This window comes from Arthrobacter sp. SIMBA_036 (assembly GCF_046535135.1).
In the GTDB taxonomy this organism is placed as follows: domain Bacteria; phylum Actinomycetota; class Actinomycetes; order Actinomycetales; family Micrococcaceae; genus Arthrobacter.
Map to the genome: position 1 here is coordinate 1 of NZ_JAWRXG010000002.1, position 115,343 is coordinate 115,343.

Below are 115,343 nucleotides of genomic sequence, written 5' to 3' on the forward strand. Positions count from 1 at the left end.
ACTGGACTTGAACCAGTAACCCTTCGATTAACAGTCGAATGCTCTGCCAATTGAGCTACGGAGGAATGAAGCGGTTATGACTTTAGCAAAGGTTTGGCGGGAAGCGAAATCGCTCGTTTATACCCCCTGGGGGTATAAAAATACCCCCGCTCCAAGGAACTTGAAGCGGGGGTATTGCGCGCTCCTCCGACTGGACTTGAACCAGTAACCCTTCGATTAACAGTCGAATGCTCTGCCAATTGAGCTACGGAGGAATGAAGCGGTTACTAGCTTAACAGGGCACTTCGGGAAAACGAAATCGACTCCCTCAGGCCTCGGCGCGCAGGGATCGGCGCTCCATTTCAAGCTGCATCAGTTCGCGGTTCAGCCGTTGGAAGTCCTCCGGATGTGCCGCCGCGTCCAACCGTTGAAGCTGCCCCATCTTGTCCGCCTTGATCCTGGTGATCTGCAGTTCGAAGAGCCGGGCTAGGATGTCCCTGCAATACCTCGCCATCGCTTCAGGGGTGGTGGCAGGCAAGGGCGTCACCGCAAGCTCGGACACCAGGGGCCGGAGTGGCTCAGGGACTTCCTGCCTGATCTGCTCCACCCATGCCACAGGGTCTGCCACATGGGCGAGGCCGGCGGCCCTGATACCGGTATGAACGGCCGCATAGGCCGGCGTGGCAAAGTGGGAGGCTTCGAATCGCGCCCACGCGTCCCCACCGAGCACGGCTGGTTCCTGCAGGACCACCTCCAGGGCTTGGCGCTCCATCCCTGCGACAGGGTCCCGCGGATCGGGCCGCTGGAAAACAAGCCCGTTCGACGCCGGTGCTGCCGCCGCCGCCAGCTGTTCGGCGCCGCCGCTCCCACCCGCGGCGGCACGCTTGGCTGCTGCCCCAACGTACCGGCTGACCTCCTCGATGGGCATTCCGAGCCAGCCCGCGAGCTCGCGGGTGTAGCCAGGCCTGGTGGCCAAGTCGCGGATCTGCGCCACGACGGGTGCTGCCTCGCGAAGGGCTGCGACCCTGCCTTCAACCGTGTCCAGGTTATGCCGGCGGAGGGAAGCCCGGATAGCGAACTCGAAGAGCGGCTTCCGGCTGGCAATCAGCTCCCGGACCGCCGGGTCGCCTTTGAGCTGCCGGAGATCGCAGGGATCAGCACCGCTGGGCTCCACGGCAACATAGGTTTGGGCCACGAACCGCTGGTCTTCCTCAAAGGCCCGCAACGCTGCCTTCTGGCCTGCTTCGTCGCCGTCGAACGTGAAGACCACCTCACCACCTGTGCCGTCATCAGAGAGCAGCCGCCGGGCCACCTTGATGTGTTCGGCGCCGAACGCGGTACCGCAGGTGGCCACCGCCGTCGTGACCCCTGCCAAGTGGCAGGCCATGACGTCCGTGTACCCCTCGACCACCACGAGTTGACGTTCCTTGGCGATATTCCGTTTGGCGAGGTCGATCCCATAGAGGACCTGGGACTTTTTGTAGAGCGTGGTCTCCGGGGTGTTCAGGTACTTGGGGCCTTGATCGTCGTCGTACAGTTTGCGCGCACCGAAGCCGATGGTGTCGCCGGCGATGTCGCGGATTGGCCAGATAAGCCTGCCACGGAAGCGATCATAGATGCCCCTATTACCTTCCGAAAACATTCCCGTCAGTTTCAGCTCCACATCCGTGAAACCGCGCCCGCGCAGGTGCTTGAGCAGCGTATCCCAGCCTTGCGGTGCATAGCCGACGCCGAAATGCTCAGCAGCAGCGCGGTCAAAGCCGCGGCCGTGAAGGAAGTTGCGCGCCTCAGCCGCGCCAGGGGTCAGTAACTGCGCACGGAAGAACTCGTCTGCGATCTTGTGCGCGTCCAGCAGCCGCTGGCGTTTGCCCACTTCTTCCCGGCTGGGTCCGCTTCCGCCGTCCTCGTACCGGAGTTCGTAACCGATTCTGGCAGCGAGCTTTTCCACAGCTTCATGGAAAGAGCTGTGATCCATTTTCTGGACGAAGGAGATGGCGTCGCCATCCTCACCACACCCGAAACAGTGATAGCGGCCCACTTGGGGGCGGACAGTAAAGGAAGGTGACCGTTCATCGTGGAAGGGGCACAGGCCTTTGAAACTGCCTAGCCCGGCACCCTTGAGCGTCACGTAACCGTCAACGACTTCCTTGATGTCCGTGCGCTGGCGTACTTCGTCGATATCTTCACGTTTGATCAGGCCAGCCACGTGACCATCCTAGTCTCTGCGGGGCGGCGGTTAACGCGGGTTCGCAGCCTCAGCTGGCGGGCGCCGGCTACCACAAGGACGGAAGACTACCCACCAACCGCTCATGCATCGCCATGGCTGAGACGTCCGTCAGGGAGGCCACTTGGTCGATGACGACGCGAAGCCGCGCACCGTCGTCGACGGCGTCGCGCCAGTCCGCGGCGAACATCGGCTCGAGGTGGCGGTCGCCAGTAGCGTTGAGGACGCCAACGAGGGCATGCAGCACTTCCCGCTGACGCTCATACACGGGCTGGCGGTGATCGGTGGAGATGACGAAAGTAGTGGCGAGACCCTTCAGGACCGCGATCTCCGTCACCGTATCCGCGGGAACCATGAGCTCGGCATCGTAGCGGGTGAGGTTGGCCGGCCCGAAATGGTCACGCGTAGTGCCCATGGCGCTCTGGCAGAAGCGACCGATCAGCTGGCTGGTCATGTCTTTCAGGGCTGCCATGGACTTCCGGCTGCCATCTGCTTCACGCACCCACACCGGGGTGGCCTCGAGCCTGGCAAGCGCGGCGTCGATCTCGGCGGGGTCGTTGTGCGGGAGGTACCACTGCTTGGTGTAGCCCACCACGCGGGCACGATGGTCCGGATTGTCCAGCCACTTGAGCTGGAAGTGCCCGGCAACGATGGCGTCTTCGACGTCGTGGACGGAGTAGGAGATGTCATCTGCCAGGTCCATCACCTGGGCTTCTATGCAGGAGCGGTTGCCCGGAGCCCCTTCGCGGAGCCATTCGAACACCGGTAAATCGTCCTCATACGCGCCGAACTTACTGGTGCGGTGGCCGTGGATGACAGGCGCGTCGACGGCGGACCACGGGTACTTGGAGGCGGCGTCCAGGCTTGCACGGGTCAAGTTGAGTCCGGCCGGCCTGCCATCGCCACTGAGGACCTTGGGTTCCAGCCGCGTCAGCAGCCGCAGGGTTTGGGCGTTGCCTTCGAAACCACCGATGGCGTGGGCGACCTCGTTGAGGGCGGATTCGCCGTTGTGTCCGAACGGCGGATGCCCGAGGTCGTGGCTCAGGCACGCCGTGTCCACAACGTCCGGATCACACCCCAAGGAACGGCCCAGTTCCCGGCCAACTTGGGCAACCTCCAGGCTGTGCGTCAGGCGGGTGCGGACAAAGTCGTCTGTATCCGGCGCCACCACCTGTGTTTTGGCACCGAGCCTGCGCAGCGCCGAGGAGTGCAGGACACGCGCCCGGTCCCGCTCAAAATCCGAACGGTACGTGGTCTTGCGGGGTTCCTCGACCCAACGCGCGGAATCCGCTTCGGTATAGCCCGGGATCGCCAGCACGTAATCGTGTGCCGTTCCGTTCCGGCCAATCATCGCTTCGGTTCCCATGGGTAGCTGCCTCCTTCAAGCGCCGCGGTGCTTCTTGAGCCAGTCTTGCACGTATAGGGCTAGCCGCCCGACACGTCCAGCTCTGCTGCGGAGATGTCCGCGCTTTGTTCAGCATTCAGCTGGCGGCTTACCAGCCAGTCCTTGGGCAGGGCAGGCTTCTTGGGGGAACCGGCGCGGCCGCGCGGGCCCTCGGAATCGACCCCCGGGTATGGCAAATCCATGTCCAGTTCATCGAGGAGCGCGCGCAGCACCTCGAGGGTGGGCACCTGGGCCAGCTTGGCCCGAAGCTCGCCACCCACCACGTAGCCTTTGAAGTACCAGGCCATATGTTTGCGGATTTCGCGAAGCGCCTTGTATTCGTCGTTGCCAAACGTCTCCACCATGAGCTCGGCGTGCCGGTAGACTCCCTCGGCCACTTCCCGTAGACCCGGACGGTGCCGCTGGTCGCTGCCTTCAAAGGCGGCTTGGAGGTCGCCGAACAGCCACGGCCGGCCTTGGCATCCACGGCCAACCACCACGCCGTCGACGCCGGTTTCGCGCACCATGCGCACGGCGTCCTCTGCGGACCAGATATCGCCGTTGCCCAACACAGGGATGTCGGGGAGGGCCTCACGGAGGCGCGCGATGGCCGACCAGTCCGCTTGGCCGGAGTAGAACTGCGCGGCAGTGCGGCCGTGCAGGGCGACGGCGGCAACGCCGGAGTCGCGGGCGATGCGGCCGGCGTCGAGATATGTCAGGTGGTCCTCGTCGATGCCTTTGCGCATCTTGATGGTGAGGGGAATGCCGCCCTTGGAGGCTTCCTTCACCGCCGTTTGCACGATCGAGGTGAACAGGTCGATCTTCCATGGCAGGGCGGAACCGCCACCGCGGCGGGTGACTTTGGGGACAGGGCAGCCGAAGTTGAGGTCGATGTGGTCTGCGCGGTCTTCTTCGACCAGCATCCGCACAGCGGCGCCTACCGTGACGGGATCCACGCCGTAGAGCTGCACCGAGCGGACTTTCTCGTCCTCGTCATGGGAAATGATGCGCAGTGATTCGGGGGTGCGTTCCACCAAAGCCCGTGAGGTCACCATCTCGGCAACGTAGAGTCCTCCGCCGTATTCGCGGCAAAGTCGTCGGAAAGCTGAGTTGGTGATGCCGGCCATCGGAGCAAGGATGACCGGGGTGTCCACGGTGATCCCACCGAGCTTCAAAGGCGGGAGCTCAAGCTTAGGTGCAGGGGGCGTCGCTACTACAGTCACCCGTCCATTGTCTCAAATACGGGCAAATCGGGATCCCGGCCCTAGAGAAGCCAGCCCCAGTCCTTAGAGAAGCCAGCCCCAGTCCTTAGAGAAGCCAACCCCAGTCCTTAGAGAAGCCAACCATTGTCCTCTGCCAGCCGCACTGCCTCCGCGCGGGTTCGGGCCCCCGTCTTTGCCATCGCCGCGGACAGATAGTTGCGGACGGTGCCCTCCGAAAGCAGGGCTGCTTTGGCAATATCGGCCACCGTGCCGCCGTCGGACGCTGCCTTGAGTACCTCCGCTTCCCGTTCGGTCAGCGGACTGTCCCCGGAGGCCAAGGACTCGGCGGCGAGCCCTGGATCAACCACGCGCAGGCCAGCGTGGACCCGCCGCACTGCCTCGGCGAGTTGCCGGGCCGGAGTGTCTTTCACGACGAACCCGGAAGCACCGGCAAGCATGGCCCGTTTGAGGTATCCCGGGCGGCCAAATGTGGTGACCATCAGGACGCGGCACCCCGGCGCCGCTTGCCGGACGGCGGCCGCGGCACTGATCCCGTCAAGCCCGGGCATTTCGACGTCGAGCATCGCGACGTCTGCGGAATGTTCCACGACGGCGTCCGCCACGCCGGTTCCGTCGCCCAACTCGGCGACCACCTCGATGTCCGGTTCCAATCCCAGGAGCGCCGCTAACGCGCCGCGCACCAATGCCTGATCGTCCGCGATAACCAAACGGATACTCATACTTCGGCAGCCAATCTGAACCCTCCAAGGTCGCTCTTGCCCACGCAGACGTTGCCTCCGGCGGCCATTACTCTTTCACGGATTCCGGTCAGGCCGTTCCCGAAGGATCCGGCCGTGCCCGGTCCCACGCCGTCGTCCTCCACGGAAACTTCCGACGCCGTCAACCGGACCCGGCATTGCTTGGCACCGGAGTGCCGCACCACATTCGTGACGCCTTCGCGCAGCACCCAGCCAAAGAGTTCGCGGTGGCGTGCCGGTACCGCATCGACCGTGGCGGGAAGGTCTGCGGTTATGCCGGCGGACTCCAAAGCTGTTCGCGCTACCGCCAGTTCGGCCAGGACGTTGACACCGCGATACCCCGCCACGGTGGCGCGTACATCTGCGAGCGCTCCCCGGGCGAGGTCCTGCACGGCCGCAATTTCCGCGGCGGCCCTCCGGAGCGGCGCAGCGTCCACGGAAGCGGACGCGGACGCCGGATCGGCGCCTGACGCCGTCTCGAGCATCCTCGCGGCGAGCTCCGCTTTGACGGCGATGACGGTCAGCGAGTGGCCGAGGATGTCATGCATGTCACGGGCAACGCGGCTCCGCTCCGCGGCGACGGCGGCTTCCGCCAACTCGGTCTGAGCAGCCCGTAGCTGGACGGTTTTTCGGATCGACCTGGCGAAGGAGCACATCATCAAACCGAGGGAGACAATGAGTGCCGGCTGGAAGAAGGCCTGGTCCTGGTTGCCCGTCAGCAGTTGGGTAGCCAGGGACGCACCAGCGAGGACACCGATGAGGACGTAATCGACCCGGGACGGCAGCGGCATCATGGCGATGGCGCAGGCGAGGAAAGGCCACGTCCAGAGCGCCTCTACGCCCACCAGGTAAATCACTATCGCGTTGAGGGCACCCAGGACACCAATGCACGCGAGCCCGGCCCGCACGCCCCGCTCCCTGCAGAACATCGGAAGCACAGCATACGCGCCGAAAAAGGCCACCAAGGATCCGGATGCAGCCGCCTTCCACGCAAGTGGCCCATCCACGGACCAAACCTGGTTCCACGTTGGTCCGGCCCAGAGAATGATCGAGAACGCGGCCCCGATGAACCAACCCCTGGGCCCGGGCCCGCGGAGTCCTGCGCTGCTGAGCCCAGGGCCGCGGATCCCCGAAGCGTTGAGTCCCCGAGCGTTGAGCCCGGGCGCACGTCGCTTGGCCCTCCGAATCGCGGTTGTTGTCATTGGTCCCCCTGGTGGCGGTGCAGATTCGAGGTTAGACACGCTGGGTATCGCGTCGGAAGGCCATGGCAGCGCCGCCGACAAAGAGCGCCAGCCACACAACGACGTTGACGATCCACATGACATCGAATTCGCCGGTGATGGGGCTCCTTGCGAGCTGGCCGATCCCGTATGCCGGGGTGAACTTGGCAATCTGGCCGAAGGTGTCCCCCATGATTTCAATCGGCATGAAAAGCCCGCCAAGCATCGCCAGGATCGCCAGTGCCGGGCCAAGGATCTGCATCACGTTCTGGCTTGGCATCAAGTACCCTACGAACAGTCCCAGAGCGGCGAACACCAGGGAACCAACCCACGCCGTCAACCCCGCTACCAACCATGTCTGGGCATCCATGGTCACCCCCGCCGCCGCTCCGATGATGAACTGGGCTATCACTGCCACGAAGGACAGGGTCAGCGCCGCGGCCGCTTTGACGGCTATGTAGGCTCCCGGCAACAGCGGGGTCAGGCGCAGTTGGCGGCTCCAGCCCTGGGCCCGTTCCACCGCAACTTGGCTACCGGCGCCGGTGGCTGCCGTCATGGCCGCATACACCGTGAGGCTGATGAGGATGTACTGCCCGTAACTGTGGCCGTTCGGCAGCAGCTTGTCCTTATTGGACAAGCCGAAGATGAAGAAGAAAATCGCCGGCATGAAGACCGTGAACATGATGGTCCTGCGATTGCGGAGCATCCTCTTGATCTCGATCCACAGAAACGTCGTGTTGACCCCGCCCGCGGAGGGTTTCCGGTCCTGGATGGCTGGTACCTGGGTCATGCCCGGTCTCCTTCGAACGCGCGCTGGGTTGCTTGAGTGTTTGGTTCGTCAGCGGTGTTTACTTCGTCCGCGGTGATTGGTTCGTCCGCGGTCAGTGCCACAAACGCCTCCTCGAGGTTGTTCGCCACAACCTCAAGATCGTGAGCTCCGGTGGAGTTGAGCAGGAAGCGGACCACCGAATCGGAGTCGGACGTGCGGATGGTGACGCGTCCGGCGTCGTACTCCACCCGGTCAGTTGGCGGCAGTCCAGCCAGCAGGCCCTGCTCTGCAGCGGGCAAGCTCGCCCGCACGGTCCTGCCGGATGCCAGGTTCTTGACCTGCGCGGCAGTACCGTCGGCAACGATGCTTCCTTGCCGGACCAGCACGATCCGGTCCGCGTAGGCATCGGCTTCCTCAAGGTAGTGGGTGGCGAAGATGACCGTGCGTCCCCGCGAGGCGTCAGCCCTGATAGCCGCCCAGAAGTCGCGGCGTCCGGCGACGTCCATGCCAGTGGTCGGCTCATCCAGGATGAGCAAACCCGGATCGGAGACCAGGGCCATGGCAAAACGTAGGCGCTGTTGCTGGCCTCCCGAGCACTTCTCCACTTTCCTATCTGCAATGTCCAGGATCCCGGCCCGTGTCAGCACTTCCTCGACGGGGCGGGATGAATCGAACATGGCGGCGGTGAGCTGGACCGTCTCGCGGACAGTGATGTCACGCAACAACCCACCGGTCTGCATGACAGCTGCCACCTGCCCCCGTGCGATGGCCCCTCGCGGAGTGTGGCCGAAGATCGACACCTCGCCCCGGTCCGGGGAACTGAGTCCCAGGATCATGTCGATAGTGGTGGTTTTCCCGGCACCGTTAGGTCCGAGGAACGCCACCACCTCGCCTTGCTGAACGGTCAAATCCAGGCCGCGGACGGCACGGACCTTCCCAAAGCTCTTATGAAGCCCGGTGGCGTGGACGGCCGGGACGGCTGCTGTGGTCATGGTTTTCCCTCTGCTTGATTGTTCTTCAACAATTCAAGCCGCAAAACTGCTCCTGCACCCCTGAACGGTGTCACTTTTTGGGGATGACAAATGTCATCAGGCGTGTGGGTTGCAGAAGTTCAGCGCCGCTCAGTTTCGCTGTTCAGCGCCGTTCCGCTTCCCGCCGTGCCCGGCGACTTCCGACGACGACGGCCGCTGCGGAGAGTTCGCCCGAATCCTTCAGGTCTTCGGCAGCAACACGGGGCGCACCCGCAGGCTCCAGGCGCTTCGATCCGGTGGCTTTGACCACAAGGACGCCGATCAAGGTGGTCACGGGGATGGCCAGGACCAAACCGATGGACCCTACCAGGGTGCGGATGACTTCCTCTGAGAGTTCTGCGCTGGTCAACGCATCCACGAGGGGCCGGTCATAGAGCATGACGATGATGAGTATCGGCAGGGCGGCACCGGCGTAGGCGAAAGCAATCGTGTACACGGTGGAGGCGATGTGGTCCCGGCCGATCCGCATCGCTGAGGAAAACAGCTTCCGGGCACTGGAGTGGGGCGCGAGTTCATAGAGTTCCCATACCGCTGCCGACTGGGTGATGGTGACGTCGTTCAGGACGCCGAGGCCTGAGATGATGAGGCCGCAGAGCACGATGCCGGAAATCGACATCTTGTCCGACATGTTGATGAGGGTTGCGGCGTCATGATTTCCAACTCCGGCGAGGTTGGCGGCGTCGGTAGCCCAGGCGGCCAAGAGCGCTGTGATTCCCAAACCAAAAATGGTGCCCAAAAGGGCCGTTGATGTCCGGGCCGAGAATCCATGCGCGAAATAGAGGACTCCTATCATGATCACCGTGGACCCGACCAGGGCAAACAGCAACGGCGGCTTCCCTTCCACCAGGCCCGGCAGGATGAAGCCGACCAGCACAAAGTACGCGCCAACCAGCCCCAGAAGGGCCCGGAGCCCCCGCCATCGGGCGACGGCGATAACCACCACGGCGTAGAGCACCGCGAGCAGCGCAATCGGCAGCGTCCGCACGAAGTCGACAAAGACGTACGACGGCGAGCCGTTGCCCGCGTTTGCGCCTTGGACGGCCGAAAGGTTTAGGTAACGAATGGGATCGCCAACCTTGACGCCGTGCGACTTGGCAACATCCGGGTTGATCACCACCTTGACCGTGGCACCGCCTTTGTCCGGTTCGGTGATGGCGAATGTGCATTGGGACCCGGCCCCCTGGCCGCTGCCTGCCTGGGGACCGGCCGTCTGACCCGTTGGTGTTTGGCCTGTTTGTGTACAGCTCTCCAGCGCCACACTCTGGATCTTTCCGGTATCGAACGTGACTCCCGGAGCAGCCTGGTACGGGCTCGCAAACGAGATATTGTCCCGGTTTCCGGAAGGCCACATCAGCACCATGGCCACGAGGGTGAGCAGACCCAGAGGCACGAGGACTGCAGCCAAAAGCCGGTTGGCCCTCTTACGTGAAGCCAAGGCCTGTGGAGTCGGCTCGGAATCTCCGGCATCGCCGTGGGAGTGACCGTGACCCATCAGATACAAAACCTCATCGGATAACCCTAGCCGCGGCTCAGTCGCTAACGATCAGTGTGTCTGCCCCGCGCACGCGGGCCCTGCCGGATTCCAAGAGAGGTTCAAGGACCGTCCGCAAGGCAGTCATCGAATCGTCGACCTCCAGCAACACAGGGTGCTGGTAGGCGATCAGGGCCAAAAGGTCCCGCACGGCGAAGGCTGCGTCCTCGTCGGAGAGGGACGGGTCATGCCCCAAGAACACATCCGAAGGTTCATCCGAAGTACCTTGCGCGTAGCTGATGGCGAACGCCTGGATCTTGCCCTTGCGGCTCGCCGGAATGCCCTGGCCAAAGGCGCTTGCCTTGGGCGCCCGCAGCACGATTGCGCCATGGGCTCCGGCGAGGTCGTGCAGGAACAAGCGCTGCACTGTGGCGATGCTCAACTCCCCCGGGCTGTCCCAGTGGTGGACATGTGAGTAGTACTTACCCACCACGTCACTCAACTCCACCGATCCGGTTGCCAAATCCTCCACGCGCTCGGAAGCGGCTTCCTCGGAACCATCCCCAAAACGCGGGAGGTTCAGCGGCTCCGGTTCCACGACGACCAACTGGGAACGCTGGATCGGGGCAAGCCCGGCGGCCGCGGCAAAAGCCGCCCCGGCCGTATCCGGTTCCACCTTGCTCCGCAATTTGATAACGCCCGACGGCGAGTGCCCGGCTTCACGGCGAAGCATAGCCAGGAGGGTACCTCCGACGCCGTTGCGCCGGTGGTCCTTGGCCACCTCGATGTACGCCCATAGGCGTTCGGGGTGCAGCGATGCCTCGTGGACCACGCCGGCGGCAACGGGAATCCGCACGCCGTCCACCACGTCTTCGGCCACGATGCATCGGCGCCAAGGCTGGTTGCTCGACGGCGCCAAGGCTGCACGGAACTGCTCAGCCGGCAGCGTTTCCGGGCCGCCCCAGATTTCCAGGAGGGCGAGGTCGTCGCCTTCCTTCCATTCGCGGTATTCCAACGCCACGGTCAGGCGCCGATCAGCCGTGCGGCCAGGTAGGACTCAACCTTGTCCAAGGAAACACGTTCCTGGCTCATGGTGTCACGCTCACGGATGGTGACGGCCTGGTCCTCGAGGGTGTCGAAGTCTACGGTGATGCAGAACGGGGTACCGATTTCGTCCTGGCGACGGTAGCGGCGGCCGATCGCACCGGCGTCGTCAAAATCGATGTTCCAGTTCTTGCGCAACTGCGCGCCCAGCGCCTTGGCCTTCGGGGAGAGGTCCTCGTTGCGGCTCAACGGAAGGACGGCAGCCTTGACCGGGGCCAGGCGCGGGTCCAGTTTCAGTACCGTACGGACGTCGACGCCGCCCTTGGCGTTGGGTGCCTCGTCTTCTGTGTAGGCGTCAATCAGGAAAGCCATGAAGGAGCGGGTCAGGCCGGCAGCGGGTTCAATGACGAACGGGGTGTACCGCTCGTTGGTGGCCTGGTTGAAGTAGCTCAAATCCGTTCCCGAAGCCTTGGCGTGCGTGGAAAGGTCGAAGTCCGTGCGGTTAGCGATGCCCTCAAGCTCGCCCCACTCGGAGCCTTGGAAGCCGAAGCGGTACTCGATGTCCGTGGTGCCCTTGGAGTAGTGGCTCAGCTTTTCCAGCGGGTGCTCAAAGAACCGGAGGTTGTCCTCACGGATGCCCAGATCCGTGTACCAGGACATGCGTTCCTTCATCCAGTACTGGTGCCACTCTTCGTCCGTGCCGGGTTCTACGAAGAACTCCATTTCCATCTGCTCGAACTCGCGTGTGCGGAAGATGAAGTTGCCCGGGGTGATCTCGTTACGGAAGGACTTGCCGATCTGGCCGATGCCGAACGGCGGCTTTTTCCGCGAGGTGGTGAGGACGTTGTTAAAGTTCACGAAAATGCCCTGTGCCGTTTCCGGGCGGAGGTAGTGCATGCCTTCATCGCTGGCCACCGGGCCGAGGAAGGTCTTGAGGAGGCCGGAGAACTCCTGCGGTTCGGTCCACTGGCCACGGGTTCCGCAGTTAGCGCAGACAATGTCCGCGAGGCCGTTTTCGGCCGGGCGGCCCTTCTTTTCCTCGTATTCTTCTTCGAGGTGGTCCGCACGGTAGCGCTTGTGGCAGGAGAGGCATTCCACCAGGGGGTCGGAGAACACCTCGACGTGACCGGAAGCTTCCCATACCTGGCGGGGAAGGATGACGGAGGAATCCAGTCCTACAACGTCTTCACGGCCGCGGACCATGCTCTGCCACCACTGGCGCTTGATGTTTTCCTTCAGTTCCGCACCAAGGGGGCCGTAGTCCCATGCTGAGCGGGAGCCACCATAGATTTCACCGGCCTGGAAGACAAAGCCCCTCCGCTTGGAGAGGGAAATGACCTGGTCAAGGACGGATTTTGCTGCCATGGGGTGCTCCATTTGTTCTACAGGGCCGCTGGGTGCGGTCCGCGGTTGTGTTCCCCTGGTTCCGGACGCGGGTGTCCGGCGGGGCGCTCGGGATAGGTACTGCGTTCTAGCCTACCGGCCTTTGGCCGCTGGTTTTCGTGCGAAAGCTCCCCTGGGCCAGGGCAGCGTGGCCACGATGATCGCGGCGAGCGTGAGGACCGTGCCCAGCACCGTGGGCAAGGCGACCACCGTACCGGGACTAGGGATCACGACGTCGAGCACCAACGAACCCACCAGCTGCCCGGCGATCATGCCCAGCCCCGTGATGAGCACGCCGAGGCTGCGGACCAGCAGGGCCGCCAGGCCAATGAAAAGGCATCCCATGGGGCCGCCGAGGTAGTACCACCACTCCGTTGGAAGCGGATTCCCGGGGCCGGCCACAGCCAGCTTGATGACCCAGGCGACCCATAGGATGGCGGACCCTGCGAGGAAGTTCACCAAAGTCGCCGCAAGGGGCGTCCCGTAGTGCACCGTAGCGGTTCCATTCATGGCCTGCTGGAAACTCATGAGGAACCCCGCCACCAAGGGCAGCAGCACAGGCAGCACAAGGGACGCAATGTCCGCCGCGCCACCGAAGCGCGGGGAAACTGCCCAGGCGACGGCGGCAACGGTCAGGATGCTGCCCAGTACCCGGATACCCGTGATGGGGCGCTTTCCACCGGGACCGATGCCCATGCGATCCACCAGCAACCCGCTGAGGGTTTGCCCGGTCACGGCGGCGACCGTGAACAGTGCTACCCCCAGCAAGGCAATGGTGAAGGACTGGGCGCACACGAATAACGCGCCTATAGCTCCCGCGGTGACGTAAAAGCGCGGAAAGCTACGGTTCCGGACAGCGGGGATGATGCGCTGCAGCCCTGACCGGCCTTTGGACGTGGCCAGTGAGACAGCACCGATGACGATCAGCCCTGTGGTGAAACTCACCACAGCAGCAGCGATGCCATCGTTCAATCTGCCCCCCAGGGCTCCGTTGATCCTTCCCTGAAGGGGAATGACCAGTCCGGTAGCTACTGCGATAGGGAGGCCAAGGGCGAGCGGGAGGGCGGGTCGGGAAGAAGGCTGCGGCACTGTCACACCCTACTTCAGGCATCATTGCTGTATGAGCAATCCGGAAATCGAAGAGGTCCCCATCCGTGACGACATGATCCGTCTCGGCCAACTGCTGAAGCTCGCCAACTTGGTGGAGGACGGCGTGGAAGCAACGGAGCTCATCAAGAATGGCTTGGTCAAAGTCAATGGTGAAATCGATGAACGTCGCGGCCGCCAACTCCGTGCCGGCGATACCGTGACCGTCAACGGCCAGACGGTCCGAATCACCTCCGCCTAGGAATTGCTCAGGACCTTGTGGGTCAGGAACTCCCCCACATGGCCGATCTCCTGCTGGTTGATGCCATGCCACATCCCGGTGTACAGCACCTTGGTGAGGTCGACGTGGCTGCGGACCCACCCCATGGTGTAGTCGATCTTGTCTGCCGTGATGACCGGGTCCTGCTGGTCCCGGCCCCAGAACATGGGGACGGATCCGTCGAGCTCGGCGTCCCGGAAGGCGGCATCGGCGCCGGCGTCGATCACGAACCCTGAAAGCCCGACGACGGCGGCGAAGTCCGCAGGCCGGTAGCGGAGCATGGTGGTGGCCATGGCCATGCCCATGGAGAAGCCCAACAGCGTCACGGACGGGTGGTTGGCCTTGACGGTGTCCAGCCATTCCAGCGCGTACTCGGCGGCGAGCTTCACGGCGTCGAGCGAATACTCGATGGAAGCCGTCAGCGGGAACCACGAAAATCCCGGACCCGTGGGCAACGGTGCGCGCAGCGCCGCCACCACGAAGCCCTCGGGCAACAGGCCCGCCAGGCTGAAAAGATCTTCCTCGTTGGAGCCGTAACCATGCAGCAGGACCAAAAGGGGCTTGCCGGCGCGTTCGGCTTCATTGTGGGACCACAGGACAACGGGCGCGGGAAATGCAGCGGCTTCAGTCATGAGGACTATTCTTGCAGTTACCGGTAAGTAGCTACTGCCGGTGACACTTTTTGCAGCAAGCGTTGGAGGCGACGCAGGTAAAGAGGCAGGTGCAACACATGAGCGTGGATGGGATTAACCCGTTGGAAATGCCGGAGCAGTCGGTCAGCCACTTGGTCAACAGGCACCCCTGGAGCCGCTACGTGGCCTTGGGCGATTCGTTCACGGAGGGCATCGGAGACCCCGAACCGCTGAACCCTGGCGGTTATCGCGGGTGGGCGGACCGCGTAGCTGAAGAGCTTGGCCGTGGTCATGAGGATTTCGCCTACGCCAACCTCGCCATCCGGGGACGGTTGCTACAACAAATTGTGGATGAACAAGTGGGCCCATGCTTGGACCTGCGGCCGGATCTCGTGTCCATTTCTGCCGGCGGCAACGACCTCATCCGTCCAAGCGGTGACCCGGATGCCTTGGCCGAAAAGCTGGACGCCGCCGTCGCCGAGCTCGGTTCCCGCGGCGCCACTGTGGTGTTGTTCAACGGCCCTGACACGGCGTTCTCCGTGTTGAACCGGATCCGCGGCAAGGTGGCCATCTACAACGAAAACCTCCGCACGGTAGCTGCCCGGCACGATGCCATCGTCGCGGACATGTGGTCCTTGCGGCAGCTGGCTGACCCGCAGATGTGGGACGTGGACCGCTTGCACTTTTCCCCATTGGGCCACCACACCATTGCCATGATGGTGTTGGACGCCCTCAACGTCCAGCACACCTTGGAGCCGCTGCTGCCCAAGGACCTCCCGCCCCGGACGTGGCGCGAAGCGCGGTCCTCGGACCTGGTCTGGGCGCGCGAATACTTCGTTCCGTGGGTCATCCGGAGATTGCGGCATCGGTCATCCGGCGACGGGATCACTCCTAAACGCCCGACGCCGGGGCCCGCCGTCGGCCCCAACGGGACCTTATTGCCGCACGAGTAGGGTCATTGACCTGCCCCGGAGCTGGGCGCAGTGGTGTTGCCGCCAGCGCCGCGACGTCCCTGACCGGTCCCTTGGTTCCCCGTTCCGTTGCTGCCGCCCCCGCCGTTTCCGGTCCGCAGGTTGGTCCCTTGGAAGTTGCCCACATTCCGTCCAGCCCGGTTACCCAGATCTATTTGCTTCTGGACCACTGAGCCGCCAAAGAATCCCGCCACCACGAGCAAGACGCACGCCAGCACCTTTGTGGAACGGCCCGGGGTGTACCGCTTCCGGGGAACAAAGGGCTCGTCATCCGGTGGCGGCAGCATTGAATCGTCGGGAAAGGGTTCGGGCATTTCGTCGTACCCCATGGGCGGGACCGGAGCCGGGAGGGCCTCAGTGACAGCGTCGCCGGGATCGCGGCTGCCGGTGTTGGAGCTGTTCATGATTTCCTATTCGTACCGAAGGGCATCAATGGGCCGCAGTTTAGCGGCTTTGTTGGCGGGATAAACCCCGAAGACGAGGCCGATCACGGCCGAAACCGCCAAGGAGAGCCAGACCGTCCACGCCTGCACCTCAGGCTGGACACCGAGCACGGGGAACGCGCTGCCGGCAAAACCAATCGCGATACCAGCCACTCCACCGATCACGGAAATCACCAGGGACTCGATCAGGAACTGGGCCACGATGCTTCCCCTTGAAGCCCCGATCGCTTTCCGGATGCCGATCTCCCGCGTCCTCTCCGTCACAGTCACCAACATGATGTTCATCACCCCGATGCCCCCCACCAGGAGGCTGATGGCGGCAACAGCGCCGAGCAGGATAGTGAGCGTCTGTGTGGTACTGGTGGCCGTAGTCAGGATCTGGGCCTGGTTCCGGACTTGGTAGTCCCGGGTGGTGGAATCCACGTGATGGCGGGCGTCCAAGATCATTTGGACTTCGTTTTGGGCTTGGTTCATCACATCAGCCGAGCGGGCCTGGACCGTTATGGACGCCAGCGTGGGCGCATAGCCGGTGAACTTGTTCTGCGCGGCAGAAAACGGGATCACCACGATGTCATCGGGATCGCTCAGGCCCGATGAACCTTTGGCAGCCAAGACGGCGGAAACGGTGAAGTTTTGCCCGTTGAGCTGGATTGTTTGTCCAACGGCGGAGCCGGTGGCGGGTCCAAAGAGGTCAGCGGCCACCGTGTTTCCGATGACGGCCACAGGAGTGCCTGCCTGCTGGTCGGCGGCCGTGAACAGCGCACCGGACGCTGCGGTGCTGTTGCTGATATTAAAGTATGACGACGTGGTCCCTAGGAAGCTTGCCACCGAATGCGTGGCACCGCTGTATGTCGCAGTGACACCCTGTGCCTGGACGATCGGGGCGGTCCGGGCGATGTCCGGTGCCAGCACTGGATCGGTCAGGGAGTTCTCGTCCTCGACGGTGAGGTTGGTGCTGCGGGTTCGGTTGGCCCCGGCTTGGCCTCCTGTGGCACGGCCCCCGGCACTGGTGGAACGGGTGACCGTCAGCACGTTCGTCCCCAACTTGGCAATCTGCGCCTTGATGTTGTTGCTTGTCCCGGCGCCGACGGCCAACAGCACTATCACCGCGGCAATACCGATCAAGATGCCCAGGGTGGTGAGGACTGAGCGCATCTTGTTGGCCGCAACTCCCGAGAGTGCGAACCTGGCTGATTCGAGAAGATTCATGGTCTCCCCGCGAAAGATCTACCCGGTACAGGGGTTTGGCGAACATCCGAGATGATCCGGCCATCCTGCATCCTGATCACCCTGCCGGCACGCTCCGCGACGTCCATTTCGTGGGTGATCATGACGATGGTCCGCCCTGTGGCGTGGAGCCTGCCGAAAAGATCCAGGATCTCGGCCGAGGACCTCGAGTCCAGTGCTCCTGTGGGCTCGTCTGCGAGCAGAAGCACGGGGTTGGTCACCAAGGCCCGGGCAATCGCGACGCGTTGTTGTTGCCCGCCCGAAAGTTGGGAAGGTTTGTGCCCCGAGCGGCTCGACAACCCTACCGCGTCAAGCATGGCCATAGCCCTGTTGTGCCGGTCGTGGCGCCCGACCTTTGCATACGCCAGCGGCATGGCCACGTTATCGACAGCTTTGGTGCGCGAAATGAGGTTGAAGTTCTGGAAGACAAAACCGATTTTCCGGTTGCGTATCTGGGCCTGTTGGTACTCATCCAACTCGCTGGTATCGATTCCGTCCAGGAAATAGCTCCCTGTGGTCGGGGCGTCCAGGCAGCCGATGATGTTCATCATGGTTGATTTACCGGATCCCGAAGCCCCAATGATCGCCACGAAATCGCCGCGTTCAATGGAAAGGCTCACGTTGTCCAATGCCCGCACTTCGGCCTCGCCTTTGCCGTAGACCTTAGTGACCCCGGCGAGTTCGATGACCGATGCCACGGCTTACTGACCGCCGTTTCGTGCGCCGCCGCGGTTGGTGCCGGTACCGCCGAAGCCGCCCGTGCCGAAGCCGCCGCCGGTGGTGGTACTGCCGGTATCCAAGGTGCTTGAGATGGCCGGCAACTGAACTTGGTCACCGTCGGAGAGACCTGTCAGGATCTGGGTTCGGCCGTTCGCACTGATCCCGGTGGTGACGGTTACCGGCGTCGGCGTGCCGTTCTTCACGACGCTGACTGTCTGCCTGTTCCCCGTGGTGGTGATGGCCAGGCTTGGAACTACCAGCGCATTGGTTGCTGTGGCCGTGGTGACGGAGATGTTGGCACTCTGCCCAAGCCGGAGGCCTGCCGGTGGATTGGCAATGGAGACGGTTACCGGGTAGGTGACCACTCCATTGGTGGTAGTGGACGTTTGGGCAATCGAAACAACTTTTCCGGTTACAGGAGCAGCGGTTGGATCCTGTGGCAAGGCAGGAAAGGTGAATTGTGCGGTTTGATCGGGTTTCATGCTGGTCACGTCGGATTCGGAGAAGCCAGCCACTACCTGAAGATGGCCGGTGTCGCTGATGGTCACCAAGCCAGCGCTCGACGCCGAACCACCCGAAGCAGCGACAGTCCCCGTCCCGGCCGCGGATCCACCGGCACCGGCGGAACCCGTGGAACCCGTAGCCGAGGCTGCCGAGCCCCCACCGGACGAACCGGTCAGCGCCCCGACGGTGGCAGTTACCGCGGATACCGTGCCGGACACGGGAGCTGTCAGGTTGCAGTCGGCGAGGTTCGCTTGGGCCGTCTGTACAGCGAGCCGGGCACTGGTGACGTTCGTGGCGCCCGCCGAGGCCGCAGAGTTTTGGGCATTTCCGAGCGCCGTTGTTGCGGAAGCGACCTGTTGTTTATCTTTCAGCTGGGTGCTGGCAGCTTGGTTTTGTGCCTGGCTGAGGGACGCCTGGTCTTTGGCGAGTTGGTTCTGCGCCGCCACGACCGGATCGGTCCAGTTCGCCGGCTTCGGGTTGGGGACGGGAACGGCTTTTGCAGCAGTGACCGCGGCATTGTCTGCGTCCACGGCCTTCTGTGCTGCGGCAACGGTTGAGGCCTGCTGGGAGTTATCCAATGCCGCTGACTGCTGGGCGTTAATGAGGGCCTGGTTTGCCGAGGACACCTGCCCACTCGCCGAGACCTGTTGCTGGTTTGCCTGGGCAGTGACGGAATCCAGCTGCGCTTGGGCCGCATCCAAGCTGTTCTGCGCATTTGTAGGGTCAATGGACACGAGCAGCTGGCCCACGCTGACTTGCTGGCCAAGAGTGGCGCCCACCGACAGGATCACCCCGCTGCAGTTCCGGGCATTGACGACGGTGGTGGACTGCGGGGCCACATTGCCCGACGCCGTAGCCACCGAGGAGATATCAGCCTTGCCTACCGTCACGGTCCTCGTTGCCGTGGCCGGGGTGGTGGAGCCTGCGGCCGTCGCGGTGAGGTAGGTACCCGCACCAAGTGCGACTATGACAGCGCCCAGGCCCACGTTAATCACAAGGGTTTTTGACATCATGGCTGGAGGTTATGGGCCGGACCTGAGTGAAGCCCTTGAAAGTCATGGAAGGAGGCCGAAAAAAGTCGAATTGTTGCAAACGGCTTCTTAGCTGAAGAACGCCTCACCGAGCTGCGCTGACAGCTGCCCGATTTCCGTGAGGAAGCCGTCATGCCCGATCGGCGCCTCGATGACATGGACCGCAACATCACCTGGCAGGGCAGCGGCAAGTTCGCGTGATTGCGCCGGGAAGTACAGCCGATCGGTGTCTACTGCGGCCACGAAGAATTCCGCTGTTGCGCGGGACAGGGACTGCTGCAGACCACCCCGGCCCCGGGTGACGTCATGGGACATCAAGGCCTCAGTGATGGCGACGTAGCTGTTGGCGTCAAAGCGTTGCACCAACTTCTTACCCTGATGGTCCAGGTAGCTTTCCACTTGGTAACGCCCCCGCTCCCCCAACACCGGCGCAACAAGGGGTGCTTCCTTGGGCTGGGCTTGCCTGCCGAAGCGAAGGTCCAACTCCAAGGCCGAACGATAGGTGATGTGCGCTATGCGCCGCGCCAAGGCCAACCCGTTCTCGGGGGCCGGGCCGTCGTAATAGTCCCCATTGTTGAAGTTCGGGTCCTGCCGGATCGCAAGGGTCTGGGACTGGGCAAAGGCGATTTGCTCCGCCGTGCTGTAGGCGCCCACGGAGATCACGGCGCAGCGCTTGACGCGTTCGGGAAACGTGATGGCCCATTCAAGGGCCCTGGCCCCGCCCATGGAACCTCCGAGCACGGCGTGCCAGGCATCGATACCCAGGACATCGGCGAGCCGGGCCTCGGCTTCGGTGCTGTCCCGGAGCGTGATCAGCGGAAACCGCGATCCCCAAGGTTTCCCGTCGGGAGCCTGGCTGGATGGCCCGGTGCTCCCGTAGCAACCGCCCACGATGTTGATGGAGACAACAAAGAATCTGTTGGTGTCGATGGTCGCACCTGGACCGACGAGTTGCTCCCACCAACCTTCCTCGTCCGTACTCCCCCGAGCCACGTGGGTACTTCCGGTCAGGGCATGCTGGACCAACACCGCGTTGGATCGATCCGGGTTCAGGCTCCCCCACGTTTCGTAAGCCAAGACGACATCCGGGAGGTAACCCCCGGCCTCAAGTTCCAACGAACCTATCCGGGCGTAGCGGACCGTTCCGTCTTCTTTTCCGGAAGTGGGAATGGCTGTAGCAGTGATGGTCATTTCCTTCGACACCTAAACCTCGCACTTGCCAGTCGCCTTGCATGCGACGGGCCAGGTCCTCACCCGGGGCACCCCACCGCGGAGGAGGGTTGCCGGCCAGCAAGCCGGGGCTGTGTGCTGGCACTCATGACCTAATACGTAGAGTTTAGGAAGAACATCCCTCTTCAGGCGAAGATTGTGACACCAGTGTGACGTTTTGGGTGCGGCTTGTTCTCCGAAAGCCAGGACTGGACGCCGCCCACCGAATAATCATCGGCGGGCGGCGTTCGTCCGCGGTCAGGCCCCCTTGGCGGCCCGGAACCCGGCTTCGAGGTCGGCGATGATGTCATCCACGTGCTCCAGGCCCACGGACAAGCGCACCAATCCGGGGTTGACGCCCGCGACGGCCTGCTGGTCTTCGGTGAGCTGGCTGTGAGTGGTCGACGCCGGGTGGATCACCAGGGAGCGAACGTCGCCGATGTTGGCAACGTGGGAGTGGAGCTCCAGGCCGTCCACGAAGCGCTTGCCTGCCTCGACGCCACCCTTGATGGTGAAGGCCACCACCGCACCCGTGCCCAAGGGGCCGTACTTACGGCCGCGGTCGTACCAAGGGCTGGACGGCAGGCCAGCGTAGGCGACGGCCTCGACGTCGTCGTGGGCTTCCAGCCATTGCGCCACCTTAATGGCGTTAGCAACGTGACGCTCGACGCGAAGGCTCAGCGTCTCCAACCCTTGTGCGATCAAGAAGGCGTTGAACGGGGACACCGCGGACCCGAGGTCGCGGAGCAACTGCACGCGTGCCTTCAGAATGTAGGAAAGGTTGGCGCCGAGTGCCCCGTCCTTCCCGAGATCGCGCGCGTACACCAGGCCGTTGTAGCTGGGATCCGGGGTGTTGAATCCGGGGAAGCGCTCCGGATCCTTGCCGAAGTCGAAGTTGCCGGAGTCAACGATCACACCGGCTATCGCCGAGCCGTGGCCGCCGAGGTACTTGGTGGCCGAATGAACCACAATGTCCGCGCCCCACTCGATGGGACGGATCAAATAGGGAGTGGACAAGGTGTTGTCCACGATGAGCGGCACGCCGGCCTCGTGGGCGGTACGGGCAACGCCTTCGATGTCCAGCACGTCCTGGCGGGGATTGGAGACAACTTCTCCGAAGAACAGCTTGGTGTTCGGCTGGACAGCATCCCGCCATTGGTCCAAGTTGTCCGGATCCTCCACGAAGGTAACGGAAATGCCGAACTTCTTGAGGGTGTGGGCCAGGAGGTTGTAGGTCCCCCCGTAGAGGCTTGGGCTCGCCACCACGTGGTCCCCCGCCTCGGCGATGTTGAGGATGGCGAAGGTCTCGGCTGCTTGCCCGGAGCTGAGCAAGAGGGCGCCGAGGCCGCCCTCCAGGCTCGCGATCCGCTGTTCCACGGCGTCCTGGGTGGGGTTGCCAATGCGGGTGTAGATCGGTGAAAGTTCAGCCAAGGCAAAACGGTTGGCCGCGCTTTCGGCACTGGGGAACACGAAAGACGTTGTCTGGTAAATCGGCAACGACCGGGCACCTGTGGCGGCATCCGGCTCTTGGCCTGCATGAATCTGGCGGGTTTCGAAAGACCATCCTTGGGACATTGCATTCTCCTCTGAAGGCGATTTGTGGCGGGACACACCTACGGCGCGGTCATTCATCCGGGCCCGTGATGCTCGTGGTGCAGTGGAAATGAATCCGGGGCGGCTGGAGCCAGTCTAGGAACAGCCGCTCACCATGGATAGCTTTGTGACGCCAGCTGAAATTTCGGGTCCGAATATGTCATGGGCCCTCGCTCCGCAAATAGGTCCTACCATAGTTAGGCTTTACTTAGCTGAGACCCCGATCACAAAGTGCCAAGATGAAGCCATGCGCATGGATCACGTCTCTTACGCCTGTGAACGAGATGGCCTTCTGGCCACAACCGAACGAATTTCCGCAGCTCTGGGAGTGGACGCAGTCCGGGGTGGAGTGCACCCGCGCTTCGGCACCCGGAACATGATCATTCCCCTTGCAGATAACAAGTACCTGGAAGTCGTGGAGGTCTTGGACCACCCCGCTTCCGACAAAGCCCCCTTTGGCCAAGCGGTCCGTGCACGCTCGGCTGCCGGCGGCGGCTGGATGGGCTGGTGCGTCGCCGTCGACGACCTGGCTCCTTTCGAAGAGCGCCTCGGCCGCTCAGCCGTCCCGGGTAACCGCAAGTTTCCCGATGGCCGGGAATTGGTGTGGCAGCAGATCGGTATCCTTGGTTTGATCGCCGACCCCCAGGTTCCCTACCTCCTCAAGTGGGAGGGCGACCCGACGCTGCACCCGTCCAAGGTGTACGAGAGCGACGTGAAAATGTCCAGCCTCACCATCGCCGGTTCCGCGGAACGCGTCACCGAGTGGCTGGGCGAGCCGGTTGAGAAGCCGCTTGAGGACGTAGCCGTCCAGTGGATAGCTCCCCGGGGCACCCCTGGCATCATGTCCGTCACATTCGAGACCGCCACCGGGGCCGTCACCATCTGATCCCTTCCAACCATCCCTGCCTGGACAGACCATCACCTGTTCGAGCCTGGATAAACTTCGGCCGCCATCAGCGGGTGCCAATGACGTCACCCCCGATGGCGGCCGAGAACATTTAAGCGGGCGCTGCTCCTAGCCGAGGCCTATCGCCTTACCGAACAGGCTGAAACCTACAAACGCGACGATGTCCAGAAGTGCGTGGGCAACCACCAACGGCATGACGCGCCGGGTTTTGGTGTAGATCCAAGCGAACACCAGGCCCATCACGAAGTTGCCCACAAACGGCCCGAACCCCTGGTACAGGTGATAGCTGCCCCGAAGCAAGGCGCTGACAACAATGGCCGCCGGCGTCCTCCACCCGAACCTGCCAAAGCGGTCCAAGAGATAACCCACCACGATCACTTCTTCGACGATCGCGTGACGAACCGCGGACAGTATGAGCACCGGAACGGTCCACCAGTAAGCATCCAGCCCGCTGGGAACAATAGCGGTGGTGATCCCCAGGGCGCGGCCGACCGCGTACAGCCCTAAAGATGGCACACCGATCAAGGCGGCCAATCCCAACCCCTGGAGTGCGTCCTTTCCGGGACGGACAAAGTTGAAGCCAAGCCTGGTGAATGCCGTCCCTGGGCTCGCCGCACCCGGTGTCGCTGCATGTGTGGACAGGAAATAGATCACCAGCGCCACTGGCACCAGCGCGAAGGCAATGTCCAGCAGTTGGTAAGTGAGGTCGAAATACTCCCGCGTACTTTGCGATTGATTCAGGGTGGAAGTGCCTTGGGACAAGGGCGCACGCGTCAACTTGTCCAAGAGTTGAACTACGGAGTACACGGCGGACTGGCCCAAGGACAAGCCCAACACAATGAGTACCTCGGCACGCAACCGACGGCGGGAAGCAACAAGCATGTACCTATCTTGCCCGCATTTCCTGCGAGTCGGCTGCTCAGCTGGCAGTGGCGACGATGACTTCGATGCCCTTGGCTTCGAACGCTGCCCGGTCCTGCGCGCTGATGCCCGAATCCGTAATGAGGTGCCGGAACTCGTAGCCCGACATGGCAGCGAAGGACCGGCGGCCCACCTTTGAGGAGTCGGCCAGGACATAGGACTCAGTGGCCCGGTGGGCCATGACCGTGTTGACCATGGCTTCCCCCTCATCGGTGATGGTAGGGCCGAGATCCGGGTCCACGCCGTTGACACCGATGAACGCAATGTCCAAGGCCACTTTTTGCATGATGACGTCGATGTACGGTCCCACGAGTTCGTAGGACCGTGGGTTCAGGATGCCGCCGGTGACCATGATCTTGATGTTGGGGCGGACCGCGAGCTGGGAGGCAATGTTGATGGCATTGGTCACCACCGTGAGCGTGGGCTTGCTGGAAGGAGCGTTGAGGTCCTCCCGCGTGGAGAGCACCTGGGCCAGTGCGGTGTTGCTGGTTCCCCCACTGAGGCCGATGACGGCGCCCGGATGGATCAGCAACGATGCCGCCTGCGCAATGTCCTGCTTCGCCTCGGCATTGTCGTCCCGGTTGTACCGCCCTGGTAGGTCGTAGGACAGCGATCCCGTGGTGGCGCCCCCGCGGGTGCGGCTCAACAACCTCTGCTTGGCGAGGCTGTCAAGATCCCGGCGGGCGGTGGCCGGTGACACACCCAAACGCGTCACGATGTCCTCGACTTCCACACGGCCGGTTTCGGCCAGCAGGTCAAGGATGGCGGTCAGCCGATCGGTGCGGGTCATGACAGTATGCCTTTCGCGGCGTCGGGCTATGTCACCTTGGCAAAGTGCACCTTGGCGAACAGCGTGAGCATTCGTGCAGATTCCATTACCAGCGCGTCCCTCCCCGCTTGGATGTACTTCCTGGAATCCACCACTTCAGGATTGGCGTCCAGGTACTGACGGACGCCACGGGTGAAGAACCCGTTCACATGCGTGGATACGTTGATCTTAGTCATACCAGCTTTGATAGCCGCCACGAGCAGGTCATCGCTGACTCCGGAAGAGCCATGGAGGACCAGCGGTTTTCCGACGGCGGACTTCAGCCGGGTGATCAGCTCAAGGTCCAGTGCCGCGCTGCGCTCGGTCATGGCGTGGGACGAGCCAACCGCCACGGCCAACGCGTCCACCCCCGTCGCCTCAACAAAGGCGCGGGCCTCGCCGGGGTCGGTGCGGACGCCGGGGGCGTGGGCACCGTCTTTGCCACCGACCTCGCCGAGTTCGGCCTCGACAAAGGCGCCTCGCTCATGGGCGTACTGCGCCACGCGCGCAGTGGCCGCGACGTTCTGCTCATAGGGAAGGTGCGCGCCGTCGTACATCACCGACCCGAACCCCAAGTCGACGGCGGCAAGCGCCAACTCCTCCGACTCTGCATGATCCAGGTGCACGGCCACCGGCACGGACGCGGCACGGGCAATGGCCAACGTGGCCACGCCGATGGGCTCCAGCCCGCCGTGGTACTTGACGCAGTTTTCCGATATTTGCAGGATCAGGGGAACTCCTGCTGCTTCCGCGCCTGCCACGAGTCCCTCGGCTGTTTCCACATGGACGACGTTGAAGGCGCCTTGGCCCTCGCCGCGGGCCGCTGCGCGTTCCACGAGTTCCCGCGTGGCGACCAGGGTCATCGGGATTCCTTCCACGTAACCATCAGTTGCTCTTCCAGTTCCTTGAAGCGGGGTGAGATCTCCCCCGCGGCCGGCATGAGCACGGCGGCGGCGGACCACGCTGTTGCCCTGCGGAGGATTTCGCGGGGCTCGTTGATGCCTTCGGCGAGCGCGACGGCGGCAGCAGCCACCGCGGCATCACCTGCCCCCGTAGGGTTGCCGCTCAATGGCTCCGGTAGCCGTGCGGCCCAGTAACCTCCGGGAGCCGCGTGGTCGAAGGCCAGCATGCCCTCTGAACCAGCGCTCACCAAAACCGTTCTTGCACCCATGCCGATCAGCGATAGTGCCGCTGCTTCCACGCTGGCTTCGCCTGTGGCTTCGGCCAGTTCGTGGTGGTTTGGCTTGAGGACATCCGCTCCAGCCCGTGCAGCGGCGATGATCCCGGGACCGGAAGTATCAATGATGGCCGGGATGCCGGCGTCGTGGGCCAGTTGCACCAGTGACGGATAGAAGTGACCGGGCGCCCCAGGCGGCAGGCTTCCGGAGCCGACGAGGACGGACGCCGGCAAGTTTCGGTTACCGCTGACAGCTTCCACGACGGCGGCCGTTAGGGAACGCCATTCGTCCGGCAGCAGGGCTTGGCCTTCTTCGTTGAAAATGGACGTTTCACCGGCCAGCGTGTCCACCAAGGCGATGCTGCGGCGCGTTTCCGCAGCGACTCCCACCAGGGTGTGTGGCACCCCGCTTGTCCACAACTCCGCTGCCAGGGTCTGACCTGCCGCACCCCCTGTAGGCGCGATGGCCAGCACGGGGTAGCCGAGTTGATGGATCACTCGGGCTACGTTGATTCCCTTCCCGCCTGCCCGGCTCAAGGGGGTAGGCACCCTGTGGCTGGCCCCCTCGGTGATCCCGCGAACGGCGTAGGTCATGTCGATGGCCGGGTTCGGGGTGACAGTGATGATGCGGTTCATTGGGGCCACGCGGTTCACGGCTGCCTCCGTCGGTGGGCCGTTGACTCCATGGTGCCCAAGAGCGCCCGGGCGTTCATGGCGGCACCGAGCAACCCGGCATCCTGGCCCAGTTGGGCCCGGATGAGTTGCGGACGGCGCTGAAAATCAAGCATGGCGTCCACCGTGGAACGCAGCGGCCGGAGGAGTTCATCACCGGCTTCGGCAAGGCCGCCGCCGATCACCACGGCTTCGGTTCCGATGATGTTGACGCATTGACAGATGGTGAACGCCAAGGCCCTGACGGCGTCGTCCCAAATGCGGGCAGCTACGGCGTCCTGTGAGCGCGCCCGTATCAGCACCTCGCGGGCGCCTTGGACCTCGACGCCGGTCGCGGCCTGGTAGCGCCGCGCCACGGCACCGGCTGAGCCCACCGCTTCCAGGATGGTGTAGCCGGCTGTCCCCGTTGTCCCCGTTGTCCCGGTTGTCCCGGTTCTTCTGGTTCTCCCGGGGCCTCCGCCATGACCGTTGCCGTGGCCGGCGTCGGGATCAGGGACCTGCGCATGGCCCAGTTCGCCCGCGAACCCACCGGCGGTGACTGCCTTGCCGCCGGAGAAGACTGCAGCAGCGATTCCCGTGCCCACCACCATCACCACCACGTCTTTGAATTCCCGGGAGCCGCCGAAGGTGTGCTCCACGGCAGCGGCGGAGCGGACATCGTGATCGAACGCTACCGGGATGCCAAGGCGCCGCTCTGCTTCTCGGGTGAAGGGGAAATTGCGCCAGCCAAGGTTGGCTGAGTAGATTCCCACCCCCGATGTTGAGTCCACGATGCCGGGAACGATGATTCCTGCCGCCTGCGCCTTGGCCTCCGGAAATTCGGCGGTAAGCTCGGCCGCAAGCTCAGCAATACGGTCGAGGACCGCCTCCCCCGGACGCTGGGAGTCCAGCGGGGTAGGAACACGGCGCATGCCGAGGACCGTTCCGTGGGGATCCACCAGCCCGGCCTTGATGTCGGTCCCGCCGACGTCGAAAGAAAGGACCGGGGATTCTGCGGCTCCAAGAACCATGGCGGAGGTCCTAGGCGGAAGCGTTGAGAATAACCGAGCGCGTCAGGTTGCGCGGCAGATCCGGGTTAAGGCCGCGGGACCGCGCGCGCTCCAGCGTCACTTTATGGACGCGGGCGAGTTCCGCCAACGGGTGCTTTCCGGTGCGCACGTACAGCGCTCCGGTGGCTTCCATGTCCTTATCCAGCCCGTCGGGCTGGTCACCGAACAACCACGTAACCCGTCCAGGGGCGGCAATGGAAATCGGACCATGGCGGTATTCCATGGCCGGGTAGGACTCTGTCCAGCCCTGCACAGCTTCACGCATTTTCAGGGCCGCCTCGTGAGCCAAGCCAACAGTCCAGCCGGTTCCCAAGAAGGTGAACTGTTCTGCGTCCAACAGCTCCCGGGACACCGGGGCGGACACAGCGTCCCGGGCATCGTCGATAGCCTGCTGGACGTCCATGCCCAGGCTTGTCAGCAGGTACACAAGGGCGGACGTGGCGAAGCGTGTTTGGACCACCGAACGCTCGTCGGCGTAAGGCAGCCCGATCACGGCATCGGCAAGCCCAACGATCGGTGAAGACGTATCGCCAATGATCGCCACTGTGGGAACCAAGCCCTGCAATGCACCCAACAACTCCAGTACCTCAGTGGTGGTTCCCGAGCGCGTAATGGCCACAACGGCGTCGTACTGGCGATCCGGACTGTTGCTGTTCAGGAAGGCCTCGGAGGCGGCGAACGCATCCGTCATGCCCTTGCCCGCAGATTCGCGGGCCACCGCATAGCTTTGGGCCATGAACCACGACGTTCCGCAGCCCACCACGGCGACGCGCTGGCCATCGGCAGGAAGCAGCTGCTCGGCCCGGGCTTGTTCGACGGCGCGCTGCCAGACGGCGGGCTGGGAGACCAGCTCTTCCTCCATGAAAGCCCCGAGTATGTTCTCGCTCATCGTGATCCCGTTCCCACACAGCAAATGACGTTTTCTGATCTATGGAAACACTAAACGATCATTTTCGATCTCACAAGGAGTCAGTTGCTCACATGCCGGAACCGCTCCGAACGGTACCTTGCCCTCCACGCCCGAACCGTCAGGGCGATCGTCGCGACCATAAGTGCAGCCACAACAACGACGCCGATAACCCTTACCCCAGGGGCGGCGGGCGCAAACATCCACACCGGAACCAGGAAGGAAGCCAGGCCTATCGGTAAGCCCGGAACGAAGAGCTCCTTGCCCGGAATCCACCCAAGAAGAGCCGTCTTGGCCCAGAAACGCGTCCACGGCGTCAAACGCACCGGCAACAGCGACAACGCTGTGGGAATGATGGCCACTGGACCGATCGCCTCGTTGGTCCAACCCGTGGCGGACAGCCTGGTGGTGGCGTGGGCCGGGCGCAAAGACTGGACCATATAAGTGAACGACAACACCGCGAAAGGGACAGCGGCAAGGGGGAGGCACACAAACGCGTAGCCAAGCAACGGCACCAGGACAAACAGCACGAAGACACCGAAAAGGATCAGCATCACCGGGTCACTGTCCGTCACGAAGTCTGCGGAACCAAACCCGTCACCCCCGCTCGTTGCCAAGCCGATGGTCAACGCAGCCGGCAACACAAGGGTCACCGCCCCGATCCCGCTCCACACCAGGCCCATCAGGAGGTAGCCGAATGGCCGCAGCGCGCGCTCAAGGGACGACGGCGGTGTCGTTCGCCGGGCGGGACGGGAGGCGGCGTTTGCACTCGAATAGACATTGGGCCGCATCGGCTTGTACGGAGACATGCCACGATGCTAACCCGGCCGGCGAACTCCGGCCGTCTCGGCCATCGACACGCACGCAGGCGCGCTACACCACCCGCACGCCGGCGCGCCATACCGAATGCGTCAACGGGATCCCCGGCCGGTAAGCCAAGTGCGTAGCCGACGGCGCCTTCAGCATGTGCAAGTCCGCCCGGTGCCCCACCGCGAGCGAACCCACCGCCCGCTCGCCGTCGACGTCGTTCCCCGACTCCCTGCCCAACGCCAGGGCGCCGCCGTAGGTTGCCGCGCGGACGGCCTCGTGGACACTCAAATGCATCTGCAGGACAGCGGTGGTCACACAGAACGCCATGGAACTCGTGTAAGACGTGCCAGGGTTGCAGTTCGCAGCCAGCGCGATCTGGACACCGGCGTCAAGCAACGCCCGGCCCGGGGCCAGGGGTTGGCGCGTGGACAGGTCACAGGCGGGCAGGCAGGTCGCCACCGTACCCCGCGCTCCGGTGCCGGTCGCCGGGTCCCATCCACGCCAACTCCCCGCAAGCGCGGCGATGTCCTCCGGGGAAAGGTGGTTCACATGGTCCACACTCGCCGCACCGAACTCAACGGCCAGCCCGACGCCGGGACCCTCGCCCAATTGGTTGCCGTGGACCCGAAGTCCCAATCCGGCGTCCCGCGCAGCGGTCAGCACACGGCGGGACTGATCCTCAGTGAAGGCGCCGCGCTCGCAGAACACGTCTGCCCAACGGACGTGCGGAAGGACGGCGTCGAGCATGGGACCGCACACCAGATCGGTGTACTCCTCAGGGTCGGCACCCTCGGGGACCAAGTGCGCCCCCAGATACGTGACTTCGTCCACTTCCCTCGCCGCGATGCGCGCACTGCGGGCCTCGTTGTGGACGTCCAGGCCGTAGCCGGTCTTGCTTTCCACATACGTGGTGCCTTGGGACACTGCCTCGGCGACCCGGTCCCTGACGAGCCGGGTGAGCTCCTCATCGCTGACGGCCCGGGTTGCACCTGTTGTGACGGCGATGCCTCCAGCACTGTAGCTCTCCCCGGCCATGCGGGCTTCGAACTCGGCGGTCCGGTCGCCCGCGAAGACCAAGTGGGAATGCGAATCAACCCAACCAGGCAGCACGGCGCGGCCTTCGGCGTCGAGTTTTGCGTCTGCGGCGGGAGCATCCTTGGCCGACCCAAGCCATGCGATGCGCTCACCCTCGATCACGATCGCCACGTCCTTGAGGACCCGGTGTTCCAAGTCCTGGGTCATCAGCTCACCCACGTTGGTGATGAGTGTGCTGCCGCCTGATGCTCCGCCGTGCCCGTCCCAGTTTCCGCTCATGACCCTATTGTTCAGCGCCGGATGGACCAGCGGGTGGCAGCGAGCCGCTCCGCTGTCCGGGATTCCGGACTGTCGGGCTGTACGGTTCCGAGGATCAGTGCGGCGGCCAGCTCCGCGATGCCGGAGGACGTCTGGAAGCCATACCCACCTTGCCCTGCCAACCAAAAGAAGCCCGGGGCTTCGGCGTCGAAACCGACCACCGGAATCGCGTCCGCGGCTTCGGTCCGTAGTCCCGTCCAGGCACGGTCCACGGAGCGGATGCCCATGGATGTCACATCGTTGAGCGTGGCGATCAACTTCTCCACATCACCCGGATAGGGCCGGGCGTCCTCTGGCCCGCTGGGCACAGCTTCCGACGGCGAAATCAACACTTGGTTGCCCTCTGGCCGGAAATAGAAGGATTCATCGGCGGCGCAGACCATGGGGGTCTCGGGCGGCAACGGGCTCTCAACATTGACGATCGCCGCCGTGCGCCGGTAGGGCTGAAGTCCAAGCTTCTCCACGCCGCTGATGACGGCGAGCTCATCGGCCCACGCACCGGCTGCGTTAACCACGACGCCGGATTGGAACCCCTCCGTTCCTGCACCCACTTGCCAGCCGCTCCCGAGCCGCTGCGCTGAGTGCACGCGAGCCCCGGTAATGATATCCACCCCGGCGGTTTCGGCAATGCGCCGATGCTCCTCAAGCAGCAAGGGCGCATTGCAGCCGAAAGAACCGGTATCCAGCCCAGCGGCGGTGAACGAATCCGGGTGGAGGGCCGGGCAGAGCCGCAGTGCCTCCTCATGGGAGATGGGTAGCATGTTCCCGCTGGCCTCGGCACGTACTGTCACGTCGTCGCCCACCATCATGAAAGCGCGTGGGGTGAGCACCGGCTCAGCTGCTGTGCTGTCCCTTTCGTGAAGCAGATCCAAGGTCCGGACGGTCAACTCCTGTACCACCGCCGGACCGTAACTGGGGATCAGCTGCCGGGCTGAGCGCGAGGACGTGTGGAACGCCAAGGACTGCTCAGCCTCCACCAAGGCAACAGTGCACTTGCCCGCCAGGGCCGATGCCAAGGACAATCCGCCGATGCCACCGCCAACGATTACCACGTCATAATTCGAAGCCATGGGCCCATCCTGTCAGACGATGGAAATGTTGGTGCTGCTATACGTTCGGCCGGGTCCTTAGGCGACCGCCGCCCGACTCTTCACAAACGCCTGAACGCAAGCTTCGACGTCGTCCGTGCTGTGCGCTGCTGACAGCTGGACGCGGATCCGGGCTGCGCCCCTGGGCACTACCGGGAAACTGAAGGCTGTCACGAACACGCCGTGCTGGAGCATCTGGTCTGCCACGCGGGCCGCCATGACGGCGTCGCCGAACATGACCGGGATGATGGCGTGCTCGCCGTCGAGGAGTTCGAAGCCTTCCTCGCTCATCCGACGTCGGAAAAGGGCCGCGTTTTCGAAGAGGCGGGTGCGGAGCTCACCGGATTCCTGGACCAGCTCGATCGCCTTGATGGTGGCGGCGACGATGGCCGGAGCCAGGGAGTTGGAGAAGAGGTAGGGACGTGCCTTTTGGCGCAGCATGGCAACGATCTCACCGCGGCCGGAGACGTAGCCGCCCGAAGCTCCGCCAAGTGCCTTGCCGAAAGTCCCTGTGTAGATGTCCACGCGATCCGAGACGCCGGCATGTTCGGGAGTGCCTGCGCCGGTGGAGCCCATGAAGCCGACGGCGTGTGAGTCGTCAACCATGACCAGCGCATCATGCTTTTCGGCGAGATCGCAGATAGCCTCCAGCGGGGCAAGGTAGCCATCCATGGAGAACACGCCGTCGGTGACGATGATCTTGCGCCGCGAACCGGACGCCTCCACCAACTTGGCCTCGAGATCTGCCATGTCCTGGTTGGCATAGCGGAAGCGCTTGGCCTTGCTCAGCCGGATCCCATCAATGATGGACGCGTGGTTCAGTGAGTCCGAGATGATGGCATCCTCGGGGCCGAACAGGGACTCGAACACGCCACCGTTGGCGTCGAAGCAGCTGGAGAAGAGGATGGTGTCTTCCGTGCCCAAAAACCGTGAAACACGGGCCTCCAGTTCCAGGTGGAGGTCCTGTGTCCCGCAGATGAAGCGCACGGACGCCATGCCGAAGCCGCGCTCGTCCATGGCGGACTTGGCGGCAGCGATGATGTCCGGGTGGTCGGCAAGGCCCAGGTAGTTGTTGGCGCAGAAGTTCAGGACCTTGTTGGCCGGCTGCCCCAACTGGCCTGCCGCGATGTGGCTGGCCTGCGGTGAATCGATGTGGCGTTCGGTCTTGAAGAGTCCGGCACTGCGGATCTCGTCCAGCTCGCCTACCAACTGGTCTTTGATGGCTGAATACATACGTGCTCCTCAGTTCGTGGAGAGGTTTACAAAGTCTCGGGAGTTCAGGTCTCGGGATTCTCGGGTTTGGCGGTTCGCGTTTCGGGGTTTACAGTGCAGTCCAGTCAAGGACCACTTTGCCGCCGACGCCGTTGCGGGCGATGTCGAAGCCCTTTACCCACTCGGTTGCAGGCACGGTGTCCGTCACCACCGCGGAGATGCTCCGGTGCAATACGGGGTTGGATGAGAGCATGGCGCTCATCGCATACCAGGTTTCAAACATCTCGCGGCCGTAGATGCCCTTGAGGGTGAGCATGTGGGTGACTACCTTGCCCCAGTTGATGTCGATGGATTGGCTGGGAAGGCCGAGCATGGCAATCCGGCCACCGTGGTTCATGTTGTCGATCATCTCAGGCAGCGCCGTGGGGTGTCCCGACATTTCCAGTCCGATGTCGAATCCTTCACGCATACCCAGTTCGCGCTGCGCGTCGCGCACACGCATCTTGGAGACGTCCACGGCCAGGTCCACACCCATGTGGCGGGCCAGCTCCAAGCGTGGAGCGGATACATCAGTGATAGCGATTTTTCGGGCTCCTGCATGCCTTGCGACGGCGATTGCCATGAGCCCGATAGGCCCGGCACCGGTGATCAGGACGTCCTCGCCCACCAGCGGGAAACTGAGCGCCGTGTGGACGGCATTACCGAACGGGTCAAAGATGGCCCCCAGTTCCGGCGTGACGGACTCGTCCTGGTGGACCCACACGTTCGTCTCGGGGATGACAACAAACTCGGCAAAGGCACCATCACGCTGCACGCCAACCGAGACCGTGTGGATGCACATTTGTCGCCGGCCGGCCCGGCAGTTGCGGCAGATCCCGCAAACGACGTGCCCCTCGCCCGAAACCCTGTCCCCGACCTTGACGTCCCGGACGTCCTCGCCGATTTCCACCACCTCGCCGTAGAACTCGTGGCCGGCGATCAGGGGTGCCTCGATCATGGACTGCGCCCACGCGTCCCAGCTCTGGATGTGCAGATCCGTGCCGCAAATGCCGGTGGTCATGACCCTGATTTTGACGTCGCTGGGACCGGCTTCGGGCTCGGGGCGGTCAACGAGCTCAAACCCTGCGTGGGGTCCGGATTTATAGAGAGCCTTCATGGAATTCCTCACTGATGGGCTGCGGCACTGCTGCTGAGACCATTGAAGCGCCGCTGACGATTTAGCACAACTAGATTCTTCTCAATCAACGATTTAGGATTTACTAATGGAAATCCATCAGCTTCAGATGCTCCGCGAGCTCGGGGACCTTGGGAGCGTCAAGGCCGTGGCAGAGACCCTCATGGTGACTCCGTCCGCCGTCTCCCAGCAGCTTGCCCTGCTACAGAAATCGGTGGATGTACCGTTGACGCGCAAGGAAGGCCGCGCACTGGTGCTGACGGACGCCGGCCGCGTCCTTGCCGAGGCGGGAGCCGCCGTCGTGAACGCCATGGCAGATGCCCGCGCGGCTATTGGCGCCTACCACGATGCCCCCGACGCACCGGTGAGTGTTAGCGCCTTCCACAGTGCGGGGCAGGCGCTTTTCGCGCCCTTGGCGGCGCACCTGGCGTCACGAACGGGACCCGACGGCGGGAAGTCGCCGACGCTTCGGCTCTCGGATGAGGACGTGGCACAGGAGGAATTCCCCGGTTTGGTGGCCCGGTATGACCTTGTCCTGGCACACCGGATGGACAACAGCCCACCGTGGCCCGAGGACAAGGTGGCTGTGATCCCGTTGGCTGACGAGCCGCTGGACGTCGCTTTGCCGGCCGGCCACCCATTGGCCTCCCGGCCCCACCTGAACCCGGCCGACGTCGTTGGCGAACCGTGGGTGACCAGCCGCGACGGCTACTCCCCCGCCGATGTCCTTGCCGCGGTCGTTGCCGTCAGCGGCAGGCCAGCAGAGGTCCTGCACCGGATCAACGACTATTCGACCGTCGCCGCGCTGGTCTCGGCTGGCGGGGCGATCGGTTTGCTGCCGCGCTTCACCGCCCGCCGGGTGCTCGACGCCGGTGTGGTGCTGCGGCCGCTGTCCGGAGTGAACTCGGTGCGCAAGATCGACATCCTGGCCCGGCCGGAAACCCTGAAAAGGAAATCGGTCCTGACGGTTTGCGAATCACTTCAAACCGTCATGACCGGGCTTTCCGGGCCAGCCTGACCTACTTGGGTGGGCTGGCTGGGTCTTAGCCCTGCACTCCGAGCTTCTCAAGGATGAGCTCGCGCACGCGACCTGCATCAGCCTGGCCCCGGGTGGCTTTCATAACCCCGCCCACAATGGCGCCAATGGCCTGCACCTTGCCGCCACGGATCTTCTCGGCTACGTCCGGCTGCGCCGCCAGGGCTGCATCGATCGCCTCCAAGAGCGGACCGTCGTCGGACACAACCGCGAGGCCGCGCTTCTCCACGATCTCGGCCGGGGCACCTTCGCCGGCGAGTACGCCGTCCAGGACCTGGGTGGCCATCTTGTTGTTGATTTTGCCGTCTTCGACGAGCTTGTTCAGCTCAACGATCACCTGCGGGGTGACGCCGAGCTCGCCGGGTTCGACGTCGGCCACCTTGGCGCGGCCCACGATCTCACCCATCCACCACTTGCGGGCCACATCGGCCGAGGCACCGGCTGCGATGGTTTCCTCGATGGAGTCCATGACCCCGGCGTTGACGACGTCGCGGAACTCCAGGTCCGAATAACCCCATGCTTCCTTGAGGCGTTTGCGGCGCTCGGCTGGCGGCTCGGGAAGGGTTGCACGCAGTTCCTCCACCCATTCGCGTGAGGCGACCACGGGGACCAGGTCCGGCTCGGGGAAGTAGCGGTAATCGTCGGCGTCGGACTTGGGCCGGCCCGACGTCGTCGAACGCGTGTCCTCGTGCCAGTGGCGCGTCTCCTGGATGATCGGCTGCCCCGAATCCAGAACGGCAGCGTGGCGCTGGATCTCGTAACGGACGGCGTGCTCGACGGCGCGCAGCGAGTTCACGTTCTTGGTCTCGGACCGGATGCCGAACCGTTCCTGGCCGTGTGGGCGGAGTGAGACGTTGGCGTCACAACGGACGTTGCCGCGCTCCATCTTGGCATCGGACACACCGAGGTTCTTCACAATCTCGCGGACAGCGGCGACGTACGCCTTGGCCAATTCCGGCGCGCGGCTCCCGGCTCCCTCGATCGGCTTGGTGACGATCTCGACCAGCGGAACACCCGAACGGTTGTAGTCCACCAAGGAGTAGTCGGCACCCTGGATACGGCCCGTGGCGCCGCCCATGTGGGTGAGCTTTCCGGCGTCTTCCTCCATGTGGGCGCGTTCAATCTCCACGCGGAAGACGGTGCCGTCCTCGAGCTCGATGTCGAGGTACCCGTCGTAGGCAATGGGCTCGTCGTACTGTGAGGTCTGGAAGTTCTTGGGGGTGTCCGGGTAGAAGTAGTTCTTCCGTGCGAACCGGCAGGACTCGGCGATCTTGCAGTTCAAGGCAAGGCCGATCTTGATGGAGGACTCCACCGCGGCCTTGTTTACCACCGGCAGGACGCCGGGCATGCCGAGGTCGACCTCGTTGACGTTGGTGTTCGGCTCATCACCGAACACGTTCGGCGCGGAGGAGAACATCTTCGTTTTGGTGTTGAGCTCCACGTGGACCTCAAACCCCAGGACGGGATCGTACTTCTCCATGGCCTCTTCGAAGCTCAGGGTTGCGTCAACGGACATTAGTTGGAACCTCCGGCAAAGTTGGAAACGGCACCAAGGGCAGCACTTTTGAGATCCGGCGCCTTGGAGAGCATCGGGCCGCCCCACTTCTCTTCAAGGATGGATTCGAGGACGGCACCCACGCGGTACAGGCGTGCATCTTCGCGGGCAGGAGCCAACAACTGGATACCAACCGGCAGACCGTCTTCATCAGCCAGGCCACCAGGCAAGGACAGGCCCGGGATCCCGGCAAGGTTGGCCGGGATCGTGGCGACATCGTTCAGGTACATGGCCAGCGGATCATCCAGCTTCTCCCCCAACTTGAACGCGGTGGTGGGAGCAGTGGGAGAAATCAAGACGTCGGCCTGCGCGAACGCAGCGTCAAAGTCGCGCTGGATCAGCGTACGGACCTTCTGCGCAGAACCGTAGTAGGCGTCGTAGTAGCCGGCGCTCAGGGCGTACGTGCCCAGGATGATACGCCGCTTGACTTCGTCGCCGAATCCGGCGGCGCGGGTGGCGCCCATGACCCGTTCGATGGTCATGGGTCCTTCGGTGGGCAGTACGCGCATCCCGTACCGGACGCCGTCGAACTTTGCCAGGTTGCTTGAAACCTCGGACGGCATGATCAGGTAGTAGGCGCCCAAGGCGTACTTCAGGTTGGGGCAGGAAACCCCGACGATTTCGGCGCCTGCATCCTTAAGGTGCTGCAGGGACTCGTTGAAGCGGTTCTCGACGCCGGCTTGGTAGCCTTCGCCGTGCAGTTCCTTGATGATGCCGATCTTCATGCCCGCAACGTTTCCAACGCGGGCAGCGGCAACGAGGTTATTGAAAGGGTCCGTCAACGACGTGGAGTCAAAGGGATCATGTCCGCCAATGACTTCCTGCAGCAGGGCGGAGTCCAGTACCGTTCGCGCCACAGGGCCGATCTGGTCCAATGAGGACGCCATGGCGATCGCACCATAGCGGGAAACGGCACCGTACGTGGGCTTCATGCCCACGGTTCCGGTGACGGCACCCGGCTGGCGGATGGAACCACCGGTGTCAGTCCCCAGCGCCAGCGGCGCTTCGAAGGCGGCGACGGCGGCAGCGGAACCACCGCCGGAACCGCCGGGAATGCGGTTCAGGTCCCAGGGGTTCCGGGTAGGCCCGTACGCTGAGTGCTCGGTGGAGGACCCCATGGCGAATTCATCGAGGTTGGTCTTGCCCAAGATGGGCATCTTGGCCGCGCGCAGCTTCTTGACCACCGTGGCGTCGTACGGGCTGTGCCAGCCCTCGAGGATCTTCGAACCTGCAGTGGTGGGCTGGCCGATGGTGACGATCAGGTCCTTCACCGCGATCGGAACGCCGGCCAGGGCGTGCAGTTCCTCGCCGGCCGAACCGCCGGCGGCGCGCGTGGCGTCGACCTCGGCAGCTACTGCCAAAGCCTCTTCACTGTTGACGTGCAGGAAGGCATTTACCTGCGGGTCGACGTCGGCAATCCGATCAAGGTGCGCCTGCGTCACCTCGACGGCGGAGACGTCGCCCGCCGCCAGCTTCGCCGCGAGATCGGCAGCAGAGTGGCGGATGAGTTCATTCTTCAGGTCAGTCATCGTGTTAGTCCTCATCCAGGATTGCCGGGACCTTGAAACGGTTCTCGAAAGCATCCGGAGCCCCGGACAACGCCTGCTGGGCGGTGAAGGTGTGGCCCACCACGTCCTCACGGAACACGTTGGTCAGCGGAATCGGGTGCGACGTAGCGGGTATGTCCTCCCCCGCGGCCTCGCTCACGGACTTCACTGAATCCACGATGACGGCGAGCTCGCCGGCCATCCTGTCCAGTTCTTCGGCACTCATTTCAATGTGAGCCAGGCGCGCAAGATGCGCGACGTCGTCACGGTTGATCGCAGCCATGGATCTCCCCTGCAAAGTTCAAATGGTTTTCCGGTCCAGTCTACTGGCCAACCGGGCACGCTCGGACGGCCTGTTTGGCCGCCCACGTCAGTGGATCAAGCCTGAAACCAGGTTGATGACGGTAGCCAAGACAATTGCGCCGAGCAGGTAGGCCAGCAGTGCGTGGCGGAGCGCCGTGTAACGGACGGCGTCCGTAGTGAGGTCTGTATCGGAGACTTGGAAGGTCATTCCGATGGTGAACGAGAGGTAGGCAAAGTCCTTATAGCACGGCGGCCTGTGCTTGTTGAAGTCCACGCCGCTGGAGTCGCGGTAGTACAACGTGGCGTACCGGAGGGTGAAGAGCGTATGGACCAACAGCCACGACAGGATCACACTGCCCAAGGCCAAAGCGATGATTGCTGCTTTCAGGCCGCCTTGAGCCGAGGCTGCCTCCAACAGGATCAAGGCGACACCACCGAAGCTGCCCATGGCGGCAACCAAGACGAGAATGTCCGACCAAACACGGCCGGGGTCCTCCTCCCGGGCCCGGGCATGCGTGGCCGTCCGCTCGGCATCCAGGCCGTGAATGGCAGACCACACCCAAATGAGATACGTCAAAGACGCCGCTGCCCAGCCAAGCGCCGGAGCGTAGGCCCATGCCCCGAAACTTCCGACGGCGAGGGCTACTGCCAGCCCGACGACAACCATCACCACCAAGCGCACCAACGATTTGTGGGCAAGCGCCCGGAACCTGCTCCTGATCATGGCCGTTCCTCCACGACGGCAGTTTCTGTGCGGCCTTCATGGACAGGGGTAGTCCCGGACAAAGTCTTGATAACGGTCCACCCCACTGCGGTCACCGGAACCGCGAGGAGTGCGCCAACAATCCCGGCGAGCATGGTCCCTGCCGCTAATGCCAGCAGGATCACCAGCCCGTGAATGCTCAAGACCCTGCCCATCAAGAGCGGCTGCAGGAGGTGGTGCTCCAACTGGTTGGCGCCGATAACGACGGCGAGTATCACCAAGGCGGCCACCGGGCCGTTCGAGATCAGGGCGACAGCTACAGCCAAAGTACCGGCCGCCGTCGCGCCCACGATCGGGATGAATCCGCCGATAAAGACGAACGCACCGAGCGGAAGCGCCAGGGGAACACCGGTCAACGCCAAGGCAACGCCAACAATCAAACCGTCCGTCGCCGCGACGACGGCCGTGCCACGGACGTACCCGCCAAGGACGATGGCGCTCCGTTCCATGGCCAGGTGCGCATTGGACTGGCCGTCAGCGGGAAGGAATCCAATCAGGAAATTCCGGATCTTGTGGCCGTCCTTGAGGAAGAAGAACAAGATGACAGCCATGAGCACTACGCCGGCGAGGATCTCCCCCAGGGTGCGCACCCCGGTCAGCGCTTCAGTTCCGAACGCACTCGAGGTCAGGAAATGTTGCACGGAGTCCTTGGTTGCCGTGAGCTGGGCATCGCTGACAGGGACCGGTCCGGAGTTCAGGAAGTCATGCAGCCGGTCGATACCGGCAACCGCCTTCGCCGCCAGGTCCTTCGACTGGGCACGGACGAGAAAGACGATGCCGGTGACCACGCCTCCGAAAACAGCGAGTATCGCGACAAATGAGGCCAGGACCGCAAGGGCGCGGGGCCACCTGTGCCGGGCAAGCCATCGCACCAGCGGCGAGATGGCCGAGGCAAGGATCAGTGCGATCAGCACGGGAATCAAGACCAGCGGGACTCGCGTCAACGCCCAGATGACCAGCCACGCCAGCGCGGTGACAATCAGGACTTGCAGGGCTCGAATGCTCGCACGGCCCAGTCCGTCAGTCCACAGCGATGCCAAACCAGGGCGGTTGCCAGGCATGGAATTCTCCCTTCCAATAGCCAGAGCGAACGATCATTCCCTCTTACCAGCGCCGCTGAACGTCCCCAGGGCAGTAGAAAAGTAAGCTTACTGGCTTCTGCGCAGATGTTGGGCGTTCAGCTCTTCCAATTCCTGGTCCGTGAGGTCGTCAAAACTCTTGGCTTCGCGCTTGTCACTTCTGGAGAAACGCATGAACATCAAGATGATGAGCGGCAGATCCACAATCTCGCAGACGAACCACAGGGCATCGCCCGCCAACTGCTGGTCGCGGAGCGGATCCGGGAACCAGGCCAACGAGGACTGCCTCGCAACCACGTGGTCAAGGACCTGTCCGTTGAGTCGAAGCAGGATGCCGGGGACAGCATCCACCAACAGCTCAATGAAAACGAAAACGAATTCCAAGGTGATGTAGGTGCTGGAACGTTGGAAGTCTGATTCTTCGATGATCGGAAGCGCCATCAGGAGGCCCAGCAACGGAACCAGGAGGGTCACCAGCGTTTCGGCCAACGGATCTGCGCGCAGGGTATGAAAGGCCGGAGTCAGGAACGTGGAGAACAAGGCCAAGCCCAACAGGGGCGCTGCCAAGGAGTTGCTGACGAACCTGACGGCGCGATGGGCGAGCACGGCATTGAGCCTGGTGATTCCACCCTGGGACAGGGCGGCGCGAGCCAACGAGATGGGCCGGCCCAAGCCCACTAACAGGGGGACAACAAAAAGGAGCAGGGAAACTTTGAGGGTAAAGGCCCAGCGCAGCTCAGCGCTGTAGACGCCCAGGAAGCCACACGTGAGGACGGCAAGGGACCCGAGACCCAGGAAGTAGAAGGCCAGGGTTCGCCAAAGCGGCCAGCGGTGACCGTTGGCAGCAGCTGCCCTCAGGCCGAGCCCATAGAGCACACCGGAAACACAGATCATCACTACAGCTGCCCAGTCAATCCGCCAGGCGCTACCAAGAACGTCAAAGGGCGGCACACCGCAATGATAGCGCGTGCAGATGGGAGGCCGCGGGGAGAATGGTCTCACGGCCCGGACCTTCGCATAATGGGCAAATCAGGGAAGTTCTCAGATTCAGTAAGTAACATGGGCCAGTCCGTACCCTGAGGAAAGGTCATTGTTGTGTTCGGTCGTCACGAAAGTCCCGACCCCAACTCCCCAGTTGCGGATCAGGCCCGCTACCCCGGCCAAGGCACCCTCGTTGAAGGCAGCCTGGGTCGTCACGGCCGCCCACGGGGGCGCCGCCGCTGGTTAAGGGTCACCGTCATTGTGGTAGCTGCCCTCCTTCTGGGAGTGGTAGCGTTCGGCGGCTATTGGGTATGGCGGTTGCAATCGAACATTTCGGCTACTGCACTGGGGGCCGGCGGGGCGCGGACCGAAGGTGCGGTCAATGACAGCAAAGACCGCCTCCAGATCCTCGTCTTGGGAAGTGATACCAGGAGTGGAAAGAACGGTCAGTACGGCTCCGCCGACCAATCCTCCGGCTACGGTCAATCCGATGTGATGATGCTGGTGGATATTTCCGCGGACAACAACCACGTTAACGTGATCAGTTTCCCCCGGGACTTGCTGGTTGACGTGCCAGCGTGCAAGGACCAGAGCAACGGCCAGGAACATGCCGGGCGGCAGGCCGCGATGATTAACAGCGCCATGGCCGAAGCCGGAATCGGCTGCGCCGTGGACACCATCAACAAACTCACGGGCTTGGAGGTTGACCACTTCATGATGGCGGATTTCAACGCCGTCAAGGAGCTCTCGTCCACTGTGGGCGGCGTTTCAGTTTGCGTTGCCTCCGCTGTGGATGACCCGGAGTCCGGACTGCACCTTCCGGCAGGAACCTCGCAGGTCCAGGGCGACCAGGCCCTCGCATTCCTCCGCACCCGCCATGCTTTCGCCAACGGCGGCGATCTTGGCCGCATTGCCGCTCAGCAGTCTTTCCTCGCCTCCCTGACCCGCAAGGTGAAATCCGAGGGCACCTTGAGCGATCCGCAAAAGGTCCTGGCCATCGCCGATACGATGACCAAGAACCTGACGGTGGACAATGGCCTGGCCTCCATTCCGGCCCTGCTGACCCTCGCGGACCGCCTCAAGAACATCGACCCCGCCAAGGTGGATTTCGTGACAGTCCCTACGGTCCCTGCCGCTTCTGATCCGAACAGGCTGCAATTGGACGAGCCCGCTGCTTCGAACCTCTTTGCCGCATTGCAGAACAGCGCAGACCTTTCCCAGGCCGGAAGCCCATCGGCCGCCCCGACTACCGCGGCGCCTAAGCCTTCCTTCGACAAGTCCCAGCAGCCCATCAGTGTTGCCAACGGAACCAACGTCTCCGGTAGGAGCAATGCCATCGCGGCAATGGTCACGGCAGCTGGTTACACCAAAGTCACCCGGCTCCAAGGAGACGCCAGGCCCACCACCATGGTCTATTACCAGGCCGGTTTCGAGGACGTCGCCGCCGACATAGCAGCACAGTTCGGCCTCCCTGCAGCGAACATCCAGCAGGTCAACAACATTCAGGGCGTGCAGCTCTACGCTGGCCAGGATTTCGCAACCGGCGACAAGCCCGTCCTGCCTGCGGCCGCACCAGGCGGCATCGCAGCCAAGACGGGCAACGACCAAACCTGCCAGGCAACCAACCCCGTCGGCTAACGGCGGTGGCTGATCGGCTGGAGGAAGACTCGCTTAGCCGATTCCGATCGCGCCGGTCAGGACGCCAACCAGCAGCATGACCAGCGAGATAACCGCCGTGCGCCAGAGGACCTTCTTGTGGTGATCGCCCAGCTCCACCTTCGCTAGGGAAACCAACAGGAGGATGGCCGGAACCAAGGGACTCTGCAGGTGGAAGGGCTGGCCCGTAATCGATGCGCGGGCCATGTCCGCCGCTCCGACGCCATAGTGTGCTGCCGTTTCACTCAACACCGGAAGCGCACCAAAGTAGAACGCATCGTTGCTCATGAAGAACGTCATCGGAATGCTGAGCAGCCCCGTGATGACTGCCATGAACGGGCCCATGTCCGCAGGGATGATCTGAACCAGCCACGTGGACATCGCTTTGACCATGCCGGTGCCGTTAAGGACACCGGTGAGGACTGCAGCGGCCATGACCATGCTGACGACGGCGACGATCGAGGGCGCATGGGCAACGAGCTGGGCGCCTTGTTCCTTGACCTTGGGGAAGTTCACCAGCAGCGCGATGGCGGAGCCCACCATGAACACGAACGGGAGCGGAATGACATTCGCCACCAGGACCACCATGACAGCTACCGTCAGCGCCAGGTTGAACCAGAACAGCTTGGGCCGCAGTGTTGTGCGGTTGGGATCCAGGGCGGTATCTGCCATGGCGGCGTCGTGGGTATCCACGAGGGTCGCTACTACAGTTTCGTTTCCCAAGAGCGCGACGCCGGAACCTCCGCCGTCGACGGGTTTGCGTGCGCTGCGGCGAAAACCAAAGGTGCCACCAGCCTCAGCTGCTTCCCCCCACACCTCCGGTGCCACAGCGCGCAGGCGGTTACGTTCCTGAAGGCCGAGCAGCCAAGCGAAGACCATCACAATAACCAGCCCGACGATCAATGACGGGACCATGGGGACAAAGACGTCGTTCACGTCGATCTTCAACGCGGTGGCGGCGCGGGCCGTCGGGCCACCCCAGGGAAGGATGTTCATGGTTCCGTTGGCCAGGCCAGCCACACAAGTTAGGACGACCGGGCTCATCTTGAGGCGCAGGTACACCGGGAGCATGGCCGCAGTGGTGAGGATGAACGTAGTGGAGCCGTCACCGTCGAGGGAGACCGCAGCAGCAAGAATGGCCGTTCCGAGAACCACCTTTGCCGGATCGTTGCCCAGCTTGCGCAAGATGAATTTCACCAGGGGGTCGAACAGGCCGACGTCGATCATCATCCCGAAGAAGATAATGGCGAACATCAGCAACGCTGCCGTGGACGTCATCGACTTCATCGAATCCATGACCATGGGGCCAATGCCCAGGCCCGCGCCGGCGAACAGTCCAAAGACGGTGGGAATGATGATCAGCGCCAAGACCGGCGTCATCTTTTTGGTCATGATCAGGACCATGAATACCGCAATCATTGCGAATCCAAGCAAAACCAGCATGGCCGGCTCCTTTACAACTGTGAATGGCACCACAGCGGTGTGATGCGCACTACGGAACATATAGTGGCGAGGATCACGGGCCGGTGTTTCCGGGATTTGTTCGGAATACTGCTCATTCCGGACGTTGTGCGCATTGTGCTCAGTGCTTCAATGGAGCAGGAGGAAAGGAGGGCAGGTGCCCAGGATCAGCATGCGCTTCTCTACCCAAACCCTCCTCCTCCAGCTGGGCGTGGTCCTGTTGGTGGTCATGCTCAGTGGCGTTGTACACGGGTGGCTGGTCTACCAACGCATCGGCAGCGAGGCCGAAAACCAGGCGTTGACGCTCGCCCGGACGGTGGCTGCCGACCCCACGGTCAGGACGGACGTCCAGGAAATCAGCAGGGAGGTGGGCACGCCTCCCCCGGCTGTGCTGTCCGCGGGTCCCTTGCAGGCCGCCGCCGAATCGGTGCGGGCCCGGACAGGGGCCCTGTTCGTAGTCATCACGGATGAAACGGGGCTCCGGCTGGCGCATCCTGACACCGCCAGGCTGGGCGAACGCGTCAGCACGGACCCGTCCGTGGCCCTTGGCGGGGCGGAAATCACCACCCGCAACACGGGCACGCTGGGACCCTCTGCCGGAGCCAAGGTCCCGGTGTATGCCCCGGCCTCGTCCACGACGATCGTCGGCGAGGTGAGCGTTGGCTACTCCGTGGAATCGCTGACCAAGAGCCTGGCCAGCGACATCACCCCGATCGCGCTGACTGCCGGCGGCGCCCTGCTTGCCGGTGTCCTGGCATCGTTCCTCCTTCGACGACGACTGCAGCGCCTGACCCTCGGCCTGGAGCCGGAGGAAATCAGCACACTTGTCCACGACCAGGTCGCGGTCCTCCAAGGAGTGGACGACGGCGTGATCGGCATCAGCGCGGACGGAAGAATCTCCGTGTTCAACGCGGCAGCATCGAGGCTCCTCGGCATTCCCGATCTGACCGGCCAAGCGTGGTCCGGCGCAGCAGTACCTGGGCAACTGAAGACGATGACCAAACCTGCCGCGCAGGACGCGGACGCCGTCGAGATCGTGGCCGGTGGCCGTGTGTTGGTTGCCAGCGCCCGGAAAGCGTGGCACCGCCGGGAGGACCTCGGCTGGGTGGTCATGCTGCGCGACCGCACAGAACTGCAGCAGCTGACCCGCCAACTCGACGCCGTTGGAACCATGAGCGCAGCACTCCGCGCCCAGCGCCACGAATTCGCCAACCAACTCCACACCATCGCCGGGCTCATGAGCATGGGGCAGCACCGGCAAGCCGAAGAGTACCTGGCCCGTATCTCGGCAACAGGTCCGCTCAAATTTCCCGTGGAACAGGCCGAACTCCTCCAAGACGCCTACCTGCAGGCTTTTGTGGGAGCCAAGAGCGTGGAAGCCTCCGAGCGCGGCGTCGCCTTACGGATAGGCCCTGAAACCCTGGTTCGCGGGCACGTGGCCGATCCCCAGGACGTGACCACGGTGCTCGGCAACCTGATCGACAACGCGGTCAGCGCCGCCGTCGACGGTTCCGCCGCGGATCGCTGGGTGGAGGTGGAACTGCTGGACGCTGACGACGACGGCGGCACGCTCCACATCGTGGTGGGCGACTCCGGCGATGGCCTGGGAAACCTGGAACCCGAGGAGGTCTTTGCCGAGGGATTCACCACCGCCGCCCACCCCGCCCGGCCGGGAGCCGGACAAGGACTGGGCCTGGCTCTGGTGCGCCAACTCGCACGGCGCCGTGGTGGTGATGTTCGCGTGCTGGAGCCGGGTAGGCAAGGCGGACCGGGCGCCGTCTTCATGGCGACCGTCCCCGGTGTGATGAGTGGGGCCAAGACGGGGGAAACGTCGGGAAAGGACAGCAGTGGTTGAGGACTTGAGGGTTCTGATTGTGGACGACGATTTCCACGTTGCAAGGCTCCATGCTGCCTATGTGGATTCCGTGGCCGGTTTCATGGCCTTGGCCCCGGCAGGTTCAGTATCGCAGGCGCTGCAGTCCATCCACGGCCTCCGGCCCGACCTAGTCTTGCTGGATGTCTATTTACCGGACGGCTCAGGGCTTGATCTATTGGGGCAGTTGGACATCGATGCCATCATCCTGACGGCGGCCTCCGACGCTCCATCCATCAGGACGGCCTTTCGCCGGGGCGCCCTGGGCTACCTGCTGAAACCGTTCACCGCGGAATCGTTGTCCCAGCAACTACGGTCCTACGCACGGTACCGCAGGATTCTTGGCCAGCAAGCCACCGTGGACCAAGGCAGCATCGAGCGGGCCAAGCGGGCACTCATCCCCGGCGATGTGACGCCGTCGGCGAAACCGCGGTCCGCAACCGAGGCGGCGGTCTTGGAGGCGTTACAGCCCGGAGAGCAGTACTCCGCTGTGGAAGTCGCCGAACGCGTCGGCGTTTCAAGGGCCACAGCGCAAAGGTACTTGTCCTCGCTAGCTGACGACGGCGCCGTCGAGATCCAACTTCGCTACGGAACCACCGGCCGCCCGGAACACCGCTACGGGGTGCCGGGCTGATGTGCCTGCCTGACCTGGAGGCTTCTGGTCGTTACGGCTGTGTGAGCTCCAGCCGGTAAACGAACAGCTTTATATCGGTGCCGGGAACGAACCAGTCGCGGTGCGGAGCACGGTCAAAACCGGTCCGCGCATACAAGGCATTCGCGCTTTCCCACGTTGCGCCAGTGGTGAGCGAGACCGCCCTGATGCCGTCCATCGCTTTGGCTTGGTCCACGACGGCCTGCACCAAGGCGCGGCCCGCACCGGACCGTTGCACCGCCGGGTCCACCACAAGGGTGCGTAGTTCCAGCTCGTCATCGAGCCCGATGTCGGAGAACCCTCCCCCGGCCGGAGCTGCCGTCACAGAACCGATGACCCTGCCATCACGCTCAGCGACCAGGATCTCAGCGTGTTCCGCGCGCCCCGCCACGTCCTGGAGCTTCTGCAGGTACGGGTGGTCGGCATCGCCGTAGTAGCCCGCCGTGACGTAGGAGTCCTGCGTAATCCGGGCAACGGCGTCGTAGTCTTCCGGCAGGGCGGGACGGACGGTAATCGGGGAAAGCACCTACCAATGGTAGTCGCCCGGCAAGCGCGCAAGGCCGCAAACCGGCCTTTCCGTGATGGAACTATCAGTCACGGATCGAACCCACGACGTCGGACGGCCCTGTACCGCTGTTCGGGGAGGCAACCGTGCGGGTGCTTCAGCGTTGCGTTGCGTGGCGTTGAATTGAGTTCCGTTGCGCGTCATGAACCCCCGTTTCGCGCTGTTGCGGGCACATGTCGGGCCGCTGGCGGGGGCGGTAAGGAGCGTGCTTGAGTTGCGACATCCTGACTGACAGACCCCCAACTGAGGAGAACCCATGACCCCGCCAGACCGCCAGCTGCACCTCAATGCATTCCTCATGAGCACGGGCCACCATGAAGCCTCATGGCGCCTGCCCGAGAGCGATCCCCTTGCGATTACCAAAGTGGAGCACTACCAGCACCTGGCCCGGACGGCCGAGCGCGGCAAGCTGGACTCCATCTTCTTTGCGGACTCCCCCGTCCTGTTTGGTGAAGTGGGCCGCCGCCCTGCAGGTAAATTGGAGCCCACTGTGTTGCTAACGGCTCTTGCGGCCGCCACACAGCGGATCGGGTTGATTGCCACGGCTTCCACTACCTATAACGATCCCTTCAACCTGGCCCGTCGTTTCGCCTCGGTGGACTGGGTCAGCGGTGGACGTGCGGGATGGAACGTTGTGACAACGGCAGGACCGGATGCTGCCCGCAACTTCGGCGTGGATGACCAACCGGCCCACGCCGTCCGCTACGAACGCGCAGCCGAATTCATCGAAGTCGCCCAGAAGCTTTGGGACAGCTGGGACGATGACGCCGTCCTGGCCGATAAAGCCGAAGGAGTGTGGGCTGACGACACGAAGATCCGCGTGATAGATCACGAGGGAGAGCACTTCCGGGTCCGTGGTCCCTTGAATGTTCCACGCTCACCCCAAGGCCACCCACTGATCGTGCAGGCCGGGTCCTCCGAGAACGGGAAGAACCTGGCGGCGCAGTACGCCGAGGCAGTCTTCACGGCCCACCAAACCTTGGATGGCGCGCAGGCCTTCTACTCGGATGTGAAGGCACGGACGGCAGCGGCCGGACGTGACCCCGAAAGCATCAAAATCCTGCCGGGCATTGTGCCCGTCATCGGCTCCACCGAGGCCGAAGCGATCAAGCTTGAGCGCGAACTGGACGAGCTCATCAAGCCGGAGTACGCACGGGAGCAGCTGGCCAAAACCCTTCGGCTGTCCCCTGACGATCTCCCGTTGGACCGCCAGCTACCGGCGGACCTCCCGTCGGAGGACGAGATTGAAGGAGCCAAGAGCCGGTACACGCTCATTGTGGAACTGGCCCGGCGCGAACAACTCACCGTTCGGCAGCTGATCGGCAGGCTCGGCGGCGGGCGTGGACACCGAACGTTCTCGGGAACCCCCGATCAGGTGGCCGACGCCATCCAGGAATGGTTCTTTGCCGGAGCCGCGGATGGCTTCAACATCATGCCTCCCGTGCTGCCCTCCGGTTTGGAGGTCTTTGTGGACCACGTTGTGCCCATCCTGCAGCAGCGCGGCCTGTTCCGGACCGAGTACACGGCCACAACGCTGCGGGGACACTACGGACTCGATCGCCCCGGAAACCGCTACGCGGGAGCGGAAGCCAAGGAACTTACCTCGATCGGGTCTGCGTTCTAGCGAGGCAGGCAGCTGGCCCGGGTCATCGCCCGGGCCAGCTCCACGCCGGAGATGGTTGACCGCGACGATGGTGCACGGCGGAGATGGTTCACGGCGTCAGGGGACGTCACAAGGGGAATTTGCCCGATAGCTCCAATGGTCCTGCACACATCCACGCCGCCAAGCGGTCATCGGTGGTGGGGCCGCCGTCGAGCGGACTTCGCAGCCGAGGGCGGCGCACCCAGCAACCGGCCTCTTCAGCGATCAACGCGCCTGCGGCGAAGTCATGTTCATTGAGGCCACGTTCCCCGTAGGCGTCGAAAGTGCCGTCCGCCACCAGGCAAAGATCCAACGCTGCCGAACCCAGCCGGCGCACATCGGCAAACCCGTCCATCAGCCCGGCAAGTCCGGCCGCTTGGTCCGCGGGGGTGGCAGGATCGTAGCTGAAGCCGGTGGCCAAGATGAGGCCCGTCCGCCCGTTCACCGGACCGGACAACTGCGTTTTCTCTCCTGCAATCTCAAGCCACGCTCCCTGACCGCGTGCAGCCGAGTAGACGCGTCCCAACGCGGGTGCGTGGACCACGCCCGCCAACCACGCGCCGTCGGCGTCCGCTACCGCCACGGACGTGGCGTAGTACACGATGTTGCGGATGAAGTTGGTGGTCCCGTCCAAGGGATCAATGGACCAGCGATATCCCGACGGAGTTTCAGGGCGGGTTGTGCCGTATTCCTCCCCGGTGATGGTGTCTTGGGGGCGTTCAGCGGCAATTGCTTCGCGGACCGCGTTCTCCGCGGCGACATCGAAAGCCGTGACCCAGTCGCCGGCCTCGCCTTTGTTGGACGTATCGAGGCCTTCGCCACCGGTGCCGCTGGCGGAGCGCTGGGCAAGCACGGCAGCCCCGGCCGCTGCAGCCCGTTTGGCGACAGCGAGCAGTTCCATCGAATCGGTCATTCCGCGTCTGCTTCCATGAGGTCCTCGGCAACCGCTTCTGCGGGTGGGGCTTCGTCTGCGGGTGCAACTGCAGCCTCGGCCGTAACGGGCCCGTTCGCGAGAAGCTCGCGGAAGCCGTCCTCGTCCAATACGGGCACGCCCAGCGCCTCTGCTTTGTCCAACTTTGTTCCGGCGCTCTCGCCGGCCACCAAATAGCTGGTGTTCTTGGACACGGACCCCGAGGCCTTCCCACCACGGATGATGATGGCTTCCTTCGCCTCGTCCCGACTGAAATTGGGCAGAGTTCCGGTGACCACCACGGTCAGGCCCTCAAGTGTCCGCGGCACGGAGGTGTCCCGTTCGTCTTCCATCCGGACCCCGGCAGCAGCCCAGCTGTCCACGATCTCGTTATGCCAGTCCACGGCAAACCATTCCTTGAGCGCCACAGCAATGGTGGGTCCCACACCGTCCACGTGTGCCATTTGCTCTTCGGTGGCGTTGCGGATTGCGTCCATGCTGCCGAACGCCGTGGCGAGGGCGCGGGACGCGGTTGGACCGACGTGCCTTATGGACAGCGCCACCAGCACGCGCCACAACGGCTGCTTCTTGGCCTTCTCCAGTTCCGCGAAGAGTTTCTCCGTGGTAGCGGTCGGCTTCGAGGGCGACTTGGCTGTTCCCTTGGTGTAAAAGTACGGAACGAGCTCGTACTCGCCGGTTCCCACTCCCTTGGAACGCTTTTCCCGGCGGATCAAGACGTCTGCAAGATCCTCGCGCTTGAGGCTGAAGAGCCCTGCTTCACTGGTCAGCGGTGGGGTCTCGGGCTCTGCGGGCTGGGTCAGGGCGACAGCGGCTTCCCAGCCGAGGGCCTCAATATCGAACGCGCCCCTGCTCGCAACATGGAACACACGCTCACGCAGCTGTGACGGGCAGGACTTGGCGTTGGGGCAGCGAATGTCCACATCGCTTTCCTTTGCCGGCGCCAGTGGGGTGCCACAGCTGGGGCATTCGGTGGGCATCACGAATTCCCGGACGGGCGGATCCTGTTGATCCCGCAACGCGAGCACTGGGCCTACGATCTCCGGGATAACATCGCCGGCCTTCCGGAGGATCACGATATCGCCGATCATCACGCCTTTGGCTTTGACTACATCCTGGTTGTGGAGGGTGGCCATGCCAACGGTGGAACCGGCTACTTTGACGGGCTCCATCAGGCCGAAGGGCGTGACGCGCCCAGTTCGGCCCACATTGACGGCGATGTCCAGGAGCTTGGTGTGAACCTCCTCAGGCGGGTACTTGTACGCAGCGGCCCATCTGGGGACGCGGGAGGTATTGCCGAGGGCGCGCTGGGTGGCGAAGTCGTCGATTTTCACCACGATGCCATCGATCTCGTGAGCGAGATCGTGCCGGTGTTCGCCATAGTGGGCAATGAACTTCAGCACGTCGTCGAACGAGTCCAGGACCTTCAAATAAGGGCTGATGGGAAGCCCCCACGCCTCCAGGAGCTTGTAGGTTTCGGACTGGCTCGCGGCGTCCAGCCCTTCGCGGGCCCCGATTCCGTGGACATACATGCTGAGGGGACGCTTGGCGGTTTCCGCAGGATCTTTTTGACGCAGGGAACCGGCTGCGGCATTCCGGGGGTTTGCCAGAGGAGCCTTTCCAGCAGCCGCCAGCTTCTCATTGAACTCAAGGAACGCCTTGGAGGGGATGAATACCTCGCCCCGTATTTCCACTTCCGACGGGTACCCGGAGCCCTTCAGTTCGCGGGGAATCTCCTTGATGGTCAGGACATTGTGGGTAATGTCCTCACCCGTGGTGCCATCGCCACGGGTGGCCGCGCGCACCAGCTTGCCATCCCTGTACAGCAGGTTCACTGCGAGGCCGTCGATCTTCAACTCGGTCAACCACGCAATGGGCGGCACGGAGTCACCCAGTTTCGCAACAGAGGCCTCGGCTTTGCGGACCCAGGCTTCGAGTTCTTCCAACGAGAAGACGTCGTCCAGGCTGTACATCCGCTGCAGGTGCTCCACTGCGGCGAAAGCGGAGGAGACTTCGCCGCCGACTTCCTGGGTGGGGGAATCGTTGGAGACAAGCTCCGGGTGGAGCGCCTCGAGTTCTTCCAGTCGACGGTAGAGGGCGTCATACTCGGCATCTGACACCGTGGGTGCGTCTTCCTGGTAATACGCATACCGGTATTTGCGGACCAGGTCCGACAGCTGCTCGTACTCGTCGCGCAAGGACGCCGACGGCGAAGGCCCGTCTTGTGCCGCGACGGCTGCAGCCGCGCCGTGGACCGTGGTGTCTACCGGATCAGGATTCTCTGGTGTGCTCACAGCTCTATCTTGCCGCAAGGCACCGACAAAAATGTGGTGCTAGTGCGAGGACAGCCGGTTCTTGCTCCACAGCGCGAAAGCCAATCCGCCCAGGCCCACCAAGAGCACGCCACCCAAGATGCCTACGAGGCCGAGGACATTGGGGCCTGGCCCGGGGTTTCCCACGAGAATTGCGGCCGCTGTCTTTTGGCCCTGCTGCACCGGCGTATCCCAGTTGGATGAGGTGGACGGGCTTGAACTCGGGCTCGCTGAGCTGGGGCTCGCAGAGGGAGTGGCCGACGGCGTTGCTGACGCGCTGGATGCGTCCTGCCCGGGCACTGGTTCGGACGACGCCGGAACCGGATCGTTGACGGAAGGTGCTGCGGGGGCGGGAGCCTGCACCACGGCGGCCGGCTGCGGAACCCGAACAGGCGGAGCCGGAACCGCGGGAACTGCTACAGGCTCGTGGATCTGGGTCGGGACAGGATCTGGAGCAGGTTTTTTGCTGGGTGCAGGGGCTGGTGCCGGCTGGGCGGTGGCAGCCGGTGGGGTGGGGACTTCCACCTGGCCGCACGCAACTTTGGACTTGTCGGTGCACGGAGCCGCCTGGGCAGCGACGGCAGGGCCAACAAGCAGCCCAGCGGTCAACAGGAGAGCAGGGACAACAGAGTGTCTCATGGTGTAAACCTCTACGAGGGGTTGGGGTGCCTCGAGTAATCAGGGAGTTAGGGCGTTTCCGGAAATCCTCCTACATCCTTCCATGCCCACGCAAATCCGCTGCCGCCAGGCTCAGACCGCTTTGGCGTCTATCACAAGCGCCGTGACGTTATCCCGTCCGCCGCTTTTGAGCGCTGCCTGAATCAGCGTGTCCACTGTTTCCTGAGGATCGGCGACGGTGCTCAGGATGCCGAAAATGTCCTCATCCTCGAGCTCGCCGTTGAGGCCGTCCGAGCACACTAAGACGCGGTCCCCCGGTTCGATGGGCAGCAACCAGAAATCGGCCTCTGCTTCATCTCCGGTGCCCAGCGCCCGCGTCACCACGTGGCGGCGGGGGTGGACGGCAGCCTGCTCCGCGGTGATATGGCCGGAATCCACCAGTTCCTGAACTTCTGAGTGGTCCACGCTCACTTGGGCGAAGCGACCTTGGCTGATGCGGTAGGTCCGGGAGTCCCCGATGTTCATCACGAGCCAATAGGGCAGGCCCAGATGCTCCACGACAACCACACCGGAGAGCGTCGTTCCGGCTTTGGCTCCGGTTGCTTCCCGGATGGCCTGGTGGGCTTTCAGCAGGCATGACTGCAGTTCAGCGGGAGAGGCCGTCCGCACACCGGGCGCCACTTCGGGCGCACTGCCTAGGGTCTTGACGCAGACCGCGCTGGCGATTTCCCCTGCTTCGTGGCCACCCATGCCATCGGCGACGGCGAAAACAGGATCGGCCACGATATAGGAATCCTCGTTCAGTTCACGCCGCAGGCCGCGATCGGTTCCATAGCCGTAAGTCAGCAGGAACGACGTCGGCCTTCCGGCCGGATCTGATGCCGAACTTGCCGGGGTGGTCGGCTGTGAATTCATGCGCGTCCTCGCTGTAGGGGTCGGTTTCTTAATCGAGTACCAGGCCCTTGCCGCGTCCGCGGGCCAGCATCACCGGATGGATCTCCCCGAAGCCACGGACATTTTCCGACTTTTGCGGAACCAGCACGAACCTATCATCCTGCCCCAGCGCCGCCGCGGTCATCGCGTCGACGAGGACCGTGCCCGGCTGCGCAAGCGTGGTGAGGCGGGCGGCCAAATTGACTGTTGGACCGTAGATATCGCCCAGCCGGGACAGGATGCGCCCCCACACCATGGATACCCGGCACTGCGGAAGGATTTCATCCTCGGTGAAGGCCTGCGCCAACGCCAAAGAAATTTCGGCCCCAGCAGCTGGCGTCTCTGCGATGTAGAGCACTTCATCGCCCACGGTTTTTACCAAGCGGCCACCACCGACCGAGATGATTTCAGCGCACTTGTTTTCGAAGCGCTGCACCAACTGGGCCAACGTTTTCTCGTTCATGCGGCGCGAAAGGCTGGTGTAGGAGACCAGGTCAGCGAAGCCCACTGCCCGGGCCAAGGGCAGCGGGGAATCGTCTTCGTCTCCCTCGCGTCCCTCTTCGCTTGCCTGCAGCCCGGCTTCGGCGCGAACGGCCAGCCGCTGGATCCCGGCATTGAGCTGGCGGCGGTATGAGTAGACGAGGATTTCTTCCAAGGAATCCACCAGCGCAGGCAGTTGGGCCACCAGTTGCTTCCGGGCCACGGCGTCCGGGATGCCTTGTTCGGACACCATGTCCTCCACGAGGGCTTCAACCTGCCAAACCACCATGCGGTCCGTCATCTGGCCGATGGAACGGGTTACCGAAATCGCGGCTTCCTCAGTGAGGAGCCCGGCACGGACCAAATCGAGGATCCTCGTCAACGCAGCCTGGTCACGCTCAGTAAAGGCAACGTCTTCGTCCCCGAAGTTCGGGAAACCGAGGGCGCGCCACACCTTCCGCGCGGACAGGATGGACACACCCGCACCTGCGGCAACTTCACGACGGCGGAGCTTGCGTTCCCCACCAAGGAGCTTCGCCTCGAGCGCTTTGATAGCCACGCGCTCTCCGGACATCACACTTGTGGGTGGCCCTGGGACCGTAACCGGTGCGGACTCAGCGTCGGTGTCCTCATCCACGGAAGGTTCGGTTTCGGCGTCGAACGCTTGCTCCAGGTCCTCGCTGGACTGCTGATCCTCAACGCTCATCTCTTCCACCTTCTCTCGACTCCCACGGCACCACATCAAATTCCGGCACTATTCCACGCTCAAAACCCTCGCTCCGCGGGAGCTCATCCATTGCATCCAGGATGAAACCACGGAACTTCAGGGCCTCAGGAACGTCGGCCAGCACGGCCGTTCCGGAGTGCCCGGTATCCAAGGATATATTCCCGGACCGCAATGACCGTTGAAGGAGGCTCTGGTGCAGCCCCACGTCGCGGACGGCCATCAGCGAAACCTGCCAATCGTCCCGCCGAAACATTCCGTATTTGGCAAGTATTCGTCGGCTGGTCAGGATGTACCTGATGGAGCGCCAGCGCAGCACCCGTTTGAGGCTGTACCCCAGTAAGAACCACACCGCCAGCGCTACGCAAGCACCCATCAGCCACGGCGTCCATGCGCTGGTGACGAATGATGCCAGGCGCTGCGGGTTTCCCCGTGCAACCCACGCTGAAGCGTAGGCCGCCAACGCAGGAACCACGATGAACGCAAGCAGCGGGAACAACAACGAACGCGCTTGCGGCCGGGTGATGGTGATGACCTGCTCCCCCGGAAGCAATTCTTTACGCATAACCGCTTTCTGTGGCGCGCAAGTGCACCACGTCCCCGGCCGTCACTGTGTGCTCCCTGCCGCCGTGGTCAACAACGAGCAAGGAGCCGTCCTCGTCCAGCCGGGACGCGTGCCCCACCAGCTCGTTATCGCCAGGCAGGTGTGCACGGACTTCCCTGCCCAAAGTGACCATGGCCGTCTCCACTCGCTTGTGTAATGACGAGCCACCTGCCAAGCCGGCTGCCGGGTCTCCTTCGGAATTGCAGAAGCTCCGGTAGAGCCTGGCGAAACGGGAGAGGTAGCTTTTCAGCAACGCTGTTCGGTCCGTGGTCGTGGCCCCTTCCAGGACGAGCGAGGTTGCAGTGGGTACGGGCAACTCTTCCTCGGTCAGGGTCACGTTGAGGCCCATGCCCAGGATCACGGCAGGAACGGTGCCGTCGCCCAAGGGTGTCATCTGTGCGAGGATGCCCGCGATCTTGCGGCCGTTGACAAGGACATCGTTGGGCCACTTAATATCTGCCGCCACTCCGGCCGTGTCCTGCAGGGCCTCGCGGAGGGCAACTGCGGCCAAGAGGGAAAGCCACGAGTAGCTTTGCGTCCGCACCGGCGCGCCGTCGGAGGTTACCGGGCGCAACACCATGGACACCGAAACCGCCGAACGCTCCGGCGATTCCCAGTGTCGATCAAGGCGTCCGCGCGCGGCCGTTTGGTGTTCGGCCGTCAGGACGGAAAGGTCCGGCCACCGCGCAGGGTCTGAGGCCACGGCCCCCACCAGGTCCTGGTTGGTGGAGCCCGTGGACTCCACGACGCTCAATTGTGCGACGCCTGTTGCCGAAAGAAAGTCCGGGTCGAGCAGTGATTCGCTGTCCAGTTTGGGGCGTTCCTGCCCGGCCAATGGGGGGACGGGTCCGCTGAGCCCCGGCTGTTCGGCATCCATAACTGAATCTTAGCCAGTCGCAGCCTTGCGCCGCCCATAGAACTCCACTAATCAGCCGGTTGGGGACCGCTGGTGTTCGGTTTTACTAAAGGAAGATGTCCGGCACCAGTCGGTCTTCCGGGACTCCAAGGCTGTACGGAGCGAAGTCCGTGACACCCGCGGCCCGCAGCACCTGTTCATCTGTATAGAAGTTCCCCGTTGCTGCGCCGCCGGTCAGGATGGCGTGGGCGGCGTCTGCCATGATCTCCGGCCCGCGCGCGGCCTGGACGATCTGCGCTCCTCCCGGCATGTTGCGGATCGCGGCCGTGTCGATGAGGGTGCATGGCCACAGGGAGTTGACCGATACGGCGTCGTCCTTCAGTTCCTCGGCGAGCCCCAGCGTGGTCAGGCTCATCCCGTACTTGGCCATCGTGTACGCAAGGTGCATACCCGCCCACTTGGGGTCAAGGTTCAAAGGCGGGGACAACGTAAGGATGTGGGCGCGGCCCGAGCGCGCGCCCGCTTCACGCAAGGCCGGCAAGGCGAGCTTGGACAGCAGGAATGTGCCGCGCACGTTGATGTCCTGCATGAGGTCATAGCGCTTCATGTCCACAGCATCGGTTCGGGACAGGTCGATCGCAGAGGCGTTATTAATTACGACGTCGATGCCTCCGAAACGCTCGACGGCAGCGGCAACGGCGGCCGCGACGTCCTCGTCGTTGCGCACATCCCCGACCAACGGCAACGCTTGGCCGCCTGCAGCTGCGAGTTGTTCGGCTGCGCTGAAGACGGTTCCCTCCAGCTTGGGATGCGGTTGACCGGTCTTTGCCATGAGCACGATGTTCGCGCCGTCGCGGGCGGCACGCATGGCGATGGCCAGGCCGATCCCCCGGCTCCCGCCGGACATGAGGATGGTCCTGCCCTTGAGCGAACCCGTCGCCACGTAAGGGCTGTTGGTGCTCGCCGGGTTCATTCCGGCCGTGGCGGAAGAGTCATTGCTGGAAGTCATGGTGACACTCTAACTCAACTATGTTACTCGCGGGTAACATAGTTGTTTCTTTGGCTGAGGCCCGGAAAATTGTAGGGTTTCTACAGCGGTTCGCGGCAAATGCGTTACTAGACTGGCCATCGAGGCCTGTTCTTTGTACGGAAGCTACTTAAAGTGGCTGCTGTCCTGCAACGAATTGCGCCAGCGACCATCAGCTACAGAGCCGGAGACACTTGATGAGCCACGATCTGACAACGACAGCGGGAAAGATTGCCGACTTCCGCGACCGCCAGGGCCGTGCCCAGCAGCCTTCCGGCCCGGAAGCGATCGAGAAGCAGCACGCACGGGGCAAGAACACCGCCCGCGAGCGCATCGACCTGCTGGTGGATCCCGATTCGTTCGTCGAGTTCGATGCCCTGGCAGTCCACCGTTCCACGGCTTTCGGCATGGAAAAGAAGAAGCCGCTCGGCGATGGCGTTGTCTCGGGGTATGGCACCGTTGATGGGCGCCTCATCGCCATCTACAGCCAGGACTTCAGCGTTTATGGCGGCTCGCTGAGCCAGGTCAACGGCGAAAAGATCGTCAAAGTCCAGGAGTTCGCCCTCCGCAACGGTTGCCCGGTTGTAGGAATTAACGACGGCGGTGGCGCGCGCATCCAGGAAGGCGTCGCTTCCTTGGCCATGTTCGCGGACATCTTCCGCAACAACGTCCATGCCTCCGGCGTGGTCCCGCAGATTTCCCTCATCATGGGGCCGTGCGCGGGCGGCGCTGCATACTCTCCCGCCCTCACTGATTACGTGGTGATGGTGGATAAGACCTCGCACATGTTCATCACCGGACCAGACGTGATCAAGACCGTCACTGGCGAGGACGTGGACATGGAAACCCTGGGAGGCGCACGGCAGCACAATGCCACCACGGGCACCTCCACCTATCTGGCGTCCGACGAAGCGGATGCTATCGAGTTCGTGCGTGAATTGCTGGATTTCCTGCCCTCGAACAACCTGTCCGAGGCTCCCCTCACAGAGCACGACCAGGAACTGGAACTCAACGACGACGACCTCGCCCTGGACGCGTTGATCCCCGATTCGGCCAACCAGCCCTATGACATGCGCAAGGTCATCGAGCAGATCGTGGACGATGCCCACTTCCTGGAGATGCAATCCCTGTACGCTCCCAACGTGATCATCGGTTACGGTCGCGTGGAGGGCCACACTGTTGGCATCGTGGCCAACCAGCCCATGCAGTTCGCTGGCACATTGGACATCTCCGCCTCGGAAAAAGCCGCCCGGTTCGTCCGGCACTGCGACGCTTTCAACGTCCCCATCCTTACCCTTGTTGATGTTCCGGGCTTCCTTCCCGGCAAGGACCAGGAATTCCAAGGCATTATCCGCCGCGGCGCCAAGCTCCTGTATGCCTACGCGGAGGCTACGGTCCCCAAGGTCACCGTGATCACCCGCAAGGCGTACGGTGGCGCCTACATCGTGATGGGCTCCAAGAAGCTCGGAGCTGACCTCAACCTCGCCTGGCCCACCGCCCAAATCGGCGTCATGGGTGCCCAAGGCGCAGTGAATATCCTGTACCGCCGCGATTTGGCAGCAGTTGCCGAGGCCGGTGGGGATGTCGAAGCCAAGCGCGCCGAAATCATCCAGGGTTACGAGGAAGAGCTACTCAACCCCTACCAGGCAGCCCAGCTGGGCTATGTCGACGCTGTCATCGCACCATCGGACACGCGCCTGCAGATCATCCGTGGCCTTCGCGCACTTCGCGACAAGCGCGCGAGCCTGCCCACCAAAAAGCACGGGAACATCCCGCTGTGAGTGCGGATCAGGCCCCCCGCCAGGGTTCGGAGCAGGCCGCGGACACGGTCGCCGTCGAACCTCTGTTCACGGTGGTCAAGGGTGAACCGTCCGCCGAAGAGCTCGCGGCGCTGGCCGCCGTCGTACTGTCCTTGGGTGGGGAGCCAGAGGCGGCGGCTGCACCCCCAACGCAAAGGCACTGGGTCCGCCGGCAGCAGCTGCGGTTGGACCCGACACCCGGCCCGGGTGCGTGGAAGCGTAGCCGCGGTTAGGGCTGCCGTCCAAGAGTTCAGCAACCCTTTCACATAGAAGCCCGCGCGGTTAGGCTCTGGGGGTGACTACTCCAAACATCCCCGCTCGCCCCGCCACGGCCATCGACGACGTAGCCAACTCCTATACGGAAAAGCTGATCGAGCTCAATCCGAGCTTCGCCACCACGCTGGGACTTCCGGGGCACGAAACCGAATACCCCGATTACTCCCCCGCCGGCGCCGAGGAACACGCCCGGGCAACGCGCTCCGCGCTGGACGCCTTGGCGGCTCTGCAGCCTACCGACGAAACCGACGTCGTCACCTTGGACGCCATGCGGGAGCGGCTGGGGCTGGAGCTTGAGATTCACGACTCCGGGTGGGACGCCGCGGACCTGAACAACATAGCGTCACCCGCCCAGGACATTCGCGCCGTCTTTGATCTCATGCCCACAGACAGCTACGAGCACTGGGAGCATCAGGCTGGTCGTGCTGCCAACGTTCCGGGCGCGATCGACGGTTACATCGAATCACTCCGCTCCGCGAAGCAGGGCGGCAAGGTGGCCGCCCGCCGCCAGGTCGGCATAGTGATTGAACAAGCCGAGCGCTACGCCGCAGACGATGGCTTCTTCGCCAAATTGGCCGCCGGCGCCACTCTTGAGGGCGCACCGCTTCCCAGTGAACTGCAGGACAAGCTCGACGCCGGAACGCGCCAAGCCCGTGAGGCATACGCTGCGCTGGCTACGTTCCTGCGGGACGAGCTCCTTCCGGCCGCCCCGGCCAAGGACGCTGTGGGACGCGAACGGTATGCGTTGTCTTCCCGGTCATTTCTTGGGGCCGAGGTGGACTTGGAAGAAACCTATGCCTGGGGCGTGCAGGAGCTTGAACGGCTCATCGGCGAGCAGGAAAAGGTGGCAGCGCAGATCCTTCCGGGCGCAAGCATCGAGGAAGCCAAGAGCATCCTCAACAACGATCCCGCCCGGCAGCTCAAGGGCACCGACGCCCTGAAAGCCTGGATGCAGGGACTCTCAGACCGCGCCGTGGCCGAACTTTCCGGCGTGCACTTCGATATTCCCGACGTCATGAAGACACTCGAGTGCAGGATCGCCCCAACGGATGAGGGCGGCATCTACTACACCGGCCCGTCGGATGATTTCTCCCGGCCCGGGCGGATGTGGTGGTCAGTTCCTGCAGGCGAAGACACCTTTACCACCTGGGCCGAAACCACCACGGTGTTCCATGAAGGAGTTCCGGGCCACCACCTCCAAGTTGCCACCGCAACCTACCGCCGTGAACTGCTCAACAACTGGCGCCGGAACGTGTGCTGGGTTTCGGGCCATGGCGAAGGGTGGGCCCTGTACGCTGAGCAGCTCGTGTTGGAACTGGGCTACCTCAAAGATCCCGGTGACCACATGGGCATGCTCGATGGCCAGCGCATGCGCGCGGCCCGGGTGGTCTTCGATATCGGCGTCCATTTGGAGCTGCCCATCCCGCAGCGTTGGGGCACCGGAAGCTGGACCCCGGAAAAGGGCTTCGATTTCCTCAAAGCGAACCTGGACATCAGCGAAGGCCAGCTTCAGTTCGAATTCAACCGGTACCTCGGATGGCCCGGGCAAGCGCCGTCCTACAAGGTGGGGCAGCGGCTGTGGGAACAGATCCGCGCAGAGCTTTCGAGCCGTGAAGGCTTCGACCTGAAGACCTTCCACAGCAAGGCCCTCAACATCGGCTCAGTAGGTTTGGACGTGTTGCGGCGGGCGTTGCTCGGCTAAGGGCGTAGGGCAGGAAATCCCCGGGGAGTTTCCCCGGGGATTTCCGCGTTTACGTGCAGATTCTGGCGTGATGGTGGGTAGGCTCGGGGCATGTTGATTGTCACCTCAAATGAAATCCCTGGCCATCGCATTGACGCAGTCTTCGGCGAAGTCATGGGCCTCACCGTCCGTTCCCGGGATATCGGCTCCCAGATGCTGGCCGGCTTCCGCTCACTCGGTGGCGGCGAGCTTCCCGAAATGACCAAGGCCCTCTACGAGAGCCGCCAGGAAGTGATGGCACGCATGGTCACTGAGGCACAGCAGCGCGGAGCCAATGCCATTGTCGCCATGCGGTTCGACACTTCCGAGATGGGCAACAATTGGACCGAAGTGTGCGCCTACGGCACGGCCGTGTACGTGTTGCCCTTGGCTGAAGGCGAGCCTGGTGCCACCGGGCAGTCAATATTCCTCAGCAAGCCGCCTGCCTGAGCAAGCCTTCTGCCCGATTCAGTTGCGCACAGTGCAAAGTTGCACTTAGTGTAAGTATGTGACTTCCCCCAGCGTCCGCTCTTCCTCCGACAACCCTGACGAGCCAGCCGACTTCGCGGCTCCGTCGCGCCGTGAACTCAACAAGGCCGCCACGCGCAGTTCCATCGCTTCGGCCGCCCTGGAGCTGCTGCGTACGAATGGCGCGGGCAATTTCACCGTTGAAGACATAGCGGCTGCCGCGGGCGTGTCCCGGCGGACCTTCTTCAATTACTTCCCCACCCTCGAGGCCTCCTTGGCGTCCGTGGCTGACGGATTCATGGACCACGCGCTGGAACAATTCCGGCTTCGGCCCGCCGAGGAGTCCATTCTCGAATCCGCCCAACATGCCCTGATGGCGTTGGCGGATCCCATGTCCGTGGCTCCCATGGCCGAATTGTTCACCCTCACCCAAGACAACCGCTCGCTGGCCAGGTCAGAGCTCGAAGCCTGGGATCACTGCACCGGACAAATAATCGATGCAGCACGCAGCAGGCTGGGGCCGGGAATCAGCGAGCTCTACCTCCATGCGCTGGCCGGCTCGGTGATTGCGTGCGGAAAAGCAGCCATGACCGTGTGGTTCACGGAACATGGCCCTGATCTGTCCGCCAAGTCCCTCGCGGCGCTCCGGCAGCACCTCATCGACGCCATGGGCCTCCTGGGGGCGGGCTTCGCACCGCCGTCGGACGTTTTCCGCCCAGCGGCGGCCGCACAAGCCCCATCCTCTGTTCCAACCACCAAAGATCGGTTCTGACATGGCCTCGTTCCTCTACCGCCTCGGCAAATTTTCGTATCGCCGCCACTGGCTTGTCATCTCCCTATGGCTGGTGGTCCTGGTTGCCGTGGGCGGTTCAGCCGCTGCGTTCCACGGCGCCATGTCAAACAACTTCACCATTCCGGGGACAGAAACCCAGAAGATGGCGGACAAGCTCAAGGACGCCCTGCCCAAGTCTTCGGGCGGCTCGGCCACAGTAGTTTTCGACGCCGGAACAGCCGGATTCGATCCGGCGAAGAAAGACGCCGTTGCCGCAGCGCTGACCAAACTCCAAACGTTGCCTGCCGTCCAAGGGACCATCAACCCCTTCACCAGCCAGGAGCAGTTGGCCAAGGCCGGGAGTGACCTCGCCGCGGGCCAGGCCAAAGCCGCACAAGGGCAGGCACAGTTGGACGCCGCCCGAGCCCAGCTGACCGCGGGCGAGGCCCAACTCACCGCTGCCCAACAGCAGATGGCCGCCGCCGGCCTCCCCCGAGCGCAAATTGATGCCCAGCTTGCCGCGCAACGCGCCCAACTGGACGCCGCCAAGGCAAAGCTCGACGCCGGGACCAAGCAAGCTGCCGACGGCGCCACCACCCTTGCACTCGCCAAGCGGCAACTCGACGCTTCGAAGGACCTGCGTTTCGTCTCCGAGGACAACAGGGCCGCGATTGCCCAAGTGCAGTTCAAAACGTCCATCAACGCCGTTGACCCAGCGGTCCGCCAGCAAGTCCAGGACATCGTCCACGGTGTCTCGTCGGCCGGCGTTACTGCGTATGCGAGCAAGGAAATCACCGAGGACGTCTCGCAGATCTTCGGAATTGCCGAGATTGTGGGCGTCGCAGTGGCGGCCCTCGTCCTCATCCTCATGCTCGGGACGTTGGTTGCTGCCGGATTGCCGCTGGTGATGGCCCTGATCGGCGTTGCCGTGGGCGTGGGCGGTACCTTCGCATTGACTGGCGTGATCAACATGAGTTCGATCTCCCCCATGCTTGCCCTGATGTTGGGTCTTGCCGTGGGCATTGACTACTCGCTCTTCATCGTCAACCGCCACCGCACGCAACTCCTTGCCGGCATGGATCCCGAGGAATCGGCGGCCCTTGCCACGGGCACGTCGGGTAACGCCGTGTTGTTCGCCGGCCTCACCGTGATCATCGCGCTGTCGGCCCTTGTGGTGCCGGGGTTGCCGTTCCTCGCCGTCATGGGTGTTGCTGCCGCAGCGACAGTCGCTGTCGCCGTCGGCGTCGCCCTGACCTTGACCCCCGCCGTTCTGGCGATGATCGGACGCAGGATCATCTCCAAGCGGGCATGGGCGAAAGCCACCCAGCACCATGCTGAACCCGGTTACCAGGCCGCTGACCGCGCGCGGGAAGAGAAGCGCAGCAGCGGCGGCTGGGGCGGCATGGTGACGCGACACCCGTGGGTTTCGCTGGTAGCCAGCATCGTCCTGCTCGGGGCGGTGGCGCTGCCTGCGTCCCAGCTGCGGCTGGCACTGCCCGACGGCGGGTCCGAGCCGGTGGAGTCGCAGGCGTTCAAGGCCTACGACCTGACCCGTACGAGCTTTGGTGAAGGCGTCACCGGCCCCATCGTGGTGGTGGCCGAGTTCCCCGAAGGCTTGAACGAGAACGACGCCAAGATCAAACAATACGACGTCGCCGACCAGCTGTGCGCTGTCCCAAACGTCACCGCAGCGGTCCCGTTTGCCCTGAGCGATGACCACAGGACTGCCGCGTTCCAGGTGATTCCGAAGGATGGTCCGGCAAGTGCCAGCACGGTCCAGGTGGTCTCCGAGGTGCGGGCAAAGGGCGCCGATATCCGCAAGAACCTCGGGGTCACCATTGGCCTCACAGGGCAGACGGCCGGAAACATCGACGTCTCAGCCAAGCTTGGGGCAGCCCTGCCGCCCTACCTCGCAATCGTCGTCGGGCTTTCGCTGATCCTGCTTTTGCTGGTCTTCCGCTCCATCGTGGTGCCTTTGCTTGCTACCGGCGGCTTCCTGTTGTCCCTCGCTGCCGCGTTTGGTGCCGTTGTTGCCGTTTACCAGTGGGGCTGGCTCGGCGGGATCTTCGATGTCCCGAACCCGGGCGCCGTGCTGAGCTTCCTGCCGATCATCCTGATCGGTGTGCTGTTCGGCCTCGCTATGGACTACCAGGTGTTCATCACCTCGGGCATGCGTGAAGCATTCATGCACGGGGAGTCGGCCAAGCATGCTGTCCGGTCCGGATTCAGCCACGCCGCAGCTGTTGTCACTGCGGCCGCGATCATCATGGTCAGCGTGTTCTCCGGCTTCATCTTCAGCCACCTCACCATGGTGCGTCCGCTCGGTTTTGCGATGGCATTCGGCGTGCTCGTTGATGCCTTCGTGGTCCGGATGACGCTGGTCCCGGCCGTGATGTACCTCCTGGGTGAAAAGGCCTGGTGGCTGCCGAAGTGGCTCTCGGGCATCCTGCCGGACGTGGACGTCGAAGGTGCCAAGCTGGACCGTTCGGACCGCGCGAAGGCGGGCTCGGAGGAACTGGTCCACTAGCTCGGTTGCGGGCCCGGGACGTTAGGGTGGAGGCGTGACCCGATTGATTCTCGCCTCCCAGTCCCCCGCCCGCACCAAGCTGCTCACCGAAGCGGGCATCGAGCATGAGGTCCTTGTATCTGACGTGGACGAGGACGCGGTGCAGGCCAAGTACGGCGTGACCGACGCGCACGATACCGCACTGCTTCTGGCCCGTGCCAAGGCGGAAGCCGTAGCCGCGTTGCCCGAATCGGACGGCGCCTTGGTGATCGGTTGCGACTCGGTCTTCGAGTTCGACGGCGAATCACACGGCAAGCCCTACACGGCAGACGTGGCCCGCGAGCGGATGCTGCGAATGAGCGGCTCCCAGGGCATCCTGCACACCGGGCATTGGCTGGTCGATTGCCGGGACACGGCGGCAGAGGCAGATGAGGACGACGCCGAACACGGGACGCCCGAGGGCACAGGAGCCACCGTTGGGGCTGTTTCCAGCGCCGAGGTCCACTTCGCCCAAATGAACGAGAACGAAATCGACGCCTACATCGCCACCGGGGAACCCCTTCACTGTGCGGGGTCGTTCACCATTGACGGCCTGGGAGGCGCCTTCATCCGCAAGGTAGACGGCGACCCGCACGCCGTCGTCGGGCTTTCCATCTCCACGCTCCGGGACCTGCTGGGCCACGCCAACGTGCCCATCACGGACCTGTGGCAAGCGGGCAACGCGTAGAACCACTTTGTAGCAACCCTACAAAGGAACAACGCCTCACACACGGAATCCCCCATCAATATGGGCGGAACCCTCACAATCGCGCTAGGCTCCTCAAGGACAGAAGGAGTCAACAACTTGTCAGCTAACCCGGCGCAGCCCATTTCCAGCCCTGTTACCAAGGTCTTGATAGCCAACCGCGGCGAGATCGCGGTGCGCATCATCCGAGCTGCCCGGGACGAGGGCCTCGCCTCCGTCGCCGTCTACGCAGACCCGGACCGCGACGCCCTGCACGTCCGCCTCGCCGACGAAGCGTACGCATTGGGCGGCAACACGGCAGCCGAATCGTACTTGGTGATGGACAAGATCATCGACGCCGCCAAGCAATCCGGCGCAGACTCCATCCACCCCGGCTACGGATTCCTCGCCGAAAACGCTGAGTTTGCAGCGAAGGTCATCGACGCTGGCATCACCTGGATCGGCCCCTCCCCCGAGGCGATCTCCGCGTTGGGAGACAAAGTCCAAGCTCGGCACATCGCCGAAAAGGTGGGCGCCCCGCTGGTCCCCGGCACTGCGGACCCTGTGGAATCCGCGGACGAGATCCTGAAGTTTGCCGAAGAATTCGGGCTGCCCGTGGCAATCAAAGCTGCCTTTGGCGGCGGCGGACGCGGCATCAAGGTAGCCCGGACCATGGATGAAATTCCCGAGCTCTACGAGTCCGCTGTCCGTGAAGCCACGGCGGCTTTCGGCCGCGGGGAATGCTTCATAGAACGCTTCCTGGATGCTCCGCGCCATGTTGAAACCCAATGCCTGGCAGACTCCTTCGGCAACGTTGTTGTGGTTTCCACGCGTGACTGCTCGCTGCAGCGCCGAAACCAGAAACTCGTCGAGGAAGCCCCGGCACCCTACCTGAGCGAAGAACAGGTCAAACGCCTCTACGAGTCCTCCAAAGCGATCCTCAAAGAAGCCAACTATCTTGGTGCCGGAACCTGCGAGTTCCTGGTGGGCCAAGACGGCACCATCTCCTTCCTTGAGGTCAACACACGGCTCCAGGTGGAGCACTGTGTGTCCGAGGAAGTGACAGGCATAGACCTGGTCCGGGAGCAGTTCCGCATCGCCCGTGGTGAAGCACTCGGCTACGACGACCCCGAGGTTCGCGGCCACTCCATCGAATTCCGGATCACCGGGGAGGACCCGGGCCGGAACTTCATGCCAGCACCGGGAACCATCAGCGCCTTGAAGAACCCCACGGGACCCGGCGTACGCATCGACTCCGGCGTGGAGCAGGGCGATGTCATCAGCGGCAACTTCGATTCCATGCTCTCCAAGCTCATTGTCACCGGCGCCACCCGCGAGCAGGCCCTCCAGCGTTCGCGCCGGGCGCTTGAGGAAATGGTGGTTGAGGGTATCCCCACGGTGATCCCCTTCGACCTTGCCGTGGTCACGGATCCTGCGTTCGCTCCTGCGGAGGGACCGTTCACCGTCCACACCCGGTGGATCGAGACCGAGTTCGTCAACCACATTCCGGCCTGGTCCGCGGGCACCCCCACGGAAGCGGCCGACGTCGGCGAGCGCCAGCGCGTCGTCGTCGAGGTCGGCGGCAAGCGCCTTGAGGTCGTCCTGCCGTCGGGTCTCGGCGGCAGCATCGCAGTGTCGGGAAGTGGAACAAGCGCCAAAGCCGGCAAGTCAAAGAAGCGCTCCCGTTCCGCCGGGCCCGCAGCGGCTGCCGCCGGCGGCAACGCGCTCACGTCGCCCATGCAGGGCACCATCGTCAAAGTGGCTGCTGCGGAGGGCGACGTTGTGGCCGAGGGTGATCTGATCGTGGTGCTTGAGGCCATGAAGATGGAGCAACCCCTCACAGCCCACCGGGCAGGAACAGTGCGGGGACTCGCAGCCGCCGCCGGGCAGACGGTCGCCGCCGGTGCAGTGATCGCAACTATCGAAGACTAAGACCAAGCACGCATTACGACGTCGGCCCCGCACCGTTTAGTGCGGGGCCGACTTTGTTCCTTAGCAGCTGGTTCTCTAGCAGCTGGTTCTTGGCAGCTGGTGATCCAGAAGCGTTAGGCCACGTTGTTCTCGTAGTCCGTGTGCTTGGTTTCTTTGGACAGGAACAGCGCAATGAGCGTCAGAACTGCCATGGCGCTCAAGTACACACCTACCAGCACGGTGCTGCCCTTACCGAGTTCCCACAGCCACACAGCGATGAACGGGGCCACGGCCGCACCAAGAATGCTGGAGACGTTGTAGCTCACGGCCGAGCCTGTGTAGCGGACGTTGGTGGGGAACAGCTCGGGCAGGAGCGCGCCCATGGGGCCGAAGGTCAAACCCATCAGTGTGAAGCCAACGATGAGCAAGGCCATGGTTCCCGCGAAGCCGCCAGCGAAGAACGGGACGAAGAGCAGGCCGAATACGAAGATCCCGGCCGTGACCGCGATCAGCGTCTTTCGGCGCCCGAATTTCTCCGCGAGCGGCCCGGCGACCAAGGTGAAGATACCGAAGAAGACCACTCCGGCGATCAGCATCCAGAGGAATTCATTGCGGGTAAAGCCCAAGCCCGGAACAAAGGCAGCCGAAGCGGCCTCCGTCATTGGCTTACCCGCCTTGACCGCCGCAGCCTGCGCGCCCGCCAAGGTGGGCTTGGTGCCGTACGTCAGCGTGAAGGTGGTCATGAGGTAGAACAGCACGTAGGTTGCGAGCATGATGAAGGTGCCCAGGATGAGCTGGCGCCAGCTCTTTTTGAAGACCTGGCCGATGGGCAGCTTGGCTACCTCGTTGGACTCGACCACCTTGGTGAAGGCAGGGGTCTCGATGAGCTTGAGGCGGACATACAAGCCCAGGACCACCATGACGGAGCTAAGAAGGAAAGGTACACGCCAGCCCCAGGCGGCAAACGCCGCCGGCGTCAGCGTGTAGCTGAACACCAGGAAGATGACGTTCGCCAGGATGAACCCGATGGGAGCGCCGAGCTGCGGGAACGTCCCGTAGATGGCCCGCTTGTTGGCGGGCGCGTTCTCCGTGGCCAGGAGGGCCGCGCCGCTCCATTCGCCACCCAAAGCCAGCCCCTGCGCGAAACGCAGGACCACCAGCAGGATCGGGGCCAGGAACGTCCACCCGGCAACCTGCGCCGTGGGCAGGCAGCCGATGAGGAACGTGGCAATACCCATAGTGAGCAGAGAGGCCACCAAGGTGCCCTTACGGCCGAACTTGTCACCGAAGTGGCCGAAAATAATGGATCCGAGGGGACGGGCGATGAACGCTACGCCGAAGACGGCAAATGAGCTCAGGAGCTGCGTGGTTTCGTCCGCGGTGGGGAAGAACAGCTTGGGGAACACCAGAACCGCCGCAGTGGCGTAGACGTAGAAGTCGTAGAACTCGATGGATGTGCCGATGAGGCTGGCGAAGATGACCCGGCCCCGTGAGTTCACGGGTTGGGTGGACTCGCCCTCCTTCGAGATAGCGGTGGAAGACATGTAGTGGCAGCTTTCGTTCACGCGCCGATGCTCCGAAGAGCGTGCACGGCGAAGGATTATTCGAGAGTTCAATAATAGTTCCCGCCGTCCACTCGTTGGACAAACAAGTCCACTATGCGGACGCGCCCGAAAGTCTCATCGCTTGGTCGGCGTGCGTCAACCTCACCATGGCCTCACGCTGCCGTGAAAGCCCGGATAGGGGAATGTCACAGCACGTTTACAAACATCGACCGTCCGCGAAATGCGCCAAACCTAGCGTGGAAGGACAACGTCCCCCACCAAGGAGGCACTCCGTGACCGTTGACCCCACCGTAGAAGACCGCCCCGTAAAAGACCCCACCGCAGCTCCCGCCGCAGTAGACCGCCCCGTAGCTCCGACCGCAGGCCTTGAACACCGCCCCGGCCGCTGGATCGCCAACTGGGATGCGGAGAACCCGCACCAGTGGGAGACCGAAGGCAGGTCCATCGCCAAACGCAATCTCTCGTGGTCCATCTTCGCCGAATTCCTCGGCTTCGTTGTCTGGCAGCTCTGGTCCATCGTGGTGGTCCAACTCCCGGCAGCCGGGTTCAGGTTCGATACCAACCAGATCTTCTGGCTCATCTCCATCCCCAGCCTGGTGGGTGCGACACTGCGCATCCCCTACACCTTCATGGTTCCCAGGTTCGGTGGCCGCAATTGGACCATCGTCTCGGCCCTCCTCCTGCTGATCCCCACAACAGGCCTGGCTATCTGTGTATCCAACCCCGCAACCCCGTTCGGTGTCATGCTCTTCGTTGCTGCACTCGCCGGTTTCGGCGGCGGGAACTTCGCCAGCTCAATGGCGAACATCACCTTCTTCTACCCGGCTCGCGAAAAGGGCTGGGCACTCGGACTGAACGCCGCCGGCGGAAACCTGGGTGCCGCCGTCGCGCAGTTGATCGTGCCTATCGCCGTCACGTTGCTCGCGGCCGGAACCGTGAACCTTCCCATCGCCGGATTGATCTGGATTCCGTTGATCGTGGTGGCTGCGTTTGGCGCCTACCGGTACATGAATAACCTCACCAGTGCCAAGGGGGATGCTGCAGGTTCCCTTGCCGCCCTCAAGGAACCGCACTTGTGGGTCATGGCATTCCTGTACATCGGCACTTTTGGCTCCTTCATTGGCTTCGCCGGTGTGTTCCCCAAGCTGATCAAGGACTACTTTCCCGCCTTCTCATCGATCCACGTCGGCGCGGTGGCGCTGTCACTGGCCTTCCTGGGCCCACTGGTGGGCTCACTCGCCCGGCCGTACGGCGGACGCATGGCGGACCGCATGGGCGGCGCCAGGATGACCATCACCTCCTTCGCTGCCATGGCCATCGTCACCCTCACCATGATCTGGACGTTGCCGCTGAAGAACTTCTGGTTGTTCCTCACCTTGTTCCTGGTCCTGTTCGTAGCCAGCGGTTTCGGGAACGGAGCCACGTATCGCATGATCCCGGTCATCTTCGCGACGTCCAGCCGGGCAGCCCGCACCGGAGCCAGCACTGCCGCCACAGCCCGATTGGCAGCTTCCTCGCTCGGGTTGATCTCCGCGATCGGTGCCTACGGCGGATTCGTGATCCCCCAGGTCCTCAACGCCTCCACTACCGTCAGCGGCTCGTACACTCCGGCGTTTTACGGGTTCGTGGGAGCGTACATCCTGATGCTCGCCGTCTGCTGGGCCTGCTACATCCGCCCGGCCCGGAAGCGCAATACGATCGGACACATCTAGATGCCCAACGGCGCCGATACCCACTGCCCTTACTGCGCGCTCCAGTGCGGCATGACGTTGACCCCCGCCCAGCCGCGCGCTGCGAGCCCTGCTGCGGAGTCGGCTGCGATCCTGGACGTTTCCGGGCGCGACTTCCCCACCAACCGGGGCGGCCTGTGCCGCAAGGGCTGGACATCGGCGTCGTTGTTGCACCACACCGGCCGGGTTACCGAGCCGCTGCTCAAAGGATCCGACGGCGTCCACCAACCGATCTCCTGGGACCAGGCGCTCCAGCTCATCACCGCGGCGGTCAAGGACACCCAGCGCGAGTATGGGAACGACGCCGTCGGAGTCTTCGGCGGAGGCGGCCTCACCAACGAGAAAGCGTACATGCTGGGCAAGTTCGCCCGGCTGGCGTTGCGAACGTCCCGCATCGACTACAACGGCCGTTTCTGCATGTCATCGGCAGCAGCTGCGGGCAACCGGGCGTTCGGTGTGGACCGCGGTTTGCCGTTCCCGGTGGCAGATTTGGACACCGCCTCGGTGATCCTCATGCTGGGCTCCAATGTTGCCGAGACCATGCCCCCGTTCGTCCAGCACTTGCAGGGTGCGCGCGACGCCGGCGGCTTGATTGTGGTGGACCCACGCCGCTCGCCCACTGCAGCCTTGACGTCCGACGGCGGCGGCCTCCACGTCCAGCCGACGCCCGGTACCGATTTGGCGCTCCTTTTGGGCATCTCGCACGTCGTGGTCCACGAAGGACTCACGGACCCCGACTTCATCTCCACGCGCACGTCAGGGTATGCCGCCGTCGTCCGCAGCTTGGCAACCTTTTGGCCGGAACGTGTCCAGTCCCTCACGGGCGTCCCGGCACACCTGATCCGTGACACCGCCCGCCTCCTGGCCCAAGGAGCCAAGACCGGCGGCAGCTACATCCTGAGCGGGCGCGGCGTGGAGCAGCACGTGGACGGAACAGACACTGCCACGGCAGCGATCAACCTCAGCCTTCTGTTAGGCCTGCCGGGCTCCTCCCGCAGCGGCTACGGCACACTCACGGGGCAAGGCAACGGCCAAGGCGGGCGGGAACACGGCCAAAAGGCGGACCAGCTTCCCGGGTACCGCAAGATCACCGATCCTGCCGCGCGCGCCCACGTCGCCCGAGTATGGGGAGTCGACGAGTCCCTGATCCCGGGACCCGGGCTGCCCGCCGTCGAACTTCTGAAGTCGCTGGGACAGCCCGACGGCGTCCGCTGCCTCTTCGTGCACGGTGCCAATGTGGTGGTGTCCGCTCCTGACGCCCATGCCGTGACCAAGGGCCTCCGCAGCCTGGACTTCCTGGTGGTTTGCGATTTCTTCCTGTCCGAGACCGCCGCCGAGGCCGACCTGGTCCTGCCGGTGACCCAGTGGGCCGAGGAAGAAGGGACGCTCACCAACCTTGAGGGCCGCGTCATCCGGCGCCGCCGGGCGTTGATGCCTCCCCCCGGCGTCCGGAACGAGCTGTGGCTCATGGCGCAGCTGGCCAAGCTCCTTGAAGCTCCTTCGACGTTCAGCGATGATCCCGAGACGGTCTTCGAAGAGCTGCGCTTGGCTTCTGCCGGCGGTTTGGCCGACTACTCCGGCATCGATTACGCCATGCTGGACCGCGGCGAGGCTGCCTACTGGCCCTACCCGTCGGGGAGCACCGGCACGCCAAGGCTCTTTGGGGACGGCTTCGCCCACGCGGACGGCCGGGCCGTGATGGTTCCGGTGACACCGTCAAAGCGCGTGCGGTCGTTGGCGGACGGGTCGCTCGCGTTGGCAACAGGACGGCTCCTGGAGCACTACCAGTCCGGTGCCCAGACACGCCGGGTTGATGAGTTGTTGGCGGCACAGCCCCAAGCCAGGCTCCTCATCCATCCCGGCACGGCAGCAAGCAGGGACATTTCCGACGGCGACTACGTCACAGTGACCAACGAGCGGGGCGAAGTGCTCTGCCGTGCCGAGCTCAGCACCACCGTTCGGCCGGACACCGTCTTCCTGCCGTTCCATTTCCCCGGCCAGGAGAGCGCCAACCGCCTCACCGAAGCGGTCACGGATCCCATCTCAGGGATGCCGGAATTCAAGACCAGCCGAGCGTGGGTCCGGAAGGCATCAGTCATCAAGGAGGCCGTTCTTGCCGTAACAGGACTGCCGCTGCACGCCAAGGAGGCTTCATGAGCGAGCGCATTGTTGTTGTGGGCTTCGGGCCGGTGGCTGCCCGGCTCGTGGACGATCTGCTCCCCGCCGTCCGCACTGGGCTCGTCCGGTTGCTTGTGGTCGGCCAGGAGACCGAGGCCGCGTACAACCGCGTGATGGTGGCCGAGCTCGGCGTCGGGCGTACCACCGCCGACGCCCTGGCAATGGCCGAGGTTTCGGCCTTGGAGTCCGACGGCGTCGACGTCCGGTTAGGCGTGGCGGTGAAGCGGATCGACCGGGCCCGGCAGCACGTGGTGCTCGCCGACGGGACCTCCGAACACTATGACCGGCTGGTGTTCGCCACCGGCTCCCGTCCCGTGGTTCCCAACCTCACTGGCCTGAATCCCGACCCCACCGGACCTGTGCTGCCGGCGGGGGTCACTGCCCTCCGGGACCTTCGCGACGCCGAGGTACTCCGCTCCGCGGTAGCTGCCGGACAACGCGTAGTGGTGTTGGGCGGTGGCGTGCTCGGCCTGGAAACTGCCCTCGCGGCCGCTGAGGAAGGCGCGCAGGCGACGGTGGTGCACAACGGGCCCTTCCCCTTGGGTCGCAGCATCGACCGCGGCAGCGGCTCCGTGCTCACCGCGAGTCTGCGCGCCGGAGGGGTGCGCGTGGCAGGCAACGCCCGCTCTACCGGCGTCGAAACTGCCGGACCGGGCGGTTCGTTCTCTGCCCTACTTCTTGACGACGGCTCGGCCATTGACGGGGACCTGCTGGTGCTCTCCTGTGGTGTCCGTCCCCGGATCGAACTGGCAGAGGGCTGTGGCCTTCCCGTGGGTACCGGAATCCTGGTGGACCACCACCTCCGGACCTACCACGAGCCCCACATGTTCGCGATCGGCGACTGCGCTGAAGTCCGCTGCCAAGACGCTTCCTGCATCGAGTGCCGAACGGCAAATGGTCCTTCCGGTTTAGTGGGTCCTGGATGGCGTCAGGCGGAATGGTTGGCCGAATACCTCGTGGTGCTGGCGCGGGATGGACAGTCCGCCGCGGATGCCCTTGAGGCACTGCCCAAGGAGAAGCCCGGCGTCGTCATGTTGAAGGCCCGGGGCATTGACCTTGCCGTAGCCGGCGACAACCTTGCCGACCCGTGGGACGAGGAATTGTTGGAAGCAGGCGCTGCGTCCGGCCGCCCCCGCCGGCAGGTCTCCCAGTGGGCGGATCCCGAGCACGGCCGTTACGTGAAGATGACTACCCGCGGCGGGGTGCTCGAAGGGTTCGTGGCGGTGGGCATGCCGCGGACTGCCGCTGAGCTCGTCCTTCTCTTTGAGCGGTCTTCGGAGTTGCCCGCCGACCGGTCGCTGCTGCTGCGTCTGGATGGCCCCGACCAGCTCGATGCCGGCGCCACCAGTAAGGATCCCCAGCGGACGGTGTGCCGTTGTGCCGGGGTGAGCGCGGCCGGCATTGAGGATTCCGTGCTGGAGGGGTGCTCGTCCGTTGCCGAGGTCTCCAAGGCCACCCGCGCGGGCACAGGCTGTGGAAGTTGCCATGATGACATCAAGGGGTTCATTGAGAAGCACTTCCAAGCGACTGCGGCCCACTAGAATTCCCGAGTGAACATCTCCGAACCGGCTCCCGGCGTCCACTTCGTGGAGGGGCCTGCCTCCAACTAGATCATTGTCCGTGACGCCTCAGGCTTCATACTGATCGACGGCGGATACCCTGCGGACCGTGACCTGGTCCTGGAATCCATCCGCGGGCTGGGCCTGGACCCCGCGGACGCTAAAGCCATGCTCATCACCCACGGCCACGTGGACCATACCGGTTGCGCGGCCTACCTGTCCCGAACCTATGGCACCCCCATCCTGTGCTCCCCCGAGGAACTGGCCCACGTCCGCGGCGAAGAAAAGCACCAAGTGACCGTAGGGAAGGTCCTGGCTCGGGCGTGGCGGCCCCGGGTCTTCCGGTGGTTGCTGCACGTCATCAAGGCCAAGGCCCTGCAGGCGGAGCCCGCCGCGCAAGCCCAAGGCTGGAGCGAAGATCAGCTCCGGAGCCTGCCCGGCAACCCCGAAGCCATACTGCTTCCCGGCCATACACCCGGCAACGCTGCTCTGTTGCTGCCCGGTGCCAACGCCATCGCTGTGGGTGATTCGTTTGTCAGCGGCCACCCGATCAGCCCCAAGAACGGGCCACAGATGCTGCACACGATGTACCACTGGGACCCGGCCGCGGCCTTGGCATCGGCCCGGCACTTGCAGGGAATCCAAGCCAACGTGATCCTGCCCGGACATGGTCCTGCATTGCACATGTCCTTGGCCCAGGCCATCGCGGCCTTGCAATCGTAGGTGTCCTGCAGAGCCCGTTTCGATGGCTCGCTGCAGAATGAGCCGTGCGAACGGCATCCTGTGCAGCGGAGCCCCGAAACGGGCCGCCAGCGGTGAAACTACATGTGCACGTGCAAGCGCCGCGCAGCCTCGGAGATGGATCCTGTGAGCGACGGGTACACCGTGAAAGCGCTGGCAAGGTCATCCACATGGAGCTTCTGCGTCACGGCCAAGGAAATCGGGAAGATGAGCTCGGAGGCATTCGGGCCCACCACTACCCCACCGATCACAGTGCCTGATCCCTTGCGCGCGATCACCTTGACGAAACCGTCTTTGCTGTTGCGCATCTTGGCCCGGGCGTTGCTGAGGAGGGACAACATGACCACGTCGCCCTGGTACTTTCCCGAGGCAAGGTCGGCCTCGGAGACACCCACCGAAGCAATCTCCGGGGACGTAAAGATGTTGGACGCCACCTGGTTGAGCTTGAGCGGCTTCACGCCGTCGCCCATGAAGTGTGCAATGGCGATCCGGCCCTGCATCGCGGCAACCGAGGCAAGGGCGAAAACGCCGGTGCAGTCTCCGGCAGCATAGACGTTCGGTGCGGTGGTGCGGGACACGCCATCGACCTTGATGTGGCCGGACTCGGTCAGCGCAACCCCTGCTTCTTCCAGGCCCAAGCCCGCGGTGTTCGGAATGGAGCCTACGCACACCAGGCAGTGCGAGCCGGTCACCACCGATCCGTCACCCAAGGTGACCTTGACGCCGTCGTCCGTTCGCTCAACCGCGTTGGCGCGGGTTCGGGACAAAACGCGGACGCCGCGGCGTTCGAAGACGCCTTCCAGAAGCTTGGCGGCGTCGGTGTCCTCACCCGGAAGGACCTGGTCGCGGCTGGAAATGAGGGTGACTTTTGAGCCGAGACCGTTGTACGCGGAAGCGAACTCGGCGCCGGTGACACCGGAACCCACCACGATCAGTTCCTCGGGGAGTTCGTCCAGGTTGTAGATCTGCGCCCAGTTGAGGATGCGTTCGCCGTCGGGCTTGGCAGTGGGCAGTTCGCGGGGATGGGCGCCGACGGCGAGCAAGACGGCGTCCGCGTCGATGGTGCGGGTGCCGTCGATGGTGAGCACCTCGATGGTGTTGCTGTCCAGGAGCTTGCCGGAGCCGATGACGATCTCCACGCCGAGGCGTTCCAGGCCGGCCCGGATATCGTTGGACTGTCCGCGGGCCAAATTCAGCACACGGTTGTTGATGTGCTTCAGGTCAGCGCGGGGCTGGGAGTTGCCGCCGTCGCCGTCGAACTTCACGCCCAGCTCATCGGCCTCACCGACCCGGGTCATGAGGTCCGCGGTAGCGATCAGGGTCTTGGAAGGCACGACGTCGGTCAGGACGGCGGAGCCGCCGAGGCCGGCCCGCTCAACAATGGTGACGTGTGCGCCGAGCGAAGCGGCCACCATAGCGGCCTCATATCCGCCGGGACCACCTCCAAGGATCGCGATACGGGGGGCACTGAAATCAACTTGGGTGGTCACAATCCTCAATTCTTGCTCATTGCACCGTCCGCTGCCACTCAGCCCACCCAGGACCGTGATTCCGCGCCTACCAAAGTACTTCGCGGGCACGGTAGCTTGTACCAGTGAGTACCACTGAGCTGATGAACACTGACCCTTTCGAAGCCGCCCGCACGGCCGCCGACTTCATAGCAACCGAGACCGGGATCGAGTCCCATGACGTGGCACTTGTCCTCGGATCGGGTTGGGCGGAGGCTGCCGACCTCATTGGCGAAACGACCGCCACCTTGAACGCATCGGAAGTTCCCGGCTTCCACAAACCAGCCGTGGTGGGCCATGTGGGAACCATCAGGTCCGTACTGACCAAAGAGGGAAAGCGGGCACTGGTCCTTGGCGCCCGGACGCACTATTACGAAGGCCGCGGGGTCAGGTCCGTGGTCCACGGTGTGCGCACCGCGGCTGCCGCGGGCTGCAAAACCCTGGTCCTCACCAATGGGTGCGGCGGGCTCAACGAGGGCTGGGCCCCCGGCACCCCGGTACTGATCAGCGACCATATCAACCTCACGGCAACGTCCCCCCTTGAGGGAGCAACGTTCGTTGACCTCACGGATCTCTACTCGTCCCGCCTGCGTGGATTGGCCCGCGAGGTCGACCCCTCGCTGCAGGAAGGCGTGTATGCCCAGTTCACCGGCCCACACTACGAAACCCCGGCAGAAGTCCAGTACGCCAAGAGGATCGGCGCGGACTTGGTGGGCATGTCCACAGCCTTGGAGGCCATCGCCGGGCGACACGCCGGCATGGAAGTGTTCGGCATCTCACTTGTCACCAACCTCGCCGCCGGGATCAGCCCCGTGCCACTGAGCCACGCCGAAGTCCTCGAGGCGGGCCACACTGCCGGCAAGCGCATCTCCAAGCTGCTGGCGGAGATCATCGCCAAGCTCTAACTCCCGCCGAGGGGCGGGATCTCACCCTTTAAGACCACTCATAAGGGCGAGATCTCACCCCTCGTTGCTGTTGAGGTGGCCAATGAGGATAGTTTGGTCCCTATGACATCAAGCGATGCCGGCCTCGACCAACTACTCACCGACGCCCGCAAGTGGGCGGCCCAAGATCCCGATGCGGTGACCTCGGCCGCGCTCGTGGAGCTGGCCGACCTCGCCGCCGCTGGTGACGCGGCTGCGAGGCAGGAACTGGCCGACAGCTTCAACGGCACCCTGCAATTCGGCACGGCAGGGCTTCGCGCAGCGCTCGGGCCCGGACCCAACCGGATGAACCGGGTGGTGGTCCGCCGGGCAGCGGCAGGCCTGGCGGCTTTCCTCACCGAGGCCGTAGCTGCTGCGGCCCCCGGGACCCGGCCGCGCGCCGTCGTCGGTTTCGACGCCCGCTACAACTCGGATATTTTCGCCCAAGAAACAGCGGCCATTTTTACGGCTGCAGGCTTCGAGACGTTCCTCATGCCCGCCGCGCTGCCGACGCCGTTGCTGGCCTACGCGGTCAGGAAGCTGGAGTGTGACGGCGGAGTGATGGTCACCGCCAGCCACAACCCGCCGCAGGACAACGGGTACAAGGTCTACCTGGGGCGGCACGCCGTCCCGGAGTCGGGCCGCGGCTCGCAGATCGTGGCGCCGTACGACGCCGGGATCGCGGCGAAGATCGACGCCGTCGGAACGCTCGACTCGATCACGCTGGCAGACGACGGTTGGACGGTGCTGCCGACGTCCATCACTGCCGAATACCAAACAGCCATGGCAGGACTGGTGGATCGGGAGAACTTCCCCGCCAGGGACCTCAAAATCGTGCTGACCCCGATGCACGGAGTGGGCGGTGAGACTGCTGTTTCGGTGCTTTCGGCTGCCGGCTTCACGGACGTCACATTGGTGGCCGAACAGGCGGAGCCGGACCCGGACTTCCCCACCGTGGCCTTCCCTAACCCGGAGGAGCCGGGCGCGCTGGACCTGGCGTTGGCGGCCGCCGCTGAGTCGGGCGCGGACATAGTCCTTGCCAACGACCCCGACGCCGACCGCGCTGCAGTCGCCGCACTGGACCCCGCGACGGGAGCTTGGCGAATGCTGCGCGGGGACGAAGTGGGCGCGCTATTGGGTTCTCATGTCGTTGCCAGGCTGGCCGTCCGGGAACAGGCGGAGCAGGGTGCCAGGGTCTTTGCGAACTCGATCGTTTCCTCACGGCTTCTTGCCCGGATCGCCGCATCCGCAGGATTCGCCCATGAAGAGACCCTCACGGGCTTCAAATGGATCTCCCGCGTGCCGGGCCTGACCTACGGGTATGAGGAAGCGCTGGGCTACTGCGTGGCACCGGACCTGGTCCGCGACAAGGACGGCATCTCGGCCGCGGTCCTGATCGCTGAGCTTGCCGCCACGGCCAAGGCTGAAGGACGGACAATTTTCGATACCTTGGATGATCTCTACCTGGTCCACGGGTTGCACGCGAGCGACCAGTTGAACATCCGCGTGGCTGACCTGGGGCTTCTGGACGCGATGATGAACCGGCTGCGGGTCAATGCGCCGGAAGCGTTCGCGGGTTCCGCCGTCGAGGTTTTCACGGACCTGGCCGAAGGCAGCGATGCCCTGCCGCCAACGGACGGACTGCTGTACCTCACGCGGGACCAGACGCGCGTGATCATCCGGCCAAGCGGCACCGAACCGAAGCTGAAGTGCTACCTCGAAGTCATCCAACCCGTGGAGTCCGCAGCGGAACTTCCCGCTGCCCGGCAGGCTGCGCGGGCGTCCTTGGACGACGTCCTGCGGGACGTCAGCGAGGCCCTGGGCTTGTAAGGACTGTGAGGAACCGGGCCTAAAGTGCCACTTCCACGTAGCCGTCCACCAGCCGGGTGGCGAACGTGGGCAACGTCAGGTCCGGGCGCGTCAAGCACTCACCGGTGTGGAGGTCGTACACCTCTTTATGCAGCGGCGATGCGATGGTTGGCCTGTTCCCGCGGGATCCAACGATGCCTCGCGCCATGACATTTGCCAGGGTGGCGGGGTCTTGTTGGGCGACGGCGGACACCGTGCCGTCCGCGGTGCGGAACAGTGCAACTTGGCGGCCGGCCACCAGGGCCGCTTCGCCCCACGCAAGCTCCAATTCATCGAGCGGGCACACGCGGTGCCATGTAGCGGTTGCTTCCAGGTCCTTTGCGCGGTCCAGAATTATGGTCATTGCAGCCCCTCTCACTGGGCCCGGACGCCGGCCGTTCCTGCCGTCAATTCCGGGACATCGGCCACGGTCGCGGCCACCCCTCCACGCTAAAACCCGGGTGTTTCACCGGCGGTGCGCCTTTGTGTCGGGTGGGTAAAAGAGACCTCACGCCCCCGGAAATGCGTTCGTGATGCAGAAGTTAAGATCACGAAACATAAGGGAAACTGAAGCGAAATTGCCCGTCCCTAGGCTGGAGCACAAGCTGCGGAGAACCGTCTGCAGCATTTGCGAAAGGCCCACCAGTGACCGGACACACCTCAAGCGCAGGGAACCCGCGCCGCATCGTCGTCGTCGGAGGCGGCCCTGCTGCCCACCGCTTTGTTGACGCCATGTACACCCGAGGCCTTGACGGCTGGCAGGTCACCGTGCTGACCGAAGAGGCCCACCTGCCCTATGACCGCGTAGCACTGAGCAGGGCACTGACGGAAGCGGACGTGGACCTCACGTTGGGCGAGGCCTCCATGTGGGACCACGATGCCTTGACCCTGGTCACCGGCGAGCGCGCTGTGAGGATTGATCCCGCTGGCAAGAGCGTCCTCACCGCCGCAGGTAACAAGTACCACTACGACCAGCTGGTTGTGGCATCCGGTTCGGACGCTGCCCGCCTCCCCATTCCCGGGGCGGAGCACACCCATGTGTACCGGACGCTGGAGGACGTGTGGGCCATCAACAAGGCCCTTGCCGAGCTCCGCCAAAAATTGGGCCGGAAGGTCAAAGCGGTCACCATTGGCGGTGGTTTGTTGGGCCTTGAGTCCGCTGCCGGCACCGAACAGCTTGGGGCGACCCCCATTGTCATCAACGGCTCACCCTGGCTGATGAACACGCAGTTGGATCAAGGTGCCGGACAGGCGTTGGGCCGTCTCATCGAAGCCAAGGGCTTTGAAGTCCACGGCGGCGTGTTCCCCTCGGAGGTACTGACGGACGACGACGGCCAAGTCACCGGTGTCCTCATGGCGGACGGCAGGACCATCGAGGCGGACCTCGTGATCGTCGCTATCGGCGTCCGGCCGCGCGATGACCTGTTCCGTGCGGCTGAGGGCGAAGAACAGATCTTCAGCTTGGGCCAGCGTGGCGGCGTGGTCATCAATGACTTCTGCGCCACGGAGGTGGACGGTATCTGGGCCATCGGCGAGGTGGCCAACTACGGGGGCATGTGCTTGGGCCTCGTGGCGCCGGCCAACACCATGGCGGAGATCGTTGCGGACCGCCTTCACGGTGGCGAAGCAACGTTCCCGGGCTTTGATACGGCCACCAAACTCAAGTTGTCCGGCGTCGATGTTGCCAGCTTCGGTGACGCGTTCGCCAAGACCGAGCACGCCCTGGAAGTCGTTTACGCCGACCCTGCCCGTGGGGTCTACCAGAAGATCGTCACTACCGACGACGCCAAGACCCTGCTGGGTGGCATTTTCGTGGGCGACGCTTCCCCGTACATGAGTCTGCGCCCGCTTCTGGGCCGTGAACTTCCCGCCGAGCCGGGGGCATACCTGAGCGCTGCCGGCGGAGGGGAAGCGCCGGAAACCGAACTCCCGGACGACGCGATCCTGTGCTCGTGCAACAACGTGGCTGCGGGCACTATCCGTGACGCCATTAACGGTTGCGGTGCCTGCGAGGGCGAGTCCCCCGTGCGGGAATTGGCTGAGCTGAAGGGCTGCACCCGCGCCGGCACGCAGTGCGGTTCGTGCGTGCCGATGCTGAAGAAGCTCCTTGAAGGTGAGCTGACCAAGTCCGGCATCGAGGTTTCCAAGGCGCTCTGCGAACACATCAGCCTGTCCCGGCAGGAACTCTTTGACGCCATCCGCGTCCTGGAGCTCACCTCGTTCGAGGACATCATGGCCAAGTACGGCACCGGAGCGGGCTGCGATATCTGCAAGCCGACCATCGCCTCCATCCTCGCCAGCCAGCACTCCGCGTACGTCCTTGATGAGGGCCGTGGCTCGCTGCAGGACACCAATGACCGGGCGCTGGCGAACATGCAGAAAGACGGCACCTATTCCGTGGTTCCGCGCATTGCCGGTGGCGAGATCACGCCCAAGGGCCTCGGCGTGATCGCGGCCGTTGCGGAGAAGTACAAGCTGTACACCAAGATCACCGGAGGCCAGCGTATCGATATGTTTGGTGCCCGCTTGGAACAACTCCCGGAGATTTGGAAAGAACTGGTGGATGCCGGCTTCGAGTCCGGCCAGGCGTACGGCAAGAGCCTGCGGACGGTGAAGTCCTGCGTGGGCTCCACGTGGTGCCGTTTCGGAGTGCAGGACTCGGTAGCGATGGCGATCGCCTTGGAGCTGCGGTATCGGGGTCTGCGTAGCCCCCACAAGCTGAAGATGGGTGTTTCCGGCTGCGCCCGCGAATGCGCAGAAGCCCGCGGAAAGGACGTTGGAGTCATTGCCACAGCCGACGGATGGAACCTGTACGTGGGTGGTAACGGTGGGGCAACCCCGGCGCACGCGCAGCTCCTCGCGAAGGACCTGGACGACCAAACCCTGCTCAAGTACATCGACCGCTACCTCATGTATTACATCCGTACCGCGGACCGCCTCCAGCGCACCGCGCGCTGGCAGGAGGAGCTCGACGGCGGGATCAAACACGTTGAGGAGGTGGTGGTCCATGACTCGTTGGGAATCGCCGAAGAGCTCGAAGCCGCCATGGCCAAACACATCGACACGTACCAGGATGAGTGGGCCGAAACCCTGAAGGATCCCGAGCGCCTGCGCCGTTTTCGGTCCTTCGTCAACGCACCGGACCAGAAGGACGAATCCATCTCCTTTGTTCCCGAGCGTGGCCAGATCAGGCCTGCCACTCAGGAAGAAAAGGGCGGCGTGCTCATCGCGTCGAGCATCCCGATCCGCCAAAGCAGCGGCATCCAAAACAGCGCCATCCAAAACAGCGCCGGCGAAAACTAGGGGGAACCGTGCAGCTCACCATTGACCTCACCGGCCGCAACGTTTGGGTCGCCGGATCTGACCGCGCCGCCCGGCAGGCCGTCCGCCGTTACGAACACGCCGGCGCCGTGGTGCACCGCCTATCGAACCCCGGGATGGGGGACGCCGGGCCCCTCCCCCAGAGGCCGTTCCTCGTCGCGCTAGTGGACGACGGCGATCCGGGCTGGGTTCCGTTGGTGCAGCACTGCCGCGAGGCCGGAGTCCCGGTGGCCTTTGAACCTCCCGCCGGCGCGGAAGGACACGTGACCTTGGTCGGTGGCGGACCTGGCGCCCTGGCCCTTCTCACCGTCGGTGCGGTCGAGGCGTTGCGGGATGCCGACGTCGTGTTTTACGACCGCTTGGCGCCCTACCGGGAACTTGATGCCCTGACATCTGCGGAACTGGTCGATGTGGGCAAGCAGCCGGGGCTGCACAGGGTGACGCAACGGGACATCGAGAAGCTCATGGTCGAGGCTGCCCTGCTGGGCAAGAACGTGGTCCGGCTCAAGGGTGGAGATCCTTATGTGTTCGGTCGCGGCGGTGAGGAGGTGGCCGCCTGCATCGCCGCCGGTGTGCCGGTACGGGTCATCTCAGGCGTCACCAGCGCCATTTCGGTCCCGGCGGCCGCGGGTATCCCTGTGACCCATCGCGAAGTCAGCCACATGTTCACGGTGGTGTCCGGCCATGCGCCACTGTCCGAGAAGGAACTCACCCATCTGGCCGGGCTCGGCGGCACGATCGTGGTGCTCATGGGTATTGGCACGCTTCCGCAACTGGCGGCAGGCCTTCGCCGCGCCGGGATGAAACCGGAGATGCCGATGGCCGTAGTGGAGCGAGGCTACCGGCCCGGGCAACGCACCACCATTGCCGATCTCGGTACGATTGAAACGGCAGCGAGCGGCTGCAGCAACCCGGCCGTCCTGGTTATCGGCGAGGTAGTCAGGGTGGCCGAAGCCAACCGAAACCACACCGAAGCATCCGCTGAACTGAGCCGGCTCGCGGCTTCACTCATTGAAGCCTGAAGGTAAGAACACATGACTGTTGCACGCGTCCTCGAAGCCGTCGGCCCTGCCACCACTCCCGCACTCGCCGAACCCGCGGACCTGCCGCTGGACGGGTTTCGCATCGGAGTAACCTCGCACCGCCGTTCCCAAGACCTCATCGAGGCCTTGGAACGCCGTGGCGCGGCTGTGCTCCACGCTCCCGCGCTCAAGATCGCCCCCGTCCAGGAGGACATGGTCCTGATCGAGGACACGCGCACCATCATCGCAGCCAAACCGGACATCTGCATCGCCACCACGGCTTACGGAATGCGCCGCTGGTGCGAGGCTGCCGACTCCTTTGGAATCGGCGAACAACTCCTCGAGACACTGTCCGCGTGCCGCATGTTCGTTCGCGGACCAAAGGCCCGCGGTGCCGTGCGCGCGGCAGGCCTTGCCGACGTCGGAATCAGCAGCGACGAAACCACCGCAACGCTCGTTGACATGCTCCTGGTGGAGGGAGTCCGCGGCAAAACCGTGGCCGTCCAGCTCCATGGCTACACCGACGTCCGGCAGCTGGAGCGGCTCCGGATGTCCGGGGCCACGGTGCTGACAGTGGCGCCTTACCGTTGGGTCAAGCCCGACGGCGAGGACAAACTCCCCCGCCTGATCGAGGCCGTCTGCAGCGGGAACCTGGACGTCCTGACTTTCACAAGCGCTCCCGCAGTGGACGCCATGTGGAGCACCGCGCACGAGAGGGGCTTGTACCGCCAACTCGTGGACGCCCTCAAAGGGCCGGTGACCGTTGCCGCCGTCGGGCCGGTCACCGCGCAGCCACTGCTCGACGCCGGACTGGCGCCACTGATCCCGGACCGCTACCGGATGGGTGCACTCATCCGCCTGGTGACCGAACATCTCTCGTTGAACCATGTGCGCCGTTTGGAGACCAAGGGCTCCACGATCGAGTTGCGCGGGAGGTGCCTGCGGATCAACGGCAAAGCAGTGGAACTCGCCCCTGCACCCCTCTTGCTCCTTAGGGCGCTCCTGGGGGCTGGCGGTGCCGTGCTGTCCAGGGAGGCCCTCTCCGACCTTCTGGATCTGCGCGGTTCAGTGCATGCCTTGGACATGACCGTGAGCCGGCTCCGCTCCGCGCTCCCGGATGGAAAGCTCATTGAAACCGTGGTGAAGCGCGGGTACCGGCTGCGGGCCTAGGTTCGGAACCCTCAGGATTCTGAAAGTTTCGCCGTGTAGGTTACCTATTACTGCTCTGGCACTGCTTGTCTCCAGTGCTTGCGACTCCTGATGGGAACCTCTGTGCCTGTACCGATTTTGTCCACCCGCGACCTGACTAAGACGTACGGTCGCGGTCCGGACCGCTTCGACGCCCTGAAGGGCGTCTCCCTCGAGATCGACCGTGGTGATTCCGTAGCCATCGTAGGGAAGAGCGGGTCCGGCAAGTCCACCCTGATGCACTTGCTCGCCCTGCTCGATACGCCCGGAGGAGGTGAAGTACACGTTGGCGGCACAGACGCCAAGACCCTGACAGCGCGCAAGCTCAATACCCTTCGGAACCAGATGTTCGGCTTCGTGTTCCAACAGTTCTTCCTCAACCACACCTCCAGCGTGTTGGAGAACGTGGTCCTGCCACTGAAAATTGCAGGCGTTGGCGCGCGGGAACGGCGCATCCGCGGCATGGCCGTCCTGGAACAGCTTGAACTGGCAGACAAGGCCCGGAATAAGGCGGGCAACCTTTCCGGCGGCCAAAAGCAGCGGGTGGTGATCGCCCGCGCCCTGGCAAACAACCCACAGGTCCTCTTCGCCGACGAGCCCACCGGAAACCTCGATACCGCCACCGGACGGATCGTCGAAGACATCCTCTTCGACCTCAACCAGAACCAGGGCATCACCTTGATCACGGTCACCCACGACCACGACCTCGCAGCCCGCTTCAACCGACGCCTCTTCATCCGCGATGGGAAGCTGATCACCACCGATGAGGAGCACGCGGCATGAAACCGCTTGAAACAATTAAAACGGCAATCTCCAACAGCTTCCGCAGCAAGCTCCGCACCACGCTGACCATCCTGGCCATCTTCGTCGGGGCTTTTACCCTGACCATCACCAACGGCCTGGGTACCGGTATTTCCAACTACATAGACGCCCAGATTGCTGCAGTGGGGCCGAGCAACGCCTTCACCGTTACCAAGACCGACACCAGCACGGACGCCGGATCCGGACCAAAGAAGTACGACCCGAACACCAGGGTCATCGCCGTGGGCGGAAGGCCAGGATCCACCCAATTGGCCCTCACCCAAGCCGACCTCGACAAAATGGCCACCATTCCGGGAATCACCAGCGTTTCCCCCGTCACCCGGCTCAACACCGCTTACATCCAGTGGAACAACAAAGACAAGTACCAGCTCAGCATCAGTCCCCTGGCCGGAGCCCATCCCCCGCTGGCCGCCGGCACGGCCATGGACGACACCGGAAGCCAGGCCCAGATCACCCTTCCTTCTAACTACGTGGTGCCACTGGGGCTTACTGACAACGCCCACGCGATCGGCCAAGACATCACCATCGGGATCCTGGACGTCACCGGCACGATGCACACCGTGACGGCCACAATCCAGGGCGTGGAAGAAAACGCCCTGCTCGGCAGCGGCGGCGCGCTTGCCAATAAGGCACTCACGACGGCGCTCGACGGCGCGCAGAACACCGGCGCGCCCGCCGTCGGACTCCAGACCTGGACCGCAGCCACAGCAGCCTTCACCCCCACCAATTCGCGCGCCGTCAACGACATGAAGTCCCAACTCAGCGCCGCTGGCTACACGGCCCAGACGTTGGATGACCGCATCGGCACCGTGAAAACGGTCATCAATGGAATCATCGGCGTCCTGGACGCCTTCGCGATCATCGCGCTGGTGGCCGCGGGGTTCGGCATCGTTAACACCTTGCTGATGTCCGTTCAGGAACGCACCCGCGAAATCGGACTCATGAAGGCCATGGGAATGGGCAGCGGATCTGTCTTTGCCCTGTTCAGCACAGAAGCCGCGTTCATCGGGCTCCTCGGCAGCCTGATTGGATCAGCCGTAGCCATCGGCCTGGGGACCGTGGTCAGCGGCGTCCTCGCCCGTGGCCCGCTGAGCGATCTCTCCGGGCTGCAGATCCTCAGCTTCGCCCCCGGACCTGTCGCCGGAGTGATCATCCTGGTCATGGCCATAGCTTTCATTGCCGGTACGCTTCCGGCTGCCCGTGCCGCGCGCCAAAATCCGATCGACTCCCTGCGGTACGAATAGTCACCGTCGCATAGTCCCCGTCGCCGCCTGACGCAGCGGTGTGACGCGGCCGTGTGACGCAGCTTATTACCGCCGGGTAAACAGCTCGCTACGGATCGCCCATCAATGGCAACAGCGCGGAAACACCCGCGAAAAGCAGTCCCCCTACGCTGATGATCAACAGCACCAAACAGGTCATAGCGAAAGGGCCAGACATGTCCGCTACCCCGTCCGAAGTTTCCCCTCACGTCGTCATTGCGGGGGCGGGTCCCGCCGCGCAGGCGCTGGTGCGGAGGCTCGCAGGAACAGCCGGCGGCGACCGCACCTTCAGGGGAACCATCACACTGCTCAGCAACCGGGACGACTACCCGCAGACACTCCTTGAAATAGCGGAACTTCCCCACGTCTCCGTCCGCTTCGGCCAAGCAGCAAGCTTCATCGACGCAGGGGCCAAGATCGTGACCACAACGGACGGCATGGAATTCTCCTACGACCAGCTCGTCATCGCCACCGGTTCGGCGCCCGTGCTCCCACCGGTGGCGGGTGCCGAAGCAGGCCTCAGCTACTCCACCATCGACGACGCCGCCGGCCTCGGCGAGGCTGTGAAGGACATCGCCGGCACCGTGGGGCGCCGACCTCTGGGCATCCTCGTTGGCACCGGACCTGCTGCGGGCCAGGCCGAGGCTGTGTTGCGGGCCCGCGGTGTCCGTCCCGTGCGGACAACGCTTCGGCCAGCCGCCGTCGTCAACTCCGCAGCGGTTCCCGAGGCTGTTCCCGCTACCCGGGCCACTGGCATCCTCTTCGAGGACGGCAGCAGCATGAAGGGCGACCTTGTGGTCATCGCCGAGGAAAGAGTCGCCCGCAATGAGCTCGCCTTGAGTGCCGGCCTCGACATCGGGCACGACGGCGGCATCGCAGTCGGGCGCAACCTCGCCACCTCCTTGCCTGGAATCTGGGCTATCGGCGATGCCGCATCCTGTGACGGCTTCCGGCTCGGTTTGCTCCTCTCAGCGGAGTCCTCGGCGATGCTGTGCGCATCGGGCATCCTGTCAGCTGCGATGGGTGCCGAACGGGAGGCCCTTCAAGCGGCGTGAGAACGTCCGGCGTCGCCCAAATCCACCATGACAGGTGTGGCAAGATGGTCATCTGACGGGCTGTGACAACCCTGCGGCCACCGGGCCGGCCACGCCCTGCACGGAAGGATCCCATGAGCTACGAAGCCGTCGCCCCTGCTAGCATCGCCGCCTACATTGACCACACGCTCCTCAAGCCGGAAGCCAGCGAGGATGACATCCTCAAGGTCTGTGCTGAGGCTGTGGAATATAAGTTCAAATCGGTGTGCGTCAACCCCATCTGGGTCAAGACTGTCCGCAAGGCCCTTAAAGGTTCCGGGGTGCTGACGTGTTCAGTGATCGGCTTCCCGTTCGGTGCCACGCCGAGTGACGTCAAGGCTTTCGAAGCCCGGGGCGCAGTACTCGACGGCGCCAACGAAATCGACATGGTGATCAACATGGCCGCGGCACGTGCCAAGGACAAAGGCGCGCTCGTGGACGACATCAAAACGGTGGCTGAGACAGTCCATGCGGGTGAAGCAATCCTGAAGGTCATCATCGAAACCTCCATGCTGACCGATGAGCAAAAGGTGATCGCATGCGAGGCGGCGGCAGAAGCCGGTGCCGATTTCGTCAAGACCTCCACCGGGTTCAATGGCGGCGGGGCTACAGCGGAGGATGTCGCCCTCATGCGCAAGACAGTGGGCCCCGACATGGGCGTCAAGGCCTCCGGCGGAGTGCGCTCGCTGGCTGACGCACAGGCTATGATTGCTGCAGGTGCAACACGTATCGGAGCGAGTTCCGGAATTGCCATCGTCAACGGTGAACAAGGTTCATCCAGCTACTGAGGCGTCCGTAACTGATTTTGAGCCCCGCGGGGCAAGGAGGAATGAATGTCCAAGGAAGCAACAAGCGCCCCCATTGAAAATGAGAACCACCTCGGTACGAGCATTATCCTGTTCGTCATCATGATGGTCCTTTTCCTTGGCGCCATCTTCTCCCTTACTTTCCTCACCTTGGACAACGTTTGGCCAATGGCGGTTTGCTTGATCCTGTTTGCGCTCGCTTTCTGGATTCCCCAGACCGTCCTGGGCCGCTCTGACTCGGCCGGCGAAAGCTAAAACTTCCCATGATGCTTCATATGGCCCGGGCTCCTGCCCGGGCCATGCCTGATTAAGGACACCGTACGGCTCATTAGCGTGAAACCCGGCAAGATAGGCTGATGCCATGAAGTCTGCCGCTCCAAAAATAGTGCTGCTTGTGGTTGCTGTGACCGCAGTGGGACTCGGAGCGGCTTCGATGATTCCCCGGGCAAGCGCGCCGCAATCAGTCGACTATTGCTTGGCTTCGGGGAGCAAGGCAACGGTGGTAAAAGAGTGGGCGCCACGTGGTTATCTGGACGCCGATGACACGTCAACGCAACTTCAGCAACTTATTGATTCCGCCTCCTCAGACGGCGGTGCGATCGTCACACTGCCCGCTGGCACCTTCACGTTGAACAGGCCGCTGATCCTCAAGAGCAACGTCGCACTTAAGGGAGCTGGTGCTTCAACGGTCGTTAAAGCGGGCCCTGACTTCCTGAAGTCCAAGGGACCGTTCGGGGGCCACCCGTTGATTACTACCAACGGCGCGCAAAATGTCACCATCTCCCAGCTGACGGCGGATCAAAGCGGTGACGAGCTGGATGGCAACTCTTCTGGACGCTTATCTGAATACTTGGTTGATGTCCGTAACAGCTCCAACGCAGTGATTGACTCAATTCGGACCCGAAACCCATTCACGTACTCAATCGCAGTAGTGTCCAGCAGCAACTTCTGCCTCCGGAACAACGACACCCTGGTGACCAGCAGCGGAAAATACGACCAGCTGGACGGGATCCACATCACCGATTCCCACGACGGCACCGTAGAGGGAAATACGGTAGACCAGCGACAAGGAGCCGACGGCGACGACGGTCTGGTGGCCCAGACGATCGGCTCCCCCGTCTACGCCGTCACCTACAAAAACAACAAGGTACGCGGCGGATCCCATGGTTCCGCCATGCAGTTGGCCGTCGGACAGCACGAAATCCATGACATCACTATTGAGGGCAATCAATTTTGGGGCTCACCTGACGGAATCGTCACGGGATATTACGGCGGCAACGCGCCCGTGTACGACGTTGCGGTGCGGAACAACACCTTCTCGGGAATTCCCGGTCCCTGGATCAACTTCAACGGCGGCTTAAGGAACATCACTATAACCAACAACAACACGTGCAAAGTTGGTCCGAAACAGCTCAGTAGCGCTCCCGGCAATGTGGATTCAAACAACCAGGAACGCTGCTGACGTCATTGGTGCTGGGGAACGAAATAGGTTTCCGCTTTCTCTGGAATCACCCCGGCGGGAAACAAGGCATCCACTTGCGTCGCGTATTGACGGATCCGCGGCTGCTTTCCCTCGAGCCCGGTGCTCCACGTCCACGGCTGATACTGCATGCTCGCCAGACGCGCGTGGTCCGGGTTGGATGCTAGGTCGTAGGGAAAATCCGAATAGAGGACCAATTTCTCCGGGTATCCGGCTCCCATCCCCCGGGTGATCAGATGGTCCACGTGCTTCCCGACTCCCACCGGACAGAAAAGGAGATCTGCTCCTGTTGCGGTCATCAGAGCATCGACGTCGTTTTGAAGCATTCGGGTGAGACGCCGGTCTCCTCGGGAGATTCTTCCCATAGCGATGTCAAACCTGTACGTAGGGTAGCGGTGGGTCAGTTCGGGAAGCAGCCTGTCCCAGGCGCTGCTCCCCAGAGCAGGACGCGTCCGTTGACGGAAGAGCGCATCAACAGCACCCAAATGGATCGATTGGACACCCATCGACGTCAGTACGGCCCTATCCTCCGCTCTGCGGGCCGCGAAAAGCTCGACGGCGTCCGTGACGGCGCACTGGCGCATGAAGGAACGCGCCGCCCGGGTGTGTGGCGCGAGCGCCGCTTCCGTGAACAGAGTGGCAACGATGATGTCCCGCCCTTGTGCCTGCGCCTCGATGAGGGCACCGCAGGACAGTACGGCGTCGTCAAGATGCGGCGAAAGGAACAGCCATGGTGCGTGGCTGCGCATGGATCGGTCGAGTCTGGAGACGTGGGGCATGGTGCTTACCTTCCTGGCGGTTGGCCCAACCGGTCATTAACTTCGGATTCCACAGATAGAGCGCTCCGATAGGCTGCGCCTTGCCGTCGCGCGAGGTGGTCCCAGTTGAATCGGGCCGCGAACTGCCGTGCTGTGGCAATCACGCCAGGTCCCGTGTTCCCGTACTGGTCCACCATTGCTGCACCCAAGGCGTCAACGTCGAATGCCGGAACCAGCTGGCCAGCACCGACCGGGACGATCTCGCGCAGGCAAGGAATGTCGAAAGCGATCACGGGTGTACCTGTGGCAAGCGCTTCGATTGCGACGAGGCCGAAGGTTTCCTGCCGTGATGGCAACACCACCAAGCGGGCGGCGCTGAGGGCCTTGAACTTAGCTTCCCCTGACAGCCAGCCGAGCAGTTCCACCCGGTCCGTTAGGCCAGCATCCGCGATTGCTGCCCGCAACTTCGCCTCGTCGGGACCGGTTCCGGCTATCAACAGTTTCCCCTGCACCCGACTTTCAGAACGGGCCCAAGCGGCGATCAACAGGTCCAATCCCTTACCGGTGAACTCGACCCGGCCAATGCACAAGATGTCCTGTCCAAGGTGTGGTTCGGGGTTCCAGGCGGCCGGGTCCACGCCGTTGCCGATCACGTCCACGAGGACAGCGGGGTTCATCGCGATCAGCTTGTCCGCGACGCCCTGCGACACCGCGATCAGCCGGCTATGCGTGCGGACCCCCCACCGCTCCACCCAATGCAGCGGAAGCCGGTACTGGCGCGCTTTGTCGCGGGCGTGGAGCCATTGAACAACTCCGATCGTGGGGCGTTGTGTCCACAGCGGTGCTGCCATGGTGGAGAAGGGAGCGAAGAAGTCCTCCACCACCAGGTCGGCATCGGACCGGCGTCTACGAACTTCGAAGGGAAGTCTGAACACGTATCCAGCCAGGCGGGTCAGTCGGTTCCGCCCGTTTCCTACTCCAACCGGGACGTAGTGCACGCCATCTTGGGCCCGTTCTTGCCAGCCTGGGTACCTGGTGGTCAGGACGGTCACTTGGAAGCCGTCCGCTGCCAGGCGCCGGTTGATTTCATAGGTCCGCACCGAGCCGCCGCCCGCTCCTGGCATGCGCGGATCCTCGAAGCCCAAATGGAGGATCTTCACCGCGTTCACCGTTCCGTCTGGTAGTTCTGGGAAGGAACACCGATGCCCTCGTCGGCACCAACCGCAAGTTCAGCGTTTGCTACGAACCACACCGTGGTGGAACCGTTGGTGGGGCCTTCGACATTGAACACCGGAGTAGCGTGGGCGCGCAACCAGGCCAGCATGGTCGGGTTGACATACCCGTAGCCTTGGCTCGATGGGTAGGACTGAGTGACGATGTAGTTGGCACCGGCTCCCTGCATCAACGGCGCAGAGGGCCATGCGCCGAACCTCGGATCATCGCCGAACACCAATTGCGCCGTACTGTTGGTGACGCTCACCCGGGCGTTCGCAGGAAGGCCGCTTCGCGCCCAGTCACGCACCTGGACAAAACCGTCGTCGACCGTTAAGGCGGTGCGCATGCCGAGTACCACCGTCAGTGCGGCAAAGCACAGGCCGGCAACCATCAGGAATTTGCGCCCGCTACGGAACCTCTCGCGGAGCTCCACCACCACCAGGACGGAGCACAAGACGCCGCCCACCATGACGCCGTACCCATACTGCTCTTCGAACGTCCCGAAAACAGCGCTGTAGGCACCAGCCAAGCCCAGGGCCAAGCCTGCAAGACCAATGATTCGCCGGTCTGCACGCCGGCTGAAGCATAGGAAGGCCCCTGCCACGGGGCAAAGGGCCAACAGCAGGTAGCTGGTGCCGAAATGCCCGCTTTGATCTATGAGCCGGGCCACGATGCTCGGCGAACCCTCCGATGTGAAGCCCGTGCTCTTTTCCAAACCGGATGCCCGGACGAACCCGCTTGTCTTTGCACTGATCCAATCCGTAAGGGTGGCTTGCGTAGCTACCACCATCAGGTACAAGGCATAGGGAACCAGTGTTGCAACCACAACGACGGCGGCCTTCCGCCAGTGCAGCGTCCTCTTCCACACCACCGCCGCCAGCACGGGGGCAATGGTCGAGATAATGAAGAAGTCCTTGCATAGGACCCCGTATCCCAGCAGAAGTCCGGCTGCTCCCAGTCGAAGGACGCGGTAGAGCTTCTTGTCAGGTTCGCGGGTGCCCAGCAATAGCAGGAATCCTGCGACGACGGCGGTCATGGCTGAGGTCTCAAGGAAAGCGTGGCTGTTATTTCGAAGAATGAACGGTTCGAAGGACAGGAGGACAGCTGTCAACCAAGCGGCCGAACGGTTTGCCAGCTTGCTGACAAGCAGGAAGCCCAGACCCACCGTGAGCGCACCTAACGCAGCGTTGAGCCAGCGGAGTTGGAGGACAACGTCCATAACGTCACCGGAGATGTTGAAAAGCCTGATGACGCCGGCCTCCAGAAGAAAGTACCCGGGCGGGTGTAGGAAAAACGGACCGTCCGGCAACGTGGGAAACCGTCCGGTGCTCACCGCCTGTCCGAGCCGAACGTAGAGCACCTCGTCCACCCACAGCTCAAAGCCCCGGGTAATCCCAAGAGCCCGAACTCCGAATGCCATGGCTGTCACAGTGGCACATGCGGTGGCAGTGTTGGAGAGCACTCTGTTGGAGAGCACAGTTTTGGAGAGTAGTTTGACAGATGACTCAGCGAGCCTGATCGGCAACGGCTTCAGCACCTTGGCGCGGCGGCCGGGGACCCGAGGACCTTGGCCGTACCGACGTCGTGCACTTTCCACAGACAGTGTCGGCAACAACCCGCGTTGGTGCGCGAGGACGGCCACGCCACTGACGGCGGACAAGACCAACCACACAACGGGCTGAAGCTGACCGGCAACCGCCAGGACTACCAGCAAGGCCCCTGAACCGGCCACCTGGCTTCGGACACCGCTGGCTTGGCCGACGCGGGCCAGTACCGGCCAGGCGATCAGGGCCAGCGCCAGAGCCGCAGCCACTGCACCAAAGGCAGATCCGGCCGCCATCCCGTTAACCTGGTTCACTTCCCAGCCTGTCCAGAGCCCGGCCACTACCAGAAAGCATGCACAGACCAGGCCCAGCTGGCACCGGCGATAGGCACGCAACGCCAACAGGAGCGTGGCCAGGACGGTGAGCACTGCGTACCCGAGCCCCGCAGCAGCAAGCCACGGCAGGAGGGCAAGGGATCCGTGGTATTTTTCCGGGATGATCAAGCCAGCCATCGCATGGGGGGCTGTGGCTATGATGGCGAAAGCCACGACGGCCAGCTGACCGAACGAAGCGAAGGCCGCCGCGAGGACCCGGCGCACGTCAACACCTGGCCTGCGGAGGAGCGGGAAAGCCACCAAACAAGTGCCTGCGGCCACATAGACCGGCCCTTTGGCGATAGTCGCCAAGGCTTGGAATCCCGCAGCGGAAGCCGATCCTTCCGCCAAGAACGCGACCACCACCACATCGATGCCCACGAGGATCGACACCACGCATAGAACGGAAGCGATGTCCCGGGTCTCGGCCCACCGCCATTTTTCCCGCACTACACGCGGACGCCACTGCAAATCGCGATAGAACGACCACGGCACCAACAACAGCGCCACCGCCCCGATGGTGAATCCGAGAATGGCTCCCGCCGCACCCCATGCAAAGGCCACCACCACGAGACTTAACCCCAGCCGAAGGAGGACCTCCACAATGGTGGTCAGCGCAAACCACTTAAAGCGCAGTTCACCTTGTAGCCAACCCGATGGGGCCGCCACCACGAAGATTGCCAGCGAACCGCATGCTACGGCGGCGGCGACAGCCGGCGTCGAAAAAGCCAGGGCCAGCGTCCCTGATGCCGCGGCCGCGACGATGCCCGCGAAGAAGCTAACGAAGATAGCAAAAGCCATCCCGTCACGCCGCGCTTCAGACCCCGCCGGATGGACAGCCACGAAGTGCGACAGGGGTAAAGGCACCAGTGCGGAGGCAACAATTCCGACAATTCCCAGCAGCATCGCTCCTGCCGCAAATTGGGTGTAGTCCCGCGTTCCAAGCATGTTGGCCATCAGCAGGGTGCACGCGTAGCTGAGGACGCCCACCACCCCTGCCGAGACGGACAGGACGCCACTGTTCTCGGCCACTTTGGCTCCGGTGCCGGCGCTTTGGCTGGTTCTGGTTCTGGTTCTCGTCCCAGACACGACAGTACCCGCGGTAGGATCGACATCGCGCAAAGTGTCAGTCATTGTCCCCCCTGGGGTAGGGCTTCGGTGTGACGGCGTCAGATGCCCTCTACGGCGTCGAACGGTGCGAAAGCATTACCCGGCCCCGCAAGCAAGGCACTGCGACTGGCCGAGCGGAGCTCGGCGGGCACCAGACCGATCCGCCGTATCAATGCAAATGCCTCGAACTCGTCGCGGCCTTTCATCAGGATCGACACCTTGCCTTGGTTCTCGGCTATTTCATCGGTTGGACGAAGAATGGCTTCGAGGTCGGCACCAGCAGGCATGTCGAAATGCACCAAGGTGGACATATCGGAGCGGTCAGCAACTGCTTCGGACCGGCCACTCCTGCGTGATTCCTCCTCCAGGAGAACCCCCGCGAGCAGCGCGGCGCTCCGGTCCCATGTGAAGCAGCGCGCCCATTCCTGGCATTGGGCGGAAATACTTCCCGCCGTGCCATTGTCGGACAACACCTGAATCGCGGACACTATGGCAGCCCCAAATTCCTTGGGCGTGTCCACAAGCCAACCGGTCCGGCCCTCCACCACGGAATCCCGGATCCCCGGGACCCGCAAGGCAAGGCACGGCACTCCCCATGCTGCGGCCTCGATGACCGAGCACCCCCAACCTTCCGATGCCGATGTGGAAGCGGTGAGCCATGCCCGGCTGAGCAGGCTGTTGCGCACTGCGTCGGGTTGATACCCGTGGAACGTGACAACGTCGTCGAGGCCGAGGTCCATGGCGAGTCGCTGCAAGCGGGGGCGTTCCGGGCCGTCACCCACAATTTCGAGCCTGAGCTTCGGCACGCTCCGGACAGCCACGGCAAATTGGCCGAGCAGCAAGTCCAACCGCTTATGGGGCACCAACCGGCTGACGACGGCGACGGTCGGCTCAAAATCACGCGGACCCACTGTTGGGGCTACTTCGATGGTTCCGTTGGGCACAACATGAATGGGCGCCGTGAAACCAAGTTTGCGCAATTCCAAGCGGGTGGACGGGGACACAGCCACAATGGCCCGACGCCCGTAAACCGCTTTGGCGCCTTTGCCCTCCAAAAAGCGACCGACGGCTGCCATGGGGGCGGAAAAACGGGTGCTGAATTGCTCCTGGTGGACGTGATGAATCAACTGGACTATGGGCAGTCTTCTCGGCAGGAAAAGTGGCGAGAAGAAAGGGATCCCATTTTGGCAATCAATCACGGCATCGAATGCACTGCGGGTACGCAGGAGTTTGAGGGCGGCTTTAGGATAGAGCCCCAAAGGGCCTCCGGCGCGGAAAATCCGGATTCCATCGATCATGTCGTCGCCGGACTGGCTATCTTCACGGCCTGTAAACCAAGTGACCTTAGCACCGCCGTCGGTCCACCTGCGGGATATTTCGTGCATGTATTGCTCGGCTCCACCGGCCTGTGAATGCGTAATGTCGCGCCAATTCAGGACAAGTATCTGCTTCCCCGCCAGCTGTTCCGAAAGGCTCACAGGCACGAAAGACCGCGTCACGGCGTGACTTTCTGAAGCTGGAAGACTGACGCAAAACTCGCAGCTCCGTCCTTGAAGGGGCGGAAAGTGGAAGATTCTCCGTCGGTCCACGCGACCGGCAGTTCCACGATGTCAGCGCCTGAACGCTGAAGCCACTGGAGCAGCTCGACGTCGAAAGCAAAGCCCGTTGTGCGGCACTGCACCATTGCCGCCGTCAGCGCATCGCGTTCAAAGAACTTGAAACCGCATTGGGTATCGCTGATCCCTTTGACTTTTGACCGCGTCAATACCCGGAAGGCGGTGCCTCCCACCCGGCGTCCCAAATGTTGTGGCTGCACAAAGGTGGAACCGGGGGCGTGCCTTGACGCAATGACGGCCGCAGCCCCGCGTTCCAAATGATCCATGGCGGCTTCGAGTGTCTCGAGGGGAGTGGCGAGATCGGCGTCGAAAAACCCGGTGAATCTGGAGGTTCCGCTGAGCAGGCCACGGGCCACGGCTGCTCCTTTGCCGCGGCGTGAACATCCCACCACACTAATCGGAACCGTGCTGCGATTTGCGCCGGAAATGCGGCGAACCACCGCAGCAGTCTCATCCACGCTCCCGTTGTCCACCACTACAACCCGTGAGGACCACTTGTGGCAGGCAAGGAAATCGACAGTCTGAATAAGGGTTTTAGGAATTCTTTCGGCCTCATTGTAGGCCGGTATCACCACTTCAAGATCGACAGGGGAACGGCGCAATGACCCTATTGTTCGCTGCACGTCACGACTACCCCAGTTGGTCTTTTGGATGCTGTCCGAGTCCAGCAGATCCATGAGAACCTCCAACTAGCCAAGCAAAAACGTCGTAAAAGTCCACGGTATGTCTGGCCCCGGAAGCAGGCACGAGTAGTGGCTACTCGAAAAATACCTGAAAAGTAGTGATGGTCGTTGCCGAGTACTCGGTTTTCCCGCCGAAGACTACTTGCACGGGGACCCCGGCATGATGGCTGCGGGAGGTGCAATGACGCCTCACAACGGGGGCAGAAAACCGCCCAACGCTGCCAGGAAACCCGGCCAGTGCCGCTGCAGAAGCGCCCACGCAGCGGCGCCCATTCCCACCATGGCGTATCCGCTGACGGGGATGAGCACCAGCCACTCGCGGCGTGATCCGGCGCGTCCCAGCAAGGGTATGGAGAACGCTCCGTTGGCACGCCAAATGCCACTGATGAGGGACTTTCGGAGGAATTTGGGTGGCTTGATGACGATGGGCCAGAGAAGCGGCACTCCCCCTACGGTGATCATGTCGCCCACGATGTGCACTGCCACCCCGGTCAGCATGGACAGCGGCAACCAGCTCCACTGGCCCGGCGCGAACCAGGTCACGAGCCCTGCCATGACCACGGCGAAGACCCAGTTGGTGATCCAGCCGGATTTCGGAAACAGGTGCAGCGCTTTCGCTGCCAGGTTGATCATGAACATGCACAGCAGCCCCGCACCGATGGACAGCCGTCCCAAGGGCGTCGTCATCTGGAATTGCGCGGCGATAGTGGCAAGCACCACGAACGCCGAGGCTCCCAGCAATGAATGCGTACCCTGCCGGTGGCCGCCGCTGGCTTTCTCGATGCCGACCGCAACCACATTGGACAGGGGCGGCAGCGAGTTCGCGATGGTGCTGTGACGGTGGTCCCAGTCGCACACCAAGGCGGTGCCCGCCGTCGCCATGGCGCCGATCAGGATGCCGGTGGGGTCCAGCGGGTACCAACCCAGGGCGTAGGGGCTGGTTGAGGCAATAGCTATCCACGCCGCGGCTCCCGACGCGGCGTGGTGTCCTCCCATCATCGGGCTAGCCTGCCTTTACGGGTACGTCGGTGAAGATCGCTTCGATGACGTTGTTGGCCCACTGCAGGATCTCGGCATCCTGCAGGTCCCGGCCGCCGATCCTAGCGGTTTTGGGTTTAGGAATGAGCACGGCGTCCAGGGCTGGCTTGACCTGCGAACCCGGGTACATCCTGTTCAGGCGCATGGTTTTGGACTCGGGCAGCTGCGCTGGCGAGAAACGGACGAAATTGCCCTGAAGGGCGACGTCGGACAGGCCGGCTTCGCGTGCGCCCACCCTGAAGCGCGCAACGGCAATGAGGTTCTGGACGGGCAACGGCGGCTCGCCGTAACGATCCACCAGTTCGGCCAAGACCTCATCGATGGCTTCGTAGGTGATGGCGGCGGCCAACTTGCGGTACGCCTCCAGGCGCAGCCTCTCGCCGGGCACGTAGTCGTGCGGCAGGTGGGCGTTCACTGGCAGCTCGATCTTCATCTCGGCGGCCTTCTCCTCGGCCTCGCCACGGTATTCCGCGACGGCCTCGCCCACCAGACGGATGTAGAGATCGAAGCCGACGCCTTGGATGTGCCCGGACTGTTCGCCGCCGAGCAGGTTACCCGCACCACGGATTTCCAGGTCCTTCATGGCCAGCTGCATGCCGGCGCCGAGTTCATTGTGCGCGGCCACGGCCTTGAGGCGCTCCAGTGCCACCTCACCGAGTGGTTTTTCCGAAGGGTAGAGGAAGTAGGCGTAGGCGCGTTCACGGCCACGGCCAACGCGTCCCCGGAGCTGGTGGAGCTGCGAGAGTCCGTACTTGTCGGCACCGTCCACAATGAGGGTGTTGGCGTTGGAGATATCCAGGCCTGTCTCGATGATGGTGGTGCACACCAGCACATCGAAGCGCTTCTCCCAGAAGTCCACAATGATCTTTTCCAGGCGGCTCTCGGACATTTGGCCGTGCGCCACTTCCACCCGGGCTTCGGGAACAAGTTCGCGGATCTGGGCGGCAATGCGTTCAATGGAAGACACCCGGTTGTGCACGAAGAACACTTGGCCCTCGCGCATCAACTCCCGCCGGATCGCGGCGGAGGTCTGCTTGTTGGTGTAGGGGCCCACATAAGTCAGGACCGGATGGCGCTCTTCAGGTGGAGTGGCCAGCGTGGAGGTTTCCCGAATGCCGGTGAGGGACATCTCCAAGGTTCGCGGGATCGGTGTGGCGCTCATGGCCAGGACGTCCACGTTGGTGCGCATTTTCTTCAGCGCTTCCTTATGTTCAACGCCAAACCGCTGCTCTTCGTCAACGATCACCAGGCCAAGGTCCTTGAACTGGAAGTCCTTGGACAAGAGCCGGTGGGTGCCGATCACCACGTCCACAGCACCGCTCTTCACGCCGTCGGCCGTCTCTTTGGCTTCCTTAGTGGACTGGAACCGTGAGAGCGGCTTCACGCGGAGGGGAAAGCCGGAGAAGCGCTCTGTGAACGTCTCATAGTGCTGCTGGGCGAGGAGGGTGGTAGGCACCAGGACGGCCACTTGCTTACCGTCCTGGACGGCCTTGAAAGCGGCCCGGACCGCGATTTCGGTCTTGCCGTAGCCGACGTCCCCGGACACCAGGCGATCCATGGGGATCTCCCGCTCCATGTCCGCCTTGACCTCGTTGATGGTTGTCAGCTGGTCCGGAGTCTCCACGTACGGGAACGCCTCTTCGAGCTCCCGCTGCCACGGCGTGTCGGGCGCGAAGGCGTGCCCACGGGAGGCCATTCGCGCCGAGTAGAGCCGGATCAGTTCACCGGCGATTTCCTTGACGGCCTTGCGTGCCTTGGACTTGGTACTGGCCCAGTCCGCGCCACCCATCTTGCTCAGCGCAGGCGCATCACCGCCGACGTAGCGCGTTACCTGGTCAAGCTGGTCCGTCGGAACGAAAAGCCGGTCCCCCGGCGCACCCCGCTTGGACGGCGCGTATTCCAGCACCAGGTATTCACGCAGCCCGGCATCGGAGGAGGACGTACCGGCCACCTTCCGCTGGATCAGCTCCACGAACCGTCCGATGCCGTGCTGTTCGTGCACCACAAAGTCCCCCGCATGCAGTTGCAAGGGATCCACGGCATTGCGCCTCTTGGACGGCATGCGCCGCATGTCCTTGGTGGAGCCCGCACTGGCGCGCCCCAGCAGATCGGCTTCGGTCAACAGGCCCAGTTTGAGGCCGTCCAAAACAAAACCACGTCCGACGGCGGCGGTGGTCACCTCGATGATCCCGGCCTGGGGTTCCTTATCCAGCGAGTCCACCCGGGAGCAAGGAATCTCCGCGTCATGGAACAACTCGGCCAAGCGCTGCGCGGGGCCGGGACCGTCCGTGACCACCACCAGACGCCACTGGTCCCGGACCCGGGAGCCAATGAACTCGAGCATCTCGGCCACATCGCCCTGGTAGCCCCGGGGTTCGCGGGCTCGCATGTTGAGGACGTCGATGTCCAGGACCAGGTCTTCGTCGGTCGCGAGGGAGGTAATGGACCACCACGACACACTGTGTTCCAGGGCTGCCGAGCGGGTGTCCGTCAGGGAACGGAAGCTGGCGGCGTGCAGGTCCGACGAGGCCTGGGATGAAAGATCAAGGGGAGCCGAACCGCCGTCGGACGCTGTTGACCACGCCGCCTCGAGGAACTCCTCATTGGTGGCGGCGAGGTCGTGCGCACGGGTGCGCACCTTCTCGGGTTCGATGACCACTGACAGCGAGCCGGCCGGTAACGAATCCACGAACGGAACCATGGAATCAACCAGCACGGGCGCCAGGGACTCCATTCCTTCCACGGCGATTCCACCGGCGATCTTCTCCAGCATGTCAGCTGCTGCCGGCATGTCTGCCTTGAGCTTCGCGGCGCGGGACATTACCGACGGCGTGATCAGGATTTCGCGGCAGGGCGGAGCGTGCAGTTCCGTGGGATGGTGAACGCCGGGCGCAGTCAGCGAACGCTGGTCGGCGACGGCAAACCACCGCATCTGGTCCACCTCATCGCCGAAGAACTCCACGCGGATGGGGTGGTCCTCGGTAGGCGGGAAAACGTCCAGGATGCCACCGCGCACTGCGAATTCACCGCGATGCGTCACCATGTCCACCCGGGCGTAGGCGGCATCGGAGAGGGCCCGGACCACGTCAGTGAAGGAACGGTCTTGGCCCACTTGCAGGGTGACCGGAACCAGGTCGCCCAGTCCGGCCACAATGGGCTGGACCACAGCACGAACGGGAGCCACCACCACGCGGAGGGGGGCCGACGTCGAGCTTTCCGGGTGGGTGAGGCGGCGGAGGACCGAAAGCCGGCGCCCGACAGTATCGGAGCGCGGCGAGAGCCTTTCGTGCGGAAGGGTTTCCCAGCTGGGGAAGGTCGCTACCGAGTCCGCGGGAAGGTAGGAAGCCAGGGCTGCGGTAAGGTCCTCGGCTTCGCGGCCGGTGGCGGTGACGGCGAGGACCACCGGTACGCTCTGTCCATTCGTCGTGTCGCCGGACACCAAAGCGTCGGCCATCTCAGCAAGCAACACGGCCCGCATCCCTGTGGGGGCACTGATCTGGTAGTCGCTGTTGCGGTCGGCGAAGGGCCGCTCAGCCTCCGTACGGACGCGGGCGAAAGTCTTGTCCTCCGCCAGTGCGCGGCGCAGACCGTTGAGGCTCATGGCTGAAACTCCTAGGGTGGTTCCAAGGGCAGGCAACACAAATGCCCGGAAATTCAGATGAATGCCGGGTCATTCCAGCCTACCCCTCCCCCACCCCCAGGAGTTCCGTTGCAGCCTTCCGAAGCCACCCATTCGAACACCCCTGAGCAGCCCAGGACCGTCTTGGTCACCGGCGCCACCGGCTACATCGGCGGACGCCTGGTCCCCCGGCTCCTCGAAGCGGGCCACAGGGTCAAGGTCCTGGTCCGCACGCCGCAGAAGATTGCCGACGTCCCCTGGCATGACCGCGTTGAAATTGTGGAGAACAGCCTGTCCGACGCCGAGGGACTCACCGAAGCTTTGAGCGGCGTCGAGGTCCTGTACTACCTGGTCCATTCCATGGCATCCGGCGGGGGTTTCGAGGCCAAGGAGGAAGCCATGGCCCGCCTGGTCGCAGGCGCCGCAGCCGACGCCGGCGTGGACAGGATTGTGTACTTGGGCGGCCTGCACCCGGCGGACACGGAGCTTTCCACACACATGCGTTCACGCGAGACCGTGGGGCGTGTATTCCTCGAGTCGCCGGTCGATTCGATCGTCTTCCAGGCCGGCGTGGTGATTGGTTCGGGGTCAGCGTCCTTCGAGATGATCCGGCACCTTGCCGACACCCTGCCTGTGATGCCCGCACCCAGTTGGGTGAATAACAGGATCGAGGCAATAGCGGTCCGCGACGTGCTGCACTACCTCGTTGCGGCCGCTGCCCTCCCGGAGAAGCTGAACCGTTCTTTCGACATCGGCTCCCGCGAGGTCTTGAAGTACAAGGAAATGATGAATGAATATGCCGCGGAGCGTGGGCTTCCGCGGCGGCTGGTTATCGCGCTCCCGGTCCCGGCGCCCAAGCTGGCCGGGCTATGGGTTGCCCTGGTGACGCCCATTCCGTGGTCCATGTCCTTACCTTTGGTGCAGTCACTCCAGCACGACGCCGTGTCACGGGAGCACGACGTCGACCACTACATTCCCAAGCCCGACGGCGGCCTGACGCCGTACCGCCGCGCCGTCGCCCTGGCGCTCGGCAAGGAAAGGGACGGGCAGGTGGAGACCACCTGGGCCAATGCCGGGATCGACGCCGATCCGCTGCCGAGCGACCCCGACTGGGCCGGTTACAAGGTGTATCTCGATGAGCGCACCTTCCACAGCGAAGCGAAGCCTGAGCAGGTGTGGACCATCATTGAGGGCATCGGCGGGAAGAATGGGTGGTATTCACTGCCCCTGGCCTGGCGGATCCGGGGATGGATGGACAAGCTGCAGGGTGGCGCCGGGCTGTTGCGTGGGCGCCGGCATCCCAAGACGCTGAACACGGGCGAGGTAGTTGATTGGTGGCGTGTAGAGGCCATCGAGCGGGGCCATCTCCTGCGCTTGCGGGCCGAGATGCGGGCCCCTGGAGGTGCGTGGCTTGAGTTGGGTGTAGAGCCCGACGGCGATGGCAGCCTTTACAAACAGCGCGCCATCTTCTTTCCGCGTGGTTTGGCGGGCAGGCTCTATTGGCTGGGTGTGTACCCGTTCCACGGATTCATCTTCCCCTCCATGGCCCGCAACATTTCCGCTGCCGCGATGGCCCTCCAAGAGACGCCGGAGGCGGCCGGTTCCGGGGTGCCCAGCGAGACCCCGTAGGATGTTGGGAGCTAAAAAGCTTCACCACCACCATCCACGGAGGACCCATGGCACTGAGCGCATCCACCACACTTCCGCACAGCGTTGACCGCGTCACCGCCGTATTTGTTGACGAGGACTTCCTGCGCCACACGAGCGAACTGGTGGGCGGCTCCCTCGTGTCGTTCACCATCGAGGGCGATACCGCCGGGCCGTTCAGCACCACCACCGTCCGGACCCTGCCCACCACTCGATTGCCGGAAATGGCCCGTAAGTTCGTCGGTGAAACCCTTACCGTGACCCAGAACGAGCAGTGGGAAGCCCCGGCAGCGGACGGCTCGCGTTCGAGCAACATTGCCCTCAAGGTTTCCGGCGCTCCGTTGGACGTCAAAGCTGTCCAGCGCCTGGTGGCCGACGGTACCGGCACGCGCATCGAACTCGAAGGCACCGTGTCTTCCTCCGTTCCGTTCCTCGGCGGCAAGATCGCCGATGCCGCCGAGCCCATGGTCGGCAAGGCTTTGAACATCCAGTCGCAGCAGGCCGAAGCCTGGCTCGAAAGCCACTAAGCATGAACATCCCCGCAATCCTGGCGATCATCCTGGTCATTGCCGGAGTGTGGTCCTTGGCGGTGTGGCCGCAGTTCCTCAAGCGCGTGATGAAGGATCCCCGCGCCCGCGACACTGCCGGTAAGGCCACCAAGTTCCTCACGGTCCACGTTGTCCTGGTCAGTATCTCCATGGTCCTTGGCCTCGCGACTGCGGTGATCGGCGTCGTGGGCCTGGTCGCCTAGCGCTGCCCGCACCTAACCAGGGGACAGCACACGTTTCCCTGAGCGGTTATTGGGACATGTGCTGTCCCCTGGTTGGGTAGAGTGGATATTGGTGTGCCGGGAAGTCTGGTCGGCGGTTTATTTGTAACGCCCTGACCAGATAAGGAACTTCGTGTCCAAGTTACCGGCACCTTCCAACCGCCTTTTCACCCGCTCAAGCTACCCCGAGTACCGCCGTATCCTCGCGATTCTCCGCACGGAGACTGTTGGCGGTGCGCTCCTCCTCGCGGCCACCGTGGCCGCCCTCGTCTGGGCGAATTCCCCGGCAGCTGATGGCTACTTCGCCCTACGGGACCTCGGTTTCGGCTACGCGCCGTGGCACTTGGATCTGAGTCTTGGCCATTGGGCCTCCGACGGCCTGCTGGCGGTGTTTTTCTTCCTCGCAGGCTTGGAGCTCAAGCGCGAATTCGTTGCCGGGGAGCTCCGCAAACCGGCCCGGGCAGTGGTTCCCGTGGCCGCTGCCGTAGGTGGCGTGGCGGTTCCGGCCCTCATCTACGTGCTCTTCAACCTCGGAAACCGGGACACGCTGACAGGGTGGGCAATTCCCACGGCCACGGACATCGCCTTCGCCCTGGCGGTCCTGGCCGTTATCAACACCCATCTTCCAGCCGCGTTGAGAACCTTCTTATTGACGCTCGCCGTGGTGGATGACCTCATCGCCATCGGCATCATTGCTTTCTTCTACTCCTCGGGACTCCAGCCGCTCCTGCTGCTGGCCGCTTTGGTTCCCTTGGGCCTGTTCACCGTGCTTGTCCAAAAGCGCGTCCGCACCTGGTACGTCCTGCTCCCCCTGGCGCTTGCAACCTGGGGTTTGGTCCACGCCTCGGGGATTCATGCCACGGTGGCCGGAGTGCTGTTGGGCTTCGCCGTTCCCGTCTCGGCCAGCGGGAGGAAAAACGAACCTGCTGAGGGCTTGGCTGAGTACCTCGAACACCGTCTCCGGCCGTTCTCTGCCGGCTTCGCCGTCCCCGTTTTCGCTTTCTTCTCCGCGGGCGTCACCTTATTAGGTTTTGACGGCGGTGCTTTCGACGGCGTCGGGGCCGCACTGCGGGATCCCGTGGCCCTTGGCATTGCCGCGGCCCTGGTAGTGGGCAAGGCCGTGGGTGTTTTTGGCACCACGTTCTTGGTCACCAAAACCACCCGCGCGAGCCTGGATTCCAGCATCGCATGGATAGACCTCTTCGGCCTGGCGCTGCTGGCCGGCATCGGTTTCACCGTCTCGCTGCTCATCGGCGAGCTCAGCTTCGGCCCCGCGTCGCCGCACACGGACCACGCCAAAGTCGCCATCCTGGCAGGTTCCCTGGTCTCCGCGCTGCTGGCCGCCGTCGTGCTTAAAGCCCGAAACCGGCGCTACCGGGCAGTCCAAGCGGATGAAGAACGCGACGACGACGGCGACGGCGTGCCGGACCTCTTTGCCCGGGACTGAACGCTAGGCGCTTGCCTGGTTCAAGGCGTCCTCGGCGGCTACCCAGGAGATCATGGCGCACTTGACCCTTGCCGCATAGCGCGCCACGCCTTCGAATGCCGCTGCGTCCCCCAGGATTTCCGGGTCCGCGTGCACCTTGCCACGGGAACGGAGCACCTCGCGGAAGGTGTCAATGACCGAGTGCAGCTCCGCGACCGACATTCCCTCACCGAGGTCCGTGAGGACCGACGCCGAGGCCATGGAAATGGAGCAACCGGCACCGTCCCAGCTGATCTGCTGCACCGTGCCATCGGCAACCGCCAGCCGCAACGTGACCTCGTCCCCGCACACGGGATTGAGCTGATGCGATTGACCTGTGGACGAACCCGCCGGCGCGGCGGTGTCAGCGAGGCCGCTGCCGTGGCGCTGCTTGGAATGGTCCAGGATAATTTGCTGGTACAGCTGGTCGAGACTCATGGTGTGTGTTGCCTGTTCTGGGAACTCGGGATCAAAGAAATCGGGATCAAAAATGCGCTCAGGCCTGGAAGTAGGCCCGGACCCCGGAAACAGCGTCAAGGAAAGCGTCAACGTCGTCCGTGGTGTTGTAGAGGTAGGTGCTCGCCCGGGTGGTAGCGGTCAGTCCGAGGCGCCGATGCAGCGGCTGCGCGCAGTGATGGCCAACCCGGACCGCGATCCCCCGGGCGTCAAGGAACTGGCCGACGTCGTGCGCATGAACACCGTCGACGTCGAAGGCGGCCAAACCGATCCGCTCAGTCCCTGACGGCGGACCCACCACGCGGATGCCGTCGATGCTTTCCAAGCCCTTCACCAGCCGCTGTCCCAGCGTCGCTTCCCACGCATGAATGCGGTCGACGCCGGTCTCGGTCAGGTAATTGACGGCCGCCGCCAACGCCACCGCCTGCGAAATCCGTTGGGTCCCGGCCTCGAACCGCTGCGGCGCGGGCAGGTACTCGGCCCGCTCCATGGTCACCGTGGTGATCATGGAACCGCCGGTGAGGAACGGCGGGAGGGCATCGAGGAGTTGCTGCTTGCCGTAGAGCACGCCCACGCCCGTGGGCGCCAGCATCTTATGGCCGGAGAAGACAGCGAAATCGACGTCCAAGTCCTTGACGTTGATGGGCATATGCGGAACGGACTGGCAGGCGTCCAGAACCACCAATGCCCCAACGCGGCGGGCCATGGCTACGAGCTTCTGGACCGGGTTGATGGTACCGAGGACGTTGGAAGCGTGGGTGAACGCGAGGACCTTGGTCCGCTCTCCCACGATCTCGGCAGCTGCGTCCAGGCGAAGGGCGCCGTGGTCCGTTACCGGAATGTACTTCAAGGTGGCGCCGGTGCGGAACGCGAGCTCCTGCCAAGGAATGAGGTTGGCATGGTGTTCCATTTCGGTGACCACGATGTCGTCACCGGGGCCTACCGCCAGGTCTTTCAGGGCCGAACTGCCCCTCCCCTGCGCAGCCCAGAGCGTCGCGTTGGACAGGGCATAGCTGATCAGGTTCAGGCCCTCGGTGGCATTGGAGGTCCACACCGTTTCCTCGTACCCCGCGCCGATGAAGTCCGCGACAGTCTGGCGCGCGTCCTCGAAGACTTCTGTCGCTTCCACGGCCAAGTGGTGCGCGCCGCGATGAACTGCGGCGTTGCGTTGCTCGTAGAATTCCTGCTCCGCCTCGATGACGCTGAGCGGGTTCTGGGACGTGGCACCGGAATCGAGGTACACCAAGGCCTGGCCATTGACTTGCTGGTGGAGGACCGGGAAATCATTCCGGATTCGGAGCACCTCTGCGTTGTCCATGGCGTTCATGGACCGTTGCAGTGAGGCGGGAGTTGATACGGCAGTCAAGGGGCGCTCCTTGGAAATCCTTCAGGGACTCCCAATTATCCCACGCAGGGCGGTCACAACGGTGTGCCGTTGGCCACCTCACCCGCGGTTGTCCCCAGCACCCCTCCCGGGGATGGAGCAACCTCACTCTCGAGTGCGCCAGGGAGCCGATGGAGGAGGCCGGCCGCGCGCCTGCCAGCAGCCCAGCGTCCACTTGCGTCATATCCGCTCGCCGCACGGGAATAGCACATCGCAGCGTGCGCAAACTGGCGGTCCGAGGCGAGGGACTTTCCCGCCAGTTCCAGCAGTCTTGGGTTGTCAGTCCCCAGGGCGGAGGCGAACTTACCGAGCGACGAGGCCCAAGCACCGTCCAGGCTCCCCGCCACCTCAGTCAAGCGGCCAATCACTGGATCATCGGCTGCTACACCTGCGTTCGCCTTGTTGAGCACAGAGAGCGATAACGCTTCGGCCTCCAGGGTAGGCCGTCCTTCTGCACGGAACCGCCCGGCCAGGTGCAGTAGGTAACCGGACGGGGCATCCGCCGCATCCTGGGCTGCAGCAGTGAACAAGCCAGCGAGCTGCGGCAGGAGTTGGCCGGTGCCGATCCGAGCCATGGCGGCGCCACTTTCCTTGATCCTTGCAGTGGCTCGTTCGGTCTGTCCGGTGGCCGCCTCCACATACGCGAGCATGGCTGTGGCAAGCGAGTAGACGGCCGGGAGGCCGGCGTCGGACAGTTCTGCAACCGCCGGCTCCAACGTCCGCTGTGCCGCCGGCAGTAACCCCTGGCTGAGTTGGGTGTACCCGCGTGCAACGTCATGGCAGAGGGCAACATGCAGCGGCAGCGCGTACACGGTGGCGGACTCCAGCAAGCCATCCGCTTCTTCCCAGGCCAGGCTGTACCTGAGGGCCACCATGTGCCTCAGGATCACACCGGGCCGAAAGACCTCCAAGCGAGGATCAGCAGCAATGTTGTCCATTGCCGCCGAGGATGGTGCCAATCCCGCCCTGAAGTTGCCGGCGAGCACCAGCCGTTCCGATTCCCTGACGGCCCCGGTCAGGGAATCGGCATCCTCCGACACTCCCGACGGTTCGCCTTCCACTACCCCTAACAGCTCCAAGGCCGCGAGACGGTCTGCGGCACTTACGCGAACCTCGGCCGGGATTCCAGCCGCCGCCAACTGCCGCAACTCCAGGGCGGCTTCCCGGAGGCGGCCTTCGGCCACCAAGGCCCGGGCCGTCACGAGCCTCACCTCGTCCCGGTGCGCAACTCCTGCCACCGCGGCCGTTGCGCGCAGTGCCAGCGCTGCTGTGGAGGGCCTGTCAGCGGCCGGTGCCGCGGCCAGCAGAAGCTCTTCAGGCAGTGGCAATCCGCACGCGAGCGTCCACGTCAACCATCGGAGCATGGTCGGTGCCGATGCAGGCGTCAGGTAGGGCACATCCGCCGCCAACCGCAAAGCGATACTGCGCGACGCTGGCACCGACCGCCGCGTTCCCTCGCCAAATAGCCAGGACGCCGTCCGGATCAGGGGCGGGCGCCCCGCCAGCAGCCTGAGGTGGTGGGAGGCCAACAGCCGCTCCACGACGACTTGGCCATAGCTTCGCTCCACAGTCTCCAGGGGCAACGGTTCCGCGAGCGCCACGAGTTCGAGTGCTTCCCGTTCCTCGTCGGGTCGCTGGGCGTTCTCACACTCCACGCGGCGAACCACCCGTGGCCAGTGACAGTGCAGGCCGGCGTCTATAGTCCAGAAGCCGTGCCGCAGTACCAGGAGTCCGGCCTCAAGGGCGTCCTCGATCGCAAGGCGCAGGAAACCCACGTTGAAACCGCTCAATGCGCAGAGGAGAGCGCTGGCTCGCTCCTGGACGTTGCCCCCAAGAATGCTCCTGCACACCTGATGCGCTTCCGGGAAAGTCAGTGGCGGGAGCGCGTACTGCTCCAGGAACCCGTCCTCCCACAGCTGGTAGAGATCCTGCGGAAGTGGCCCTCCGCTGTCTGCCGTGGCCACCAGGGTGGCACCGAACCCGGGGATCAGCTGAAGAAGGACGGCCAGAGAGGCTTGGTCGATGTGCTGGATATCGTCCACCAGCAGGACCAGTGGAGGCCTGCCCGACGGCGGACCGCCGCGGCTCCGGCGTCGCGCATTGCCGGGGGCGAACAAGTGCTGCGCCGGACCGAGCGTGCGGGTGAAAGCCCGGAGGACATTCAATCCCGGCGGGGTGCCCTGATCCTCGTAGGCTTCGTTGAGCGCATTCAAGATGCCGTAGGGGGTCGCTGCAAGTTCGGGCGTTCCGGCAAAGCTGCGGACGTCCAGGTTGGCAGGAAGGGCCGCCTTGACCGCCCGCAACAACCCGCTCTTTCCAGATCCCCGGTCACCTACTACCACGACGCCGTGGGTGGAAGGTGAGGGTACAGCGGAAACGATGAGCTGGAGCAACTGTGTCCGGTCCGGGAAGGCTGATGGCTTCAGGCCTGATTCGGCAGTTTCTTCATCCAGCCAAGGATCCGGCAACATGCACACTCCAATAGCAGCAGTCCCTGGTCCGGGAAGTTTGGGTTCCGCGATTCGCGGGTCCTTGGCCTAGAAGCCGGCGGCGGCTGGGGGGAGAGTCTCGGTCTCAGAAGACTCTGTCGCCGCCGGCTTCGTCCAAGGCCGAACCGCCTTTCGACGGCCGGTGCATCGGCTCAAAGAGACCACCGATGCGGATGATGCGACTTGTGGAATCCCGGTGATGCTTGGGGCTAAACCGTTCTTCCAAGAACAATCCTGCCGTTCGGATGAACCCCATACACCAGTAGTTGGTACTCGATTACTTGGGAGCTTTGGTTCGGCACATACCCTGTTGTACTCAGTACCGCGGACCTGCACTACTTGGTTGGGACACGAAAAAACGGCCCATTACTCCAATGAATGGCCAAACGCAGGTCAATGCCGGAACGGGTGGTCCTTCGGGCCCGGAGGGGTACTCGGAAGGAGGTGCCCGTCAGCGGGCCGAAGCCCGCGCTGATTCGACGTCGGGCACTCAGCTCCGGGTCTCGTACTTGGTCAGGACCACGCCGTCGGGAAACGTCAGGGTCTCCACCAGGCTCAGGTTCACCCAGTTGTCCAGGGCTGTGAAGAACGGCGTGCCGCCGCCCACCAGGACCGGATGGGTGACGATTACATACTCGTCGATCAGCCCGGCCCGCATGGCCGCGGCGGCGAGTGTGGCCCCGCCGATGTCCATGGGGCCGCCGTCGTCGGCCTTGAGCCGGGTGATCTCGGTGACCGCGTCGCCGGTGACCAGGCGAGTATTCCAGTCGACCGTGCTGGTCGACGAGGAGAACACCACCTTTGGCATGTCCCGCCAGCGGCGGGCGAACTCGATCTGCGCCGCTGTGGCGCCAGGCTGCTGGTCGGCTGTCGGCCAGTGGGAGCTCATCGTCTCCCACAGTTTGCGCCCGTACAGCGCCAGGCCCGTCGCCCCTACCCGGTCGGACCACCATTGGAACAGCTCGTCGCTCGGCACGCTCCAGCCGAGGTCGTCTCCGGCCGCGGCGATGTAGCCGTCCAGGCTCAGGTTCATGCCGAAGGCTAGTTTGCGCATGACGCCAGTCTCCCGCGAATGGGTTTTCGTTGTACATAGCCGCACGCGCGGAAAAGTGATCGCTTAGGCCACACCGAGGCCCAGTTGACCACCACGCCAAGCAGATGCTCCGAACGGAAAGGATCCTTACGCGGGCACGCCTCAGTTCATTCGCCGTTGGCGGTTGCCTCGATCCAATCGACTGCTTCGTCGGAGAGGTAAATTCCCTCGGGTCCCCGGTCCCCGATCCACCAAGCGTCCGATGTCACGACGCCCCCAGCTGCTGCGATCTTGTTCACCACATCTGCGGCGATAACCTCGCCGTTGTGTTCGATCAGCCACGCCTGTGCCTCGGCGTCTAATTTTGGCCACCACTCAATGGTCTTCATCCTGCAATCCTCCTCCCGATTCGCCTTGGAAGTGCGTCCTGGCAATGCCAACGATGTCATCTCCTATGGCCGCTATAAGTACAACCCGGTCGCCTATCGGGGCAACCATCTCTAGTGTCCAGGGTGCGCAGTCGCTGGCTTGGCAAATGATCCTCCAGCGGACACAGTCCCCTCACAACGTCTGAAGAAACTCCATCATGTCGTCGGCCAGGAGTTCAGGTTCCTCGTGTGGCGCGAAGTGTCCGCCACGGGGCATCGTTGTGAAGCGCCTGACGTCGTATGTTCGCTCGGCCCAGCTGCGCGGTGGGCTCGCAAGGTCGTGCGGAAAGAGCGCGACAGCGGTCGGAACCTTCACTCTTTCGACCCGGGTGGTGAAACCCGCCGCGAACTCGTAGTACGGGCGAAACGACGTCCCGATGGAGTTTGTAAACCAGTACACGGAGGCGAGTGTGACGAGGTAGTCGTCGCTGAATCGTGTCGAGACGTCTCCGTCACAGTCGCTCCACGCTCGATGCTTCTCGAGTATCCACGACAGAAGTCCTGCTGGAGAGTCTGAAAGCGCTGGAGCCAGCGTGAGTGGACGCGTCTGTTGCTGGTGTTGATACGCGCCTTCTGCGGCTACCCACGCCTCGACTCGGGTCAGGTGTTCGCGTTCCTCTGTAGTGAGTGTCGTCTGGTCATATTGCCGAGGGGCGGCGACCGCCAGAAGGTGGATTCCCGCGACCTCTTCGGGGTACGCCTGCGCGAGCCGTGAGGTGATGCCGGCGCCAAGATCGCCTCCATGAGCGGCATACCGCGTGAAACCGAGGTGATCGGTCATAAGCGAGTACCAGAGATCGTGTGTCTGTTCGCCAAACGTAGGCCTTTGTAGTGAGAACGGCAGTCCAGGGAGGGCTGGAACGATCACCGTGACGGCGTTGTCCGGGTCCCTCCCGAACTGTGACGGCGTCGCCAAGCGCTGGGCCAGATCTACCAACTCGAGGGCTGTGCTGGGCCATCCATTCGTAAGGACGATGGGAAGACCGCCTTTCGTCTCTGCGTCGAAGCGGAGATAGGTAAGGGCGACATCACCGATGTCCGCCGTCTGCCACGGCAACGCGGCTATCCGACGTTGTTGTGCCTCCCAGTCGAAATCCTCGGACCAATACGTGACTAGTCGACGCAGCTCATTGTGGTCAGTCCCGGCTTCCCAACTCGTGGACGGCCAAGGTGTCGACCAACGGGTGTCGCGGAGCCTCCGGCGCAGATCGGCGAGGTCCTTGTGGCTAGGCGCGAAGTTCATGAGCTCCTTTTAAGTGCAGCGAAGCTCCTCAGTGTGGAGAAGGTTCTCGAAGCTTATCGCCCGAGCTGACATCAAGTCGTGTCCGCAAGCCGGTGGCTTAGCGGGCCCTGCAAAGCGCCGGATTGAGGATCCCCTGCCGGACGAGGTCCGCTCAGACAGTGGCGGGCCGTTCGACGTGGTAGGGGTCCCAGGCGAGCTCCCAGAAGGCCCCGATTCCGTGATCCTTGATGTAGCGGCACTCGGCCTCATGGAATCGTCAATTTACAGAACGTCCGGGTGCGGGATCCTGATGGCCCGGAAAAGTTCCTCGATCCGCCAAATTAGTTTTCGCCGTTACAAAGTTTTTCTCGGATTCTCGTTACAGTTTGTTGGCTGCCGGACATTAACAGGGCATGAGCATGCAAATGACGGGGGAACGTGTGGACCTTGAGAGGGAAAACCGGTTCCTGGCCGCTCACGCGTCAGCCCACGACGGTATCTACCGCTATCTCCGCCGCCGAACGGAGGGGGCCGCGACCGCGGAGGACCTGTGCGCCGAAGTTTTCAGGATCGCGTGGGAGAAGTCCGGCCGCGGTGACGACCTCTCCATAGTTGTCCTTTTCGGCGTGGCCAGGAACGTTCTCCGAAACCACGAAAGGTCTGTTTCCCGGTCTGCCGGGCTCATCGGAGCGTTGCGTATGGAACGCAGCCATGAAACTCCTTCCGACGAATCCGCCGTCCTGGAGGCCATCGAGAACCTGGCTCCCAAAGAGCGGGAGGTTTTACTGCTGACGTACTGGGACGGACTGACCGCCGTCGAAGTGGCACAACTCCTCACCACATCAGCGACTGCCGTACGAATGCGCCTGCACCGGGCACGCAAGGAACTTGGCCGCCTACTTCAGAATCAGTCAATGACAGAAGGAGCCACAGAATGAGTCCCGACCGATCTGTCGCCGAGCAGCTTTCAGCCGCCGATCCTGCCCTCACCATAAGCGAGGACGAACTGATTCGCAGCCGCCAGCGGTCCCTGTCGTTCCTAAACCCCGAGGTCACGTATCTGACCGTCGGGGGGCCCGTCCACAACTTCCACCGCTCACCCGCCAAACGTCACTGGCGCTCTTTCGCCGCTGCCGGGCTTGTGGCCGCTGCAGTCGCCTCCTGCATAGTCATCGGCTCGGACTTAGTCGAACATCCGGAGAACATGGCGGCAAGCCCGCCCACCAGCGCAAACACGCTGGCAGCACCCTTCAACGCAGGGAAGTCTTCCCTACCGGGCCGGACGGTAACCGATTCGTTTGGGAACGTCGATTACTACACCACCGTCTCCGGAGAAACGTCAGCCGAAGTGACGGCAGCTTTCCACCTCACCGAGAAAGAACTCGCCGAATTCAATGGACTACAGCCCGGGGCCCCGTTGGCGCCAGGCATGAAGCTCCGACTGATCCCCGCTCCAG

General features: G+C 63.6%; 97 protein-coding genes, 1 tRNA gene, 1 pseudogene and 1 riboswitch (1 of these 100 running past the window's edge). Of the genes and pseudogenes, 37 read left to right on the forward strand and 62 right to left on the reverse strand.

Translation table 11 applies throughout. The annotated features are described in order from the left end of the window. Positions 1 to 181: 181 nt before the first annotated feature. From SB659_RS02770 to SB659_RS02825, 12 genes are all read right to left on the reverse strand, one after another. A tRNA-Asn gene (locus tag SB659_RS02770) sits at positions 182 to 254 on the reverse strand. Positions 255 to 307: 53 nt separating this feature from the next. Then, positions 308 to 2,185 carry a DNA primase gene (dnaG, locus tag SB659_RS02775; RefSeq protein WP_410549414.1) on the reverse strand — a complete coding sequence of 626 codons (1,878 nt, stop codon included), beginning with the start codon at positions 2,183 to 2,185 and terminating at the stop codon, positions 308 to 310. Between the two features lie 67 nt (positions 2,186 to 2,252). Continuing rightward, positions 2,253 to 3,569 (reverse strand): deoxyguanosinetriphosphate triphosphohydrolase, encoded by a 1,317-nt coding sequence (locus SB659_RS02780; protein WP_284974505.1) that lies wholly within the window; start codon positions 3,567 to 3,569, stop codon positions 2,253 to 2,255. Between the two features lie 59 nt (positions 3,570 to 3,628). Further along, positions 3,629 to 4,810 (reverse strand): tRNA dihydrouridine synthase DusB, encoded by a 1,182-nt coding sequence (gene dusB / locus SB659_RS02785; RefSeq protein WP_284977836.1) that lies wholly within the window; start codon positions 4,808 to 4,810, stop codon positions 3,629 to 3,631. A gap of 107 nt (positions 4,811 to 4,917) precedes the next feature. Continuing rightward, on the reverse strand, positions 4,918 to 5,529 hold the full coding sequence (locus tag SB659_RS02790; protein WP_284977835.1) for a response regulator: 612 nt from the start codon (positions 5,527 to 5,529) through the stop codon (positions 4,918 to 4,920). Next, positions 5,526 to 6,749, reverse strand: coding sequence for a sensor histidine kinase (locus tag SB659_RS02795; protein WP_410549415.1), 1,224 nt, complete (start codon positions 6,747 to 6,749; stop codon positions 5,526 to 5,528). Before SB659_RS02795 ends, SB659_RS02790 begins: the two co-directional genes overlap by 4 nt. 31 nt (positions 6,750 to 6,780) lie before the next feature. Beyond that, positions 6,781 to 7,557, reverse strand: coding sequence for an ABC transporter permease (locus tag SB659_RS02800; RefSeq protein WP_284977831.1), 777 nt, complete (start codon positions 7,555 to 7,557; stop codon positions 6,781 to 6,783). Further along, a complete protein-coding gene (locus SB659_RS02805) occupies positions 7,554 to 8,528 on the reverse strand; it encodes an ABC transporter ATP-binding protein (RefSeq protein WP_284977829.1) in 975 nt (324 codons plus the stop codon). The genes SB659_RS02800 and SB659_RS02805 overlap by 4 nt, the downstream gene beginning before the upstream one ends. Positions 8,529 to 8,670: 142 nt before the next feature. Then, positions 8,671 to 10,059: a YibE/F family protein gene (locus SB659_RS02810; RefSeq protein WP_410549416.1), complete on the reverse strand. Its 1,389-nt coding sequence runs from the start codon at positions 10,057 to 10,059 to the stop codon at positions 8,671 to 8,673. Positions 10,060 to 10,096: 37 nt separating this feature from the next. Continuing rightward, positions 10,097 to 11,059: a GNAT family N-acetyltransferase gene (locus tag SB659_RS02815; protein WP_284977825.1), complete on the reverse strand. Its 963-nt coding sequence runs from the start codon at positions 11,057 to 11,059 to the stop codon at positions 10,097 to 10,099. Between the two features lie 2 nt (positions 11,060 to 11,061). Beyond that, on the reverse strand, positions 11,062 to 12,447 hold the full coding sequence (locus SB659_RS02820; RefSeq protein WP_284977823.1) for a glycine--tRNA ligase: 1,386 nt from the start codon (positions 12,445 to 12,447) through the stop codon (positions 11,062 to 11,064). Between the two features lie 111 nt (positions 12,448 to 12,558). Then, entirely contained in the window at positions 12,559 to 13,554 is a 996-nt protein-coding gene (locus SB659_RS02825; protein ID WP_284977822.1) for a DMT family transporter, read from the reverse strand. 31 nt (positions 13,555 to 13,585) lie between these two features. Here SB659_RS02825 and SB659_RS02830 point away from each other — a divergent pair, with 31 nt between their 5' ends. Then, a complete protein-coding gene (locus tag SB659_RS02830; RefSeq protein WP_284977821.1) occupies positions 13,586 to 13,813 on the forward strand; it encodes an RNA-binding S4 domain-containing protein in 228 nt (75 codons plus the stop codon). Here SB659_RS02830 and SB659_RS02835 read toward each other — a convergent pair. After that, positions 13,810 to 14,463, reverse strand: a complete 654-nt coding sequence (locus SB659_RS02835) for an alpha/beta hydrolase (protein ID WP_284977820.1) — start codon at positions 14,461 to 14,463, stop codon at positions 13,810 to 13,812. The two genes, SB659_RS02830 and SB659_RS02835, sit on opposite strands and share 4 nt — an antisense overlap. Positions 14,464 to 14,591: 128 nt before the next feature. On the opposite strand from SB659_RS02835, the gene SB659_RS02840 reads away from it, so the two are divergent. After that, positions 14,592 to 15,416 (forward strand): SGNH/GDSL hydrolase family protein, encoded by an 825-nt coding sequence (locus tag SB659_RS02840; RefSeq protein ID WP_410549670.1) that lies wholly within the window; start codon positions 14,592 to 14,594, stop codon positions 15,414 to 15,416. 2 nt (positions 15,417 to 15,418) lie between these two features. Here the strand turns inward: SB659_RS02840 and SB659_RS02845 are convergent, their stop codons facing one another. The 6 genes from SB659_RS02845 to SB659_RS02870 form a co-directional block, all read right to left on the reverse strand. Further along, a complete protein-coding gene (locus tag SB659_RS02845) occupies positions 15,419 to 15,838 on the reverse strand; it encodes a hypothetical protein (RefSeq protein ID WP_284977819.1) in 420 nt (139 codons plus the stop codon). A gap of 6 nt (positions 15,839 to 15,844) precedes the next feature. Next, the gene (locus SB659_RS02850) at positions 15,845 to 17,086 is read right to left on the reverse strand and encodes an ABC transporter permease (protein ID WP_410549417.1); all 1,242 of its coding nucleotides are present in this window, start codon (positions 17,084 to 17,086) and stop codon (positions 15,845 to 15,847) included. Beyond that, complete coding sequence (locus SB659_RS02855; protein WP_284977815.1) at positions 17,083 to 17,802, reverse strand: ABC transporter ATP-binding protein; 720 nt, start codon at positions 17,800 to 17,802, stop codon at positions 17,083 to 17,085. The genes SB659_RS02850 and SB659_RS02855 overlap by 4 nt, the downstream gene beginning before the upstream one ends. Before the next feature lie 3 nt (positions 17,803 to 17,805). Beyond that, positions 17,806 to 19,341 carry an HlyD family efflux transporter periplasmic adaptor subunit gene (locus SB659_RS02860; protein ID WP_284977813.1) on the reverse strand — a complete coding sequence of 512 codons (1,536 nt, stop codon included), beginning with the start codon at positions 19,339 to 19,341 and terminating at the stop codon, positions 17,806 to 17,808. Between the two features lie 87 nt (positions 19,342 to 19,428). Next, positions 19,429 to 20,550: a homoserine O-acetyltransferase gene (locus SB659_RS02865; RefSeq protein WP_410549418.1), complete on the reverse strand. Its 1,122-nt coding sequence runs from the start codon at positions 20,548 to 20,550 to the stop codon at positions 19,429 to 19,431. 16 nt (positions 20,551 to 20,566) lie between these two features. Continuing rightward, positions 20,567 to 20,682: riboswitch (SAM riboswitch) on the reverse strand. A 144-nt stretch (positions 20,683 to 20,826) separates the two neighbouring features. Next, positions 20,827 to 22,200: a bifunctional o-acetylhomoserine/o-acetylserine sulfhydrylase gene (locus SB659_RS02870; RefSeq protein WP_284977809.1), complete on the reverse strand. Its 1,374-nt coding sequence runs from the start codon at positions 22,198 to 22,200 to the stop codon at positions 20,827 to 20,829. Between the two features lie 208 nt (positions 22,201 to 22,408). Between SB659_RS02870 and SB659_RS02875 the strand changes: the two genes are divergently transcribed. Next, positions 22,409 to 23,047: a VOC family protein gene (locus SB659_RS02875; protein WP_284974486.1), complete on the forward strand. Its 639-nt coding sequence runs from the start codon at positions 22,409 to 22,411 to the stop codon at positions 23,045 to 23,047. A gap of 129 nt (positions 23,048 to 23,176) precedes the next feature. On the opposite strand, the gene SB659_RS02880 is transcribed toward SB659_RS02875, so the two are convergent. The 11 genes from SB659_RS02880 to tdh all read right to left on the reverse strand — a co-directional run bounded on the left by SB659_RS02880 (position 23,177) and on the right by tdh (position 34,221). Continuing rightward, positions 23,177 to 23,950 (reverse strand): CPBP family intramembrane glutamic endopeptidase, encoded by a 774-nt coding sequence (locus SB659_RS02880; RefSeq protein ID WP_410549419.1) that lies wholly within the window; start codon positions 23,948 to 23,950, stop codon positions 23,177 to 23,179. A gap of 37 nt (positions 23,951 to 23,987) precedes the next feature. Beyond that, positions 23,988 to 24,779 (reverse strand): DeoR/GlpR family DNA-binding transcription regulator, encoded by a 792-nt coding sequence (locus SB659_RS02885; RefSeq protein WP_410549420.1) that lies wholly within the window; start codon positions 24,777 to 24,779, stop codon positions 23,988 to 23,990. A 26-nt stretch (positions 24,780 to 24,805) separates the two neighbouring features. Further along, on the reverse strand, positions 24,806 to 25,660 hold the full coding sequence (locus SB659_RS02890; RefSeq protein ID WP_410549421.1) for a class II fructose-bisphosphate aldolase: 855 nt from the start codon (positions 25,658 to 25,660) through the stop codon (positions 24,806 to 24,808). Further along, positions 25,657 to 26,610, reverse strand: a complete 954-nt coding sequence (locus tag SB659_RS02895) for a 1-phosphofructokinase family hexose kinase (RefSeq protein WP_284977861.1) — start codon at positions 26,608 to 26,610, stop codon at positions 25,657 to 25,659. Before SB659_RS02895 ends, SB659_RS02890 begins: the two co-directional genes overlap by 4 nt. Before the next feature lie 14 nt (positions 26,611 to 26,624). Continuing rightward, positions 26,625 to 27,656 carry an ROK family protein gene (locus SB659_RS02900; protein WP_410549422.1) on the reverse strand — a complete coding sequence of 344 codons (1,032 nt, stop codon included), beginning with the start codon at positions 27,654 to 27,656 and terminating at the stop codon, positions 26,625 to 26,627. 10 nt (positions 27,657 to 27,666) lie between these two features. Continuing rightward, positions 27,667 to 28,584 carry an SIS domain-containing protein gene (locus tag SB659_RS02905; protein WP_410549423.1) on the reverse strand — a complete coding sequence of 306 codons (918 nt, stop codon included), beginning with the start codon at positions 28,582 to 28,584 and terminating at the stop codon, positions 27,667 to 27,669. Positions 28,585 to 28,664: 80 nt separating this feature from the next. Further along, complete coding sequence (locus SB659_RS02910; RefSeq protein WP_410549424.1) at positions 28,665 to 29,411, reverse strand: hypothetical protein; 747 nt, start codon at positions 29,409 to 29,411, stop codon at positions 28,665 to 28,667. A gap of 64 nt (positions 29,412 to 29,475) precedes the next feature. Continuing rightward, a complete protein-coding gene (gene hutI / locus SB659_RS02915) occupies positions 29,476 to 30,726 on the reverse strand; it encodes an imidazolonepropionase (protein WP_410549425.1) in 1,251 nt (416 codons plus the stop codon). An 11-nt stretch (positions 30,727 to 30,737) separates the two neighbouring features. After that, positions 30,738 to 31,835 (reverse strand): NAD(P)/FAD-dependent oxidoreductase, encoded by a 1,098-nt coding sequence (locus SB659_RS02920; RefSeq protein WP_410549426.1) that lies wholly within the window; start codon positions 31,833 to 31,835, stop codon positions 30,738 to 30,740. A gap of 57 nt (positions 31,836 to 31,892) precedes the next feature. Beyond that, entirely contained in the window at positions 31,893 to 33,086 is a 1,194-nt protein-coding gene (locus SB659_RS02925; RefSeq protein WP_410549427.1) for a glycine C-acetyltransferase, read from the reverse strand. Positions 33,087 to 33,174: 88 nt separating this feature from the next. Continuing rightward, positions 33,175 to 34,221: an L-threonine 3-dehydrogenase gene (gene tdh / locus SB659_RS02930; RefSeq protein ID WP_410549428.1), complete on the reverse strand. Its 1,047-nt coding sequence runs from the start codon at positions 34,219 to 34,221 to the stop codon at positions 33,175 to 33,177. 106 nt (positions 34,222 to 34,327) lie between these two features. Here tdh and SB659_RS02935 point away from each other — a divergent pair, with 106 nt between their 5' ends. Beyond that, positions 34,328 to 35,257: a LysR family transcriptional regulator gene (locus SB659_RS02935; protein ID WP_410549429.1), complete on the forward strand. Its 930-nt coding sequence runs from the start codon at positions 34,328 to 34,330 to the stop codon at positions 35,255 to 35,257. A 25-nt stretch (positions 35,258 to 35,282) separates the two neighbouring features. Here the strand turns inward: SB659_RS02935 and gatB are convergent, their stop codons facing one another. The 6 genes from gatB to SB659_RS02965 form a co-directional block, all read right to left on the reverse strand. Beyond that, positions 35,283 to 36,791, reverse strand: coding sequence for an Asp-tRNA(Asn)/Glu-tRNA(Gln) amidotransferase subunit GatB (gatB, locus tag SB659_RS02940; protein WP_284977788.1), 1,509 nt, complete (start codon positions 36,789 to 36,791; stop codon positions 35,283 to 35,285). After that, positions 36,791 to 38,359 carry an Asp-tRNA(Asn)/Glu-tRNA(Gln) amidotransferase subunit GatA gene (gatA, locus tag SB659_RS02945; RefSeq protein ID WP_410549430.1) on the reverse strand — a complete coding sequence of 523 codons (1,569 nt, stop codon included), beginning with the start codon at positions 38,357 to 38,359 and terminating at the stop codon, positions 36,791 to 36,793. The genes gatB and gatA overlap by 1 nt, the downstream gene beginning before the upstream one ends. A gap of 4 nt (positions 38,360 to 38,363) precedes the next feature. Further along, positions 38,364 to 38,660 (reverse strand): Asp-tRNA(Asn)/Glu-tRNA(Gln) amidotransferase subunit GatC, encoded by a 297-nt coding sequence (gene gatC / locus SB659_RS02950; protein WP_410549431.1) that lies wholly within the window; start codon positions 38,658 to 38,660, stop codon positions 38,364 to 38,366. Between the two features lie 87 nt (positions 38,661 to 38,747). Continuing rightward, positions 38,748 to 39,404, reverse strand: a complete 657-nt coding sequence (locus SB659_RS02955; RefSeq protein WP_410549432.1) for a DUF1345 domain-containing protein — start codon at positions 39,402 to 39,404, stop codon at positions 38,748 to 38,750. Beyond that, positions 39,401 to 40,504, reverse strand: a complete 1,104-nt coding sequence (locus SB659_RS02960) for an AI-2E family transporter (RefSeq protein WP_284977782.1) — start codon at positions 40,502 to 40,504, stop codon at positions 39,401 to 39,403. Before SB659_RS02960 ends, SB659_RS02955 begins: the two co-directional genes overlap by 4 nt. Before the next feature lie 87 nt (positions 40,505 to 40,591). Then, positions 40,592 to 41,473 carry a cytochrome c oxidase assembly protein gene (locus tag SB659_RS02965; RefSeq protein WP_284977780.1) on the reverse strand — a complete coding sequence of 294 codons (882 nt, stop codon included), beginning with the start codon at positions 41,471 to 41,473 and terminating at the stop codon, positions 40,592 to 40,594. A gap of 144 nt (positions 41,474 to 41,617) precedes the next feature. On the opposite strand from SB659_RS02965, the gene SB659_RS02970 reads away from it, so the two are divergent. Further along, on the forward strand, positions 41,618 to 43,141 hold the full coding sequence (locus tag SB659_RS02970) for an LCP family protein (protein ID WP_284977779.1): 1,524 nt from the start codon (positions 41,618 to 41,620) through the stop codon (positions 43,139 to 43,141). 33 nt (positions 43,142 to 43,174) lie between these two features. Here the strand turns inward: SB659_RS02970 and SB659_RS02975 are convergent, their stop codons facing one another. Beyond that, positions 43,175 to 44,662, reverse strand: coding sequence for a CitMHS family transporter (locus SB659_RS02975; protein WP_410549433.1), 1,488 nt, complete (start codon positions 44,660 to 44,662; stop codon positions 43,175 to 43,177). 130 nt (positions 44,663 to 44,792) lie between these two features. Between SB659_RS02975 and SB659_RS02980 the strand changes: the two genes are divergently transcribed. Then, complete coding sequence (locus SB659_RS02980) at positions 44,793 to 46,475, forward strand: ATP-binding protein (protein WP_410549671.1); 1,683 nt, start codon at positions 44,793 to 44,795, stop codon at positions 46,473 to 46,475. After that, a complete protein-coding gene (locus tag SB659_RS02985; protein ID WP_284977775.1) occupies positions 46,468 to 47,127 on the forward strand; it encodes a response regulator in 660 nt (219 codons plus the stop codon). The genes SB659_RS02980 and SB659_RS02985 overlap by 8 nt, the downstream gene beginning before the upstream one ends. A 31-nt stretch (positions 47,128 to 47,158) precedes the next feature. Here the strand turns inward: SB659_RS02985 and SB659_RS02990 are convergent, their stop codons facing one another. Then, on the reverse strand, positions 47,159 to 47,671 hold the full coding sequence (locus SB659_RS02990) for a GNAT family N-acetyltransferase (protein WP_284974467.1): 513 nt from the start codon (positions 47,669 to 47,671) through the stop codon (positions 47,159 to 47,161). Between the two features lie 295 nt (positions 47,672 to 47,966). Between SB659_RS02990 and SB659_RS02995 the strand changes: the two genes are divergently transcribed. Then, complete coding sequence (locus SB659_RS02995; RefSeq protein ID WP_410549434.1) at positions 47,967 to 49,334, forward strand: LLM class flavin-dependent oxidoreductase; 1,368 nt, start codon at positions 47,967 to 47,969, stop codon at positions 49,332 to 49,334. Positions 49,335 to 49,440: 106 nt separating this feature from the next. On the opposite strand, the gene SB659_RS03000 is transcribed toward SB659_RS02995, so the two are convergent. The 8 genes and pseudogenes from SB659_RS03000 to SB659_RS03035 form a co-directional block, all read right to left on the reverse strand. After that, positions 49,441 to 50,265, reverse strand: a complete 825-nt coding sequence (locus SB659_RS03000; protein WP_410549435.1) for an inositol monophosphatase family protein — start codon at positions 50,263 to 50,265, stop codon at positions 49,441 to 49,443. Beyond that, positions 50,262 to 52,574 carry an NAD-dependent DNA ligase LigA gene (ligA, locus tag SB659_RS03005; protein ID WP_410549436.1) on the reverse strand — a complete coding sequence of 771 codons (2,313 nt, stop codon included), beginning with the start codon at positions 52,572 to 52,574 and terminating at the stop codon, positions 50,262 to 50,264. The genes SB659_RS03000 and ligA overlap by 4 nt, the downstream gene beginning before the upstream one ends. A 39-nt stretch (positions 52,575 to 52,613) precedes the next feature. After that, the gene (locus tag SB659_RS03010; RefSeq protein WP_410549437.1) at positions 52,614 to 53,231 is read right to left on the reverse strand and encodes a hypothetical protein; all 618 of its coding nucleotides are present in this window, start codon (positions 53,229 to 53,231) and stop codon (positions 52,614 to 52,616) included. Between the two features lie 114 nt (positions 53,232 to 53,345). After that, positions 53,346 to 54,125: pseudogene (locus tag SB659_RS03015) on the reverse strand (PP2C family protein-serine/threonine phosphatase); the annotation flags it as partial. A gap of 28 nt (positions 54,126 to 54,153) precedes the next feature. Continuing rightward, positions 54,154 to 55,329 carry an adenylate/guanylate cyclase domain-containing protein gene (locus tag SB659_RS03020; protein ID WP_410549438.1) on the reverse strand — a complete coding sequence of 392 codons (1,176 nt, stop codon included), beginning with the start codon at positions 55,327 to 55,329 and terminating at the stop codon, positions 54,154 to 54,156. Next, entirely contained in the window at positions 55,319 to 55,912 is a 594-nt protein-coding gene (locus SB659_RS03025; protein WP_284977769.1) for a PH domain-containing protein, read from the reverse strand. Before SB659_RS03025 ends, SB659_RS03020 begins: the two co-directional genes overlap by 11 nt. Then, a complete protein-coding gene (locus tag SB659_RS03030; RefSeq protein ID WP_410549439.1) occupies positions 55,905 to 56,828 on the reverse strand; it encodes a biotin--[acetyl-CoA-carboxylase] ligase in 924 nt (307 codons plus the stop codon). The genes SB659_RS03025 and SB659_RS03030 overlap by 8 nt, the downstream gene beginning before the upstream one ends. Before the next feature lie 85 nt (positions 56,829 to 56,913). Continuing rightward, the gene (locus SB659_RS03035; protein WP_410549440.1) at positions 56,914 to 57,816 is read right to left on the reverse strand and encodes an SDR family oxidoreductase; all 903 of its coding nucleotides are present in this window, start codon (positions 57,814 to 57,816) and stop codon (positions 56,914 to 56,916) included. 215 nt (positions 57,817 to 58,031) lie between these two features. Here SB659_RS03035 and SB659_RS03040 point away from each other — a divergent pair, with 215 nt between their 5' ends. From SB659_RS03040 to SB659_RS03075, 8 genes are all read left to right on the forward strand, one after another. Then, positions 58,032 to 59,615: an acyl-CoA carboxylase subunit beta gene (locus SB659_RS03040; protein WP_410549441.1), complete on the forward strand. Its 1,584-nt coding sequence runs from the start codon at positions 58,032 to 58,034 to the stop codon at positions 59,613 to 59,615. Continuing rightward, entirely contained in the window at positions 59,612 to 59,866 is a 255-nt protein-coding gene (locus SB659_RS03045) for an acyl-CoA carboxylase epsilon subunit (RefSeq protein WP_410549442.1), read from the forward strand. The genes SB659_RS03040 and SB659_RS03045 overlap by 4 nt, the downstream gene beginning before the upstream one ends. Positions 59,867 to 59,928: 62 nt before the next feature. After that, positions 59,929 to 61,611: a DUF885 domain-containing protein gene (locus SB659_RS03050; RefSeq protein WP_410549443.1), complete on the forward strand. Its 1,683-nt coding sequence runs from the start codon at positions 59,929 to 59,931 to the stop codon at positions 61,609 to 61,611. A 90-nt stretch (positions 61,612 to 61,701) separates the two neighbouring features. Further along, a complete protein-coding gene (locus SB659_RS03055; RefSeq protein WP_284977758.1) occupies positions 61,702 to 62,079 on the forward strand; it encodes a YbjQ family protein in 378 nt (125 codons plus the stop codon). A gap of 58 nt (positions 62,080 to 62,137) precedes the next feature. Next, entirely contained in the window at positions 62,138 to 62,869 is a 732-nt protein-coding gene (locus SB659_RS03060) for a TetR family transcriptional regulator (RefSeq protein ID WP_284977756.1), read from the forward strand. Between the two features lies 1 nt (position 62,870). Continuing rightward, a complete protein-coding gene (locus tag SB659_RS03065) occupies positions 62,871 to 65,396 on the forward strand; it encodes an MMPL family transporter (RefSeq protein WP_410549444.1) in 2,526 nt (841 codons plus the stop codon). Positions 65,397 to 65,430: 34 nt separating this feature from the next. After that, positions 65,431 to 66,102, forward strand: a complete 672-nt coding sequence (locus tag SB659_RS03070; RefSeq protein ID WP_410549445.1) for a Maf family protein — start codon at positions 65,431 to 65,433, stop codon at positions 66,100 to 66,102. Positions 66,103 to 66,162: 60 nt separating this feature from the next. Beyond that, positions 66,163 to 68,031 carry an acetyl/propionyl/methylcrotonyl-CoA carboxylase subunit alpha gene (locus SB659_RS03075; protein WP_284977750.1) on the forward strand — a complete coding sequence of 623 codons (1,869 nt, stop codon included), beginning with the start codon at positions 66,163 to 66,165 and terminating at the stop codon, positions 68,029 to 68,031. A gap of 113 nt (positions 68,032 to 68,144) precedes the next feature. On the opposite strand, the gene SB659_RS03080 is transcribed toward SB659_RS03075, so the two are convergent. Beyond that, positions 68,145 to 69,554, reverse strand: a complete 1,410-nt coding sequence (locus tag SB659_RS03080; RefSeq protein ID WP_284977748.1) for an MFS transporter — start codon at positions 69,552 to 69,554, stop codon at positions 68,145 to 68,147. Between the two features lie 293 nt (positions 69,555 to 69,847). Here SB659_RS03080 and SB659_RS03085 point away from each other — a divergent pair, with 293 nt between their 5' ends. The 4 genes from SB659_RS03085 (at position 69,848) to SB659_RS03100 (ending at position 75,765) form a co-directional block, all read left to right on the forward strand. Beyond that, positions 69,848 to 71,287, forward strand: a complete 1,440-nt coding sequence (locus SB659_RS03085) for an MFS transporter (RefSeq protein ID WP_410549446.1) — start codon at positions 69,848 to 69,850, stop codon at positions 71,285 to 71,287. Continuing rightward, complete coding sequence (locus SB659_RS03090) at positions 71,288 to 73,462, forward strand: molybdopterin oxidoreductase family protein (RefSeq protein WP_410549447.1); 2,175 nt, start codon at positions 71,288 to 71,290, stop codon at positions 73,460 to 73,462. Further along, entirely contained in the window at positions 73,459 to 75,024 is a 1,566-nt protein-coding gene (locus tag SB659_RS03095; protein ID WP_410549448.1) for an FAD-dependent oxidoreductase, read from the forward strand. The genes SB659_RS03090 and SB659_RS03095 overlap by 4 nt, the downstream gene beginning before the upstream one ends. Before the next feature lie 72 nt (positions 75,025 to 75,096). Next, entirely contained in the window at positions 75,097 to 75,765 is a 669-nt protein-coding gene (locus SB659_RS03100; RefSeq protein WP_410549672.1) for an MBL fold metallo-hydrolase, read from the forward strand. A gap of 98 nt (positions 75,766 to 75,863) precedes the next feature. Here SB659_RS03100 and SB659_RS03105 read toward each other — a convergent pair whose 3' ends face one another. Next, positions 75,864 to 77,273, reverse strand: a complete 1,410-nt coding sequence (locus SB659_RS03105; RefSeq protein WP_284977741.1) for an NAD(P)H-quinone dehydrogenase — start codon at positions 77,271 to 77,273, stop codon at positions 75,864 to 75,866. A gap of 122 nt (positions 77,274 to 77,395) precedes the next feature. Between SB659_RS03105 and SB659_RS03110 the strand changes: the two genes are divergently transcribed. Both SB659_RS03110 and SB659_RS03115 read left to right on the forward strand, forming a co-directional pair. Next, on the forward strand, positions 77,396 to 78,196 hold the full coding sequence (locus SB659_RS03110) for a purine-nucleoside phosphorylase (RefSeq protein WP_410549673.1): 801 nt from the start codon (positions 77,396 to 77,398) through the stop codon (positions 78,194 to 78,196). Positions 78,197 to 78,298: 102 nt separating this feature from the next. Continuing rightward, positions 78,299 to 80,044: a phospho-sugar mutase gene (locus tag SB659_RS03115; RefSeq protein WP_284977739.1), complete on the forward strand. Its 1,746-nt coding sequence runs from the start codon at positions 78,299 to 78,301 to the stop codon at positions 80,042 to 80,044. A 19-nt stretch (positions 80,045 to 80,063) separates the two neighbouring features. On the opposite strand, the gene nirD is transcribed toward SB659_RS03115, so the two are convergent. Beyond that, the gene (gene nirD, locus SB659_RS03120; protein ID WP_410549449.1) at positions 80,064 to 80,426 is read right to left on the reverse strand and encodes a nitrite reductase small subunit NirD; all 363 of its coding nucleotides are present in this window, start codon (positions 80,424 to 80,426) and stop codon (positions 80,064 to 80,066) included. 281 nt (positions 80,427 to 80,707) lie between these two features. Here nirD and nirB point away from each other — a divergent pair, with 281 nt between their 5' ends. The 9 genes from nirB (at position 80,708) to SB659_RS03165 (ending at position 91,018) form a co-directional block, all read left to right on the forward strand. Then, positions 80,708 to 83,365 (forward strand): nitrite reductase large subunit NirB, encoded by a 2,658-nt coding sequence (gene nirB, locus SB659_RS03125; RefSeq protein WP_410549450.1) that lies wholly within the window; start codon positions 80,708 to 80,710, stop codon positions 83,363 to 83,365. An 8-nt stretch (positions 83,366 to 83,373) separates the two neighbouring features. Beyond that, positions 83,374 to 84,405 (forward strand): uroporphyrinogen-III C-methyltransferase, encoded by a 1,032-nt coding sequence (gene cobA / locus SB659_RS03130; RefSeq protein WP_410549451.1) that lies wholly within the window; start codon positions 83,374 to 83,376, stop codon positions 84,403 to 84,405. A 12-nt stretch (positions 84,406 to 84,417) separates the two neighbouring features. Then, entirely contained in the window at positions 84,418 to 85,575 is a 1,158-nt protein-coding gene (locus SB659_RS03135) for a uroporphyrinogen-III synthase (protein ID WP_410549452.1), read from the forward strand. A gap of 90 nt (positions 85,576 to 85,665) precedes the next feature. Continuing rightward, a complete protein-coding gene (locus SB659_RS03140) occupies positions 85,666 to 86,376 on the forward strand; it encodes an ABC transporter ATP-binding protein (RefSeq protein ID WP_410549453.1) in 711 nt (236 codons plus the stop codon). Next, positions 86,373 to 87,659 (forward strand): ABC transporter permease, encoded by a 1,287-nt coding sequence (locus SB659_RS03145; RefSeq protein ID WP_284977728.1) that lies wholly within the window; start codon positions 86,373 to 86,375, stop codon positions 87,657 to 87,659. The genes SB659_RS03140 and SB659_RS03145 overlap by 4 nt, the downstream gene beginning before the upstream one ends. 194 nt (positions 87,660 to 87,853) lie before the next feature. Further along, positions 87,854 to 88,732 (forward strand): FAD-dependent oxidoreductase, encoded by an 879-nt coding sequence (locus tag SB659_RS03150; protein WP_410549454.1) that lies wholly within the window; start codon positions 87,854 to 87,856, stop codon positions 88,730 to 88,732. A 113-nt stretch (positions 88,733 to 88,845) separates the two neighbouring features. Further along, entirely contained in the window at positions 88,846 to 89,538 is a 693-nt protein-coding gene (gene deoC, locus SB659_RS03155; RefSeq protein WP_284974435.1) for a deoxyribose-phosphate aldolase, read from the forward strand. Between the two features lie 45 nt (positions 89,539 to 89,583). Then, on the forward strand, positions 89,584 to 89,811 hold the full coding sequence (locus SB659_RS03160; RefSeq protein WP_284977723.1) for a hypothetical protein: 228 nt from the start codon (positions 89,584 to 89,586) through the stop codon (positions 89,809 to 89,811). A gap of 106 nt (positions 89,812 to 89,917) precedes the next feature. Continuing rightward, entirely contained in the window at positions 89,918 to 91,018 is a 1,101-nt protein-coding gene (locus SB659_RS03165) for a glycosyl hydrolase family 28-related protein (protein ID WP_410549455.1), read from the forward strand. A 2-nt stretch (positions 91,019 to 91,020) separates the two neighbouring features. On the opposite strand, the gene SB659_RS03170 is transcribed toward SB659_RS03165, so the two are convergent. From SB659_RS03170 to mfd, 7 genes are all read right to left on the reverse strand, one after another. Next, the gene (locus SB659_RS03170; RefSeq protein ID WP_284977721.1) at positions 91,021 to 91,815 is read right to left on the reverse strand and encodes a PIG-L deacetylase family protein; all 795 of its coding nucleotides are present in this window, start codon (positions 91,813 to 91,815) and stop codon (positions 91,021 to 91,023) included. A 5-nt stretch (positions 91,816 to 91,820) separates the two neighbouring features. Beyond that, the gene (locus SB659_RS03175; protein WP_410549456.1) at positions 91,821 to 92,954 is read right to left on the reverse strand and encodes a glycosyltransferase family 4 protein; all 1,134 of its coding nucleotides are present in this window, start codon (positions 92,952 to 92,954) and stop codon (positions 91,821 to 91,823) included. A 5-nt stretch (positions 92,955 to 92,959) separates the two neighbouring features. Continuing rightward, positions 92,960 to 95,959, reverse strand: coding sequence for an oligosaccharide flippase family protein (locus tag SB659_RS03180; protein ID WP_284977719.1), 3,000 nt, complete (start codon positions 95,957 to 95,959; stop codon positions 92,960 to 92,962). 137 nt (positions 95,960 to 96,096) lie between these two features. Next, a complete protein-coding gene (locus tag SB659_RS03185) occupies positions 96,097 to 97,422 on the reverse strand; it encodes a glycosyltransferase family 4 protein (protein WP_284977857.1) in 1,326 nt (441 codons plus the stop codon). 110 nt (positions 97,423 to 97,532) lie between these two features. Beyond that, the gene (locus SB659_RS03190) at positions 97,533 to 98,330 is read right to left on the reverse strand and encodes a glycosyltransferase (protein ID WP_410549457.1); all 798 of its coding nucleotides are present in this window, start codon (positions 98,328 to 98,330) and stop codon (positions 97,533 to 97,535) included. A 195-nt stretch (positions 98,331 to 98,525) separates the two neighbouring features. Beyond that, positions 98,526 to 99,335, reverse strand: a complete 810-nt coding sequence (locus tag SB659_RS03195; protein WP_410549458.1) for a metal-dependent hydrolase — start codon at positions 99,333 to 99,335, stop codon at positions 98,526 to 98,528. Positions 99,336 to 99,339: 4 nt separating this feature from the next. Next, positions 99,340 to 102,975, reverse strand: coding sequence for a transcription-repair coupling factor (gene mfd, locus SB659_RS03200; RefSeq protein WP_410549459.1), 3,636 nt, complete (start codon positions 102,973 to 102,975; stop codon positions 99,340 to 99,342). A 108-nt stretch (positions 102,976 to 103,083) separates the two neighbouring features. Here mfd and SB659_RS03205 point away from each other — a divergent pair, with 108 nt between their 5' ends. From SB659_RS03205 to nhaA, 4 genes are all read left to right on the forward strand, one after another. Further along, entirely contained in the window at positions 103,084 to 104,622 is a 1,539-nt protein-coding gene (locus SB659_RS03205; RefSeq protein ID WP_284977715.1) for an SDR family oxidoreductase, read from the forward strand. Between the two features lie 47 nt (positions 104,623 to 104,669). Next, positions 104,670 to 105,167, forward strand: coding sequence for a DUF2505 domain-containing protein (locus SB659_RS03210; RefSeq protein WP_284977714.1), 498 nt, complete (start codon positions 104,670 to 104,672; stop codon positions 105,165 to 105,167). Positions 105,168 to 105,169: 2 nt separating this feature from the next. Beyond that, a complete protein-coding gene (locus SB659_RS03215) occupies positions 105,170 to 105,391 on the forward strand; it encodes an SCO4848 family membrane protein (protein WP_284974430.1) in 222 nt (73 codons plus the stop codon). 151 nt (positions 105,392 to 105,542) lie between these two features. Then, the gene (gene nhaA, locus SB659_RS03220) at positions 105,543 to 106,856 is read left to right on the forward strand and encodes a Na+/H+ antiporter NhaA (RefSeq protein ID WP_410549460.1); all 1,314 of its coding nucleotides are present in this window, start codon (positions 105,543 to 105,545) and stop codon (positions 106,854 to 106,856) included. Positions 106,857 to 106,859: 3 nt separating this feature from the next. On the opposite strand, the gene sufU is transcribed toward nhaA, so the two are convergent. The 6 genes from sufU to SB659_RS03250 form a co-directional block, all read right to left on the reverse strand. Continuing rightward, positions 106,860 to 107,312, reverse strand: a complete 453-nt coding sequence (sufU, locus tag SB659_RS03225; protein WP_284974428.1) for a Fe-S cluster assembly sulfur transfer protein SufU — start codon at positions 107,310 to 107,312, stop codon at positions 106,860 to 106,862. Between the two features lie 58 nt (positions 107,313 to 107,370). Then, entirely contained in the window at positions 107,371 to 108,696 is a 1,326-nt protein-coding gene (locus SB659_RS03230) for a cysteine desulfurase (RefSeq protein WP_410549461.1), read from the reverse strand. A 53-nt stretch (positions 108,697 to 108,749) separates the two neighbouring features. Next, entirely contained in the window at positions 108,750 to 111,185 is a 2,436-nt protein-coding gene (locus SB659_RS03235; protein ID WP_410549462.1) for an AAA family ATPase, read from the reverse strand. A gap of 508 nt (positions 111,186 to 111,693) precedes the next feature. Further along, positions 111,694 to 112,257 (reverse strand): dihydrofolate reductase family protein, encoded by a 564-nt coding sequence (locus SB659_RS03240; protein ID WP_410549463.1) that lies wholly within the window; start codon positions 112,255 to 112,257, stop codon positions 111,694 to 111,696. Positions 112,258 to 112,403: 146 nt separating this feature from the next. Next, entirely contained in the window at positions 112,404 to 112,625 is a 222-nt protein-coding gene (locus tag SB659_RS03245) for a hypothetical protein (RefSeq protein ID WP_410549464.1), read from the reverse strand. Between the two features lie 172 nt (positions 112,626 to 112,797). Further along, complete coding sequence (locus tag SB659_RS03250; protein ID WP_410549465.1) at positions 112,798 to 113,907, reverse strand: epoxide hydrolase family protein; 1,110 nt, start codon at positions 113,905 to 113,907, stop codon at positions 112,798 to 112,800. Between the two features lie 392 nt (positions 113,908 to 114,299). On the opposite strand from SB659_RS03250, the gene SB659_RS03255 reads away from it, so the two are divergent. Together SB659_RS03255 and SB659_RS03260 are read left to right on the forward strand one after the other, a co-directional pair. Continuing rightward, the gene (locus tag SB659_RS03255; protein ID WP_410549466.1) at positions 114,300 to 114,824 is read left to right on the forward strand and encodes an RNA polymerase sigma factor; all 525 of its coding nucleotides are present in this window, start codon (positions 114,300 to 114,302) and stop codon (positions 114,822 to 114,824) included. Further along, positions 114,821 to 115,343, forward strand: the 5' end (the start) of a protein-coding gene (locus tag SB659_RS03260) for a LysM peptidoglycan-binding domain-containing protein (protein WP_410549467.1). Its footprint extends 680 nt past the window's final position; 523 of the gene's 1,203 nt are visible here — the first part of the coding sequence; its start codon is at positions 114,821 to 114,823; its stop codon lies off the right edge, out of view. The genes SB659_RS03255 and SB659_RS03260 overlap by 4 nt, the downstream gene beginning before the upstream one ends.

Excerpts from the sequence above, each read along its gene's own strand:
- SB659_RS02780 (WP_284974505.1), bottom strand. The coding sequence starts at position 3,569 with ATGGGAACCGAAGCGATGATTGGCCGGAACGGAACGGCACACGATTAC.
- SB659_RS02790 (WP_284977835.1), bottom strand. The coding sequence starts at position 5,529 with ATGAGTATCCGTTTGGTTATCGCGGACGATCAGGCATTGGTGCGCGGC.
- SB659_RS02795 (WP_410549415.1), bottom strand. The coding sequence starts at position 6,749 with ATGACAACAACCGCGATTCGGAGGGCCAAGCGACGTGCGCCCGGGCTC.
- SB659_RS02800 (WP_284977831.1), bottom strand. The coding sequence starts at position 7,557 with ATGACCCAGGTACCAGCCATCCAGGACCGGAAACCCTCCGCGGGCGGG.
- SB659_RS02805 (WP_284977829.1), bottom strand. The coding sequence starts at position 8,528 with ATGACCACAGCAGCCGTCCCGGCCGTCCACGCCACCGGGCTTCATAAG.
- SB659_RS02810 (WP_410549416.1), bottom strand. The coding sequence starts at position 10,059 with ATGGGTCACGGTCACTCCCACGGCGATGCCGGAGATTCCGAGCCGACT.
- SB659_RS02820 (WP_284977823.1), bottom strand. The coding sequence starts at position 12,447 with ATGGCAGCAAAATCCGTCCTTGACCAGGTCATTTCCCTCTCCAAGCGG.
- SB659_RS02830 (WP_284977821.1), top strand. The coding sequence starts at position 13,586 with ATGAGCAATCCGGAAATCGAAGAGGTCCCCATCCGTGACGACATGATC.
- SB659_RS02835 (WP_284977820.1), bottom strand. The coding sequence starts at position 14,463 with ATGACTGAAGCCGCTGCATTTCCCGCGCCCGTTGTCCTGTGGTCCCAC.
- SB659_RS02840 (WP_410549670.1), top strand. The coding sequence starts at position 14,592 with ATGCCGGAGCAGTCGGTCAGCCACTTGGTCAACAGGCACCCCTGGAGC.
- SB659_RS02845 (WP_284977819.1), bottom strand. The coding sequence starts at position 15,838 with ATGAACAGCTCCAACACCGGCAGCCGCGATCCCGGCGACGCTGTCACT.
- SB659_RS02850 (WP_410549417.1), bottom strand. The coding sequence starts at position 17,086 with ATGAATCTTCTCGAATCAGCCAGGTTCGCACTCTCGGGAGTTGCGGCC.
- SB659_RS02860 (WP_284977813.1), bottom strand. The coding sequence starts at position 19,341 with ATGATGTCAAAAACCCTTGTGATTAACGTGGGCCTGGGCGCTGTCATA.
- SB659_RS02865 (WP_410549418.1), bottom strand. The coding sequence starts at position 20,550 with ATGACCATCACTGCTACAGCCATTCCCACTTCCGGAAAAGAAGACGGA.
- SB659_RS02870 (WP_284977809.1), bottom strand. The coding sequence starts at position 22,200 with ATGAATGACCGCGCCGTAGGTGTGTCCCGCCACAAATCGCCTTCAGAG.
- SB659_RS02875 (WP_284974486.1), top strand. The coding sequence starts at position 22,409 with ATGCGCATGGATCACGTCTCTTACGCCTGTGAACGAGATGGCCTTCTG.
- SB659_RS02880 (WP_410549419.1), bottom strand. The coding sequence starts at position 23,950 with ATGCTTGTTGCTTCCCGCCGTCGGTTGCGTGCCGAGGTACTCATTGTG.
- SB659_RS02885 (WP_410549420.1), bottom strand. The coding sequence starts at position 24,779 with ATGACCCGCACCGATCGGCTGACCGCCATCCTTGACCTGCTGGCCGAA.
- SB659_RS02890 (WP_410549421.1), bottom strand. The coding sequence starts at position 25,660 with ATGACCCTGGTCGCCACGCGGGAACTCGTGGAACGCGCAGCGGCCCGC.
- SB659_RS02895 (WP_284977861.1), bottom strand. The coding sequence starts at position 26,610 with ATGAACCGCATCATCACTGTCACCCCGAACCCGGCCATCGACATGACC.
- SB659_RS02900 (WP_410549422.1), bottom strand. The coding sequence starts at position 27,656 with ATGGTTCTTGGAGCCGCAGAATCCCCGGTCCTTTCTTTCGACGTCGGC.
- SB659_RS02905 (WP_410549423.1), bottom strand. The coding sequence starts at position 28,584 with ATGAGCGAGAACATACTCGGGGCTTTCATGGAGGAAGAGCTGGTCTCC.
- SB659_RS02910 (WP_410549424.1), bottom strand. The coding sequence starts at position 29,411 with ATGTCTCCGTACAAGCCGATGCGGCCCAATGTCTATTCGAGTGCAAAC.
- hutI (WP_410549425.1), bottom strand. The coding sequence starts at position 30,726 with ATGAGCGGAAACTGGGACGGGCACGGCGGAGCATCAGGCGGCAGCACA.
- SB659_RS02920 (WP_410549426.1), bottom strand. The coding sequence starts at position 31,835 with ATGGCTTCGAATTATGACGTGGTAATCGTTGGCGGTGGCATCGGCGGA.
- SB659_RS02925 (WP_410549427.1), bottom strand. The coding sequence starts at position 33,086 with ATGTATTCAGCCATCAAAGACCAGTTGGTAGGCGAGCTGGACGAGATC.
- tdh (WP_410549428.1), bottom strand. The coding sequence starts at position 34,221 with ATGAAGGCTCTCTATAAATCCGGACCCCACGCAGGGTTTGAGCTCGTT.
- SB659_RS02935 (WP_410549429.1), top strand. The coding sequence starts at position 34,328 with ATGGAAATCCATCAGCTTCAGATGCTCCGCGAGCTCGGGGACCTTGGG.
- gatB (WP_284977788.1), bottom strand. The coding sequence starts at position 36,791 with ATGTCCGTTGACGCAACCCTGAGCTTCGAAGAGGCCATGGAGAAGTAC.
- gatA (WP_410549430.1), bottom strand. The coding sequence starts at position 38,359 with ATGACTGACCTGAAGAATGAACTCATCCGCCACTCTGCTGCCGATCTC.
- gatC (WP_410549431.1), bottom strand. The coding sequence starts at position 38,660 with ATGGCTGCGATCAACCGTGACGACGTCGCGCATCTTGCGCGCCTGGCT.
- SB659_RS02955 (WP_410549432.1), bottom strand. The coding sequence starts at position 39,404 with ATGATCAGGAGCAGGTTCCGGGCGCTTGCCCACAAATCGTTGGTGCGC.
- SB659_RS02960 (WP_284977782.1), bottom strand. The coding sequence starts at position 40,504 with ATGCCTGGCAACCGCCCTGGTTTGGCATCGCTGTGGACTGACGGACTG.
- SB659_RS02975 (WP_410549433.1), bottom strand. The coding sequence starts at position 44,662 with ATGTTCCGTAGTGCGCATCACACCGCTGTGGTGCCATTCACAGTTGTA.
- SB659_RS02980 (WP_410549671.1), top strand. The coding sequence starts at position 44,793 with ATGCGCTTCTCTACCCAAACCCTCCTCCTCCAGCTGGGCGTGGTCCTG.
- SB659_RS02995 (WP_410549434.1), top strand. The coding sequence starts at position 47,967 with ATGACCCCGCCAGACCGCCAGCTGCACCTCAATGCATTCCTCATGAGC.
- SB659_RS03000 (WP_410549435.1), bottom strand. The coding sequence starts at position 50,265 with ATGACCGATTCGATGGAACTGCTCGCTGTCGCCAAACGGGCTGCAGCG.
- SB659_RS03010 (WP_410549437.1), bottom strand. The coding sequence starts at position 53,231 with ATGAGACACTCTGTTGTCCCTGCTCTCCTGTTGACCGCTGGGCTGCTT.
- SB659_RS03020 (WP_410549438.1), bottom strand. The coding sequence starts at position 55,329 with ATGAGCGTTGAGGATCAGCAGTCCAGCGAGGACCTGGAGCAAGCGTTC.
- SB659_RS03025 (WP_284977769.1), bottom strand. The coding sequence starts at position 55,912 with ATGCGTAAAGAATTGCTTCCGGGGGAGCAGGTCATCACCATCACCCGG.
- SB659_RS03030 (WP_410549439.1), bottom strand. The coding sequence starts at position 56,828 with ATGGATGCCGAACAGCCGGGGCTCAGCGGACCCGTCCCCCCATTGGCC.
- SB659_RS03035 (WP_410549440.1), bottom strand. The coding sequence starts at position 57,816 with ATGACTTCCAGCAATGACTCTTCCGCCACGGCCGGAATGAACCCGGCG.
- SB659_RS03040 (WP_410549441.1), top strand. The coding sequence starts at position 58,032 with ATGAGCCACGATCTGACAACGACAGCGGGAAAGATTGCCGACTTCCGC.
- SB659_RS03055 (WP_284977758.1), top strand. The coding sequence starts at position 61,702 with ATGTTGATTGTCACCTCAAATGAAATCCCTGGCCATCGCATTGACGCA.
- SB659_RS03065 (WP_410549444.1), top strand. The coding sequence starts at position 62,871 with ATGGCCTCGTTCCTCTACCGCCTCGGCAAATTTTCGTATCGCCGCCAC.
- SB659_RS03075 (WP_284977750.1), top strand. The coding sequence starts at position 66,163 with ATGGGCGGAACCCTCACAATCGCGCTAGGCTCCTCAAGGACAGAAGGA.
- SB659_RS03080 (WP_284977748.1), bottom strand. The coding sequence starts at position 69,554 with ATGTCTTCCACCGCTATCTCGAAGGAGGGCGAGTCCACCCAACCCGTG.
- SB659_RS03090 (WP_410549447.1), top strand. The coding sequence starts at position 71,288 with ATGCCCAACGGCGCCGATACCCACTGCCCTTACTGCGCGCTCCAGTGC.
- SB659_RS03095 (WP_410549448.1), top strand. The coding sequence starts at position 73,459 with ATGAGCGAGCGCATTGTTGTTGTGGGCTTCGGGCCGGTGGCTGCCCGG.
- SB659_RS03110 (WP_410549673.1), top strand. The coding sequence starts at position 77,396 with ATGAACACTGACCCTTTCGAAGCCGCCCGCACGGCCGCCGACTTCATA.
- SB659_RS03115 (WP_284977739.1), top strand. The coding sequence starts at position 78,299 with ATGACATCAAGCGATGCCGGCCTCGACCAACTACTCACCGACGCCCGC.
- nirD (WP_410549449.1), bottom strand. The coding sequence starts at position 80,426 with ATGACCATAATTCTGGACCGCGCAAAGGACCTGGAAGCAACCGCTACA.
- SB659_RS03135 (WP_410549452.1), top strand. The coding sequence starts at position 84,418 with ATGACTGTTGCACGCGTCCTCGAAGCCGTCGGCCCTGCCACCACTCCC.
- SB659_RS03140 (WP_410549453.1), top strand. The coding sequence starts at position 85,666 with ATGGGAACCTCTGTGCCTGTACCGATTTTGTCCACCCGCGACCTGACT.
- SB659_RS03145 (WP_284977728.1), top strand. The coding sequence starts at position 86,373 with ATGAAACCGCTTGAAACAATTAAAACGGCAATCTCCAACAGCTTCCGC.
- SB659_RS03150 (WP_410549454.1), top strand. The coding sequence starts at position 87,854 with ATGTCCGCTACCCCGTCCGAAGTTTCCCCTCACGTCGTCATTGCGGGG.
- deoC (WP_284974435.1), top strand. The coding sequence starts at position 88,846 with ATGAGCTACGAAGCCGTCGCCCCTGCTAGCATCGCCGCCTACATTGAC.
- SB659_RS03160 (WP_284977723.1), top strand. The coding sequence starts at position 89,584 with ATGTCCAAGGAAGCAACAAGCGCCCCCATTGAAAATGAGAACCACCTC.
- SB659_RS03165 (WP_410549455.1), top strand. The coding sequence starts at position 89,918 with ATGAAGTCTGCCGCTCCAAAAATAGTGCTGCTTGTGGTTGCTGTGACC.
- SB659_RS03170 (WP_284977721.1), bottom strand. The coding sequence starts at position 91,815 with ATGCCCCACGTCTCCAGACTCGACCGATCCATGCGCAGCCACGCACCA.
- SB659_RS03185 (WP_284977857.1), bottom strand. The coding sequence starts at position 97,422 with ATGCACGAAATATCCCGCAGGTGGACCGACGGCGGTGCTAAGGTCACT.
- SB659_RS03190 (WP_410549457.1), bottom strand. The coding sequence starts at position 98,330 with ATGGATCTGCTGGACTCGGACAGCATCCAAAAGACCAACTGGGGTAGT.
- SB659_RS03195 (WP_410549458.1), bottom strand. The coding sequence starts at position 99,335 with ATGATGGGAGGACACCACGCCGCGTCGGGAGCCGCGGCGTGGATAGCT.
- mfd (WP_410549459.1), bottom strand. The coding sequence starts at position 102,975 with ATGAGCCTCAACGGTCTGCGCCGCGCACTGGCGGAGGACAAGACTTTC.
- SB659_RS03210 (WP_284977714.1), top strand. The coding sequence starts at position 104,670 with ATGGCACTGAGCGCATCCACCACACTTCCGCACAGCGTTGACCGCGTC.
- SB659_RS03215 (WP_284974430.1), top strand. The coding sequence starts at position 105,170 with ATGAACATCCCCGCAATCCTGGCGATCATCCTGGTCATTGCCGGAGTG.
- sufU (WP_284974428.1), bottom strand. The coding sequence starts at position 107,312 with ATGAGTCTCGACCAGCTGTACCAGCAAATTATCCTGGACCATTCCAAG.
- SB659_RS03235 (WP_410549462.1), bottom strand. The coding sequence starts at position 111,185 with ATGTTGCCGGATCCTTGGCTGGATGAAGAAACTGCCGAATCAGGCCTG.
- SB659_RS03240 (WP_410549463.1), bottom strand. The coding sequence starts at position 112,257 with ATGCGCAAACTAGCCTTCGGCATGAACCTGAGCCTGGACGGCTACATC.
- SB659_RS03245 (WP_410549464.1), bottom strand. The coding sequence starts at position 112,625 with ATGAAGACCATTGAGTGGTGGCCAAAATTAGACGCCGAGGCACAGGCG.
- SB659_RS03250 (WP_410549465.1), bottom strand. The coding sequence starts at position 113,907 with ATGAACTTCGCGCCTAGCCACAAGGACCTCGCCGATCTGCGCCGGAGG.
- SB659_RS03255 (WP_410549466.1), top strand. The coding sequence starts at position 114,300 with ATGAGCATGCAAATGACGGGGGAACGTGTGGACCTTGAGAGGGAAAAC.